Origin of the sequence: Streptomyces sp. SJL17-4, from assembly GCF_036826855.1 — a bacterium.
GTDB lineage: Bacteria > Actinomycetota > Actinomycetes > Streptomycetales > Streptomycetaceae > Streptomyces.
Genome location: NZ_CP104578.1, coordinates 7,714,794 through 7,829,186, shown reverse-complemented (window position 1 = coordinate 7,829,186; position 114,393 = coordinate 7,714,794). Strand labels below are relative to the sequence as shown.

98 protein-coding genes, 1 tRNA gene and 1 riboswitch (2 of these 100 running past the window's edge) are annotated in these 114,393 nt (G+C 72.7%); of the genes, 50 read left to right on the top strand and 49 right to left on the bottom strand.

Going from position 1 to position 114,393, the window contains the following annotated elements:
- The 3 genes in view from N5875_RS35170 to N5875_RS35160 are tightly spaced (each overlapping or abutting the next) and all read right to left on the bottom strand, a layout consistent with a single transcriptional unit that may run on beyond the window.
- Nucleotides 1–1,367, bottom strand: partial view of an acyl-CoA dehydrogenase gene (locus tag N5875_RS35170; protein WP_318211538.1) — the 5' portion only. Its footprint begins 319 nt before the window's first position; the window shows 1,367 of its 1,686 coding nt (coding positions 1–1,367); its start codon is at nt 1,365–1,367; the stop codon falls past the left edge of the window.
- A complete protein-coding gene (locus N5875_RS35165) occupies nt 1,364–3,049 on the bottom strand; it encodes an acyl-CoA dehydrogenase (RefSeq protein WP_318211537.1) in 1,686 nt (561 codons plus the stop codon). Before N5875_RS35165 ends, N5875_RS35170 begins: the two co-directional genes overlap by 4 nt.
- Nucleotides 3,046–4,773, bottom strand: a complete 1,728-nt coding sequence (locus N5875_RS35160) for a fatty acyl-AMP ligase (protein WP_318211536.1) — start codon at nt 4,771–4,773, stop codon at nt 3,046–3,048. Before N5875_RS35160 ends, N5875_RS35165 begins: the two co-directional genes overlap by 4 nt.
- Nucleotides 4,774–5,298: 525 nt before the next feature.
- Here N5875_RS35160 and N5875_RS35155 point away from each other — a divergent pair.
- The gene (locus N5875_RS35155) at nt 5,299–5,841 is read left to right on the top strand and encodes a DUF1707 domain-containing protein (RefSeq protein WP_318211535.1); all 543 of its coding nucleotides are present in this window, start codon (nt 5,299–5,301) and stop codon (nt 5,839–5,841) included.
- 12 nt (nt 5,842–5,853) lie between these two features.
- On the opposite strand, the gene N5875_RS35150 is transcribed toward N5875_RS35155, so the two are convergent.
- From N5875_RS35150 to N5875_RS35135, 4 genes are all read right to left on the bottom strand, one after another.
- Entirely contained in the window at nt 5,854–6,183 is a 330-nt protein-coding gene (locus N5875_RS35150; RefSeq protein ID WP_318211534.1) for a TM2 domain-containing protein, read from the bottom strand.
- 43 nt (nt 6,184–6,226) lie between these two features.
- Nucleotides 6,227–6,826 carry a DUF4097 family beta strand repeat-containing protein gene (locus N5875_RS35145; RefSeq protein ID WP_318211533.1) on the bottom strand — a complete coding sequence of 200 codons (600 nt, stop codon included), beginning with the start codon at nt 6,824–6,826 and terminating at the stop codon, nt 6,227–6,229.
- Between the two features lie 561 nt (nt 6,827–7,387).
- Nucleotides 7,388–7,948 (bottom strand): hypothetical protein, encoded by a 561-nt coding sequence (locus N5875_RS35140; RefSeq protein ID WP_338498337.1) that lies wholly within the window; start codon nt 7,946–7,948, stop codon nt 7,388–7,390.
- A gap of 28 nt (nt 7,949–7,976) precedes the next feature.
- Nucleotides 7,977–8,939, bottom strand: coding sequence for a hypothetical protein (locus N5875_RS35135; RefSeq protein WP_338498336.1), 963 nt, complete (start codon nt 8,937–8,939; stop codon nt 7,977–7,979).
- Between the two features lie 386 nt (nt 8,940–9,325).
- On the opposite strand from N5875_RS35135, the gene dhaK reads away from it, so the two are divergent.
- The 10 genes from dhaK to N5875_RS35085 all read left to right on the top strand — a co-directional run bounded on the left by dhaK (nt 9,326) and on the right by N5875_RS35085 (nt 18,820).
- Nucleotides 9,326–10,318 carry a dihydroxyacetone kinase subunit DhaK gene (gene dhaK, locus N5875_RS35130; protein ID WP_318211532.1) on the top strand — a complete coding sequence of 331 codons (993 nt, stop codon included), beginning with the start codon at nt 9,326–9,328 and terminating at the stop codon, nt 10,316–10,318.
- A gap of 26 nt (nt 10,319–10,344) precedes the next feature.
- Nucleotides 10,345–10,980, top strand: a complete 636-nt coding sequence (gene dhaL / locus N5875_RS35125; RefSeq protein ID WP_318211531.1) for a dihydroxyacetone kinase subunit DhaL — start codon at nt 10,345–10,347, stop codon at nt 10,978–10,980.
- Nucleotides 10,977–11,474, top strand: coding sequence for a PTS fructose transporter subunit IIA (locus N5875_RS35120; RefSeq protein WP_338498333.1), 498 nt, complete (start codon nt 10,977–10,979; stop codon nt 11,472–11,474). The genes dhaL and N5875_RS35120 overlap by 4 nt, the downstream gene beginning before the upstream one ends.
- A 121-nt stretch (nt 11,475–11,595) precedes the next feature.
- Nucleotides 11,596–11,803, top strand: a riboswitch (cobalamin riboswitch).
- Nucleotides 11,804–11,831: 28 nt separating this feature from the next.
- Nucleotides 11,832–12,527 (top strand): energy-coupling factor ABC transporter permease, encoded by a 696-nt coding sequence (locus tag N5875_RS35115; RefSeq protein WP_318211529.1) that lies wholly within the window; start codon nt 11,832–11,834, stop codon nt 12,525–12,527.
- The gene (locus N5875_RS35110) at nt 12,527–12,988 is read left to right on the top strand and encodes an energy-coupling factor ABC transporter substrate-binding protein (protein ID WP_338498330.1); all 462 of its coding nucleotides are present in this window, start codon (nt 12,527–12,529) and stop codon (nt 12,986–12,988) included. Before N5875_RS35115 ends, N5875_RS35110 begins: the two co-directional genes overlap by 1 nt.
- 6 nt (nt 12,989–12,994) lie before the next feature.
- Nucleotides 12,995–13,744 (top strand): cobalt ECF transporter T component CbiQ, encoded by a 750-nt coding sequence (gene cbiQ, locus N5875_RS35105; protein ID WP_318211527.1) that lies wholly within the window; start codon nt 12,995–12,997, stop codon nt 13,742–13,744.
- Nucleotides 13,741–14,607, top strand: coding sequence for an ATP-binding cassette domain-containing protein (locus tag N5875_RS35100; RefSeq protein ID WP_318211526.1), 867 nt, complete (start codon nt 13,741–13,743; stop codon nt 14,605–14,607). The genes cbiQ and N5875_RS35100 overlap by 4 nt, the downstream gene beginning before the upstream one ends.
- A gap of 95 nt (nt 14,608–14,702) precedes the next feature.
- Nucleotides 14,703–16,718 carry an NADPH-dependent 2,4-dienoyl-CoA reductase gene (locus tag N5875_RS35095; protein ID WP_338498328.1) on the top strand — a complete coding sequence of 672 codons (2,016 nt, stop codon included), beginning with the start codon at nt 14,703–14,705 and terminating at the stop codon, nt 16,716–16,718.
- 32 nt (nt 16,719–16,750) lie between these two features.
- Nucleotides 16,751–17,287: a PadR family transcriptional regulator gene (locus tag N5875_RS35090; RefSeq protein WP_318211524.1), complete on the top strand. Its 537-nt coding sequence runs from the start codon at nt 16,751–16,753 to the stop codon at nt 17,285–17,287.
- Nucleotides 17,288–17,431: 144 nt separating this feature from the next.
- On the top strand, nt 17,432–18,820 hold the full coding sequence (locus tag N5875_RS35085; RefSeq protein ID WP_318211522.1) for an FAD-dependent monooxygenase: 1,389 nt from the start codon (nt 17,432–17,434) through the stop codon (nt 18,818–18,820).
- Nucleotides 18,821–18,965: 145 nt separating this feature from the next.
- On the opposite strand, the gene N5875_RS35080 is transcribed toward N5875_RS35085, so the two are convergent.
- Nucleotides 18,966–20,306, bottom strand: a complete 1,341-nt coding sequence (locus N5875_RS35080) for a DUF2252 domain-containing protein (protein ID WP_338498327.1) — start codon at nt 20,304–20,306, stop codon at nt 18,966–18,968.
- 185 nt (nt 20,307–20,491) lie between these two features.
- On the opposite strand from N5875_RS35080, the gene N5875_RS35075 reads away from it, so the two are divergent.
- Nucleotides 20,492–21,250 (top strand): GntR family transcriptional regulator, encoded by a 759-nt coding sequence (locus tag N5875_RS35075; protein ID WP_318211520.1) that lies wholly within the window; start codon nt 20,492–20,494, stop codon nt 21,248–21,250.
- Nucleotides 21,251–21,308: 58 nt separating this feature from the next.
- On the opposite strand, the gene N5875_RS35070 is transcribed toward N5875_RS35075, so the two are convergent.
- Both N5875_RS35070 and N5875_RS35065 read right to left on the bottom strand, forming a co-directional pair.
- Entirely contained in the window at nt 21,309–22,844 is a 1,536-nt protein-coding gene (locus N5875_RS35070; protein WP_318211519.1) for an amino acid permease, read from the bottom strand.
- Between the two features lie 70 nt (nt 22,845–22,914).
- The gene (locus N5875_RS35065) at nt 22,915–23,889 is read right to left on the bottom strand and encodes a hypothetical protein (protein ID WP_318211518.1); all 975 of its coding nucleotides are present in this window, start codon (nt 23,887–23,889) and stop codon (nt 22,915–22,917) included.
- Between the two features lie 302 nt (nt 23,890–24,191).
- Here N5875_RS35065 and N5875_RS35060 point away from each other — a divergent pair, with 302 nt between their 5' ends.
- The 5 genes from N5875_RS35060 (at nt 24,192) to N5875_RS35040 (ending at nt 29,200) form a co-directional block, all read left to right on the top strand.
- Nucleotides 24,192–25,676, top strand: a complete 1,485-nt coding sequence (locus N5875_RS35060; protein WP_318211517.1) for an FGGY family carbohydrate kinase — start codon at nt 24,192–24,194, stop codon at nt 25,674–25,676.
- Nucleotides 25,673–27,100 carry an FAD-dependent oxidoreductase gene (locus N5875_RS35055; RefSeq protein WP_338498322.1) on the top strand — a complete coding sequence of 476 codons (1,428 nt, stop codon included), beginning with the start codon at nt 25,673–25,675 and terminating at the stop codon, nt 27,098–27,100. Before N5875_RS35060 ends, N5875_RS35055 begins: the two co-directional genes overlap by 4 nt.
- Nucleotides 27,101–27,140: 40 nt before the next feature.
- A complete protein-coding gene (locus N5875_RS35050; protein ID WP_338498321.1) occupies nt 27,141–28,364 on the top strand; it encodes an FAD-dependent oxidoreductase in 1,224 nt (407 codons plus the stop codon).
- Between the two features lie 45 nt (nt 28,365–28,409).
- Nucleotides 28,410–28,886: an NUDIX domain-containing protein gene (locus N5875_RS35045; protein WP_318211514.1), complete on the top strand. Its 477-nt coding sequence runs from the start codon at nt 28,410–28,412 to the stop codon at nt 28,884–28,886.
- 62 nt (nt 28,887–28,948) lie between these two features.
- Entirely contained in the window at nt 28,949–29,200 is a 252-nt protein-coding gene (locus N5875_RS35040) for a hypothetical protein (protein WP_318211513.1), read from the top strand.
- A 138-nt stretch (nt 29,201–29,338) separates the two neighbouring features.
- On the opposite strand, the gene N5875_RS35035 is transcribed toward N5875_RS35040, so the two are convergent.
- On the bottom strand, nt 29,339–30,544 hold the full coding sequence (locus N5875_RS35035) for a cytochrome P450 (protein ID WP_338499362.1): 1,206 nt from the start codon (nt 30,542–30,544) through the stop codon (nt 29,339–29,341).
- Nucleotides 30,545–30,731: 187 nt separating this feature from the next.
- Nucleotides 30,732–32,663, bottom strand: a complete 1,932-nt coding sequence (locus N5875_RS35030; protein WP_338499360.1) for an NAD-binding protein — start codon at nt 32,661–32,663, stop codon at nt 30,732–30,734.
- 333 nt (nt 32,664–32,996) lie between these two features.
- On the opposite strand from N5875_RS35030, the gene N5875_RS35025 reads away from it, so the two are divergent.
- Both N5875_RS35025 and N5875_RS35020 read left to right on the top strand, forming a co-directional pair.
- Complete coding sequence (locus tag N5875_RS35025; RefSeq protein ID WP_338498318.1) at nt 32,997–34,346, top strand: D-alanyl-D-alanine carboxypeptidase; 1,350 nt, start codon at nt 32,997–32,999, stop codon at nt 34,344–34,346.
- 117 nt (nt 34,347–34,463) lie between these two features.
- Complete coding sequence (locus tag N5875_RS35020; protein ID WP_338498316.1) at nt 34,464–35,192, top strand: DUF6058 family natural product biosynthesis protein; 729 nt, start codon at nt 34,464–34,466, stop codon at nt 35,190–35,192.
- A 54-nt stretch (nt 35,193–35,246) separates the two neighbouring features.
- Here N5875_RS35020 and N5875_RS35015 read toward each other — a convergent pair whose 3' ends face one another.
- Both N5875_RS35015 and N5875_RS35010 read right to left on the bottom strand, forming a co-directional pair.
- A complete protein-coding gene (locus N5875_RS35015; protein WP_318211510.1) occupies nt 35,247–37,625 on the bottom strand; it encodes an excinuclease ABC subunit UvrA in 2,379 nt (792 codons plus the stop codon).
- A gap of 254 nt (nt 37,626–37,879) precedes the next feature.
- Nucleotides 37,880–38,122: a DUF5133 domain-containing protein gene (locus N5875_RS35010; RefSeq protein ID WP_318211509.1), complete on the bottom strand. Its 243-nt coding sequence runs from the start codon at nt 38,120–38,122 to the stop codon at nt 37,880–37,882.
- A gap of 141 nt (nt 38,123–38,263) precedes the next feature.
- On the opposite strand from N5875_RS35010, the gene N5875_RS35005 reads away from it, so the two are divergent.
- Nucleotides 38,264–39,301: an NAD-dependent epimerase/dehydratase family protein gene (locus tag N5875_RS35005; protein WP_338498314.1), complete on the top strand. Its 1,038-nt coding sequence runs from the start codon at nt 38,264–38,266 to the stop codon at nt 39,299–39,301.
- A 66-nt stretch (nt 39,302–39,367) separates the two neighbouring features.
- On the opposite strand, the gene N5875_RS35000 is transcribed toward N5875_RS35005, so the two are convergent.
- A complete protein-coding gene (locus N5875_RS35000; RefSeq protein WP_338498312.1) occupies nt 39,368–40,228 on the bottom strand; it encodes a glutathione S-transferase C-terminal domain-containing protein in 861 nt (286 codons plus the stop codon).
- Nucleotides 40,229–40,665: 437 nt separating this feature from the next.
- Between N5875_RS35000 and N5875_RS34995 the strand changes: the two genes are divergently transcribed.
- The 4 genes from N5875_RS34995 to N5875_RS34980 all read left to right on the top strand — a co-directional run bounded on the left by N5875_RS34995 (nt 40,666) and on the right by N5875_RS34980 (nt 44,891).
- Nucleotides 40,666–41,121 (top strand): Rrf2 family transcriptional regulator, encoded by a 456-nt coding sequence (locus N5875_RS34995; RefSeq protein WP_318211506.1) that lies wholly within the window; start codon nt 40,666–40,668, stop codon nt 41,119–41,121.
- Nucleotides 41,122–41,278: 157 nt separating this feature from the next.
- Nucleotides 41,279–42,655: an acyl-CoA dehydrogenase gene (locus N5875_RS34990; RefSeq protein ID WP_338498311.1), complete on the top strand. Its 1,377-nt coding sequence runs from the start codon at nt 41,279–41,281 to the stop codon at nt 42,653–42,655.
- A gap of 154 nt (nt 42,656–42,809) precedes the next feature.
- Nucleotides 42,810–43,682, top strand: a complete 873-nt coding sequence (locus N5875_RS34985; protein WP_318211504.1) for a universal stress protein — start codon at nt 42,810–42,812, stop codon at nt 43,680–43,682.
- 126 nt (nt 43,683–43,808) lie between these two features.
- Nucleotides 43,809–44,891, top strand: a complete 1,083-nt coding sequence (locus tag N5875_RS34980) for a CAP domain-containing protein (protein WP_338498309.1) — start codon at nt 43,809–43,811, stop codon at nt 44,889–44,891.
- Nucleotides 44,892–44,906: 15 nt separating this feature from the next.
- Here the strand turns inward: N5875_RS34980 and N5875_RS34975 are convergent, their stop codons facing one another.
- The 4 genes from N5875_RS34975 to N5875_RS34960 form a co-directional block, all read right to left on the bottom strand.
- Nucleotides 44,907–46,553, bottom strand: a complete 1,647-nt coding sequence (locus N5875_RS34975) for a sigma-70 family RNA polymerase sigma factor (protein WP_338498307.1) — start codon at nt 46,551–46,553, stop codon at nt 44,907–44,909.
- A gap of 97 nt (nt 46,554–46,650) precedes the next feature.
- Complete coding sequence (locus N5875_RS34970; protein WP_318211501.1) at nt 46,651–46,947, bottom strand: hypothetical protein; 297 nt, start codon at nt 46,945–46,947, stop codon at nt 46,651–46,653.
- Between the two features lie 130 nt (nt 46,948–47,077).
- Nucleotides 47,078–49,297, bottom strand: a complete 2,220-nt coding sequence (locus N5875_RS34965; RefSeq protein WP_338498305.1) for an NADP-dependent isocitrate dehydrogenase — start codon at nt 49,295–49,297, stop codon at nt 47,078–47,080.
- A gap of 43 nt (nt 49,298–49,340) precedes the next feature.
- A complete protein-coding gene (locus tag N5875_RS34960; protein ID WP_338498303.1) occupies nt 49,341–50,411 on the bottom strand; it encodes a phosphatase PAP2 family protein in 1,071 nt (356 codons plus the stop codon).
- Here N5875_RS34960 and N5875_RS34955 point away from each other — a divergent pair.
- Nucleotides 50,410–50,886 carry a glycosyltransferase gene (locus N5875_RS34955; RefSeq protein WP_338498300.1) on the top strand — a complete coding sequence of 159 codons (477 nt, stop codon included), beginning with the start codon at nt 50,410–50,412 and terminating at the stop codon, nt 50,884–50,886. The two genes, N5875_RS34960 and N5875_RS34955, sit on opposite strands and share 2 nt — an antisense overlap.
- Nucleotides 50,887–50,905: 19 nt before the next feature.
- Here N5875_RS34955 and N5875_RS34950 read toward each other — a convergent pair whose 3' ends face one another.
- The 5 genes from N5875_RS34950 to N5875_RS34930 all read right to left on the bottom strand — a co-directional run bounded on the left by N5875_RS34950 (nt 50,906) and on the right by N5875_RS34930 (nt 58,858).
- Entirely contained in the window at nt 50,906–51,493 is a 588-nt protein-coding gene (locus tag N5875_RS34950) for a class I SAM-dependent methyltransferase (protein WP_338498298.1), read from the bottom strand.
- A 202-nt stretch (nt 51,494–51,695) separates the two neighbouring features.
- Complete coding sequence (locus N5875_RS34945) at nt 51,696–56,357, bottom strand: aminotransferase class I/II-fold pyridoxal phosphate-dependent enzyme (protein ID WP_338498296.1); 4,662 nt, start codon at nt 56,355–56,357, stop codon at nt 51,696–51,698.
- Nucleotides 56,358–56,514: 157 nt separating this feature from the next.
- On the bottom strand, nt 56,515–57,549 hold the full coding sequence (locus N5875_RS34940) for a LacI family DNA-binding transcriptional regulator (RefSeq protein ID WP_318211496.1): 1,035 nt from the start codon (nt 57,547–57,549) through the stop codon (nt 56,515–56,517).
- Nucleotides 57,550–57,721: 172 nt separating this feature from the next.
- On the bottom strand, nt 57,722–58,051 hold the full coding sequence (locus tag N5875_RS34935; protein WP_318211495.1) for a putative quinol monooxygenase: 330 nt from the start codon (nt 58,049–58,051) through the stop codon (nt 57,722–57,724).
- 45 nt (nt 58,052–58,096) lie between these two features.
- On the bottom strand, nt 58,097–58,858 hold the full coding sequence (locus N5875_RS34930) for an IclR family transcriptional regulator C-terminal domain-containing protein (protein WP_318211494.1): 762 nt from the start codon (nt 58,856–58,858) through the stop codon (nt 58,097–58,099).
- 255 nt (nt 58,859–59,113) lie between these two features.
- On the opposite strand from N5875_RS34930, the gene N5875_RS34925 reads away from it, so the two are divergent.
- From N5875_RS34925 to N5875_RS34895, 7 genes are all read left to right on the top strand, one after another.
- Nucleotides 59,114–60,904 carry a VanW family protein gene (locus N5875_RS34925; RefSeq protein WP_338498295.1) on the top strand — a complete coding sequence of 597 codons (1,791 nt, stop codon included), beginning with the start codon at nt 59,114–59,116 and terminating at the stop codon, nt 60,902–60,904.
- A 120-nt stretch (nt 60,905–61,024) separates the two neighbouring features.
- Nucleotides 61,025–62,056, top strand: a complete 1,032-nt coding sequence (locus N5875_RS34920; RefSeq protein ID WP_318211492.1) for a serine hydrolase domain-containing protein — start codon at nt 61,025–61,027, stop codon at nt 62,054–62,056.
- A 107-nt stretch (nt 62,057–62,163) separates the two neighbouring features.
- Entirely contained in the window at nt 62,164–63,609 is a 1,446-nt protein-coding gene (locus N5875_RS34915; RefSeq protein ID WP_318211491.1) for a glyceraldehyde-3-phosphate dehydrogenase, read from the top strand.
- Nucleotides 63,610–63,747: 138 nt separating this feature from the next.
- A complete protein-coding gene (locus N5875_RS34910) occupies nt 63,748–64,518 on the top strand; it encodes a DUF817 domain-containing protein (protein ID WP_338498293.1) in 771 nt (256 codons plus the stop codon).
- Nucleotides 64,519–64,730: 212 nt separating this feature from the next.
- The gene (locus tag N5875_RS34905) at nt 64,731–64,934 is read left to right on the top strand and encodes a cold-shock protein (RefSeq protein WP_030218719.1); all 204 of its coding nucleotides are present in this window, start codon (nt 64,731–64,733) and stop codon (nt 64,932–64,934) included.
- Between the two features lie 230 nt (nt 64,935–65,164).
- Nucleotides 65,165–66,619 (top strand): DEAD/DEAH box helicase, encoded by a 1,455-nt coding sequence (locus N5875_RS34900; RefSeq protein ID WP_338498286.1) that lies wholly within the window; start codon nt 65,165–65,167, stop codon nt 66,617–66,619.
- Nucleotides 66,620–66,686: 67 nt separating this feature from the next.
- Complete coding sequence (locus N5875_RS34895; RefSeq protein WP_318211488.1) at nt 66,687–67,064, top strand: MazG-like family protein; 378 nt, start codon at nt 66,687–66,689, stop codon at nt 67,062–67,064.
- Here N5875_RS34895 and N5875_RS34890 read toward each other — a convergent pair.
- The 4 genes from N5875_RS34890 to N5875_RS34875 are packed head-to-tail and all read right to left on the bottom strand — an operon-like array spanning nt 67,051 to nt 70,776.
- Nucleotides 67,051–68,244, bottom strand: coding sequence for an ABC transporter permease (locus N5875_RS34890; protein WP_338498284.1), 1,194 nt, complete (start codon nt 68,242–68,244; stop codon nt 67,051–67,053). The genes N5875_RS34895 and N5875_RS34890 overlap by 14 nt on opposite strands.
- Complete coding sequence (locus N5875_RS34885; protein ID WP_338498281.1) at nt 68,241–69,017, bottom strand: ABC transporter ATP-binding protein; 777 nt, start codon at nt 69,015–69,017, stop codon at nt 68,241–68,243. Before N5875_RS34885 ends, N5875_RS34890 begins: the two co-directional genes overlap by 4 nt.
- Nucleotides 69,014–70,114, bottom strand: a complete 1,101-nt coding sequence (locus N5875_RS34880) for a peptidoglycan-binding domain-containing protein (protein ID WP_318211485.1) — start codon at nt 70,112–70,114, stop codon at nt 69,014–69,016. Before N5875_RS34880 ends, N5875_RS34885 begins: the two co-directional genes overlap by 4 nt.
- Nucleotides 70,111–70,776, bottom strand: a complete 666-nt coding sequence (locus N5875_RS34875; protein WP_318211484.1) for a hypothetical protein — start codon at nt 70,774–70,776, stop codon at nt 70,111–70,113. Before N5875_RS34875 ends, N5875_RS34880 begins: the two co-directional genes overlap by 4 nt.
- A gap of 182 nt (nt 70,777–70,958) precedes the next feature.
- On the opposite strand from N5875_RS34875, the gene N5875_RS34870 reads away from it, so the two are divergent.
- From N5875_RS34870 to N5875_RS34860, 3 genes are all read left to right on the top strand, one after another.
- Nucleotides 70,959–71,699, top strand: coding sequence for a response regulator transcription factor (locus N5875_RS34870; protein ID WP_318211483.1), 741 nt, complete (start codon nt 70,959–70,961; stop codon nt 71,697–71,699).
- An 86-nt stretch (nt 71,700–71,785) separates the two neighbouring features.
- Nucleotides 71,786–73,309 carry a HAMP domain-containing sensor histidine kinase gene (locus N5875_RS34865; protein WP_338499358.1) on the top strand — a complete coding sequence of 508 codons (1,524 nt, stop codon included), beginning with the start codon at nt 71,786–71,788 and terminating at the stop codon, nt 73,307–73,309.
- Nucleotides 73,306–73,800, top strand: a complete 495-nt coding sequence (locus N5875_RS34860; protein WP_338498278.1) for a hypothetical protein — start codon at nt 73,306–73,308, stop codon at nt 73,798–73,800. Before N5875_RS34865 ends, N5875_RS34860 begins: the two co-directional genes overlap by 4 nt.
- Before the next feature lie 70 nt (nt 73,801–73,870).
- Here N5875_RS34860 and N5875_RS34855 read toward each other — a convergent pair whose 3' ends face one another.
- Nucleotides 73,871–74,236: a winged helix-turn-helix domain-containing protein gene (locus tag N5875_RS34855; RefSeq protein WP_338498275.1), complete on the bottom strand. Its 366-nt coding sequence runs from the start codon at nt 74,234–74,236 to the stop codon at nt 73,871–73,873.
- Nucleotides 74,237–74,371: 135 nt separating this feature from the next.
- On the opposite strand from N5875_RS34855, the gene N5875_RS34850 reads away from it, so the two are divergent.
- Nucleotides 74,372–74,845 (top strand): STAS domain-containing protein, encoded by a 474-nt coding sequence (locus tag N5875_RS34850; protein WP_318211480.1) that lies wholly within the window; start codon nt 74,372–74,374, stop codon nt 74,843–74,845.
- Here N5875_RS34850 and N5875_RS34845 read toward each other — a convergent pair.
- Nucleotides 74,839–75,288 (bottom strand): ATP-binding protein, encoded by a 450-nt coding sequence (locus N5875_RS34845; protein ID WP_318211479.1) that lies wholly within the window; start codon nt 75,286–75,288, stop codon nt 74,839–74,841. The genes N5875_RS34850 and N5875_RS34845 overlap by 7 nt on opposite strands.
- 240 nt (nt 75,289–75,528) lie before the next feature.
- On the opposite strand from N5875_RS34845, the gene N5875_RS34840 reads away from it, so the two are divergent.
- A complete protein-coding gene (locus N5875_RS34840; RefSeq protein WP_318211478.1) occupies nt 75,529–76,494 on the top strand; it encodes a SigB/SigF/SigG family RNA polymerase sigma factor in 966 nt (321 codons plus the stop codon).
- Nucleotides 76,495–76,538: 44 nt separating this feature from the next.
- Here N5875_RS34840 and N5875_RS34835 read toward each other — a convergent pair whose 3' ends face one another.
- Together N5875_RS34835 and N5875_RS34830 are read right to left on the bottom strand one after the other, a co-directional pair.
- Nucleotides 76,539–77,132, bottom strand: a complete 594-nt coding sequence (locus tag N5875_RS34835; RefSeq protein WP_318211477.1) for an ATP-binding protein — start codon at nt 77,130–77,132, stop codon at nt 76,539–76,541.
- Between the two features lie 34 nt (nt 77,133–77,166).
- Complete coding sequence (locus tag N5875_RS34830) at nt 77,167–77,559, bottom strand: STAS domain-containing protein (RefSeq protein WP_318211476.1); 393 nt, start codon at nt 77,557–77,559, stop codon at nt 77,167–77,169.
- Between the two features lie 257 nt (nt 77,560–77,816).
- On the opposite strand from N5875_RS34830, the gene N5875_RS34825 reads away from it, so the two are divergent.
- Nucleotides 77,817–78,458: a DUF6328 family protein gene (locus N5875_RS34825; protein WP_338498270.1), complete on the top strand. Its 642-nt coding sequence runs from the start codon at nt 77,817–77,819 to the stop codon at nt 78,456–78,458.
- A 112-nt stretch (nt 78,459–78,570) separates the two neighbouring features.
- Nucleotides 78,571–78,900, top strand: coding sequence for a plasmid stabilization protein (locus N5875_RS34820; protein ID WP_318211474.1), 330 nt, complete (start codon nt 78,571–78,573; stop codon nt 78,898–78,900).
- On the opposite strand, the gene N5875_RS34815 is transcribed toward N5875_RS34820, so the two are convergent.
- Nucleotides 78,901–80,313, bottom strand: a complete 1,413-nt coding sequence (locus tag N5875_RS34815; protein ID WP_338498268.1) for an amidase — start codon at nt 80,311–80,313, stop codon at nt 78,901–78,903.
- A gap of 370 nt (nt 80,314–80,683) precedes the next feature.
- Between N5875_RS34815 and rox the strand changes: the two genes are divergently transcribed.
- The 4 genes from rox to N5875_RS34795 all read left to right on the top strand — a co-directional run bounded on the left by rox (nt 80,684) and on the right by N5875_RS34795 (nt 84,749).
- Nucleotides 80,684–82,111 (top strand): rifampin monooxygenase, encoded by a 1,428-nt coding sequence (rox, locus tag N5875_RS34810; protein WP_338498266.1) that lies wholly within the window; start codon nt 80,684–80,686, stop codon nt 82,109–82,111.
- Nucleotides 82,112–82,210: 99 nt separating this feature from the next.
- The gene (locus tag N5875_RS34805) at nt 82,211–82,912 is read left to right on the top strand and encodes a 4'-phosphopantetheinyl transferase superfamily protein (protein ID WP_338498263.1); all 702 of its coding nucleotides are present in this window, start codon (nt 82,211–82,213) and stop codon (nt 82,910–82,912) included.
- Nucleotides 82,913–83,021: 109 nt separating this feature from the next.
- Nucleotides 83,022–83,693 (top strand): HEAT repeat domain-containing protein, encoded by a 672-nt coding sequence (locus N5875_RS34800; RefSeq protein ID WP_338498261.1) that lies wholly within the window; start codon nt 83,022–83,024, stop codon nt 83,691–83,693.
- Between the two features lie 3 nt (nt 83,694–83,696).
- Nucleotides 83,697–84,749 carry a HEAT repeat domain-containing protein gene (locus N5875_RS34795; protein WP_318211469.1) on the top strand — a complete coding sequence of 351 codons (1,053 nt, stop codon included), beginning with the start codon at nt 83,697–83,699 and terminating at the stop codon, nt 84,747–84,749.
- A 48-nt stretch (nt 84,750–84,797) separates the two neighbouring features.
- Here N5875_RS34795 and N5875_RS34790 read toward each other — a convergent pair whose 3' ends face one another.
- The 3 genes from N5875_RS34790 to N5875_RS34780 all read right to left on the bottom strand — a co-directional run bounded on the left by N5875_RS34790 (nt 84,798) and on the right by N5875_RS34780 (nt 88,763).
- Nucleotides 84,798–85,592 carry an alpha/beta hydrolase gene (locus N5875_RS34790; protein ID WP_318211468.1) on the bottom strand — a complete coding sequence of 265 codons (795 nt, stop codon included), beginning with the start codon at nt 85,590–85,592 and terminating at the stop codon, nt 84,798–84,800.
- A 63-nt stretch (nt 85,593–85,655) separates the two neighbouring features.
- Nucleotides 85,656–87,239 (bottom strand): TROVE domain-containing protein, encoded by a 1,584-nt coding sequence (locus tag N5875_RS34785; protein ID WP_338499357.1) that lies wholly within the window; start codon nt 87,237–87,239, stop codon nt 85,656–85,658.
- A gap of 285 nt (nt 87,240–87,524) precedes the next feature.
- Nucleotides 87,525–88,763 carry an erythromycin esterase family protein gene (locus tag N5875_RS34780; RefSeq protein WP_338498258.1) on the bottom strand — a complete coding sequence of 413 codons (1,239 nt, stop codon included), beginning with the start codon at nt 88,761–88,763 and terminating at the stop codon, nt 87,525–87,527.
- 58 nt (nt 88,764–88,821) lie between these two features.
- On the opposite strand from N5875_RS34780, the gene N5875_RS34775 reads away from it, so the two are divergent.
- Nucleotides 88,822–89,631 carry a TioE family transcriptional regulator gene (locus N5875_RS34775; protein ID WP_338498257.1) on the top strand — a complete coding sequence of 270 codons (810 nt, stop codon included), beginning with the start codon at nt 88,822–88,824 and terminating at the stop codon, nt 89,629–89,631.
- Between the two features lie 77 nt (nt 89,632–89,708).
- On the opposite strand, the gene N5875_RS34770 is transcribed toward N5875_RS34775, so the two are convergent.
- Genes N5875_RS34770 through N5875_RS34750 form a run of 5 tightly spaced genes read right to left on the bottom strand, consistent with a single transcriptional unit; the run spans nt 89,709 to nt 94,580 of the window.
- Nucleotides 89,709–90,380, bottom strand: coding sequence for an HAD family phosphatase (locus tag N5875_RS34770; protein ID WP_338498256.1), 672 nt, complete (start codon nt 90,378–90,380; stop codon nt 89,709–89,711).
- Complete coding sequence (locus N5875_RS34765; protein ID WP_338498254.1) at nt 90,377–91,468, bottom strand: ABC transporter ATP-binding protein; 1,092 nt, start codon at nt 91,466–91,468, stop codon at nt 90,377–90,379. Before N5875_RS34765 ends, N5875_RS34770 begins: the two co-directional genes overlap by 4 nt.
- Before the next feature lie 3 nt (nt 91,469–91,471).
- Nucleotides 91,472–92,413 carry an ABC transporter permease subunit gene (locus N5875_RS34760; protein WP_338498251.1) on the bottom strand — a complete coding sequence of 314 codons (942 nt, stop codon included), beginning with the start codon at nt 92,411–92,413 and terminating at the stop codon, nt 91,472–91,474.
- Nucleotides 92,401–93,462, bottom strand: a complete 1,062-nt coding sequence (locus N5875_RS34755; RefSeq protein ID WP_338498249.1) for an ABC transporter permease subunit — start codon at nt 93,460–93,462, stop codon at nt 92,401–92,403. The genes N5875_RS34760 and N5875_RS34755 overlap by 13 nt, the downstream gene beginning before the upstream one ends.
- On the bottom strand, nt 93,462–94,580 hold the full coding sequence (locus tag N5875_RS34750; protein ID WP_318211645.1) for an extracellular solute-binding protein: 1,119 nt from the start codon (nt 94,578–94,580) through the stop codon (nt 93,462–93,464). The genes N5875_RS34755 and N5875_RS34750 overlap by 1 nt, the downstream gene beginning before the upstream one ends.
- 295 nt (nt 94,581–94,875) lie before the next feature.
- Here N5875_RS34750 and N5875_RS34745 point away from each other — a divergent pair, with 295 nt between their 5' ends.
- Nucleotides 94,876–95,625, top strand: coding sequence for a GntR family transcriptional regulator (locus tag N5875_RS34745; protein ID WP_338498246.1), 750 nt, complete (start codon nt 94,876–94,878; stop codon nt 95,623–95,625).
- A gap of 58 nt (nt 95,626–95,683) precedes the next feature.
- Here the strand turns inward: N5875_RS34745 and N5875_RS34740 are convergent.
- The 5 genes from N5875_RS34740 to N5875_RS34720 all read right to left on the bottom strand — a co-directional run bounded on the left by N5875_RS34740 (nt 95,684) and on the right by N5875_RS34720 (nt 102,171).
- Nucleotides 95,684–95,768, bottom strand: a tRNA-Leu gene (locus N5875_RS34740).
- 148 nt (nt 95,769–95,916) lie between these two features.
- Complete coding sequence (locus tag N5875_RS34735) at nt 95,917–97,413, bottom strand: SulP family inorganic anion transporter (protein WP_318211460.1); 1,497 nt, start codon at nt 97,411–97,413, stop codon at nt 95,917–95,919.
- A gap of 423 nt (nt 97,414–97,836) precedes the next feature.
- Nucleotides 97,837–99,573: an acyl-CoA dehydrogenase family protein gene (locus tag N5875_RS34730; RefSeq protein ID WP_338498242.1), complete on the bottom strand. Its 1,737-nt coding sequence runs from the start codon at nt 99,571–99,573 to the stop codon at nt 97,837–97,839.
- Between the two features lie 82 nt (nt 99,574–99,655).
- Entirely contained in the window at nt 99,656–100,246 is a 591-nt protein-coding gene (locus N5875_RS34725; protein WP_338498240.1) for a PadR family transcriptional regulator, read from the bottom strand.
- A gap of 98 nt (nt 100,247–100,344) precedes the next feature.
- Nucleotides 100,345–102,171, bottom strand: a complete 1,827-nt coding sequence (locus N5875_RS34720; protein ID WP_318211457.1) for a glycoside hydrolase family 15 protein — start codon at nt 102,169–102,171, stop codon at nt 100,345–100,347.
- Between the two features lie 242 nt (nt 102,172–102,413).
- Between N5875_RS34720 and N5875_RS34715 the strand changes: the two genes are divergently transcribed.
- Together N5875_RS34715 and N5875_RS34710 are read left to right on the top strand one after the other, a co-directional pair.
- Nucleotides 102,414–103,577, top strand: coding sequence for a serine hydrolase domain-containing protein (locus N5875_RS34715; protein WP_338498238.1), 1,164 nt, complete (start codon nt 102,414–102,416; stop codon nt 103,575–103,577).
- Nucleotides 103,578–104,211: 634 nt separating this feature from the next.
- Entirely contained in the window at nt 104,212–105,129 is a 918-nt protein-coding gene (locus N5875_RS34710) for a S1 family peptidase (protein WP_318211455.1), read from the top strand.
- A 132-nt stretch (nt 105,130–105,261) separates the two neighbouring features.
- Here N5875_RS34710 and N5875_RS34705 read toward each other — a convergent pair whose 3' ends face one another.
- Nucleotides 105,262–106,581: an MFS transporter gene (locus N5875_RS34705; RefSeq protein WP_338498236.1), complete on the bottom strand. Its 1,320-nt coding sequence runs from the start codon at nt 106,579–106,581 to the stop codon at nt 105,262–105,264.
- 54 nt (nt 106,582–106,635) lie between these two features.
- The gene (locus N5875_RS34700) at nt 106,636–108,117 is read right to left on the bottom strand and encodes a glutamate--cysteine ligase (RefSeq protein WP_318211453.1); all 1,482 of its coding nucleotides are present in this window, start codon (nt 108,115–108,117) and stop codon (nt 106,636–106,638) included.
- Between the two features lie 318 nt (nt 108,118–108,435).
- On the opposite strand from N5875_RS34700, the gene N5875_RS34695 reads away from it, so the two are divergent.
- Nucleotides 108,436–110,688 carry a DUF4139 domain-containing protein gene (locus N5875_RS34695; protein ID WP_338498234.1) on the top strand — a complete coding sequence of 751 codons (2,253 nt, stop codon included), beginning with the start codon at nt 108,436–108,438 and terminating at the stop codon, nt 110,686–110,688.
- An 8-nt stretch (nt 110,689–110,696) separates the two neighbouring features.
- Nucleotides 110,697–112,319: a DUF4139 domain-containing protein gene (locus N5875_RS34690; protein ID WP_338498233.1), complete on the top strand. Its 1,623-nt coding sequence runs from the start codon at nt 110,697–110,699 to the stop codon at nt 112,317–112,319.
- A gap of 18 nt (nt 112,320–112,337) precedes the next feature.
- Here the strand turns inward: N5875_RS34690 and N5875_RS34685 are convergent, their stop codons facing one another.
- Nucleotides 112,338–112,790 (bottom strand): Fur family transcriptional regulator, encoded by a 453-nt coding sequence (locus N5875_RS34685; RefSeq protein WP_338498232.1) that lies wholly within the window; start codon nt 112,788–112,790, stop codon nt 112,338–112,340.
- A gap of 248 nt (nt 112,791–113,038) precedes the next feature.
- Here N5875_RS34685 and katG point away from each other — a divergent pair, with 248 nt between their 5' ends.
- Nucleotides 113,039–114,393, top strand: partial view of a catalase/peroxidase HPI gene (gene katG, locus N5875_RS34680; protein ID WP_318206304.1) — the 5' portion only. Its footprint extends 835 nt past the window's final position; only the first 1,355 of its 2,190 coding nucleotides appear in the window; its start codon is at nt 113,039–113,041; the stop codon falls past the right edge of the window.

Genomic DNA, 114,393 nt, shown 5'->3' with positions numbered 1-114,393 from the left:
TCGAGGCGCCGCACATGGGTCTCGATCAGCGGCCTCAGCGGCTTCGGGACATCCTCGTCCAGCGCGGCGTTGAGGGCCTGGGCGAGCCTGTCCTGCCCGCCTGCGACGACCCGCAGCCCGGCCAGGTCGAGCGGCGGCAGCCCTGCGTCCGAGACGAAAAGGGCGGCCGGGCCGGGTGCGGCGCCGGACCACGAGCGGCGTGCGAGCGTGGGGAGCTGCGGAAGCATCGCGGACAGGCAGGCCGCGCGAGCGATGTGTCCGAATCCGACCGGCTTGATGTCCCGCGCCAACTTCTGGAACACCGCGTGTTCACCGTCACGGCGGTAGAACTCGGCCCCCATCACCAGCGAGAGCTGCTCCAGCGCGTCGAGCAGCACTCCGGCCAGGAGGTACTTCACGGCGGGTGCGTACACGCTGCCGGACTCCGGCAGCACGTGCAGCGACCGGGCGGCAACCGCCGCGAACGCCTCGCACAGCAACTGGTCGGCGAAGGCATTGGCCAGTGTGGTGCGCACCATGGGAATCGCCGCGACGTCCCGGCCGTAGAGCCGCCGTCGGCGTACGTGGTGCAGCGTGACACGCAGTGAGGTGTCCAGCAGCGCGGTGCTCATGCCGGGCATGGCTGTGCGGGTCAGCTGGAAGGCGCGGGCCACCGTCTCGAGTCCCGTGCCCGGGGCGCCGAGGACCGCGTCCGCGTCCACCGGGCAGTCCTGCATCTCGATGCCGCCCAGGCGCACGCCTCGCATCCCGACGGAGCGGAATCGCGGAAGGAAGCGGAAGCGGTCGGGGTCCAGATCCGCCACGGGCACGAACAGCTGCGAGCAGGAGCGCGGGCCGCCGCCGGGATCGGAGCGGACGAGGAACACCACCCCGTGCGCCCGGTCCAGATTGGTGATCGACTCCTTGCGGCCGTTCAGCGACAGGCTGCCGTTCGCGGGCGTGGCGGCGAACTCGATGGATCCGATGTCGTTGCCGTGCGCGAGCTCGTGGAACGCACAGGAGATCTTCTTGCCCGCGAGCAGCAGCTCGGCCGCTTCGCGACGCTGGTCGGGCGATCCCGAGGTCCATATGTTGACCGCTCCGAGCAGCGAGCTGGAGCAGTTGCCGAGGCCGAGGCTCGGGTCGCGCCGGTAGACCGAACGCATCAGCTCGACTAGGTGGTCGACGCGTTCGAGCCGACCACCGAGCGGGCCCGGCACGAACTCGGAGAGGATGCCGAACTCGTCCAGCGCGCCGGCACCGCCTTCGGGGACTTCCTCGCGCTCGTCAGCGGCCACGACGGCCGCGAACCCTGCCGGGTTGGCCGCGTCGAAGGGGTCGCCGAGGCGATCCTCCAGCGCTTCCATCCGCGTATGGATGTCACTCATGCCGACACCTCCACCGGCGTGCCGAGCAGGGAGACGCGGTCACCCGCGTCACCGAGCAGAAGGCTGCCGAGCTCGTCGAACGTGGCTGTCGCCTCGGGGGGCTGCGCCCCAAGGCCTTCCAGTACCAGGGCGAGGCAGCCACGCAGCCCCAGGCCGTCGCGCCACCAGTCGCGGTCGTGGTGCTGCGGGTTCGCGGCCCACAACGCCAGGGCAGCGGCACCGGCGTGGCACCATTCGTAGCGCTCTGCCAGGCGCATCACCGCCGTGGGCGGGGGCCCGGCGACCGGCCGAAGGCCCGATATGTGTTCGCTGAGCTCTCCGTACGCGTCCAGCAGTCGGGCTGCCATGCGGCCGGCGCCGTCCTGTGGAGCGGCCCCGAGCCGGGCGACGAGGTCTCCGAGACTGCTCAGCACCGAGTTGTCGCGCGCCATCACCCCCAGCCGGAGCGGATCGAGGGCGGCCGGTTCGTGGTCCTCCCGCAGCCACTCGTGCACGGGAACACCGGTCGGCGCGGCCGGGCGGCGGCCGGGCCGGAGCACGGGGAGGCCGGAGGCGAGTGCGCTGCGGTTGACCCAGGTGCTGCCGTCGAAGATGCCGACGATCTGGTGGTCCCGCTCGATCTTCGCGAACCCTCCGTAGCCCTCCACGCCGGTCAGGAAGCCACGTGCGCCGAGCAGTTCGCCGACCAGGCGGAGCTGGCCCTGGATGAGCGTCGGTACGAGCGCCTTGGTGATCGCGGAGACGGCGCTCAGCTCCTCCGGCACCTCGTGGGCCGACCGCGCCGCCGCGTACGCGACGGTCTCGGCAAGGAGCAGACGCGCCACCGACCGGCCGGCGACGGTGCGCGCGTGCGGCAGCTCGGAGAATCGCCGGCCGTGCAGCCGACGCTCGCCCAGGAACCGGCGGGCGATCCTCAGGGCGTGGTCGCCCGCGCCGAGGGAAAGGGCGACACAGCCGACACGGGTCAGCTGGAGCGCCTTGAGGACGAGTTCCAGGCCCCCTCCGAGCGTGCCGACGAGCGCATCGGCGGGCACCCGGGCGTCGAGGAACTCCACGCCGCTGATGTCGGCGCTCCGGATGCCGTGCGTCGGCATCTTCGGCAGGTACCGCACGGTTCCGGGCGCCGCGGCCTGCTTGTCCACCAGGAAGACGCTGAATCCGCGCGGTCCGCCGGCCGGGTCGGTGCGCGCGAGCACGCAGACGAACCGGCCGCGCGTGGCGTTGTTCACCGGCCACTTGCGGCCCGACAGGCTCCAGCCGGACCCCCGACGGGTCGCCGTGAGTTCACCGGCGAGCAGGTCGCTGCCCCCGCCCGGCTCGGTGAGTCCCCAGGCCACGGCCTCGCCGGCCATGATGTGCCGGGCCAAGGCGGTCGCCGCCTGTCCGTCGCCCGCGGTCCACACCGAAGCCGAGCCGAGGAAGGTCTTGCCGTGCGCGACGGCAACGGTCAGGTCCCGCGCCGCCACCGTGCGCAGCAACGCGTGCACCTCGTCGAGGCGGGTGAGACGGCCGCCGAAACGGTTCGGCACGTAGTAGTCGGGAAGTCCCCACCGGTCGAGCGCCGCGCACGCCTCGGCCGGGAAGGTCTCGGCCTCGTCGTGTGCGGTCAGCAGCACCGGATCGAAGGGGCCGCCGGACTGCGACCAGCCGTCGACTTCGCCGGCGAACTCGATGGCGCTCAACTCGCTTCTCCCGTCCCCGTCACGGCCTGCTTCGTCCGCGGCCGGTAGCCGTCCGCCCACAGCGGTTGCAGTTCGCCGCTGACGTACAGCGAGCGCATGGAGGACCTCTGGACCTTCCCGCTCGTGGTGCGCCGCACGTCGCCACGCCGCATGATCAGCACGGAGTGGGCCCGCAGGCCGAACTCCCGGGACACGGTCGTCCTCATCTGCGCGGCCAGTTGGGCCAGTTCCTGCTCGGGGGACCGGCGGCGCACCTCGTGGATCACCACGAGGTGTCCGTCGTCGTCACCGTCGTCGCCGGGCACAGATACGACCGAGCCGAAGGTGTCGCGCAGCGCTTCGTGCTGGAGGCGCAGTTCGTGCTCGATGTCGTGCGGGTAGACGTTGCGGCCCCGGATGATCAGCATGTCCTTGATGCGGCCGGTCACGTACAGCTCTCCGTCGACAAGGACGCCGAGGTCCCCCGTGCGCAGGAAGCCGCCCTCGTCGCCGAGCTGTCGGCCGAATGCCTCGGCGGTGGCCTCCTCATTGCGCCAGTAACCGCGTACGACCGACCTGCCGCGCAGCCAGATCTCGCCGATCCGGCCGGGCGGGAGCTCCTGGAGCGTCTGCGGGTCCACGATCCGTGCGTCCAGGTCGAGCAGCGCGCCGCAGCTGACCAGGGCGCGTCCCTTGCCGTCGGCGGTCGGCTCCACCCGGCCCTGCTCCAAGGCGTCGGGGGCGCACCGCATCACCACGGGCTTACGGCGCGGGGAGCTCGAGACGAGCAGTGTCGCCTCTGCCATGCCGAAGCACGGTGCGAAGCTCTCCGGCCTGAACCCGGCCGGTGCGAACTTCGCGGCGAAGTCGTCGAGCACGCTCGCCTTGACCGGTTCCGAGCCGCTGACGGCGTACTTCCAGCGCGACAGGTCGAGGCCGCGGACGTCTTCGTCGCTCACCCGCGCGACGCAGAGTTCGTACGCGAAGTTCGGTGCGGCGGAGGCGCCGATGTCGAAGTGATCGATCAGCTGGAGCCAGGTCCGGGGCCGGCGCAGGAAGGTGGCGGGGCTCATCAGCACCGTGCCGTAGCCGGCGAGGAGCGGCGAGAGGATCTGCCCCATGAGTCCCATGTCATGGTAGTTCGGCAGCCAGCCGCCGAACCTCTCGCCCTCCGCCAACCGGAAGGCCTCGGTCGTCGTCGCGGCGTTCGCCAGCAGGTTTCCGTGCGTGACCACGTTGCCCTTGGGGTCGTTCGTGGATCCGGACGTGTACTGCAGCACGGCGGTGGTGTCCTGGTGGGAGCCGTACACCTGGAAGTCATCGGCCCGGACCCCGAGATCGACCGACGGGGAGAGCACCGGCACGGCGAAGCCCTGCTGCTCGGCCCAGCCGACGACGTCTTCCCGCGCGTCCGGTGTGGTCAGCACACAGGCGACGTCGGCGTCCCTGGCGATGCTGAGCACCCGCCGCTGGTCCTGCTTGTAGCGTCCGGGCATCGAGGAGGGCACCGCGACCAGGCCGGCGTAGAAGCAGCCGAGCATGGCCGCGACGAATTCGACGGACGTCGGCTGGAGGAGCAGCACGCGGGAGCCGACCGGGCACACCTGGCGTAACTGCTGCGCGAACACACGTGCCGTCTGGTCCAGTTGCGCGTAGCCGAGCAGCTGGGCCGACGCCGGATCCGAGGGATCGCCGACGAGGGCGACCGCCAGCTCGTGGCCGCGGTCGCGAGCGTGCAGTTCCATGATCTCGGACACGCTTCTCGCGCCGAGGAGATCCATCATTCTCGTCTACTCCTGGTATCGAGGGGGATCGAGGACTTGGTCGGCGGGCTCACGAGTCCTTCGGGATGACGGCTTGGCCGGATGGCGCCGGTGGGCCACCGGGCGAATTCGGCGGAAACGGCTTCGAGACTCCTGAGGAAGGAAGGCCAGGACGGGTGCACGTGCCGACCGTGTGCCGACGCAGGTCTACAGCGCGCTGGTTCGGTGGCGTTCCCCGCCGTGCACGACAGCCATTCCGACTCCCCCCTGAGCCGTCATACAGCATGACTACATCCGTCACATGAGTCACAACATTAGACAGGATGCGAGTCAAACCTCAAGGGAGTAGTGACAACGCTGCATGGCCTGACGTGACCCGTAGCGATGCGGAAGAATCACTTCCTGCCGGGCTCGGGTCCACGCGGCCGTGCCACAAGTCCGCTACTGGGCAGGCGTGTTCCCGCAGGTGCTGGACTCCGTCGAGGCGACCGGCGCTATGGTTGCGCCATGCCCTCCGTGCCAGAGAACTTGCCTCAGCGGATCTCCGAAGTTGACCGCGATGTGACTGTCGAACGTCTCCAAGAGGCTTTCGCCGAAGGGCACATCACCCAGGAGGAGATGGACGCGCGCCTGCATGTTGCGCTCACCGCCGAGACACCCGGCGAGCTGACCTCCGCCGTGGCCGCGCTGCCCGCCAGGGACGTGGGCCCGACCGTCATCGTGGACACCGTCGGCGGGCTGATCCGGCGGCGCGGAGGATGGCAGGTGCCGCAGGTCTTCAAGGTCAGGTCCAGCATGGGCAAGGTGTACCTGGACCTGTCACGGGCCGTCATCAGGCACCGGGTGGTCGACATCGAGCTGCACCTGGACTACGGGTGGGCCTGGATCGTCGTGCCCCGCGAGGCCACGGTCGACTACGAGGGCCTGACCGCCGGCTGGAAGCAGCCGGCCTACAAGGCCCCGCCGCGCGGCGGATCGGACGGGCCACGCATCCGTATCTCCGGGACCATGGGGTACGGCCGGCTGCGTATCAGGCACCGCCGCGGTTGAGCGCTCAGGCGGTCAACCGCGCAGGACACGGCCCTCGGCATCGGTCTTGCCCCTGACCGTGAGCAGGACGATGCCGTCGATCAGCGTCCAGAGCCCGAGGCCGCCCAGGGTGAAGAGCTGGCAGAGGGCCATCGCGTTGTGGCCGGTGTAGAAGCGGCCGAAGCCGAGCGGCCCCAGGAAGATGGAGAGCATTCCCGCGACGTTCTTGGACTTGTCGGAGTAGGGCCGTCCGAACGGATCGTAGCCGTAGGGGGCTCTGGTGCCGGGCATGTAGCCGGGGGCGGCCTGGGCGGGCGGTGTCGGCCCTGCGCCGTAAGGGCTGTTCGGGACCTGGTGGCTCACGGGTGGGATCCTCCGAACGGACGTGGTGCGGGAACCTCGGCACTCATGCGGGGTTGACGGAGATGTCTCCGTTTCCGGTGGTCAGTTCGATCCGGTAGTCGCCGGACGGCTCGTTGCGGACACGGATGTCCTTGTCCCCGTTGCCGGTCTTCACCAGGAGCTGGTAGCTGCTGTCCGGCAGCGTGAGGGCCAACTCGCCGTTGTCGGTCTCGGCGCGGATGTCCTGCGGCTTGCCGGGTGTCAGGTCGATCTCACCATTGGAGGTCTGCGCATCGATCCGGTTGCCGCGCAGATCCTTGCCATTGATGTTTCCGTTCGAGGTCCGGACCTTTACCTCTGCCGCCACCCCTTCAAGCGTGACGTTGCCCGCGTCGGTCTTCAGGTCCACCGGTCCCACATCGGAGAGACTGAGGTCGCCTGTCGTCGCCCCTCCGTCGACGGCTACCCCGGAGGGCACTTCCACCGTGTAGTCCACCTCGCAGTCGTCGCCGCAGCCGCCAAGGGTCAACCGCCCGCCGTCGATCCGGTGGGTCACCCCACCGGGCTTGTCCCCGTGGTATGTGATCCTGCGGTGCACGGAGACCTCGTCGAGGCCCTCGCGACCGCGGAGCGTGACGCTGCCGATACCCGTGTCGAGCCGCACGGACGTGACCCGCTCCTGGACCGATGCGTCGTCCTCGAAGGTCTCCCCGGGCCCGCAGCCGGTCAGCCCTGCCACAGCCAGCCCACCTGCGAGGACGGCCCAGAGAATGCGCGGACGCTTCGTCATGTCGGGGACTCCAAGTCTTGGGGCAGTGGCGGTCAGTCACGAACGTAACGGCGTCCGCCGGCTCGTGGCGACAGTGCTAGCCCCACCTTTCGACCACCGGCTACCCCACCCAAGCAGGGGGCTCCGGTCACGGGCTCCGCCCACTCCTGCCGACCAGAGATACCCGGGCGGGGGTCGACGAACCGCAAGAGCAAGCGGGACACGTCTGATGAGCATGCTGACCGTTTGCTGACCTGAGGTGGGCACATTATGCCCCTGACCTGCAGCGACGCCAACTAGTCAGATCTTGGACCTGAACAAAGTGCGCAGCCTATGCCGAAGGGGAATCTGTGGAGGGCACAGGGTCCCCGAGCCCTCGGCGGCAGCGGGCAGAAAGAGCAAGCGGTGGCCATTCCCAGATGTGGGCGTCAGCCAAGCAATCACGTGGCCATGAGGTCAGCGTTCACCTTCCAGCGCCGCGTGGAGACCTGGGACCTCGGCCCGGGAGAGGGCGTCGATGATGTCCAGACAGCGGCTGCGCATGGAGGGCGGGCTCTGGCGGTACAGCCGCAAGACCGCCGTCACCACGTAGCGGCCGTAAGCTGCATGACGGGTTCGGATGTCGGCCAGATCGGCGCCCGCCTGGCCCACGATGTGCTCGCATGCGTCCAACGCCGCCAGCGGGAGGGCGCCGGTCGGGTCGTGGAGGGCGAAGGCCAGTTCCCCCAGGTTGCCGGGGGAAGCCTTGCTGGCGATGAACGCCTGGACAAGCTCGTCGGCCTGGGAGGGAAGCAGGTCGAAGGCGTGCCTCATTACGGCCGATGCGTTGTTGCGGACCTCTTCGTCCTCATCGTCGAGCAGAGGCAGGAGACGTGGGTAGTGGTCGGGGTTGTCGGCGAAGATCGTGGCCGCGCCACGGCGGGCCATTGGGCCCAGCTGCAGCACCGTGGTGGGCAAGCCCGGTGTGGCAATTCCTTGGAGCGTCGCCACGGCCCAGATCTGTCCTGCGAGCTCCATCGTCTGCCGTGGACCACGGAGGGCCGCGTCAAGGTGGGGGGCGAATCGCGAGGGGTCTCGGGCCAGAGCTCCGATGAGGAGTCGCTGGGTCGTGTGCGCGTTGTGTACGTTGAGGTGCAGTCGGCCGTGGCGGCCGCGACGAGTTCACGAGACGCCCAGCGGGAACTGTCCACCCAGCCCAGACGAGGTTTCGCTGGTCGCTGCAGAGCCAGTCGAGCGCCTCGTCAGCCGCCCCCAGGACGGTGTACAGGCGGCAGGCCAGGAAGCGTGCGATCTCCGTTGCCGATCCCCTCAGTCTCGTCAGGGCGTCGACCGCGGCGGCCGGGTCGGCGGCGGGCAGGGCACGCAAGGCGGTGTCGAGGGACGAGAGCAGCTCGGCACCGACACTGCTGCCGCCCCATTGTCGATACAACCACCGATTGCCTGACCGCTCATCGGAGGCATCGTCGGATTCGGCGGTGCGGAGTACGAAGGGCAGGATGTTGTCCACGTACGGCTTGGGCGCGGCCTCGGCGATCCGGGACAGGACGGCGGAGGCGGTCTGAGAGTGGGCAGAAAGGTACTCACTCCCGAATAGCTTGCTTGGGCCGGCTGGGAGCTCCTGGGTCCATGCCCGATCGAGGTAGGCGCCGACGAGCCTGGCTGCCGGAACGGGGGCGGTCTCGGAGAGGCCGTAGAGCAAGGGCCAGAAGTCGCTGTTGTTCGCCAGGGGTCCGCGTGCCTCGTCGGCTTGTCCGCTCTGGATCAGGTCGACAGCCAGGTCGACAAGGCCTGGGGTGAGGGACCACTCCATGAGCGTGAGGAGACGCTGTCGCCACTCAGGTGTGGTGCCGATGTGGGGGCGCACCAGCTCCGTTGCCCGCTCTGGCCTGTGCCGTGCCGCAACGAGCAGTTCGGCGAACGCGGCATCGAGGGTCTCGGCGCCGCCCAGCCAGCGTTCCCACCTTCCGTCGTGGTCCGCGGCATCGAACCAGGCGGGCAGCGCAAGCAACCGGCGCACCTTGCGCGCCACCGGGCTCGCGGCCCAGGCGAACGGTTCCCCACACGGACACTCGCCATCCGGTCGGTGGCCACCGAAGCCTGAGGCACCGCACGAAGCCGGTCGGCACGGAACCGGCCGCTTCCACCCGCGACGCACCGGTGCGCGACCGCGCCCCCGCGCCGATAATTGCTCCATCATGCACAAGTGCACAGAGCGCGCAGGTCAGCCGCCTCTGACGGGCGGTCAGGAAAGTCAGCAGCAACAGGTCAGCATCAGTACCGCGCCAGACCGCCCCCGTCGCCGCGCACCGCCAAGATCAATAACTAGCCTCACCTGCCCTGACCTGCGAAAAGCCTGCTCAGTCACATGCCTGCTAGTCTCCCCAGGAGGTATCCGTGAGGATGCTGATCAACGTCCCCGAGACCGTCGTCGCCGACGCGCTGCGCGGGATGGCCGCCGCTCATCCCGAGCTCACCGTCGACGTGGAGCGGCGGGTCGTGATACGGCGGGACGCGCCCGTGGCCGGGAAGGTCGCGCTGGTGTCCGGCGGCGGCTCCGGGCACGAGCCCTTGCACGGGGGGTTCGTGGGGCCGGGGATGCTGGCGGCCGCCTGCCCCGGCGAGGTGTTCACCTCGCCGGTGCCCGATCAGATGGTGCGGGCCGCCGCCGCCGTCGACAGTGGCGCCGGGGTGTTGTTCGTCGTCAAGAACTACACCGGTGACGTGCTGAACTTCGAGATGGCGGCGGAGCTCGCCGAGGACGAGGGCGTCCAGGTCGCCAAGGTCCTGGTCGACGACGACGTCGCCGTCACGGACAGCCTCTACACGGCCGGGCGGCGCGGCACCGGCGGCACGCTCTTCGTGGAGAAGATCGCGGGCGCCGCAGCCGAGGAGGGCGCGCCCCTGGGGCGCGTGGAGGCGATCGCCCGCCGGGTCAACGAGCGCTGCCGCTCCTTCGGCGTCGCCCTGAGCGCGTGCACCACCCCCGCCAAGGGCAGCCCCACCTTCGACCTCCCGGAGGGCGAGCTGGAGCTGGGCATCGGCATCCACGGCGAACCGGGCCGGGAGCGGCGCCCGATGATGACCTCCCGGGAGATCGCGGACTTCGCCGTCGACGCCGTCGTCGAGGACCTCCGCCCCTCCGGGCCGGTCATCGCCCTGGTGAACGGGATGGGTGCGACCCCGCTCCTCGAGCTGTACGGGTTCAACGCCGAGGTGCAGCGCGTCCTGGGCGAGCGGGGGGTGCCGGTGGCCCGGACCCTCGTCGGGAACTACGTGACCTCGCTCGACATGGCCGGCTGCTCGGTCACCCTGTGCGAGGTGGACGAGGAGCTCCTGCGCCTCTGGGACGCGCCCGTGGAGACGCCCGCGCTGCGCTGGGGCCGGTGAGACGGACGAAGGAACAGGGGACCGACATGACGCAGACCTTCGAGGCCGACTTCCTGGTGCGCTGGCTGGCCGCTGTGGCGGAGGCCGTCGACCGGGAGGCGGACCGGCTCACCGAGCTCGATTCGGCCATCGGCGACGCCGACCACGGCGCCAATCTCAAGCGCGGGTTCGCCGCCGTGACCGAGACCCTGGCCAAGGACCCGCCCGCGACGCCGGGCGCGGTGCTCACCGTCGCCGGGCGACAGCTGATCTCCACCGTGGGGGGCGCTTCGGGGCCGTTGTACGGCACACTGCTCCGTCGTACCGGCAAGACCCTGGGCGACGACGAGCGCGTCACCCGGGAACAGTTGGCGGAGGCGCTCGGCTCCGGCGTGGCCGCCGTGTCCCAGCTGGGCGGCGCGCAGGCGGGCGACAAGACGATGCTCGACGCGCTCATGCCGGCCGTGGAGGGGCTGCGGGACTCGTTCGGCGCGGCCCGCACGGCGGCCGAGGACGGCGCCCTGGCGACCGTACCCCTGCGGGCGCGCAAGGGCAGGGCCAGCTATCTGGGCGAGCGGTCGGTGGGGCACCAGGATCCGGGGGCCACGTCCTCGGCGCTGCTGTTCGCCGCGCTCGACGAGACCGCGCGCACGGAGACGTCGAGCGCCGAGGGGGCGTCATGAGTGGCGGGACGGGGACGGGAGCGGGGACAGGAGCGGGGACGGGGACGGAGACCGGCTCCGGCTCCGCTGCGGTCGGCTCCGGTGCGGTCGGCTCCCGTTCCGTCGGCATCGTGCTCGTCTCGCACAGCGCCGCCGTCGCGGCCGCCGTGGCCGAGCTGGCCCGGGGGCTCGCCGGCGGCGGTGACCTCGCCCCGATCCTCCCGGCCGGGGGAACCCCCGACGGTGGCCTCGGGACGAGCTCCGAGCTGATCTCCGGCGCGGCGAAGGGCGTCGACCAGGGCGCCGGTGTGGCGATCCTCGTCGATCTGGGGAGCGCGGTGCTCACCGTGAAGGCCCTCCTCGCCGAGGGTGACGAACTGCCCGACGGCTCTCGACTCGTGGACGCGCCGTTCGTCGAGGGCGCGGTCGCCGCCCTGGTCACCGCGAGCGCGGGCGGGGACCTCGACGCCGTGGCGGCGGCCGCGTCGGAGGCGTACGACTACCGCAAGGAGTGACCGAGGGAGTACCCGAGGGAGAGGCCCCGAGCTCGGCTCCGAGTCGCCCCGGGCGACTGCGGGGAGTGAGCGAGGGGCCCCACCGGGTGGCGGGCGTGTTGTGATCCAGCAGGTCAACACACTAATGTCGCAGAGCCTTGGTGTACGGGAAACCGGTGCAGTACCGGTGCGGCCCTCGCCACTGTGATCGGGAGGTCCGGCTCCACCCCCGCGGGGAACACCCTCGGGGAAGCCACTGGACCACGTCGGGAGACCGCCGTGGTGTGGGAAGGCGGAGTCGGACGGAATGACCGTCAGCCAGGAGACCGGCCAGGGTGCGTTGTCCATCCACGAGGTGCTGGAGAGGGTCTCCCAACCATGCATATTGCCGAGGGGTATCTGCCCCCTGTGCACGCGGCCGCCTGGAGTGTCGCGTCCGCGCCGTTCGTCGTCCACGGGGTCCGCGCGCTGACCCGCGAGGTGCGGTCGAATCCTGAGTCCACCCTGTTGCTCGGCGCTGCCGGCGCCTTCACGTTCGTCCTGTCGGCACTCAAACTGCCCTCCGTGACGGGCAGTTGCTCGCATCCGACCGGTACGGGCCTGGGCGCGATCCTGTTCCGGCCGCCGATCATGGCGGTCCTGGGGACGATCACCCTGCTCTTCCAGGCCCTGCTGCTCGCCCACGGCGGGCTGACCACACTCGGCGCGAACGCCTTCTCGATGGCGATCGTCGGGCCCTGGGCGGGGTTCGGGACCTACGTGCTGCTGCGCCGGTTCGGTGCGCCGCTGATGGTCGCCGTCTTCTTCGGCGCGTTCGTCGCCGACCTGTCCACCTACTGCGTGACCAGCGTCCAGCTGGCGCTCGCCTTCCCCGACCCGGGCAGCGGCATCCCCGGCGCGCTCGCCAAGTTCGGCGGGATCTTCGCCGTCACGCAGATTCCGCTCGCGGTGAGCGAGGGTCTGCTCACCGTGCTTGTGATGCGCCTGCTCACCCAGTCGAGCAAGGGCGACCTGATCCGGCTCGGCGTCCTCGCCGGGCGCACGTCGGAGCGACGCGAGGAGGCGACCGCGTGATGAGCCGGAACGCGAAGATCAACGCCCTGCTGCTGCTCGTCGTCGCCGCGCTCGCGGTCCTGCCGCTCGCACTGGGGCTCGGCGACCACAAGGAAGAACCCTTCACGGGGGCCGACGCGGAGGCGGAGACCGCGATCACCGAGCTCCAGCCGGACTACGAGCCGTGGTTCAGCCCGCTCTACGAGCCGCCGTCCGGGGAGATCGAGTCGGCGCTGTTCGCCCTTCAGGCGGCCCTCGGCGCCGGTGTCCTCGCGTACTACTTCGGTCTGCGGCGCGGCCGTCGACAGGGGGCGGCGCGGGCCGAGGCGGCCGAGGCAGCCGAGGCGCACGGCGCCGGAGCGGATGCCGCAGGGGCTGCCGAGGCCAGGACCGCGGAGTCCGAGAGCGGCACCAGCACCGGCTCCCGCACCGGCACCGGGCCGTCCCTCGGCGGCGGGTCCGCCGGCGGGCCGGGCGCGTAGCCACCGATGCTGCCGATCGACGCGGCGGCGCACAGCAGTCGCTGGCGCCGCCGCCATCCCGCCGAGAAGGCGCTTCTCGGCTTCGGTCTCACCCTGTGCGCGGTGGCTCTGCCGCCGTGGCCGGGTGCGGTCCTCGTCGCGGCGACCACGCTCACGGTGCTGCTCGGTCCGGCCGGTGTGCCGGGCCGGGCGCTGTGGCGGGCGTTCCGCATCCCGCTCGGGTTCTGTGTCACGGGCGCGATTCCGCTGCTCTTCGAGGTGGGCGGTACCCGGGGGCTCGTCGCCCTCGCGCCGGACGGTCCGACGCACGCGGGCGAGTTGCTGCTGCGGACGGCTTCGGCCTCGCTCGGGGTGCTGCTCTTCGCGTTCACGACGCCGGTGTCCGACGTTCTGCCCCGGCTGGTACGGGCGGGGGTGCCGGCGCCCGTGGTGGACGTGGCGCTGGTGATGTACCGGATCATCTTCCTGCTGCTCGACGCGATGTCCAAGATCCGGCAGGCGCAGGCGGCCCGGCTCGGGCACACCACGCGGGCCGCGACCTGGCGTTCACTCGCGGGCCTCGGTGCGACCACGTTCGTACGGGCCTTCGACCGGGCGCAGCGCCTGCAGTCGGGGCTCGCCGGGCGGGGGTACGACGGGACGCTGCGGGTCCTGGTGCCCGCGTGTGCGGTGTCCCGCCCGTTCCTCGCCGGCACGGGCGTCCTGCTCGCCGGACTCGTCGCCCTCACCCTCGTACTGGAAAGGCTCCTTCCGTGACGTCTCCGACCCCTGTCGTGGAACTGGTGAAAGCCGGCTTCGCCTACGAGGACGGGCCCCCGGTCCTGTCCGGCGTGGACTTCGCCGTCGCGGAGGGGCGGGCGGTCGCGCTGCTCGGCCGCAACGGCAGCGGCAAGACGACCCTGCTGCGGCTGCTCAGCGGCGGGCTGCGGTGCGTGAGCGGGTCGCTGCGCCTGGACGGTACGGAGGTCGCGTACGACCGGAAGGGGCTGACCCGGCTGCGGACGACCGTGCAGCTGGTGGTGCAGGACCCCGACGACCAGCTGTTCGCCGCGTCGGTGGACCAGGACGTGTCGTTCGGTCCGATGAACCTCGGACTGCCCGAGGACGAGGTGCGGCGGCGGGTCCGTGAGGCACTGGAGGCGCTGGACATCACGGCGCTCGCGGACCGGCCGACGCATCTGCTGTCGTACGGGCAGCGCAAGCGGGCGGCGATCGCGGGCGCGGTGGCGATGCGGCCCCGTGTCCTGATCATGGACGAGCCGACGGCGGGTCTCGATCCGCACGGGCAGGAGCGGCTGCTCGACGCGCTCCAGCGGCTTCGGGAGGCCGGCACGACGGTGCTGATGGCCACGCACGACGTGGATCTGGCGTTGCGCTGGGCGGACGAGGCGGCGGTGCTCGCCCCGTCCGGGCTGCGGACCGGTCCGGTCGCCGAGCTCCTCGCGGACGACGCGCTGCTCGACGAGGCCCGGCTGCGCCGCCCCTGGGGGACGGCGGTCGGCCGCTTGCTCCGCACCCACGGTCTGCTCGCCGCGGGGGCGGCCGAGCCGCGGACGCCGGAGGAGCTGGACGCGTGGCTCGGAGCGGCGGCGACAGCCTCACGATTGGCTACTGAGTAGTAGACATCACGTCCGGAATCTTCTGCAACTAGTTGCACAAAGGGAGGGGGTCCCCTAGAACTGAGGGCGACGATCCTGCGCGAGGAGGCGCCCGCATGACCCCGTACCCGCACCTGCTGAGCCCGCTCGACCTCGGGTTCACCACCCTGCCCAACCGGGTGATCATGGGATCGATGCACGTCGGCCTCGAAGAGACCGAGCACGGCTTCGAGCGCATGGCCGCCTTCTACGCCGAGCGGGCCCGCGGTGGCGTGGGCCTCATCGTCACCGGCGGCATCGCGCCCAACGACGCCGGTCGCCCCTGGGACGGCGGTGCCAAGCTCACCACCGCGGACGAGGTCGCCGAGCACCGGCTGATCACCGACGCCGTGCACGCCGAAGGTGGCCGGATCGCGATGCAGATCCTGCACTTCGGCCGGTACGCGTACCACCCCGCGCTCGTCGCGCCCAGCGCCCTCAAGGCCCCCATCAGCCCCTTCGTGCCGAACGAGCTGACGGACGCCGAGGTCGAGCAGACCGTCGAGGACTACGCCCGCTGCGCCGAGCTCGCCAAGGAGGCCGGGTACGACGGCGTCGAGGTGATGGGCTCCGAGGGCTATCTCATCAACGAGTTCATCGCCGCCGCGACCAACCAGCGCACCGACCGCTGGGGCGGCTCCTACGAGAACCGCGTCCGCTTCCCGCTGGAGATCGTCCGCCGGATCCGCGAGCGGGTCGGCGAGGACTTCATCCTCGTCTACCGCCTCTCCATGCTGGACCTCGTGCCCGGCGGCTCCACCCTGGAGGAGGTCGTCCGGCTCGCCAAGGAGATCGAGGCCGCCGGGGCCACCATCATCAACACCGGTATCGGCTGGCACGAGGCGCGCATCCCCACCATCGCGACCTCCGTGCCGCGCGGCGCCTACACCTGGGTGACGAAGAAGCTGATGGGCGCGGTCTCCGTACCGCTGGTCACCAGCAACCGCATCAACACCCCCGAGGTCGCCGAGGAGATCCTCGCCGACGGTCGCGCCGACCTGGTCTCGCTGGCCCGTCCCTTCCTCGCCGACCCGGAGTTCGTCGCCAAGGCCACGGCCGACCGCGCCGACACGATCAACACCTGCATCGGCTGCAACCAGGCCTGCCTGGACCACACCTTCAATCTGAAGATCACGTCCTGCCTGGTCAACCCGCGCGCCTGCCACGAGACCGAGCTGGTCCTCTCCCCCACGCGTCGTGCCAAGCGGATCGCCGTCGTCGGCGCGGGCCCGGCCGGACTCTCCTGCGCCGTGTCGGCGGCCGAGCGCGGCCACTCCGTGACCCTGTTCGACGCGGCCGCCGAGATCGGCGGTCAGCTGAACATCGCCAAGAAGGTCCCCGGCAAGGAGGAGTTCGACGAGACGCTGCGCTACTTCCGCGTGCAGCTCGCCGAGCGCGGGGTCGACGTACGCCTGAACACCCCGGTCTCCTCGTCCGACCTGGGCGACTTCGACGAGGTCGTCGTCGCCACCGGCGTCTCCCCCCGCACCCCCGGCATCGCCGGCGAGGACCACCCGAGCGTCCTCAGCTACCTGGACGTGCTGCGGGACGGCGCGCCCGTCGGCGAGCGGGTCGCGATCATCGGCGCGGGCGGCATCGGTTTCGACGTCGCGGAGTTCCTGACGGACGGCGGGGAGGGCGCGAGCCAGGACCCCGAGACGTACTTCCGCCAGTGGGGCGTCGACACCTCGTACGAGAACCGGGGCGGACTGCGCGCCCCCGAGCGCGGCGCGCCGCCGCGCCAGGTGCACCTGCTCCAGCGCAAGGAGTCCAAGGTCGGCGCGGGTCTCGGCAAGACCACGGGGTGGATCCACCGCACCGAGCTCAAGCACCGGGGCGTCGCGATGGTCGCGGGCGTGTCGTACGACCGGATCGACGACGAGGGCCTGCACGTCACCATCGGCGGCGAGCAGCAGCTGCTGCCCGTCGACACGGTCGTGCTCTGCGCCGGCCAGGAGCCGCGCCGGGACCTGTACGAGGAGCTGGTCGCGGCGGGTCGCGTGGCGCACCTGATCGGCGGCGCCGACGTGGCCGCCGAGCTGGACGCCAAGCGGGCCATCGACCAGGGCACCCGTCTCGCGGCCACCCTGTGATCACCGTGGCCGGCCACTCCTAGGATGCGCTCATGTCCCTCCCGCACGCGATCCTCACCGCGCTGCTCGAGAAGCCGTCCTCCGGCCTCGAACTGACGCGCCGCTTCGACAAGTCGATCGGCTACTTCTGGTCGGCCACGCACCAGCAGATCTATCGCGAGCTGGGCAGGCTGGAGCAGGCGGGGCACATCCGTGCCCTGCCCGCCCCGGTGCCGGTACGGGGACAGCGCAAGGAGTACGAGGTGCTGCCCGCGGGCCGCGAGGAGCTCGGCACCTGGGTGGCGAGGTCCGAGGACCCGAAACCGATGCGGGCCGCCCTGCTGCTCCGGATGCGGGCGGCCGCGGTGGTCGGCGCCTCGGGTCTGCGTGCCGAGCTGACCCGTCATCTCGCGCTGCACCAGGAGCAGTTGGACGAGTACCTGGCGATCGAGACCCGTGACTTCCCACCGGACCGGCGCGTGTCGGAGCCCGACCGGCTGCGCCACCTCGTCCTGCGGGGCGGGATCGAGATGGAACGCTTCTGGGTGGAGTGGCTGAGGGGCGCGCTGGTGGAACTCGGGACGGAGTGACGTCCGGGGCGGGATCCTCCGGACGGGCCATGGCGTCACCCCGGCCGTGACCCGGGCGGCCGAAACCGCGCGGCGGGGGCGCCTCTCGGGACGTCCCCGCGTGGATACTGGGTCGTTGGAGTCCGACGACACGAAAGGGCGGGTATGGCCGACGACTTGGGGCACCGCGCGACACGTCACGCGGTGGTCATCGGGGGAAGTCTCGCAGGGCTGCTGGCCGCTCGGGTGCTGGCCGAGCACGCGGAGCGGGTGACGGTCGTCGAACGCGACCGGCTGCCCGAGGGGCCGGAGGCGCGCGCGGGCGTCCCGCAGGGCAGGCATCTGCACGTCCTGATCGCCGGCGGGCAGCGGGCGCTCGACGAACTGCTCCCGGGGTTCATGGACGAGCTGAGCGCGCTGGGGGCGCCCACGGTGGGTGCGCCAGGCGACATGATCCAGTGGCAGAACGGCAAGTGGTTCCGCCGTACCGCCTCCACCACCCATCACTACACCGGCCCGCGCCCCCAGCTGGAGTGGCTGGTGCGGCAGCGGGTGCTGGCCGATCCGCGCATCGAGCTGGTCGAGGGCACCGAGACCGTGGGCCTGACCGGCGACTCCTCCCGGGTCAGGGGCGTGCGGCTGCGCGAGCGGGGCGCGGGGGCCGACAAGGAGCCCCGTACGCTCGCCGCGGATCTCGTGGTGGACGCCTCCGGGCGGTCCACGAAGGCCGCCGACTGGCTGGCGGGGATCGGCGCGGAGGCCCCGCACGAGGAGACGCTGGACACGGGTCTGGCGTACGGCACCCGGGTGTACCGCGCGGCCGAGGACGTGGACACCGACGCGACGGGCTACTACATCGTGCCGCACCCCGCCCAGGTGTACGGCGGCGTGGTGCTGCCCCTCGGAGACGGGCACCACCTGGTGACCCTCTCGGGGCTGCGCGGCGACGAACCACCCACGGAGGAGGGCGCGTTCGAGGAGTACGCGAAGCGGCTGCCGCATCCGGTGATCAGCGACTGGCTGGCGCGGGCCGAGCCGGTGTCCCCGGTGTACGGCTTCCGCAGGACCGCCAACATCCGGCGCCGGTACGACCGTCCGGGCCGCCGCCCGGCCGGCTTCCTCGCGACCGGCGACGCGCTCTGCGCGTTCAATCCCATCTACGGGCAGGGCATGGCCGTCGCCGCGCTCAGCGCGCTCGCGCTGCGCCGGGCGCTCGCCGACCCGAAGCGCACCCCGACGACCCGTGCGGTGCAGCGGGCGCTGCTCGACGCCTCCCGGCAGGCCTGGGACATCTCGGCGGGCGCCGACAAGAAGATGCCGGGCGCGACCGGTGACGCGGCCCGGCCGGGTCCGATGGACCGGGCCGTCGGCTGGTACCTGGGCCGGGTGGTGGAGCGGTCCGCGGGTGATCCGGCCGTGGGGGCGGCGTTCCGTGCGGCGATGACCCTGACCGCCCCGTTGACGAGCCTTTTCGCCCCCTCCGTGGCGCGGGCGGTGCTCTTCGGCGGGGTCGCCGAGACGCCGTCGGGACCGCCGCTGCGCCGCGACGCGTAGGACCCGGCTCCCGGGGTCGGGCCGCAGCCGTGGAGCTCGGCCCGGCCACCGCCTCGGCCCGGCCCGGCCCGGCTCGGCCCTGCCCGGCCACCAGCTCGGCCCGGCCATCGGCGCGTCGCCTGTGGCCCCCTCGGCACGCTCCTCCTCACACGCCCGGCGCCGCCACCACCATCCCCGCGGCGATGGCCCCGCCGAGTGCCGCGTAGTCGTCGGCGTTCTGGCCCGCGTAGGCGAGGGCGAAGTCGGCGACGGCGCGGTCGAAGCCGTCGGAACCGCCGAGGTAGGCCGCGATCGCGATGCGGTCGCCGGAGCGGGCGTGAGCGCGGGCCAGGGCCCGGCCGCAGAGCCGTGCGTAGTCCCGCAGCATGGCCGGGGACATGGTCTCGACCTCGGCGGAGCCCTTCATGTCGCGGAGCTGACGCCAGTAGAAGTGGCGTTGCTCGGGCCCGGTCATCCAGCCGAGGAAGATGTCGCTGGCGGCCTGGATGAGACGCTGCCCGGAGACGACGCGATGCCCCTGGTGGTCGTACGCGCTCGGCTGGAGGTACGGCTCGAGGACCGAGCGGCCGGCCTCCTTGATCTGGAGGATGAGCGGGTCGCCGTCGTCCCGGCCTTCGAGGAGGAGGACGAAGCAGCGGGTGCCGACGCTGCCGACCCCGACGACCTTGCGGGCGGCTTCGACGAAGCGGTAGCGGTCGAGGAGGACGCGCCGTTCCTCGGCGAGCGAGCTGCGGTAGTCGTTGAAGATCTTGCCGAGGGTGACCCGGTCGAGGTCCGTGGTCCGTTCGAGGAGCGGCGGGTCGTCGACGATGTGCCGGACCCCGGTCGCGTCGGTCTCGGTGAGCTTGGCGAGCGCGTGGAGGCTGGTGCGCCGGCGGGCGCGGGCGAGCCGGTTCTCGAATCGGGCGCGTTCGTCGCGGCGGACCAGGGGGACGAGGTCGTCGGCGGCGATCCGCTCGTACCAGACGGCGAGTTCCCCCAGGTCGGCGAGGCGGCGCATGGCGTTCCTGTACGACTCCACGGAGACGAGCGCCGCTCGGCGGGCCTTGGTCTTGCTGCTGCCGTTCTGGAGGGCGGCGACGGTGACGCTGGCGGCGAGCCGCTTCACGTCCCACTCGAAGGGGCCGGGGAGCGTCTCGTCGAAGTCGTTCACATCGAACAGGAGCGTCCGTTCGGGTGAGGCGTAGACCCCGAAGTTGAGGAGGTGGGCGTCGCCGCAGAGCTGGACGGTGAGTCCGGTGTGGTGCTGGGCGGCGAGGTCGGCGGCCATGACGGCGGCGGCGCCGCGGAGGAAGGCGAAGGGGGAGGCCGCCATCCGGCCGTACCGGAGGGGCGCGAGCTCGGGCAGCCGGTCCTGCGCCTGACGTTCGAGCACGCCGACGGGATCGGGGCGCTGCGCGCTGGGTATCCAGCGGCCGTGGGAGGACCGTGACACCCGCTTGCGGGCCGCCCTGCCTCGTTCGGCACGCTCCGACGGTGTCGTCATCCGGCCTCACCCGCCTCAGTCCGCGGTCGCGGTCTCGCCCCTGCCACCTGGTACCTCATTACAAGGTGACTCGCTCGTTTCGGCCACTCTGCCGGAGAGCACTGGCAAAATGGTTTAGACCAATGATAGGAATTGATCACCCGCACGACCCATGCGGTCACGCTGAGCGAAGAGAGGGTTTGATCATGGCCGAGCCCGCATCCGAGGCGGCGGCAGACGCGCCGCTCTATCTCCGGGTCGCCGCCGCGCTGCGCGAGGACCTCGCCCACCGCCGCATCTCCCCCGGCACCAGGCTCCCTTCGGAACGGTCCCTGTCCCAGCGCTACCACGTCAACCGGCAGACGGTACGCAGCGCACTCCAACTCCTGCGGGACGAACGGCTCGTGGTGACCGACCGGCGCGGCACCTTCGCCGCCTCCGGAGCCGAGGGCGGGAACGAGCCCGTCGCCCCGGCCCTCACGGCCCGCCGGCCGACGTTCCCGGGCGGTCCCCGCGCGGCCGAGGCCCTGGTACGGGCCTCGCTCACCTGGGAGCCGCCACCCACGCCGCTGACGGCGCGGCTCCTGCTCACGCCGGGCGAGCCGACGCTGGTCCACCGGCACGTCGTGCTCGGACCGCAGGGAACGGCGCTCCAGCGCGCGGTGTCGTGGTTCTCGCGGCCCGCGCTCACCGAGATCCCCCAGCTGGCGCGCTACCGGCGGGGACGGGACTGGCGCCAACAGCCGGACCTGCGGCTGCTCTACCACTGGATGCACCAGGCGGGGCTGCGGATCACCCACCGGGAGTCGGTCGGCGTGCCCGGCCCGGCCATGACGACGGCCGGCGGCGCGGCCCGGCTGCTCGTCCACCGGGTGGTGAGCGATCAGCACGGGCACGCGCTGGAGATCACGGACATCGACTTCTCGGCCCAGTCGGCGGCCTGGACGTACGAGTTCAGCGCCTGAGGGCGGGCCGGTTCCTGTCCGGTACGGGGACAGGAACCGGCTCTCTCCGACGCCGACGTCAGATGATGCCCTCCGAGATCTCCGCCTCCTCGCGGGCGTTGCCGTACGCCGTCGGCGTGCCGTACGAGCGGCGGGCGACGTACCACCAGACGCTGGCGAGGACGAGCACGACGGCCAGCGCGATCACGGCGTAGTTCATGGTGTCGACCGTCACCGGGGACTTCTGCGGCAGGCAGAACAGCACGGTCACGAGCGCCACCCAGACGACGGCGGTCCAGCCGATCGGCTTGCTCCAGCGGCCCAGGCTCCACGGGCCGGGGGTGAACCGCTTCCCGGCGCGCAGGCGCAGATAGATCGGGATGGCGTAGGCGGGCGTGATGCCGATGACGTTGATCGCGGTGACGGCACCGTACGCGGTGGCGGAGTACAGCGAGGGAAGGGCGAGCACCGCGGCCACGGCCACGGCGAGCCAGACGGCCGGGACCGGGGTCTGGGTGCGGCCGCTGACCTTGCGCCAGATCGCCGAGCCGGGCAGCGCGTTGTCACGGCTGAAGGCGAAGACCATGCGGCTGGCGGCGGCCACCTCGGCATTGCCGCAGAAGAGCTGGGCGACGATGACGACGAGGAGCAGGGCGGTGGCGCCGCCGGTGCCGAGCGCGTCCAGGAAGATCTGGGCGGGCGGGACGCCGGTGGCGCTGTTCTGCGTGGCGGTGTAGTCCTGGATGGCGAAGCTCAGCCCGGCGAGCAGGGCGAATCCGGCGAGCCAGGAGACCCAGATGGCCCGCACGATGCCCCTGGAGGCGGCGACGGAGGCGTTCGAGGTCTCCTCGGAGAGGTGGGCCGAGGCGTCGTAGCCGGAGAAGGTGTACTGGGCGAGGAGCAGGCCGATCGCGGCGACGTAGAAGGGGTTGGCCCACCCGGTGTCGTTGACGAACTCGGTGAACACGAAGTCGACGGACTGGTGCCGGTCGGGGATGAAGGCGAGGGCGCCGACGATGATCGCCACGCCCGCGAGGTGCCACCAGACGCTGATCGAGTTGAGCACGCTGACCAGGCGGACGCCGAAGAGGTTCAGGACGGCGTGGAGCAGCAGGATCGCGAGGAAGATCAGGAAGGTGGAGCCCGCGGTGGGTTCGAAGCCCCACTGGAGGTTGAGGAAGGCGCCGGTGAAGAGCGCGGCGCCGTAGTCGATGCCCGCGATGGCTCCGAGCAGACCGAGCAGATTCAGCCAGCCGGTGTACCAGCCCCAACGGCGCCCGCCGAGCCGGTCCGCCATGTAGTAGAGGGCGCCGGAGGTCGGGTAGGCGCTGGTGACCTCGGCGAGGGCGAGGCCCACGCACAGCACGAAGAGACCGACGCCGGCCCAGCCCCACAGCATGACGGCGGGGCCGCCGGTGCCCATGCCGAAGCCGTACAGGGTCATGCATCCGGAGAGGACGGAGATGACCGAGAAGCTGATCGCGAAGTTGCCGAAGCCGCCCATGCGGCGGGCGAGGACGGGCTGGTAACCGAGCTCTCTCAGCCGCGCCTCCTCGTCCTGGGCGGGGGGTGGCTTGCGCAGCGTGTCGGTGGTGTCGGGGGCGGTGCGGGACATGCGTTCCTCCGGGGACGGGGGTGAGCGGGGGCGGGGAGGCGGGGGACGGCGTGAGGCGGGGAAACGGACCTCAGCCGCTGAGACAGCGGGCGCGGGCCCGCAGGAAGACCTCTTCGGCGAGCACGCGGTCGTCCGGATGCGGGGTCCGGTACGCCCACGGCAGCGTCGTGTAGTACGGGCCGAGCGATGCGAAGACCCGGGCCGCGTCGGTGAAGCGGAGGGCTCCGAAGAGGGCGTGCGCCACATGGTTGAGGTCGAGCAGGGAGGCCTCGTCGGTGGCGCAGAAGAGGAACCAGGTGTCGAGGGCGCGCTGGGCTTCGCGGACGGCGTCCTCGGCGACCCAGTGGAGGTCCAGGGCCCGCTCGTGGCCGCGCTCGCGCCGGTAGCGCTCGACGCGCACGTACAGCGGGAGGACGTGCAGGGCGGAGCCGACGGGTGCCGAAGAGGCGGCCCAGTGCGCGTAGTTGACGGCCTCGGAGAGCGGTCCCGGCCGTCGGGCGTACACGAACTGGAGCATGCGGTGGTGCGCCTCGCGGTTGTGCGGGTCGCGCTTCTCCGCCTCGGCGAGCAGGCCCCAGGGGCCGGGCGGCAGCATGGGGGCCGGCGGGGGCAGCCGGTGCTCCTCCATGCGCTGGCGGCCGTCGAGGGCGGCGAGGGCGATCAGGCCGACCCAGGGCACCGGGTCGTCGGGGGCCAGGTCGGCGGCCTCCCGGCACGCGGTCCAGGCCTCCTGCCAGAGTTCCCGGGTGCGGGCGTGGCCGGCGCGGTGGGCACGTACGGCCCGTTCGACGGCGACGCGGCTGTGCATCACGGTGGCGGCGAGGCTCCCTGGCTGTTCGGTCCGCCACATGTGGATGACGTCGGTGCCGGCGGCGACGGCGGCGAGGACCTGGGTGCGTCGGGTCCAGCCGTCCCAGCCCGTCGTCTCGTCGAGGAGTCGCGCCATCGCCACCCAGCGCCCGGTGCGTAAGTCCTGGACGGCGTTGCGCAGGGCGTGGTCGTGGCCCGCGGGGTGGTAGACGGGTCTGAAGCCGTGTCCGGCCATCAGGGGGTGGTGCGTGGTGTGGATGACATGGGTCCTCGGTGGATGGGAGGGGGTGGTCAGTCCCCCGGCGGGCGTCCCGGCCGTTGATCGGCGATCACTATAGAGGGCTCTGGATGCGACCGGTCCACTTTCTTTCGTGACAGAAATTATCAAGCCAACGACCGGATTTGACTCACTGTCAGGTTCGGCGCCGGACCTGACGTGATCCTCCGGCGAGGCTTGACGGAGCGCCGCGACGACGGCACCCTGGCCCTTTTCGGTGATCGGATGATCACCGAACGTCCAGGGACAGGAGCAGCGCGATGACGGGCGGCCCGGTACTCGCCGTCGACCAGGGCACCTCGGGCACCAAGGCCCTCGTCCTCTGCCCCGAGCGCGGTGTCATCGGCAGCGGTACGGCTCCGGTGCGGCCCCGGTATCTGCCGGGCGGTCTGGTCGAGGTCGACCCGCGTGAGCTGTACGACTCCGTGGTCACCGCCGGACGCACGGCGCTCGCCGAGGCCGGCACGGCGGTCGTCGCCGTGGGTCTCGCCAACCAGGGCGAGACCGTCCTCGCGTGGGACCCCGCCACCGGTGAGCCACTCACCGACGCCCTGGTCTGGCAGGACCGCCGGGCGGCCTCCGTCTGCGCCGAACTCGACGTCCACGCAGAACAGTTGAGGCACCTCACCGGTCTTCCGCTCGACCCCTACTTCGCCGCGCCCAAGATGGCCTGGATCCGCCGCCACACCACCGGCGCCGGCGTCGTCACCACCAGCGACAGCTGGCTCGTCCACCGGCTGACCGGCGCCTTCGTCACCGACGCGGCGACCGCCGGACGGACCGGACTCCTCGACCTCGACACCGTCTCCTGGTCGGAGACCGCCCTCGACCTGTACGGCCTCGGCGGCGAACGCCTCCCCCGGGTCGTGGACTGCGACAGCCCCGTCGGCACCACCACCGCCTTCGGCCCGCCACTCCCGCTCACCGGACTCCTGGTCGACCAGCAGGCGGCGCTGCTCACCCAGAGCGCCGACGATCCGGCCGCCGCCAAGTGCACGTACGGCACGGGGGCCTTCCTCCTCGCGCAGACCGGCCCCGAACCCCGGCGCGCGTCCTCGGGCCTGGTCAGCTGTGTCGCCTGGCGGCTCGGCGGGCAGGTCGCCCACTGTCTGGACGGCCAGGTGTACACCGTCGCCTCCGCCGTGCGCTGGCTCACCGAGCTCGGCGTCATCGGCGGCGCGGCCGAGATCGACCCGGTGGGCCACGGAGTTCCGGACACCGGAGGCGTCACCTTCGTCCCCGCGCTCGCGGGGCTCGCCGCGCCGTGGTGGCGGGGCGACGTCCGCGGCTCGCTCACCGGACTCGGCCTGGACACCACGCCGGGCCATCTGGTCCGCGCCCTGTGCGAGGGCATCGCCGCGCAGGTCGTGGAACTCGCCTCCGCCGTCGCCTCGGACCGGGGCGCGCCGCTGACCTCGCTGCGCGCCGACGGCGGCCTCACCCGGTCCGCGCTGCTCATGCAGACCCAGGCGGATCTCCTCCAACTTCCGGTCGAGGTCGCGTCGTTGCCCGACGCGACGGCACTCGGCGTCGGCGCGGTCGCGCGGCTCGGACTCGACCCGGGGCTCACGCTCCGGGAGGCCGTACCGGAGTGGAAGCCCTCCGCCGTGTACGAGCCCCGGATCTCGCGCGACCAGGCGGGCGAGCGCCTCGCGCGGTTCCGTGGGGAGGTGGCGGCGCTGGTCGAGCGGACGGGCTCGGGTCACTCCGGGTCCGGCTCCGGCTCCGGCTCCGGCTCCTCATGAGCGTCACCCGCACCGGCCCCCTCCCCGCGGGCGCCGACGCGACGTACGACGTCGTGGTCGTCGGCGCGGGGGTCGTCGGCTCCGCCATCGCCCGGACGCTCGCCCGCCACCCCCTGCGGGTCGCCCTCGTGGAGGCCGCGAACGACGTCGGCGACGGTACGTCGAAGGCCAACACCGCCATTCTGCACACCGGTTTCGACGCGCTGCCGGGCACGCTGGAGGCGAGGCTCGTCCGCGAGGGATACCACCTCCTCTCCGCGTACGCCCAGGAGACCGGCATCCCCGTGGAGCCGCTCGGCGCGCTGCTCGTCGCCTGGGACGAGCAGCAGCGCGCCGCCCTCCCCCGCCTCGCGGAGAAGGCCCAACGCAACGGACACCGCACCACCGGGCTGCTCACCGCCGCCGAACTCCGTTCACGCGAACCGCACTTGGGCCCCGGCGCGCTCGCCGCGCTCGAAGTGCCGGGCGAGTCGGTGATCTGCCCGTGGACGACCACCCTCGCGTACGCCACCCAGGCCGTCCGCTCGGGCGTCGACCTGCACCTCGACTGCCGGGTGGAGAAGGTGCGTCCGGGCGATCCGTACCACCGGCTCGTCACCCGGCGCGGGGTGCTGCGGACCCGCCATCTCGTCAACGCCTGCGGACTCCACGCCGACGCCTTCGACGCACTGGTCGGACGCGAGGACTTCACCGTCACCCCGCGCCGGGGTCAGCTGCTCGTCTTCGACAAGTTCGCACGCGACCTGGTGCGGCACATCCTGCTCCCCGTGCCGGGCCCGCTCGGCAAGGGCGTGCTGATCGCGCCGACGGTCTACGGGAACGTCATGCTCGGGCCCACCGCCGAGGACCTGGACGACAAGACCGCCACCGGCACCACGGCGGAGGGACTCGCCGGGCTCCGCGAGCAGGGCGGCCGGATCCTCCCGGCGCTGCTCGACGAGGAGGTCACCGCCGTCTACGCGGGACTGCGCGCCGCCACCGGGCAGGAGGACTACCGGATCGCCGCACACCCGGGCCTCCGGTACGTGACGGTGGGCGGCATCCGGTCCACCGGGCTCACCGCGTCCCTGGCCATCGCCGAGCACGTCCGCGGGCTCCTCGCCGACTGCGGGCTCGGCCTCGGGCCCGAGCGGCCGCTCGCCCGGCTCCGGATGCCGAACCTCGGCGAGGCCTTCCCCCGCCCGTACCGCGACGCCCGGCTCATCGCCCGGGACCCGGAGTTCGGTGCGATCGTCTGTCACTGCGAGCGGGTCACCCGTGGCGAGATCCGGGCCGCGCTCACCTCGACGATCCCGCCGGGCGGCCTCGACGGACTGCGCCGCCGCACGCGCGCGCGTGGGGGCCGCTGTCAGGGCCACTCCTGCGGCGCCGAGGTACGCGCGTTGTTCGAGGAACACGCGGAGCACCGGGAGGGGACCCGGTGAACCGTACGGGTGTCGTCGTACGCGTACGAGGAGGGGCCCGGTGAACCGTACGGTCGACGTGCTCGTGGTGGGCGCCGGACCCGCCGGTCTCGCCGCCGCCGCACGCCTCGCCGCGGCGGGTGCGGGGCGCGTCGAGGTCCTGGAACGGGAGCTCGACGCCGGCGGGATCCCCCGGCACTGCGCCCGCCCGGGGTTCGGCGCGGACGCCCGGGGCCGCCCCCTGGACGGTCCCGGGTACGCGCGCCGCTCGGTGCGCGCGGCCCTGCGCGCCGGGGCCACCGTCCGTACGGGCGTGTCGGCCACCGGGTGGGCTGGGCCGCTCACGCTCGACGTCACCGCGCCGACCGGGCTCGAACGCGTCCGGGCCCGCGCGGTCGTCCTGGCCACCGGGGCCCGCGAGCGCCCCCGCAGCGCACGGCTCGTCCCCGGGTCCCGGCCCGCCGGGGTCCTGACCACGGGCGAGCTGCAGCGGCTGGTCCTCCGGTTCGGGGCGCGGCCGGAGCACATCGGGCGGCGGGCGGTGGTCGTCGGTGGCGATCCCGTGGCCCGTGCCGCCGTGCGGACGCTGCGCGCCGCCGGGGTCGAGGTGGTGGCCGTCGTCACCGAACACCCGGCGCGAAGAACGGCGTTCGGCGCTGTTCCCGTGCTCGGCGGCGCGGTCGTGTCGGAACTCCTCGGCCGCGGTCGGCTGACCGGGGTCGCGGTCCGGAGCGGGGCCGGCCGTACGACCCGGCACACACTGCGATGCGACACCGTGGTCTTCACCGGGGACTGGATCCCGGACCACGAACTCGCCCGCGCCTGCGGGCTGCCGCTCGCCCCCGGCACCCGGGGCCCCGCGACGGACAGCGCCTTCCGCACCGCCGCGGCCGGGGTCTTCGCGGTGGGCAACCTCCTGCGCGGGGTGGAGCCGGCGGTGGTGGCCGCCGCCGAGGGGCGCACGGTGGCGGCGGCCGTGATCGGCCTGCTCGAAGGACGCCCCTGGCCGGAGGGCCGGGTGCCGGTGGGAGTGCCGGCGGGATCGGTGGGGCCGCTGCGGTGGGTGACGCCCGGTCTGCTCGGTCCGGTCGCCGCGCCCCTGCTCGTACGGCCGGAGCGTCGGCTCGTACGCCCGGTCCTGACCGTCACCCAGGACGGCGCGCCACTGCGGCGGGTGCGGCTGAACGGTGCGCTCGCCCCGTGGCGTTCGGTGCGGCTGCCGCCGTGGTGGGCGCACGGGGTGGATCTCGGGGGCGGTCCGGTGGTGGTCGGCGCCGAGGAGTGACGCGCACTGCTGCGACGGCGGGGTCCTTCGGCCAGACTTGCCCGTATGTCTGACAAACGCAGTGCGGGTCTTCTGGTCTTCCGCCGCACGACGGACGGTGGCGTCGAGGTACTCATCGGTCATATGGGCGGGCCCTTCTGGGCGTCCCGCGAGCAGTCGGCCTGGTCGATCCCCAAGGGGGAGTACGAGCCGGACGAGGCCCCGGAGGCGGCGGCGAGCCGCGAGTTCCTGGAGGAGCTGGGTCTTCCGGCGCCCGAGGGCGAGTGGCTGGACCTCGGCGAGTCCCGGCAGCGCAACGGAAAGCTCGTCACCGTCTGGGCCGTCGAGGGGACGCTCGACCCGGCCGCGATCGTGCCGGGCACCTTCGTCATGGAATGGCCGCCCCGGTCCGGCGTCCAGGGGGAGTTCCCGGAGATCGACCGGGTGGGCTGGTTCGTCCCGGAGTCGGCCTCCCCGCTGCTCGTGGAGGGCCAGCGGGTCTTCCTGGAACGGCTGGTGGAGCGGCTCGACGGGCGGGGCTGAGGGCGATTGTCAGACCCGTACGAGAGGGTGGTGAGCGCCGAACTGTCGAGAGGGAGCCCGACATGACCACGACCACGATCACCGCCAGCGAGCGCGCGGCCGCCCAGGCGTACCTGCGGTTGCTCGAATCCACCCAGGCCGTGCTGACCGATCCGCAGCTCGCCCCGTACGCGGGGGTGATGCTCACCCATCCGATGGCCGAGGCGGACGAGGCGCTCCGCGCCGCGGGCCTCATGGGGAACGAGGCACGGCTGCTGCGGCTCGTCTCGTCCCTGCGCGCCTCCCCCGCGACCGCGTGGGGCCGGGCCGGGTGAGGAGGGGTCCAGGTCCAGGTCCAGGTCCCGGTCCAGTTCCGGCTCCGGCTCCGGGTCCAGGTCCGGCTCCGGGTCCGGGTCCGGAGGGAGCCGGGTGCGGGGCCGGGCCTCTCCCGCACCCGCACGGCCCGGGGGCGTTCAGCCTCCCGGCCGGACCGGGAGCGTCCTGACGCTGTTGCCGACGAACCCGGCGTGGCGGGGCAGCTCGGATTCCGGGACGGCCAGGTCCAGCTCCGGGAAGCGGGTGAAGAGCGCCTCCAGGGCGATGGTGGCCTCCATTCGGGCGAGTGGGGCGCCCAGGCAGTAGTGGGGGCCGTGGCCGAGCGACAGGTGCTTCGCCCTCGCCGTGCGGGTCACGTCGAAGCGGTCCGCGTCCGGGCCGTGGGCCTTGGTGTCCCGGCCCGCCGCCGAGTACCCGGCGAGCACGGGCGTGCCCCGTGGGACGAGGGTGCCGTCGACGGTGAGGTCGCGGGTGGGATAGCGGAACGGGAAGTAGCTGACCGGGCTGTCCCAGCGGAGGGTCTCCTCCACCGCGTCGGCCCAGCTCGCGCGGCCCTCGATGACCAGGGCGAGCTGGTCACGGTGGGCACAGAGCGCCCGGACCGCGTTGGTGAGCAGGTTCAGGGTGGTCTCGTGGCCCGCGACGATCAGCAGGAGGAGGGTGCCGATCAGTTCGGCCTGGCCGAGCCGGTCGCCGTCCCCGTCCCGGGCGGCGATGAGCGCGCTCGTGAGGTCGTCGTCGGGGGCGGCGGCCTTGTCGGCGGCGATGGAGGCGAGGAGTTCGACGAGTTCGCGGTTGGCGGCGACGGCCTGTGCGGGTGTGGTGTCGGTCGCGACGACCAGTCCGGAGAGGTGGTGCAGCCGGTCCTGGTGGGCGGGGTCGACGCCGAGCAGTTCGCAGATGACTCCGAGCGGCAGCGGAAGCGCGTAGTGGCGGCGCAGGTCGGCGATGCCGTCGCCGGTCCTGGCGGCCTCGGCGAGCCCGTCGAGGAGCCCGGCGGTGACCGCCTCGACGCGCGGGCGGAGTTCCTCCACCCGGCGGGTGGTGAAGGCGCTGCTCACCAGGGTACGGAGGCGACGGTGGTCGGCGCCGTCCGCGGTGATCATGCCGGGCACGGTGGCGAAGGTCCGCAGCGGCCAGCCGTCGGGTATGCGGCCCTCGGCGAGCGCGGTGAAGTGCCGGGGGCCCTTGGCGACGTCGGGGTGGGAGAGGAATTCCCGGAGGGCGTCGTGGCCGAGGACCGCCATGCCGTCGATGCCGCCGGGGAGCACCACCGGGGTGACGGCGCCTTCGGCGAGGAGGCGGAAGTTGTGGGCGTGGGGGCAGCCGCCGGAGGGGTCCATGAGGTGAGGTGGGCGGGGGGCGGTGGTGTGGTGCGGGGCGTGCACGGGTGGTGTGTCCACAGGGGAGCTCCTGACTGCGGGCCGTTGGGGGCGGGACCAGAGCGGTGCGGGATCGGAGCGGTGCGGGACCGGAGCGGTGCGCGGCCGTGCGCGGGGTCGGCGGTGCGTGTGTGGGCAGAGCCTACGGTCAATCGTTGTCCGTTCGTGGGGTGTTGACCGGCAGGTGACCGCCGCCGCGGCCCAGGAGTTCGGCGAGGCCTCGGCGGGTGGCCGCCACGACGACCCGGTCGTCCGGTTTCAGGACGCGGTCGGGGTCCAGGCGCCAGGCCTGTCCCGTACCGGACTTCGTGCCGCCGCGGTCCATGGCGATGACGCGCCACTTGCCCGGGTGGAAGGCCGCGGCCACGGTCGCTCCGTCCAGGAGCGGGTGGGCCGCGACGTCCACCGCGGCGAAGAGGAGGACTCGCCGCTCGACCGGTACGGCGCCGAGCACCTGACGGCCCAGCATGGCGCCCGCGAAGGCGGGTGCGGCCAGGTGGGAGACGCTGCGGCTGCGGGTGAGTGCCGCCGGGTGGGCGGTGCGGAGGGTGCGGAAGACGGCGGTGGCGAAGTCGTCGTCGTACAGGCGCAGGACGACCCGCAGGTCGGGGCTGACGGCGCGGGCGGAGAGCGCGGCCTCCAGGTTGGTGATGTCGACACTGGTCAGCGCGAGCAGGGCGTGGGCGCGGTCGATGCGGGCGGCCTCCAGGACGCCCTCCTCCGTGACGTCGCCGATGACGGTGGGGACGCGCAGCCGTCTGGCGACGGCGATGCCGCGGGCCTCCGGGTCGGACTCGACGCAGACCACGGGGATGTTCAGCCGGCGGAGCCGGGCGAGGACACGGGTGCCGACCTTGCCGAGGCCGAGGAGGACGACATGCCCGGAGAGTCCGCGTGGCGGCCGACGCAGGGTGGTCGCCGTACGGAACGTGCCGAGGCCTTCGATGACGGCGGCGACGATCACCGGCAGCAGGAGCAGCCCGACGAACCCGGCGAGGATCTGGAGGACCTGGCGGCTGGTCGACTCCCCCAGGGCCGGGTCGCCGATGGCGAAGATGTCCAGAAGCGTCAGATAGGCGGCGTGCAGCGGGTGGTCGCCGGTGGTGAACGTGGAGGCCAGGGCGAGCGCGAGGACGGCGGCCGCCGCCCCGGCGAGGGACCACCGCAGCCGGCGCGAGAAGAGCGAGGCGACGGGCAGCGCGGAGGCGGCGAGCCGGGCGGACGCGAGCACGGGGCCCGCCGCGGTGACCGCTTCGAGGGTGACGGCGGCGCGGCCGGTGGCGGCGGCCACCGTGCGGTCGTCCGGCAGGAGTCGGGGGCCCGCGTCGCCGCTCCGCTCGGAGCCTTCGCAGCCCGCCGGGTCGCCGGCCGTGGCGGAGAGCAGGGCAAGCGTGCACAGACCCGGGTCGGGGGCCTCTCCGGCGGCGGGCAGCCGCTCCACGGCGTGCAGCAGCAGTCCCCCGGCCTGGACCACCTTGCTAGTCCCCGCGACGGCGGCGGCGGCGAGGCCGGGGGCGGCGGTGTCGACGTCCGAGAGGACGGTGGTGGCGGCGTCGAGCTTCTCCGGGTCGAGGCCCGGTTCGGCGACGGCGGCGGCCTGGTCGAGGAGGGTTTCGAGGTGCTGGCCGAGCTTGCGGTTGTAGAGCCGGATGACGAGGCGCAGCCGGGGGTTGAGGCGGCGGGCGGTGAGTGCGGCCCGGATGTTGGTCTCGTCGTCCTCGTGGACGAGGGCGAGCGCGGCGGCCCGCTCCACGCCGACGTCCGTCAGGGCACGGTCGTCGGCCTCCGCGGACTCGACGACGCGCAGGGTGCCGGTGGGCTCGCCGCCGTCCGCGTCGGAAGCCGCCGGGGTGGAGGGGGCGGAGGCGCCCGGAGCGCCCGCGGGAGCGGTGCTCCCCGTGGTGCGGATGACGGCCGCCGTGACGCGTCCGAAGAGGGCCAGCGCCCGGCCGGTGCGGGCGGTGGGCGTGCGCGGCGCGTCGGGCCGTACCGGCACGAGGAGGGTGACCCGCTCCCCGTACACCTCGTGCAGCTCGCCCGCGAGACGGTGGGCGAGGGCGTCGTCCCCGCAGACGATCATGTGCCCGGCGGCGTCCTGGCGCGGCTGCCGCTCGGTGCGGAAGGCGGGCGCGCCGAAGGGACCGCCGCCGGAGGTCCCCGGGGACCTGGCGGGGCCCGGGACGGACCGGGAGGCCGGCTCGACGGGGGGCGCTCCGGCGCTCTCGGCCGGAACGGCGTTGCTCTGGTACGGGTGTGAGGGCACGTCACCAGCATGCCCTGCGCCACCGACAGCGGGCCGGGGAGGGGATCACCACCCGGGCGGGCTCACGACGCGCCGCCGTACGCCACACCCGCTACGCCGGTCGGCGCACTCCGATCTGCGCGTCCGGCATCTCCTTCCTACGGTGACTGAATGATCGTCACGTCAGCTGTCCGTCATGCTGCCGCCGGTACCGCGGCGGTGCTGCTCGTGCTGCCCGCTCCGTCGGCCACGGCATCTCCTGTCACCTCGACCGCGACTGTCACTTCGACCTCGACTGCCACCTCGACCGCGACTGCCACCTCGACCGCGGTGGCCGCTTCGACCGCGGTGGCCACGTCCTCCCTCCGGGAGCCCACGCCGCCCGCGCGCCAGTACCTCGACCGGGCCCGGCTCGGCCGGAAGGGCACCCAGGTGCAGCCGCTGCCGGGCGCGCCCGCCGTGCCCTCGGTCTCCGCGCTGTCGTGGGTGGTCGCGGACGCGTCCTCGGGCGAGGTGCTCGCCGCGCGCGACGCGCACCGGAAGCTTCCGCCGGCCAGCACCCTCAAGGCGCTGTTCGCCCTGACGGCGCTCCCCCACCACGAACCCTCCGAGCAGCACACCGTGGCCCATTCCGAGCTGACCGGGATCGGGGACGGCAGCAGCCTCGTCGGGGTGAAGGAGGGGTACACGTACAAGGTCTCGGACCTCTGGAACGGCGTGTTCCTCAGCTCCGGGAACGACGCGGTGCACGTCCTGGCCGCGATGAACGGCGGCTGGGAGTCGATGTCCCGGCAGATGCAGGAGAAGGCCAGGTCACTGGGGGCTCTGGACACCCATGTGGTGTCCCCCGACGGGTACGACGCCCCGGGGCAGGTGTCCTCCGCGTACGACCTGGCGGTGTTCGGCAGGGCCGGGCTCCAGGACCCGGTGTTCACCCGGTACTGCTCGACGGCGTACGCGGACTTCCCGGCGGGCTCCTGGTCGTACGGCATCGCCAACACCAACCGGCTCCTCACGGGCGCGGACGGTGTGGCCCGCTACCCGGGGCTCATCGGAATCAAGAACGGCTACACGAGCAACGCGGGCAACACGCTGATCTCCGCGGCCCGGCGCGGTGACCGGACGCTGGTGGTCTCGGTGATGAACCCACAGGGCGGCGGTGGACTCGCCGTGTACGAGGAGGCACGAGAACTCCTGGACTGGGGCTTCGAGGCGGCGGACCGGGTCCAGCCGGTGGGCTCCCTGCTCCCCGTACGGACGAAGGCGGTACGGGCGAAGGCGGCGGCCGGTTCGGGCACCCGGGCGGTCTCGGCGGCCGGTGGGGGTCGCGATGCGGGCGGGGACGGTCGGGCGCCCCGGGCCGGGGCGGAGGCGGTGGCCGCGCCCGCCGAGGACCCCGCGCGCGAGGCTGAGCCCTCGGGCGCGTCGGCCGGCCTTCCGCTGGCCCTGGTGGGCTCGGCCTGCACGGCCGCACTGGCGCTGTGGGGTTGGCGGCGCAGGTCGGCCCACCGGGCGGAGTGACCGCAGGTCGCCCCGAGCCGTCGGCGACGGTTCGGCGGGGGCCGCACGATCCCGCTTCTAGCCTGCGGGGACGCCGTCCGGGACGAGCTCGGACGGCCTTCCCGAGGGAGTGACGTGATGGTGGACCGGACGCTGGTAAGGAAGATCGCCGAGCGGTTCCGCGAGGTGAACGGCGACCATCCGATGACCGCGGCCGACGACGCGTACGTCACCGCGCAGTTCGTCCCCCTGGAGACCCTGTGCGCCTCGCTCGGCCGGGACGCCGACGCGGCCCGGCAACTGATGCTCGGGCGACTGCTTCCGCTGCCGGGCTATCTGCGCTCCGACGGCGCCGAGATGGTACCGAGCGATCTGTTCCGCCTCGCCGAGGCGGCGGGCGGACCCGAGCGGCTGCACGCCTGGTTCACCGCGCACTGGGAGGACCGGTCGCGGGGCGAGGCGGAATGGGAGGCGTATCTGAGTGGTCAGTACGTCTGTCTGCACACGGTGACGCCGACGCTCATCCGGCGAAAGGAGGAGCTGACGGCGGAGATCACCGGGGCGATGGCCACGGCGGCGGCCACGACGACGGCGACGGCCACGGCCGGATCGGCGGAGGGCGTCGCGGCCGGACCCGCGGAGGGCGTCGCGGCCGGACCCGCGGAGGGCGTCGCGGCCGGACCGGCGGACGGAGCCGGCCCCTCCCCCGAGTGGCGTGCCGCGCTTCACGCGCGCGTGGACGAGCTCGACGCGCTGGAGCCGGCCTTCACGGCGTACGACCGGCTGCGCTTCGGCGGCCCCACCTCGCGTGACACCTGCGTGGACGCGCCGCGCGCCCTGTTCCCGCGCGGCGGCCCGGCAGCGTGAGAACAGCGGCGGCCCGGCAGCATGAGGACAGCCGAGCCGCCGGGCCGCCCGCCGTCAGGCCCCCACGTACGCCGCGAGGTGCTCGCCCGTGAGCGTCGACCGCGCGGCCACGAGGTCGGCGGGGGTGCCCTCGAAGACGATCGTGCCGCCGTCGTGCCCCGCTCCGGGGCCGAGGTCGATGATCCAGTCGGCGTGGGCCATGACCGCCTGGTGGTGCTCGACGACGATGACCGACTTGCCGGAGTCCACGAGCCGGTCGAGCAGTCCGAGCAGCTGCTCGACATCGGCGAGGTGCAGCCCGGTGGTCGGCTCGTCGAGGATGTAGACACCGCCCTTCTCGCCCATGTTCGTGGCCAGCTTCAGCCGCTGGCGCTCGCCGCCGGAGAGCGTGGTGAGCGGCTGGCCGAGGCTGAGGTAGCCGAGACCGACGTCCGCGAGCCGCGCGAGGATGCGCTGCGCGGCCGGGGTGCTCGCCTCGCCCGAGGCGAAGAACTCCACGGCCTCGGTCACGGACATCGCCAGCACCTCGCTGATGTCACGGCCGCCGAGGAGGTATTCGAGCACCGAGGCCTGGAACCGCTTGCCCTCGCAGTCCTCACAGGTCGAGGAGACGCCGGCCATCATGCCGAGGTCGGTGTAGATGACGCCCGCGCCGTTGCAGGTGGGGCAGGCGCCCTCGGAGTTCGCGCTGAACAGCGCGGGCTTCACGCCGTTGGCCTTGGCGAAGGCCTTGCGGATCGGGTCGAGAAGTCCGGTGTACGTCGCCGGGTTGCTGCGGCGCGAGCCCCGGATGGGGCTCTGGTCGATCGACACGACGTCGTCGCTCGTGGGAATCGAGCCGTGCACCAGCGAGCTCTTGCCGGAGCCCGCGACGCCGGTGACGACGGCGAGGACCCCGAGTGGGATGTCGACGTCGACGTCACGCAGGTTGTGGGTCGTCGCGCCGCGGATCTCCAGCCTGCCGGTGGGCTCCCGCACGGTGTCCTTGACGGCAGCCCGGTCGTCGAAGTGGCGGCCGGTCACGGTGCCGCCGCTCCGCAGCCCGTCCACAGTTCCCTCGAAACAGACGGTGCCTCCCGCCGTACCGGCTCCGGGACCGAGGTCGACGACATGGTCGGCGATCGCGATCGTCTCCGGCTTGTGCTCCACGACGAGCACGGTGTTGCCCTTGTCCCGCAGTTGCAGGAGCAGTTCGTTCATCCGCTGGATGTCGTGGGGGTGCAGGCCGACGGTGGGCTCGTCGAAGACGTACGTGACGTCGGTGAGCGAGGAGCCGAGGTGGCGGATCATCTTGACGCGCTGCGCCTCGCCGCCGGACAGCGTGCCGGCGGGCCGGTCGAGCGAGAGATAGCCGAGACCGATCTCCACGAAGGAGTCGAGGGTCAGCTGGAGCGCGGTGAGCAGCGGTGCGACCGAGGGCTCCTTGAGGCCGCGGACCCAGGTGGCGAGGTCGCTGATCTGCATGGCGCAGGCGTCGGCGATGCTGATCCGCTTGATCTTCGACGACCTGGCGCCCTCGGCGAGACGGGTGCCGTCGCACTCGGGGCAGGTGGTGAAGGTTACGGCCCGCTCCACGAAGGCCCGGATGTGGGGCTGCATGCCCTCCTTGTCCTTGGCCAGGAAGGACTTCTGGATCCGTGGGACGAGCCCCTCGTACGTCATGTTGATGCCCGCGATCTTCATGCGGGTGGGTTCGTGGTGGAGGAAGGCCTGGAGTTCCTTCTTCGTGTACCTGCGGATCGGCTTGGCCGGGTCGACGAGTCCGGACTCGCTGTAGAGGCGGTAGTTCCAGCCGCCGGGCGTGTAGCCGGGGATGGTGAGCGCGCCCTCGTCGAGCGACTTGGAGTCGTCGTAGAGCTGGCCGAGGTCGATGTCGGAGACCGTGCCCCGGCCCTCGCAGCGGGGGCACATGCCGCCGGTGCGGTTGAACGTCGCCCTGACGGTCTTCTTGTCGCCGCGCTCGACCGTGATGGCGCCGCTCGCCTTGACCGAGGGGACGTTGAAGGCGTAGGCGCTGGGCGGGCCGATGTGCGGCTTGCCGAGCCGGCTGAAGAGGATGCGGAGCATCGCGTTGGCGTCGGTGGCGGTGCCCACGGTGGAGCGGGGGTCGGCGCCCATCCGCTGCTGGTCGACGATGATCGCGGTCGTCAGGCCGTCGAGCACGTCGACCTCGGGACGCGCCAGGGTCGGCATGAAGCCCTGGACGAAGGCGCTGTACGTCTCGTTGATCAGCCGCTGGGACTCGGCGGCGATCGTGTCGAAGACGAGTGAACTCTTGCCCGAACCGGAGACGCCGGTGAACACCGTGAGCCGGCGCTTCGGGATCTCGATGCTGACGTCCTTGAGGTTGTTCTCCCGCGCGCCGTGCACACGGATCAGATCGTGCCGGTCGGCCGGGTGCGGCTGCTTGTCCGCCTTGGGGGCCTTGCTCATCGTCTCTCCAGCTGTCGCGCGGGGCCGAAAAACGGACCGGCGCGGTGCGCCGTGAGCGACGGCGGACGTATCGCGGGGTCCATGACTGCCACGCTAGCGGCGGCCGGATCCGGACGCTTCTCAAATCCTGATCGATGAGCCCGGCCAGGATCGACGACCCTGATCGGCGATCCTGATCGACGACCGTGATCGGCGACCGTGATCGGCGACCGTGATCGAGGACCCTGATCGGCGATCCCGATCGACGGTCTCGATCAGGCGCCCGGGAGGCCTTCCAGGGTCTGGTGCGACGCCGGGTGGGTTCCGGCCACATAGCGCTCCGCGGCGTGGACGGCCTCGCGGGCGGTCCGCTCCCCCATCAGCACGCACAGCGTGTACGCCGTGTCCTCGAACCGCCGGCGCGCCGACAGGTCGCACGGCCTGGCCAGCACGGTCCGCTCCTGGGCACGGTAGTGCCGGAGCAGCCGGTCGACCGTGTTCCTGTCGGGCAGAAGCATCGCGTCCTCCTTCTCCTGAGTCGCTCCATACTCCCGGTCGTCGGCCACACTCGCGACCGACACGGACACGCTCTGTGACGACCGGGCGTTCGAGACGCTCCCGGAGTGCGGTTCCGACGCCCATGGCGGAGGGTCGGAGACATGAATCCGAGCGCGATTTCGCGGGTGGTCGTCACCGGCGCCACCGGCAACGTGGGCACGAGTCTGGTACGGCTGCTGGCGCGCGAGCCGCGCGTCGGCTCGGTCCTGGGTCTGGCCCGGCGCCGGCCGGGCCTCGAACTGCCCGGGGTGGAGTGGGCCGAGGTGGACCTGTCCCGGGAGGGCGACGAACCGCTGCTTGCGCGGCACGTCGCCGACGCGGACGCCGTGGTGCATCTGGCCTGGCGGTTCGGGCCGACCCACGATCCGGTGGAGACGTGGCGGACGAACGTCCTGGGCGCGGTGCGCGTCTTCGACGCGGTCGCGGCGGCGCGGGTGCCGGTGCTGGTGCACGCCTCCTCGGTGGGGGCGTACTCCCCCGGCCCGGCGGGTGGCGCCCCGGTGTCCGAGGCGTGGCCGACGCACGGCTGGCCGGGTGCCGCGTACACCCGGGAGAAGGCCTATCTGGAGCGGGTCCTGGACACGTTCGAGCGGGATCATCCGCTGATCCGGGTGGTGCGGATGCGCCCGGCGTTCCTCTTCAAGGAGGAGTCGGCGAGCGGGCAGCGCCGGATCTTCGCGGGGCGCTTCTTCCCCGGGCAGCTGGTGCGGCCCGATCTGCTGCCGGTGCTCCCGGAGTTCGACGGGCTCCGCTTCCAGGTCCTGCACACCGAGGACGCGGCCGACGCCTACGGGCGGGCGCTGCTGCGGGACGTCCGCGGCGCGTTCAACCTGGCCGCGGAGCCGGTGATCGACGGCGCGGTCCTGGGCGAACTCCTGGACGCCAAGCCCGTACGGGTGCCGGCGGGCGCGGTACGGGGCGCCCTGTCGGCGGCCTGGCGCCTGAGACTCGCGTCCGCGTCCCCCGACCTCTTCGACGCGCTGCGGCACATGCCGCTGCTCGCGACGGAGCGGGCCCGTGAGGAGCTGGAGTGGGAGCCGTCGAGAACGTCCCTGGAGACCCTGGAGGAGTTCCTGCGGGGCGTCCGTGCGGGGGCGGGCGACGACACGGGCCCGCTGGCGGGTCACCGCATCGGCTGACCAGGGCGGCCAGGAGCCCGGCTCCTGGGCCACCCCGTGTGTCGCGCGGTGCCCGCGCGCCGACCGTCAGCCGGTCGGGCCGGACCAGTCGACGAGGCGGATGCCCGCGCCCGCGGCCTCGCGGCCCCGGCAGTGGGTGCGGTGGCGGCGCAGGATGCCTTCGATGTCGAGCCGGTGGGCGAACTCGGGGCGCGCGGCCAGGCGTCGGGCGTAGGCCCAGAGGGCCGGATATCCGGCGACCCGGTCCATCGCGGCGGCGTCCAGGTGCCAGCGGTGGACCGTGTCGAGCTGGACCAGGGTGACCCAGACGTGCACATCGGCGGCGGTCGGCGCGTCGCCGAGCACGTACGGGTGGCGGGCGAGGCGGCGTTCCAGGGAGCCGAGGGCCGCGAAGAGGACCGTGAGGGGGTCGTGGTGGGCGTCCTCGCCGTGGAGTCCGAGCTCACCGGCGCGCTGGGCGGCCCGGTTGACGCTCCGTTCGCACAGGTCGGTGATCGCCTCGATCTCGCCGCGGTGCTCCTCCGGCAGCAGCTCGGGGCCTTCGCCGCGGAAGCGGAGGGCGAGGTCCCGCAGGATGTCGGGGACGTGCGTGCTGACGATCCGTCCGGTCCACCCGTCGCTGAGGACGGGCGCCGCGGCCGGCCCGTCGTAGAGGTGGGCGCTCGCCTCGTAGAGCGGGCGGAGGGCCGCGTACCCGCCGTCGGTCGTGTCGGGGCTCTCGGGCAGCACGGAGAGCGGGAGCGTGTCGTCGAGTCCGAGCAGGCTGTGGGTCAGGGCGATGCTCAGACAGCCGGGGTCGTACGGGGCGACGTGGAGGCGGTAGCGGTGCGGTACGGCGTAGTGGCCGCTGTGGATGTCGCGGCCGATCCGGCCCCGGAAGGCGGGCACGGTGGAGGCGGGCAGCAGCGAGGACGGCACGACGGACATGCTTCTCCCTTGGGGGCGCTCGGTGCTGGGTCCGGGCGGCGCGCGGTGCGGCGCCGGTCGCGGCGTCGCGACGGCACCGGCCCCGCGGGGCCAGGAGGCAGCAGAGGTACGGGAAGAGGAGATGAGGGGCGCGGCAGGGTCCCCGCGGGAAGGGCGACGTCCCCTCGGCGAACAGACCCTCAGCGGGTGGGGTGAACCACCCGGCGGTGGCCACGACTCGCCGCGCTGCAGACCCGCAGCAGGTCGATGTGGCGGCGGGATGTGAGGGGCAGGGGGCGCGGGAGGGGTGCGGCGAGTGGCGTGTCGCGTCGACCGCTGCGTCCCATGGTTCCCTACCTGTTCGCTCGGTTTCCCCGTCCCGAGTGTCCGACCGGCCCCGGACGACGTCAAGGGTGCGGTACGGGCCACCTCCCGGGAGCGTGCGGAATAATGCGCGCATGCGCATTTCAGCCAGGGCCGATTACGCGGTGCGTGCCGCCCTCCAGCTCGCCGCCGCCCAGGACGGGGGTCCGCTGAAGGCCGAGGCCATCGCCGAGGGCCAGGGCATCTCGCACAAGTTCCTCGAAGGCATCCTCGGGGACATGCGCAAGGGCGGCCTCGTGGAGAGCCAGCGCGGCGGCAACGGCGGCTACTGGCTGGCCAGGCCGGCCGAGTCGATCTCGGTCGCCGAGGTCATCCGCTGCGTGGACGGCCCCTTGGTCTCGGTCCGCGGGGAACGGCCGCCGGACCTGTCGTACACCGGTCCCGCCGAGTCGCTGCTGACCCTCTGGATCGCGCTCCGGGCCGGCGTCCGCGAGGTGCTGGGGGTCTCGCTCGCGGAGGTCGCGGCGGCTCAGCTGCCGGACACGATCGTCGCTCTCGCGGACGATCCGGAGGCCTGGACCAACCCCTGAGCGACGGGCCAACCGCTCCCGAACTGCGCATATGTGACTGCTTCTCACCTGCCGAGACGGCCTTGTCCAGCTTACGGACACCCCTTGGGGCGGCGCCACTACCTCTGCCACTATCCCTACTATTCCAGTGGGGATATCGGGAACCATGTGAGGTGACGTGAGTACGCCGAGGAGATCGCCGAAGAGAACAGCGATACGCACCACCTCCGCACCGGCCGCGGGCCCCGTCGCGCAGCCCGCCGAAAGGCCGGGCGAAAGCCCGGTCGACCGGCCCGCCGACGACGCGATCTGGCCCCGCGTCACCCGCGAACTCGCCGACGACCTCGCCGTCGACGCCCTCGCCAGGGACCGGGCGGGCAAAGCGCCGTTCGACGAGGTCGCCCGGCTCCAGGAGGCCGGGCTCCCCGCCCTCCTGACGGCCCCGGGCCCGAACCGGCGGGGCGCCGACTGGCAGGCGGCGTGTGCGGTCGTACGGGAGATCTCCGCCGCCGACAGTTCGGTCGGCGAACTCCTCGCCCACCACTACGCCCTGTCCTGGAGCAGCCGCTTCTTCGGCGGCCCCGCGCGGGACCCGGGCACCCCGCTCGCCAACGGCCACCCCCTCGACGTGCGCACCACGGAGGGACGCTGGCTGCTCGCCGGGGGCGTCGAGGCGCCGCGCCCCGAGACCGGCGGCGGCCTCACGCTCACCCCCGCCGACTCCGGCGGGGGCTGGATCCTCGACGGGACCCGTGCCTTCGCCTCCGCCGTGACCGTCGCCGACCGGCTCGTCGTCGGGGCCCGCCCCGGCGGCAGCGGCGACCTCTTCGTCGTCCTGGTGGACCCGGCCGAACCAGGGGTGTTCACCGACGCCGGGACGGAACGGGTCGGCCAGCGACTCGCCGGCGCGGGCACCGTCACCTTCGACCGGGTCCCCGTGGCGCCCGAGGACGTCCTGGGCGCACTCCCCCACGACGAGCACGCCGTCGCCCCCTTCTCCACCCTCGCCCCGCTCGTCCTGCGACTGCTCCTGGTCCACGTCGGACTCGGCATCGCCGAGGGGGCGCTCGCCGAGGCCCGGGACATCAACCGCGCCGGTCACGCCGGACCGCCACCGGCGGGCCGCTCCGGTGGCGCCGCGGGCGGCTCCGTACCGTGGGGCGCCGGGGACGATCCGTACCTCCTGCTCGCGTACGGGGAGCTGGCGACGGCCGCGCACGCCGCCGCCGCGGTGGTGGAACGGGCGACGGACGCGCTGGACCACGGCCTGCTCGCCGGCTGGTCGCTGGGCGTGGAGGAACGCGCCGACATCGCCGTCCTGGTGGCGGCCGCCGAGACGGTCACCGGCCGGGCGGCCGGGCACATCACCACCCGCGTCCTCGAACTCGTCGACGGCACGGCGGGCGCCGACACCCGCGCCGGCGGTCCCGGCTTCGACCGCTTCTGGCGCAACGCCCGCGCGCTCACCGCCCCCACCCGGGCGGCCCACCGGCTCCGCGACATCGGGGACCACTACCTCAACGGCACCCACGCGCGGCTGACCCAGCCGGCCTGACATCGGACCCGCCCCGACCGGAGGGGCGAAGGGACGGACGGACCGGCATGTCGGGACGTCCGGCCCTCTCGTCGGGCGGCCCAAGGGCCCAAGCTGGGAGGTGCGGGTCCGGCCGTCCGGCGGGCCCGACACGGCAACCCACGGAGGCAGCCTGATGAGTCGTGAGATCGTCGCAGGAGTGGACGGATCCCCCGAGAGCCTCGCCGCGGCGGACTGGGCAGCCCGCGAGGCGCTCCACCGGGACCTCCCGCTACGGCTCGTGCACGCGTGGCGCTGGGAGCCGATCGATCTCCCCCTGATCCAGGACCGCGCGACCCAGGAGCGCGTCGCGGAGGAGGTCCTGCGCGAGGCCGAGGCCACGATCGCCCGACGCTACCCGAAGCTCACCCTCACGGCCGAGGTGCTGGGCGACACGGCGGTCGCCGCGCTGCTCGGCACCGAGGAGCGGGCCGAGATGCTCGCCATCGGCTCGCGCGGGCACGGGGCGATCGCCGGATTCCTGCTCGGCTCGTACGGCCAGCAGATCATCGCCGGCGCGACCCGCCCCGTGGTGGCCGTCCGGTCCCGCGACGGCGATCCGGCCGAACCGCCCACCGGGCACGTGCTCGTCGGGCAGCTCGGCAGCCCGGAGGACAGCGCCGCCGCGCTGGGCTTCGCCTTCGCCACCGCCGCCGCGCGCGGGGCGTCCCTGCGGGCCGTACGGGCATGGAGCCTGCCGGCGCTCTACGCGTACAGCCCGGCCTCGATGCGGCTCGCCGACGAGGCCGGCGGGCTGGTCCCGTACGAGGAGAACGCGCTGCGCGAGGCCCTCGCGCCCTGGCGCGAGCACTACCCGGACGTGCCGGTCACCGAGCACGTCGAGCTCGGCAGCGCCGGCCAGGTGCTGCTCTCCCACTCGGGGGCCGCCCAGCTCCTGGTGGTCGGCCGGCGGGCCAAGCGGGGGGCCGTCGGGCCGCGCATCGGGTCCGTGGCACACGCGGCCCTGCACCTCGCCCCCTGTCCGGTGGCGGTCGTCCCGCAGGGCTGAAAGGGTGCGACAGAGGTTGACGAGGAGTGTCGGGGTGGCCGGGGCCGGAAAGTGTTACCGCCGTCGCCCCGGTGGCTCTCCCCAGCGCCGGACCGTTCGGCGACCACGGCGAGAGAGCGGAGCTCCATGCGGCACCACGACCGTCCCGGTCACCCCGGCACCCCTGAACACACCCCGCACCCGCACGATGCCGTACGGGACTTCGCGGCGAATCCCGCGACGGAGAACGGGCCCGCGGCTGAGAACGGGCCCGCGGCGGCGGAGGGCCCGGCGGCGCGGGTGAGCGGACGGCACCGCAAGGGCGGCGGAGCGAGGCGACGCGCCGCGCCCCGGCCGTCCTTCCGGACCGCCGTCACGGTCGCCGGGACCGCGGCCGCCGTCCTGACGGTGGCCACCGGGATGTACGTCGCCTCCCTCGGGACCGGCGGCACGACCGCCACCCCCTCGGCCGCCGAGCCGGTGGTGTCGCTGCGTTCCCCCACCGCCGAAGCCGCAAGCGGCGCGCCGGAGGACGTACGGAAGGTACGGAAGGTGGGGACCGTACGGGAGGCGGGGACCGCACGTGGGCCCAGGCCGACGTCCTCGGCCCCGTCGGCGCCCTCGACCGCTGCCACGCCGTCCCCCCGTACGGCGCGGGCGACACCGGCCGGCTCCGAACCCACGACGCCCCGGCCGGAGACTCCTCCGAAGGCCGAGTCGGAGCGACGGCTCGAACCTCGGCCCCAACAGGCCCCGGCACAGCCGCGACCGGCCCAGCCCCAAGGGGAGCGGCAAGGCCGGCAGCAGGGCGCGGCCCCCGTGGCGGAGGCGCCGGCGGGGACGGCCGCGCGGTTCGTCCAGGACGTGGTCGCCCTCGCCAACGCCGAGCGGGAGAAGGCCGGTTGCGGCCCGCTGCGCTCCGAGAGCCATCTGCGGACCGCCGCGCAGGGCCACGCCGACGACATGTCCGCCCGCGGCTACTACGAGCACGCCGACCCGGAGGGCCGGGACGCGGGCGACCGGATGACCGGCGCGGGGTACACGTGGTCGACCTGGGGGGAGAACATCCACCGCGGGCCGAAGACCCCGGCACGGGCGATGGAGGACTGGATGGACAGTCCCGGTCACCGGGCGAACATCCTCAACTGCTCGTTCAAGGACATCGGCGTCGGGGTGACGCTGACGGCCAACGGCCCTTGGTGGGTGCAGAACTTCGGTGCCCGGCGCTGAGCCTCCGACCGGTCGTCAGGAGGCGGGAGCGGCGAGCTTCTGCACCCAGATCGTGCCGCCGGGACCGGGCACCGACGCGACTCCGGTGTCCCGGTACCGGCAGTCGAGCATGTTCTCCTCGTGCATCGACCCGTCCGTCCAGTCGTCGACGACGGACGCCGGGTCGGCCGTGCCCCGGTCCAGGTTCTCGGCCCAGGCGCTCCAGTCGTAACCGGCGGCGGTGATCCGGGTGTCCGCGAACTCGCCCTCGGGGCTGGCGTGTCCGAAGTAGCCGCGGGCGGCCATGTCACGGGCGTAGCCGCGGGCCGCCTCGGTGAGGCGGGGGTCGATGCGCAGCGGGGCGCAGCCCGCCGCCGCCCGGAGCCGGTTGACGAGCCCGGTCACCCGCTCCTCGCCCGTGGGTGCCGGTGTGGGGCGGGAGGTGCGGCGTGGGGTCGGGGGCGTGGTCGTCGGCGTGGGTGGGGCGGTGCGGGTAGGGGTCGGTGGCGCGGGGGGCGTCGTCGTCGGGGCGGGCGTCACCGGGGGCGCGGCGGCCGGGCTGCCCGGCGCCATGCGCGCGTGCGGCTCCTGGGGTACGAGGAGGGCGACCGCGCCGAGGACGGCCACGGCCGCGGCCCCGGCCACGCCGGCCCGGCGCAGGGGTGTCCAGCGGGAGACGGTGTCGGACGCGGCCGTGTCCGGGGCGGTCCTCCCGGACCCGGACGGGTGCGCAACGGCCGTGTCCGCAACGGTCGTGTCCGGGCCTGCGGTGTCCGGGATGGCGGTGTCCGGGCCTGCCGTGTCCGGGATGGCCGTGTCCAGGGCTGCCGTGTCCGGGATGGCCGCTTCGGACGCGACCGTGTCGAAGGCGACGGGCTCCGGGCCGGGGCCGTCCGTGAGGGCGATCACGAGCGGGGGTACCAGGCCGAGGCCGACGAGCAGGCCCTCGACGGGGGCGAGGCCGCTGCGGCCGGTGACCCTCGCCGCGCAGGAGGCGCAGGTCCGCACATGGCGGGCGACGCGTTTGCGCCAGAGCGGGGAGGGGCGGCCGTCCCAGGCCGTGACGGTCTCCGCGAGGCCGGGGCACATCGGCACGGCGTCGAGGGCGCGGACGACGGCGCGGCCCGTCTCCAGGCGTTCCTTCATCCGCTGGACGCGGACGGCGGCGTGCTGCGGGGATATTCCGCCGAGGCCCTCGGCGAGCTCGGCGCGGGTCAGCTCGCCCGCGGCTTCCAGCCACCACAGGGCGAGCAGCTCGCGGTCGTCCTCGTCGAGCCAGCGGGTCGCCCGGGCCACGTCGCGGCGCTGTCCGGACAGGCCCAGCCGGAGGATGGTGGCCTCGGTGAAGTCGCCGGCGGCCGGGTCGGCGAGGCCGGCGGCCCGGTCGAGGCCGGCCACGGGTGCCTGTTGGCGTTCGCGCCAGCGGCGGCGTATCCCGTTCATGGCGATGGCGACGAGCCACGGCCGGAAACGGGCCGGGTCGCGGAGACCGGCCAGGCCGTCGAGGGCCCGGACCATCGTCTCCTGGACGATGTCGTCGGTGTCGGCATGGCCGTCGAGGGCCCGGCCGACGATGTTGTGGACGAGGGGCAGGTAGGCGCGGACCAGCGCGTCCCTGGCGTGCGCGTCACCGGCCCTGGCGGCCTCCACCAGCGCGGTGGTGCGGCGCTCGTCGCTGTGCATGGATCTGCTCCCTCATCCCTGGTACGAGTCCCCCGTGGTTCGGAGACCCGTGGGCGAGCGAGGGATAACACTTATCGGTGATCGACGCCGACGTCCATCACACCGGTGGTACGGGCAGAGTCGGGACCGTGGCCCCGTTCCCCTCCCGGACGGCTTCCACGACGGCGTCGTGCAGATCGCGGCTCTCCTCCTCCGACGCGCACGGAACGGGACTGCCCGACATGGTGAACCAGTCGGACGCGCCGCTGTACTGCACGGCCACGTTTGCCTGGCCGTCGACGGCGGCCCAGGTCGTGTGGACGGTCACATCGCCCGTGACGACTCCGGCCTCGACGGTCAGCACCCCACCTCGCCCGGTGTAGACACCGGCGGTCGTCCAAGATGCCCAGCTCATCCATCCAGGTTCACACCCGGACGGCGGATGCGCCACCGACGGGACCGCCCCGGTCGGAAGAGTTCCGTCCGGGGCGGCGCCACGCGCGTGCTCGATGGGGCGGGGGAGGCGCGGGGCCTCCCGTGCCGGATCAGGCGAGGGAGGCGACGGCCTCGTTGAAGGTGGCGGACGGGCGCATCACGGCCGCGGCCTTGGCCGGGTCGGGCTGGTAGTAGCCACCGATCTCGGCCGGGGAGCCCTGGACGGCGACGAGCTCGTCGACGATCTTCTGCTCGTTGGCGGAGAGGGTCTCGGCCAGCGGCGCGAACGCCTTGGCCAGCTCCGCGTCCTCGGTCTGGGCGGCCAGCTCCTGGGCCCAGTACAGGGCCAGGTAGAAGTGGCTGCCGCGGTTGTCGATACCACCGAGGCGACGGGTCGGCGACTTGTCCTCGTTGAGGAAGGTGCCGGTGGCGCGGTCGAGGGTGTCGGCGAGGACCTGGGCGCGGGAGTTGCCCGTGGAGGTCGCGAGGTGCTCGAAGCTGGCGGCCAGGGCGAAGAACTCGCCGAGGCTGTCCCAGCGGAGGTAGTTCTCCTTGACGAGCTGCTGGACGTGCTTCGGGGCGGAGCCGCCGGCGCCGGTCTCGAAGAGGCCGCCGCCCGCCATCAGCGGGACGACCGACAGCATCTTGGCGCTGGTGCCCAGCTCCAGGATGGGGAAGAGGTCGGTCAGGTAGTCGCGGAGGACGTTGCCGGTGACGGAGATGGTGTCCTCGCCGCGGCGGATGCGCTCCAGGGAGAACTTCGTCGCCTCGACCGGGGACAGGATCTTGATGTCCAGGCCCTCGGTGTCGTGCTCCGGCAGGTACTGCTTGACCTTGGCGATCAGCTGGGCGTCGTGGGCGCGGTTCTCGTCCAGCCAGAAGACGGCCGGGGCGCCGGTGGCGCGGGCGCGTGTGACGGCGAGCTTGACCCAGTCCTGGATGGGCAGGTCCTTGGTCTGGCAGGCCCGGAAGATGTCGCCCTCGGCGACCTCCTGCTCCAGGACGACGTTGCCCTCGGAGTCGACGAGGCGGACGGTGCCGGCCTGGGCGATCTCGAAGGTCTTGTCGTGGGAGCCGTACTCCTCGGCCTTCTGCGCCATGAGGCCGACGTTCGGGACCGAGCCCATGGTCGACGGGTCGAAGGCGCCGTGGGCACGGCAGTCCTCGATGACGGCCTGGTACACGCCGGAGTAGCTGTGGTCCGGGAGGACGGCGAGGGTGTCGGCCTCCTGGCCGTCCGGGCCCCACATGTGGCCGGAGGTGCGGATCATGGCCGGCATCGAGGCGTCGACGATGACGTCGGACGGCACGTGCAGGTTGGTGATGCCCTTGTCGGAGTCGACCATCGCCAGGGCGGGGCCCGCGGCGAGCTCGGCCTCGAAGGAGGCCTTGATCTCCTCGCCCTGCGGGAGGGTCTCCAGGCCCTTCAGGACGCCGCCGAGGCCGTCGTTCGGGGAGAGGCCCGCGCCGGCGAGGACCTCGCCGTACTTCGCGAAGGTGGCGGGGAAGAAGGCGCGGACGACGTGGCCGAAGACGATCGGGTCGGAGACCTTCATCATCGTGGCCTTGAGGTGCACGGAGAAGAGCACGTTCTCGGCCTTGGCGCGGGCCACCTGCTCGCCGAGGAAGGTGCGCAGGGCGGCGGCGCGCATGACGGCGGCGTCGACGACCTCGCCGGCGATGACCTTCAGCGGCGCGCGGAGCTCGCTGGTGGTGCCGTCGGCGGCGGTGAACTCGAAGCGGAGCGTGTCGTCCTGGGTGACGACGACGGACTTCTCGGTGGAGGCGAAGTCGTTCTCGCCCATGGTGGCGACGTTGGTCTTGGACTCGGGGGTCCAGGCGCCCATGCGGTGGGGGTGGTTCTTGGCGTAGTTCTTGACCGAGCCGGGCGCGCGGCGGTCGGAGTTGCCCTCGCGCAGGACCGGGTTGACGGCCGAGCCCTTGATCTTGTCGTAACGGGCGCGGACGTCCTTGTCCTGGTCCGTCTTCGGGTCGTCCGGGTAGTCCGGGAGGGCGTAGCCCTGCGCCTGGAGCTCGGCGATCGCGGCCTTGAGCTGCGGGATGGACGCCGAGACGTTCGGCAGCTTGATGATGTTGGCGCCGGGCGTCTTGGCCAGGTCGCCGAGCTCGGCGAGGGCGTCGGCGATGCGCTGGCCCTCCTCCAGGAACTCGGGGAAGACGGCGATGATGCGGCCCGCGAGGGAGATGTCCCGCGTCTCGACCGTGACTCCGGCCTGCGAGGCATACGCCTGGATCACGGGCAGGAACGAGTACGTCGCCAGGGCAGGCGCCTCGTCAGTGTGGGTGTAGATGATGGTCGAGTCAGTCACCGGGTGCTCCGCTCCACGTCTGCGTATGCGAGATTGCTCGACATCAAGATATCTCGTGATCGAGGTCCTCGGTAAAGGGGCCCACGAGCTCGCCGTCGCGGGGCGCTCCGGCGGCCTCGACGAAGGGTCCGCCGAGCCGGTACGGGGTGGGGGCGCCCTCGACGTCGACGCGGCGGAGCAGACCGAGCAGGACGAGCCCGGCGGCGGCGACCACACCCGCGGCGAGGGCCTGGCCGCAGCGGTGGGCGAGCCGGAGCTCGGCCGGGTCGTAGGGGGCGGCGGTCGGCAGGGTGAGGGTGTCGCCGAGGAGCCAGAAGCCCGCGCCGAGCCCGGCGGCGGCGAGCAGGGCGAGCGGGACGGTGACCGGGAGGCCGGGGAGGGCGGGCCCCCGTCGGGCGCCGGGGCGCACCTTGCCCTTGCGGGCGAGGAAGGCGAGGAGGCCGCAGAAGACCGCGAGGACCACCAGGGCGGCGGCGATGACGTCACCGGGCCGGTGCCGGCCGGCGGCGATGGTCTGGGCGCCGACGCCGATGGCCCAGAGCGTGGCGGCGCCGACGGCGACGCTGCGCAGCCGGTAGGGGACGACGAGGGCCAGACCGAAGGCGATGCCGAGGGCGAGCGTGGTCTGGGCGCTGGGGAAGCCGCTGGACATGAGCCCGCCGGCGTCGGCGAGCCGGGGGCGCGGTGCGTACCGCTGGAGGAGTCCGGTGACGGCGAGGGCGGTGACGACCGCCCCGGCGGCGATGCCGGTGAGGGCGTACCGCCTGCGTATCAGGCCGGCGGCGAGCAGGAGGACGCAGCCGAGGACCAGGGAGAGGGTGGTGAGCCCGGCGATCGAGGGGTGCTCGCGGAGCACGGTGGCGGCGGCGGAGTCGGCGCGTCGGCCGGTCATGGCCGCGTCGCCCCAGCGGCGGCCGGTCGCGGTGAGCACGAGGCCCGCGTAGACGACGGTGAGGAGGAGTACAGCCCCGAGGCAGCCACGCCGGGTCCGGGTGCGGACTCGGGTGCTGAACGATCCGGCGGCCTCGCCTGCCACGGCGGCGTACCACCAGGTGCCACCGGTCTCCAGCGGCCTCGGGGAGCCGCCCGCGCGGGGCCTGTCGTAGGAAGCCATGCCCCGATTCGAACCCACGCGCGGCGGCCCCGCCCGCTGGACGCACCCGAACGAAACGCCTCGGGGGCGGCTCGGCGGGCAGGGCCCGCCCGGCGGCCGGTCGCGGACGCGTGCGCCTGCTCAGGGGTCCGGGCTCGGGCGGGCGTGCCTGCTCGCCGGCGTCCATGTGCTGCTGTTCCCGCCGACGGCGCTCGGCGGCAGGGCCGACATCCCGCTGACCGTCCTCCAGGCGCTCGCCTCGGGACGGCCGGCGATCCTCAGCGACCTCCCCCGGTTCGCCGACCTGGGCCACGCGGTGCTCCGGGCTCCGGCGGGCGACGCGCGCCGCACCGGGCAGCAGCCGGCCTGGCTGCTCGACCAGCCGCGCTCCTGGGACGTGCTCGCCGAGCGGGGCCGGGCGCTCGTCGAGGACCACTTCGGCCCCGAGCGGTTCGCGGCCCGGTACATGGCCCTCTACCGGGAGCTGCTGTCGTGACCGGGGAAGCGGTCCGGTATCACCCGTGCCGCGGTGCGGCGGTGCTGGTCGTGACCGGGGGCGTGGGTCCGGCCGGCCGTTCGGCGGTGAGGAGCAGGATGCCGGTGTCCCCGTACTCGGGCAGGGTCAGGTCCTTGACGACCCTGGCGATCCGCAGACCGGTGGTACGGGGCGTGAAGACGGCCCGCAGGGTTGCCTCGTCGACCGGGCAGGCGGGCCAGACCGGTCCCGCGCCGATGCGGTAGCTCGGCATGCGTTCCATGAACGCGGCGAGGAGCCGCCCGCCGGGGCGGACCGCCCGGACGAAGACGTCGCAGAACCGGGTGAACTCGTCGATGTCCTCGGTGACGCTCTCGGCGACGAAGTTCATCGAGGCGAGGTCGTACGTGCCGGGGACCAGGTCGTCGACGGTGCCGGGCACGACCCGCACCGGGTGCAGCGCCTCCGTGCAGCTCTCGGGAAGCGCGGGGTCGAGGGAGCGGCACAGGGCGTAGAAGGGCTGCCAGCTGTCGTCGGGGCCCCGGTCGAGCTGGCGGCGCAGATAGCGGAGGTTGGCAACGCTCGGTTCGAGGGCGTCGATCCGGCGGCTGGCGGCGCCCGCGAGCATCAGGGGGTAGAGGTTGGGGCCCGCGCCGAGTTCGAGGGTGCGGGCCAGGCTGCCGGGGGCGTAGCGCCGGTGGACGGACGCGTGGTGGTGGATGACGCCGATGTCGCAGGGGTGGAGGCGGCGGTAGTTCTCGGCGAGGTAGTCGGCCAGGGCCAGGCGTCCCAGTCGGCGTCCCGGTTGCGGCGCACCTGGGTCGTGCCCATCACGGTTCCGCTGTCCGGCCGCCGGTGACGACGGAGGGGCGTGCGGCGTCGGCGGATTGCAGGGAGAACCGTTCGGCGAGTTCGGTGAGGGCGACGCGGAGTTCCCCGATCTCCTCGTCGGTGTTGGCGGCGGTGATCTGGACGCGGAACCCGACCCGGTCGCGCGGGACCAGCGGGTAGGAGGCGAGCGTCACGTAGATGCCGTGTTCCCAGAGGAAGGCGGCGACCGCGTCGAGGTCGTCCGCGTCGGCGAGCGGGATCTCGACGATCGGCAGTCCGTCGGTGTTGGGAGTGGCGATGCCCAGGGCGCGGACGTGGTCGAGGACACGGGCCGTCTTGCGGTAGAGCCCGGCCCGGATCTCGTCCCCGCGCGCGTCGTTGACGTCGAGTCCGGCGAGGGCGGTGGCGAGCGAGGCCGTCGGCGAGGGGCCTGAGTAGAGGTACGGGGCCGCCGCCACCTTGAGGTGGTCCTTGAGCCACTTCGGCACGGCGAGGAAGGCGAGCAGCGAGGAGAACGCCTTGGAGAGGCCGCCGACCAGGACCAGGTCGTCGTAGGTCTCGCCGAGGTGGCGGACGATGCTGTTGCCGCGCGAGCCGTAGGGGCTGGTCTCGCCGGGGCGCCGCTCTCCGATGACTCCGAAGCCGTGGGCGTCGTCGATGTACAGCAGGGCGCTGTTCTCGCGGGAGACCCGGGCCAGGGTGGGGAGGTCCGGGAAGTTGCCGGTCATGCTGTTGACGCCGTCCATGCAGATGAGACGGCTCGCGTCGCCGGGCGCGCCGCGCAGCAGCGCCTCCAGCTCGTCGGGCCGTTCGGCGTGGAAGCGGTGGATCTCCGCGCCCTGACCGCGGGCGGCGACGCAGCCGTCGTACACGGTGCGGTGCGCCTGTGCCTCGACGAAGACCTGTCCGGTGCCGGCGAGCAGCGGGATCACCGACTGGTGGATGAGGGTGACGGTGGGCAGCAGCAGCGTGTCGGAGGCCCCGAGGAGTTCGGTGAGCCGCTCCTCGATGCGGGGGTAGAGCCGGGGGCTGCCGATGAGCCGGGACCAGCTGGGGTGGGTGCCCCAGCGCCTGACCTCCGGCTCGATCGCCTCGATGGCCGTCGGGTCGAGGTCGAGGCCCAGGTAGTTGCAGGAGGCGAAGTCGATGAGCCAGTCGTCGCCGACCCGGATGCGGCGGCCATCGACCTCGTCGATGACGGCGTCGCACATCCGGCTGGTCCGGTGGAGGTGCTCGAGGTCGCGCCAGCGGGAGGCGCGCGGGGGGTGCCCCACCCGGGCGGCGGGGCGGACGGCGGGCCGGGCGGGCGGACGCTCACCGGACGACGGAGCGCGGTGCAGATAGAACTCGGCCTGGTGGGCCGTCATGGGGCGGGCGAAGAGGTAGCCCTGGCCGTAGCGGCAGCCCATCTCGGCGAGGAGCGCCCGCTGTTCCTCGTGCTCGATGCCCTCGGCGACGACCTGGAGGCCGAGGACGTCGGCGATGCGCACGATGCCCTCCACGAGCGCCACCTGCTGCGGGTCGGTCGTGATGTTGTCGATGAACGACTTGTCGACCTTCAGGACGTCGATGGGGAACTCGCGGAGGTAGCTGAGCGAGGAGAAACCGGTGCCGAAGTCGTCGATGGCGATGGAGACGCCCAGCTCCTTCAGGGCGGCCATGGTGGTCCTGATCTGGGCGTCCCTGCGCATCAGGACGGTCTCGGTGAGCTCCAGGACGAGGGAGCCGGGCACGAGCCCCGAGGAGTGGAGGGTGCGGCGTACGCCTTCGAGGAATCCGGGGTCCCGGAACTGGCGGGCGGAGACGTTGACGCTGGCGTACAGCGGGGCCTTGCGGGGGCGGGCGCGCTGCCAGCGGGCGATGTCCAGCGCGGCCTGTTCGAGGACCCAGGCGCCGAGCGGCATGATGTGGCCGCTCTCCTCGGCCAGGGCGATGAACTGGTCCGGCGGGACCATGCCGCGGCGGGCGTGCGGCCAGCGGATGAGCGCTTCGAGGCCGGCCGGTGCGCCGTCCCTTACCTCGACGATCGGCTGGTACCGCAGGGCGAACGCGTGGTCGGCGATGGCCGTGTCCATGCCTGCCTGGAGTTCGTGCCGGGCGACGAGCCGCGAGTGGAACTCGGGGTGGAAGAGCCGCCAGCGCTTCTTGCCGGCCGCCTTGGCCGCGTACAGGGCGAGGTCGGCGTGGCCGAGGAGTTCCTCGGCGTGGGCGCTGTCGAGGACGGTCGCGACGCCGACGCTGGTCGACACGGAGACCGCTCCGTCGGTGAGGTGGAAGGGCTGGCTCAGGGTGTGCACGATCTCCGCCGCGAGGGTCTCGGCGTCGCGGGGCTCGCGCGCGCCCTCGATGAGGACGGCGAACTCGTCGCCGCCGAGGCGGGCCGCGGTGTCGGTGAGCCGCAGCACGGAGGTGAGGCGGCGGGCGACGGCGACGAGGAGTTCGTCGCCGACGGAGTGCCCCATGGTGTCGTTGACGACCTTGAAGTCGTCGAGGTCGACGAAGAGCATGCAGGTAAGGGTGGATTCGCGGCGGCCCCTGAGCAGGGCCCGTTCGACCCGTTCCAGGAGCAGGACGCGGTTGGGAAGCCCGGTGAGCGAGTCGTGGAAGGCCCGGTGGGTCAGTTCGCGTTCCAGTTTCCGCTGTTCGGTCACGTCGCGGAGGGTGAGGACGAGGCCGTGCACGGTGTGCTCGTCGCGGAGGTTGCTGCAGCGGACCTCGACCTCCAGGTCGGCCGAGCCGCCGTGGAGGAGCTTCCAGTCGTCCCGGGCGTCGACGGCGGCGCGGGTGCGGGCGTCGGCCAGGACACGCAGGGCGGCGGCCGTGTCGGCGGGGGCGACGAGGTCGGTGAGGGGGGTGCCGGGGAGCAGGGAGCGGCCGAACATGGACTCGGCGGAGGGGCTCGCGTACCGGACGCTGTCGTCGTCGTCGACGATGAGGATGACGTCCGAGGTGTTGTGCACGAGGGTACGGAAGTAGGCCTCGCTGGTGCGGCGGTTGACCTCCTCGCTGAGGGCGAAGCGTTCGAGGGCGAGGGCCGCCTGGGAGGCGAGGGACTGGGCCGGGCCGGAGATCTCCGCGAGCTTCTTCTCGGGGCCGGCGAGGAGCAGCACGCCGAGCAGCGGTTCGGGACCCGCCGGTGCCTGGAGTTCCAGGGGGCAGAGCAGGACGAAGGGCTCGGGGGCGAGTTCCGCGGCGACGGCGGGGTCGAGCCGGGAGACGGGGAGGAGCCGGGTGCCGTCGGAGACGCTCTCGGGCCAGGCGGTCGCGGGGGTCCGGGGGCGCGGGTCGGTGACAGGCCGGGGCGGATCGGCGGGGGGACCGCCCGGATCGGCGCCGGAGGGGGTGAGGTGCCCGCTCGGCTCGTTCGCGGGGCGGCTCGCGTCGTACGGCGGGTGGGCGGAGTCGTACGAAGGTGGCGTCGGCTGGTTCGGCGTCCGGGGCGGTGAGGCCGGGGGCCGGGTCAGTTCGTCCGTGCGGCAGCTCCAGGGGTGGTCGGCCGTGGCCACGCCGCTCAGGCCGCCCCGGCGGTCCCGGGTGAACAGCAGGACCCGGTGCTCGGTGCCGGGCCCGAAGAGGGTCGCGGACGCCGTCTCCACGGCTCCGGCGACCTCGCGGGGGCTCAGGGCGGCGACCAGGGAGGCGGCGGCTGTCCGGAGGCTCCGTTCGCGCGCCTCGGCCTTGCCGTGGTCGTTCATCATGCCCCAGAGCCGGGCGAGGACCAGCAGGAACATCAGGGCCGAGAAGACCGCGATGACGGCGATGACGGCGATGTCCTTGTCCCGGTCGTCCCGCAGCGACTGGAGCAGCAGCAGGGCGGGGGCGACGAGCGAGGCGCCCGCGAGCAGGGCGAGCCGTCGCTCGGCCACGTGCGGCGCGGGTTCGGGGGCGCGCTCGGTGAGGCCGGTCATCGAAGGGTGGAGGGCGGCGAGGCCCCAGGCGGTGAAGAAGACGACCCAGCCGAGGTCCCAGGGGGTGCCGACCTGCCAGGTGCCGCGCAGTTGGAGCGTGCCGTAGATGACGTCGGAGGCGAGGATGCCGCAGGTGCCGAGGGTGAGGAGCTGCACGGACCGGGATCTGAGGCCGCCGGGCACGAGCAGCCGGGCGAGCATCGCGAGCATGAGCACGTCGCCGAGGGGATAGGCGATGGAGATGGCCTTCTCGACCCAGCTCATGTCCTCGCTCCTGGCCAGCGGGGTGATGAGGTTGACCCAGGAGAGCAGCGCGAGGCCCGAGGTGAGGATCAGCGCGTCGAGGACGACGCCGAGGTCGCGGCCGACGGCCCGGTAGCGGATGAAGCCGAACAGGCCGATGGCGAACAGGGGGTAGGTGGCCAGGTACAGGGCGTCGGCGACGGAGGGGAACGGCCTGGTCTGGCCGAAGAAGCCCTCCAGGGCGTTGTACGCGGTGTCGCCGCCCACGAAGGCGAGGTTGGCGGCGGCGAGCACCAGCCAGGGCCAGCGCCGGGCCGGCTTGTGGAGGCGGACGCCGACGAGGATCGCGGCGACGCCGCCGAGGCCGATGAGCGCCCACAGGACGGTGTGCCGGGCGGGGAACTCCAGGTAGGCGGCCGTCAACGCGGCCACGATCAGGAGGTACAGCAGGGTCCATCGGCGCAGTGCCCCGGTCGCGGCGAGCGGCCGGTTCCGCTGGCGCAGCGACATCGTCGACCGCCCCCTTGCCGGGTCGGACGGACGCCGTCGGGAGCGCCCTGTTCGCGGATGGGACCCCGTACGGTGTCCATTCTCCGGGGCGCCCGGGGCGCCTGCATCTCGGCGCGGAACGTGTGGGCGCGGAGGCGCGTACCGGCAGGGCCGGGCGTCAGGAGGACGCGCGGACGACGAGTTCCGTCGGGAGCATCCGGCGGGGCTGCTCGTCCGGTTCGCTGGGGGCGGCGATCTCCTGGAGGAGCAGTCGGGCCATGGTGCGGCCCATCTCCTCGATGGGCTGGCGGACGCTGGTCAGCGGCGGGTCCATGTGCCGGGCGACGGCCGAGTCGTCGACGCCGACGAGCGCCACGTCCTCGGGGACCCGGCGGCCCGCCTCGCGAAGGACGCCGCGCGCGCCCGCGGCCATGACGTCGGAGGCGGCGAAGACGGCGTCCAGGTCCGGCCTGCGGTCCAGGAGTTCCCGCATGGCGTGGCGCCCGCCCTCCTCGGTGAAGTCCCCGGTGGCGACGAGCCCGTCGTCGGCGGCGAGTCCGGCCTCCGCCAGGCCCTCCCGGTAGCCGTCGAGACGGCAGCGGGCCACGTACATGTCGAGCGGTCCGGTGATCGTGGCGACGGCGCGTCGGCCGCGCGCGGCGAGATGCGCGACGGCGGCCCGGCCGGCGCCGGTGTTGTCGGAGTCGACGAAGGCGACGCGCTCGTCCTCGGTGCGGCGGCCGTTGAGGACGGCGGGCAGGCCGAGGGCGCGGACCTGGTCGGGCAGGGGGTCGGCGGCGTGTACGGAGACGAGGAGGACGCCGTCGACGCGCTGGGCGGCGAGGTACTGCTCGAAGCGCTGTCGCTCCTGCTCGCTGCGGATCAGGGTGAGCAGCAACTGCTTGTCGGCGCCGGCGAGTTCGCTGCTGACACCACGGATGATGTCGAGGAAGTACGGCTCCGCGAAGAGCCGGGCCTCGGTCTCGGGAATCACCAGGGCGACGGCGTCGGTCCGGCTGCCGGCCAGGGCGCGGGCGGCCCGGTTGGGTACGTAGCCGAGCTCGGCGACGGCCCGCTCGACGGCGGCCTTGGCCTGTTCGCTCACCCGGGGGGAGCCGTTGATGACCCGGGATACGGTGCCGCGGCCGACTCCTGCCCTGGCCGCGACCTCCTCAAGGGTGGGCCTGCCGGTCTGCCGCCCGCTCACCGCCATGTGCCGCTTCTCCCCTCGGGCCGCCGCCCCGCCTGCGTGTGCACGCGAACCTATCAGGCGGGGCGGGGCGCCCCGAGGGAACCGCGGAAGGGCTCCAGGCACGTGCCCCGGACCGCCGGGAGGGGGTGGGGGCGCCGGGCGGGGGACGTTCGGGCGCCGGGCGGGGGAACGCTCAGGCGCCGGTGGGGGCGAGCTCCGCCATGGCACCCCAACCCTGCTGCGGGACCTCGACGTTGATGATCTCGGGCGTGGTGGCGATGGCTCCGGCCATCGCCTCCAGACCGGCCGTGAAGTGCGGGGAGGCGACGTGGGCCGCGCCCGCGTCGGCGTCGGCGAAGGCCTCCAGGAGGACGAAGACGTTCGGGTCGTCGACGCTGCGCGACCAGTCGAAGAAGAGGTTGCCGGGCTCCTCGCGGGTGGCGCGGGTGAAGTCGGCCACCAGGTCGAGCCAGCGGTCGGCGTGGTCGGGGCGGGCGGTGAAACGTACGGCGATGAAGATCATGCGACAAGCCTGCGGCGCCCCGGCCGGCGCGGCCAGTCGGTCCGGTCAGGATTCCGGCAGGGCCGGAAACTCCGGTACGGCACGGGTGAGGGCGGCCCGGATCTCGCCCTGCCGCCGCCCGAAGTCGGCGGTCGGCAGCGAGACGGACAGGGCGTGCACGATGCCGTCGCCGCGCTCGGGCAGCGCGACGGCGAGACAGGTGTACGCGAGGTCCGCCTCGCCCACGGAGACGGCGATGCCCTGCCCGCGCACGCGGTCGACCTCGGCCTCGAAGCGCTCGGCGCTGGTGATCGTCCGCTCGGTGAAGCGGGCCATCCCGTGCTCCGTGAGATAGCGGCGGCGCAGCGGTCGCGGCAGCGCGGCGAGCAGTGCCTTGCCGTGGGCGGTCGCGTGGGCGCGCTGTTCGGGGCCCGGGGTGAAGGGGTGGCCCGCGTCGGTGACGGGGGCGGTGGTGTCGACGACGGTGATCAGGCCGTCGCGGTAGGCGGTGTGGTACGCCTCCGCGCCGGTGGCCCGCCGCAGTCGGCCGAGGAGCTCGCCGGTGCCTGTGCCGAGCCCGTGGTGCCGCTGGTGGGAACGGTGCAGGGCCGGGACGCGGGGCCCGGGGGCGTACCCCTCGGCGGTACGGACGAGGTAGCCGCGCGCGAGCAGGGGCCCGGCGAGGTGGTAGACGGTCGAGAGGGCGCAGCCGAGGTGCCTGGCCAGCGCCTTCGCCCCGACGGGCCGGTCCGCGTCGGCGACGGCGTCGAGGACGGCGAGGGCACGGTCGGCGGACTGGGGCCCGGGGCTCGGGGACGGGGCAGGCATCGGTCCAGCTTAGGCGGGCGGGGCGGGACGCATCCCGGGCCGGGCGGAGCGGGGAGCGCAGGGCCGGGCGGAGCGGGAAGCACAGGGCCGGGCGGAGCGGGAAGCACAGGGCCGGGCGGAGCGGCCCCGGGCACTCTCCGTCCCGCCTCCGCTCCCCTCCGTATCTCCGCAGGTCAAACCCCCCTTATGTGCATAAGACACTCTTTCGGCGTACCGTCGGGTGTTCCCCTGATTCTCGATGCCCCGGGAGAGCGCGTGCCCCGCTCCACGACCCACCATGCCCCGACGCCCCACGAGGGGCGCCGTCCGCGTCTCCGGACGGCGGCGATCGCGACGGGCGTGGTCGCCGTCGCCGCGGGCGGCCTGTACGTGGCGGGGCTCGTCGCCACCGGCGACGACATATCCGCCGGCACCCGCGTCGGCGGCGTGGACATCGGCGGCATGAGCCGTGCCGACGCCGAGGCCAAGCTGGCGGCCGAGGCCCCGGCCTCGTGGAGCGCGCCGATACCCGTGCGGGTCGGCGACCGTGCCTCGACCGTGACGCCGGCGTCCGCCGGTCTCACCGTGGACCTGGCGAAGACCGCCGAGCTGGCGGCCGATCCCTCCCGCGACCCGTTCACCGTCATCGGGCGGCTCTTCTCGTCGGGCGCGCGCGAGATCCAGCCGGTCCTCGCCTACGACGCGGCCAAGGTGAACGCCATCGTGGCCGAACTGGCGAAGAAGAACGACCGCACGGTGCGCGAGGGGTCCGTGGCCTTCCGCGAGGGCAAGGCCGTCGCGACCCAGCCCGTCGCCGGCCAGAAGCTGGACACGGGGAAGGCCGTCGAGACCCTGCGCGCCGCCTACCCCGCCGCCACCGGCGCCTCGCCCGTCACCCTCCCCGTCGCCGTGACCGAGCCGAAGCTGTCGGCGGCCGAGGTGAACCGTTTCCTCGACACGGACGCGAAGCCCGCCGTCTCCGGCCCGGTGACGCTCACCACTGGCACGGACCGGCTGCGGATCTCCGCCGCCACCCTCGGCGACCACCTCACCGTGAAGAAGGAGAACGGCCGGCTGACCACCGCCCTCGACGCCGAGGCGCTGCTGCGGGATCCGGATGTGGCGGACCCGATCTCCTCCCTGACGGGCGCGCCCGTCGAGGCGACCCTCGGCGTACGGGACGGCAAGGTCGTCGTGGAGTCGGAGGGCAGGCCGGGGCACGAGGTGACCGCGAAGGCCCTCGGCGACGCCGTACGCCCGCTGCTCACCCGGTCGGGCGCCGCCGCGCGTACCGCCGCCATGGCCACGACGGTCACCCAGCCCGAGCTGACCTCCGACTCCCTCGCGCGTCTCGGGATCACCGAGCAGATGTCGACGTTCACGGTGGACTTCCCGGCCGCTCCGTACCGGACGACGAACATCGGCCGGGCCGCCGAGCTCATCAACGGTTCGATCGTGCGGCCCGGCGAGGTGTGGAGCTTCAACGAGACGGTCGGCGAGCGCACCCCGGACAACGGCTTCGTCGACGGCACGATGATCCTCGACGGCCAGTACCGCTCCGCGCCCGGCGGCGGTGTCTCGGCGATGGCCACCACCGTGTTCAACGCCATGTTCTTCGCCGGGGTGAAGCCCGTCGAGTACGGCGCCCACTCCTTCTACATCGAGCGCTACCCGGCCGGCCGCGAGGCGACCGTCGCCTGGGGCCAGCTCGACCTGAAGTTCCGCAACGACTCCGGGAAGCCGATCTACATCAAGGCGGGCGCGACCGACTCGTCCGTCACCGTGAGCTTCCTCGGGACGAAGAAGTACGACTCCGTGGAGGCGGTCGCCGGGGAGCGCACCAACCTCACGGAGCCGAAGAAGGCCGAGGGCACCGGCAAGGCCTGTGTGCCGCAGCCGCCGCTGGAGGGTTTCGACATCGCGGTGGACCGGGTCTTCAAGAACGACGGGGCCGAGGTCAAGCGGGAGACCTTCAAGACCCACTACACCCCGCGCGACGAGGTCACCTGCAAGCCGGTCGACGAGCCCGACGTCGACACGCCCGACAAGGAGACGGACGCCAGGTGACCGGCGTACGGCCGGTGGGGAGACGGACGGCCGGAAGGGTGTCTTCCCGTACGGCCGGGGCATGACTCCGGAGCACGGCCCACCAGGCCAGGGCCGCCCTCAACCGTCCGGAGGCCCGCCTTGGCGCAGCGCAGCGACCCCTTCGAGCGGCTCCTCGCCGACGCCGTGCGCGCGGGCGTGTGCCCCGGCATGGTCTGGGCCGTGGGAGATGCCCGTACGACGGTGTCCGACGGGGCCGTCGGTCTGCTCGACCCCGCACGGCCGGGTGAACCGATGCGCCGCGACACGCTGTTCGACGTGGCGAGCCTCACCAAGATCCTCGCCGTCTGGGCCGTGATCGGCACTCTCGTCGACGCCGGGAAGCTCGACCTGACGGCCCCGCTCGGCAGTTACTGGCCCGAGGCGGCGGGGCGGCCGCTCGCCGATGTCACGGCACATCACCTCCTCACCCACACCGCCGGCATGCCGCTCCGCGCCAACCTCCGGCATCTGTACGGCTCCGACCCGCAGGACGTGCGGGACGGCGTCCTCGCCGAGCGGCTCCGGCACCGGCCCGGGGAGGCCGTCGCGTACACCGACCGGGCGGCCCTGATCCTCGGCTACCTCGCCGAGCACCTCACCCGCCGTCCGCTCCCCCGGCTCGCCGAGGAGCGGATCTGGTCCCCGCTCGGGATGGCGGAGACCCGGTACGGTCCGCTGCCCGCCGCGCTCAGGGAGCGGTGCGCGCCCACCGAGTACGACGAGGAGAGCGGCCGGCATCTCCGAGGCACCGTCCACGACTTCTCGGCCCGGCTCCTCGGCGGGGCCTGCGGGATCGCGGGGGTCTTCACGACCACCGGCGACGTCGGACGGTTCCTCCGCCATCTCCTCGCCCCGGTGCCCGGCGCCTTCTCCGCCGAGTGGACGGCCGGCTCGCTCCGCGTCCGCACCGGCGAGCTCGCACCTCCCCGTGGCCTCTTCTGGCATCCGGCGCCGGGCACGGAACCCGCGGACGACGTCTGGTCGCACTTCGGGTTCACCGGCACGGGCATGTGGGTGTCGCCGGCCCGGGACCGCTGGGCGGTCCTGCTCACCAACCGCCTCCACCTGACCCGCGACCCCGGCCCGCTGGCCCGCGTCAGGGAGGTGTTCCGGACGCTCGCCTTCCGGTGACCGCGCCACGGCGACGCCGACAGGGTCGTGAGCTTGGACACCCCTCTGATGGAGCAATCAAGCCGGGGGTTACCATATGAGCGCCGCCTAGCTCGAAAGATAAACTTGTGACTGTCAATGACGACTCGTTCACCAGCTGGAAGAACCGCGAGGAGATCGCGGAGTCGATGATCCCGATCATCGGGAAGCTGCACCGGGAGCAGGACATCACCGTCCTGGTCCACAGCCGCTCCCTGGTGAACAAGTCGGTGGTCAGCATCCTCAAGACCCACCGGTTCGCCCGCCAGATCGCCGGCGAGGAGCTGTCGGTCACCGAGACGCTTCCGTTCCTCCAGACGCTCACCACCCTCGACCTGGGCCCGTCCCAGATCGACATCGGCATGCTGGCCGCCGAGTACAAGACCGACAACCGCGGTCTCACGGTGGAGGAGTTCACCGCCGAGGCCGTCGCCGGCGCCACCGGTGAGAACAAGATCGAGCGCCGCGACGGACGCGACGTCGTCCTCTACGGCTTCGGCCGCATCGGCCGCCTCGTCGCCCGCCTCCTCATCGAGAAGGCCGGCTCGGGCAACGGTCTGCGCCTGCGCGCGATCGTCGTCCGCGGCGGTGGCGACCAGGATCTGGTGAAGCGCGCCTCGCTGCTGCGCCGCGACTCGATCCACGGCCAGTTCCAGGGCACGATCACGGTCGACGAGGCGAACAGCACGATCGTCGCCAACGGCAACACCATCAAGGTGATCTACGCCAACGACCCCTCCGAGGTCGACTACACGGCGTACGGCATCGAGAACGCCATCCTCATCGACAACACCGGCAAGTGGCGCGACCGCGAGGGCCTGTCGAAGCACCTGCGCCCCGGCATCGACAAGGTCGTCCTGACCGCGCCCGGCAAGGGTGACGTGCCGAACATCGTGCACGGCGTCAACCACGACACGATCAAGCCGGACGAGCAGATCCTCTCCTGCGCCTCCTGCACCACCAACGCGATCGTGCCGCCGCTGAAGGCGATGGACGACGAGTACGGCGTGCTCCGCGGCCACGTGGAGACGGTCCACTCGTTCACGAACGACCAGAACCTGCTGGACAACTACCACAAGGCGGACCGCCGCGGCCGTTCCGCGCCGCTCAACATGGTGATCACCGAGACCGGTGCCGCCTCGGCCGTCGCCAAGGCGCTGCCGGAGCTGAAGGCCCCGATCACCGGCAGCTCGATCCGCGTCCCCGTCCCGGACGTCTCGATCGCCATCCTGAGCCTGCGCCTGGGCCGCGAGACCACCCGCGACGAGGTCCTCGAGTACCTCCGCGACGTCTCGCTGCACTCGCCGCTGAAGCGTCAGATCGACTTCACCACGGCCCCCGACGCGGTCTCGATGGACTTCGTGGGCTCGCGCCACGCGTCGATCGTCGACGCCGGCGCGACCAAGGTCGACGGCGACAACGCGATCCTCTACCTGTGGTACGACAACGAGTTCGGCTACTCGTGCCAGGTCATCCGGGTCGTCCAGCACGTCTCCGGCGTGGAGTACCCGACCTTCCCGGCCCCGGCGGTCTGATCTCCACCCGCTCATCGGCACGGCGGCGCGCCGCACTTCCTCCGGGAGGTGCGGCGCGCCGTCGTTCGCCCGCTCCCCCGCGACGCACGTCCGCCCCGCCGCGCGAACCGACCGCCGCCGCCCGGCGTCCCTCCCCGCATGGACACGTTCACGCACGGGATACGCCAGCTCCTGCGGTTCGCGGTACTGGAGGCGCGGTGCTGCGCCTTCGCCGTCGCGCTCGTCGGGGGGATCGCCGTCTCGTCCCTGCTGCCCGAGCTGCCGATCGCCCGCTACGACCTGCTGCTGCTGTACGGCATCGGGCTCACCGTCGTGGCCTGGAAGGTCGGGTGGGACACCGGGCGGGACATCGCGGTGATCGCCGCCTGCCATGCCACCGGCCTGCTCTTCGAGCTGGTCAAGGTACGGATGGGCTCGTGGAGTTACCCGGAGGACGCGCTGACGAAGGTCGGCGGGGTGCCGCTGTACGGCGGGTTCCTGTACGCGGCGCTGGGCAGTTACGTCTGCCGGGCCCGGCGCCTGTTCGACCTGCGGCTCACGGGCTATCGGCCGCGCGCGACGGCCGCGCTCGCCGCGGCCGTGTACGTGAACTTCTTCAGCCACCACTGGCTGCCCGACGCCCGCTGGGCCCTGGCGGCGCTGCTGCTCGTGGCGACGGCGGGGACCTGGGTGCGGTTCCGGGTGGGCGACCGGGACCACCGGATGCCGCTGGCCCTGTCGTTCGTGCTGATCGGCTTCTTCCTCTGGGTCGCGGAGAACGCCGCCACCTACGTCGGCGCCTGGAGCTATCCGGACCAGCTGGACGGCTGGCAGCCGGTGTCCCTCGCCAAGTTCGGCGCGTGGGCGCTGCTGATGACGGTCACGTTCGTCCTGGCAATGTCTTCCCGCTCCGTGAGACACGAGAATTGAGGCAATTCCGTGCACCGGTCCAGGGGACGTGGTACAGTCGACAGCAGTTGCAGTCGTGGTTCCCAAAGAAACTTACAAGTGCCTTTGACGATTCGACATCGTCAGGCACTTTCTGTGTTTTCGGTGCAGTTTTCCGGACGGGGCAATCATCACGGCGACTCCGGGGTCCGCACAGTGCGGCCCCCAGGGCTACGCCCCGAAGGAGAATTGACATGGCTAACGGCACCGTGAAGTGGTTCAACGCTGAAAAGGGCTTCGGCTTCATCGAGCAGGAGGGTGGCGGCCCGGACGTCTTCGCCCACTACTCCAACATCGCCACCTCTGGCTTCCGTGAGCTCCAGGAAGGCCAGAAGGTGACCTTCGACGTCACGCAGGGCCAGAAGGGCCCCCAGGCGGAGAACATCCTCCCCGCCTGACGTTGACACGTCCGACGCAGCCGGTGTCCTCACCCGTGTGGTGAGGGCCCCGGCTCGTCGCATTTTCCAGGCTTTTCAAACGTTCCCGGGCTTTTCACCGACCGGCCGCCGATTTCACCCCCTCGGCGTGGCCGGATCCACTCGCCCGTGGCATTCGGTACGTTCCAGTAATTCATCGGGCCCGCGGCCCCTCGCGAATTCCTCGAAGCGCACCGTTTCGAGGAGGACCCATGAACACCACGCACAGCGCGAACGCCGCACCCCGTACGGACCGGGCGGGACGCGGCACCCCCGCGAAGGACGAATGGGCGGCGCTGCCCGCCGGCACCCCGGCCCTGCCGCCCGCCGCCACCTTCGCCGAGCTCGAGCTGCCGGCGCAGGTCCACGACGTCCTCACCCGGCTGGGCGTCGACACGCCGTTCCCGATCCAGTCCGCGACCCTCCCCGACGCCCTCGCGGGCCGTGACGTCCTGGGGCGCGGGCGCACCGGATCAGGCAAGACCCTCGCCTTCGGCCTCCCCCTGCTGGTCCGCATCGCCGGACGGCGCGCCGAAGCCCGTAAGCCGCTCGCGCTGGTCCTGGTCCCCACACGTGAACTGGCCCAGCAGGTGACGGACGCCCTCGACCCCTTCGCCGAGGCACTCAAGCTGCGCCTGGCCACCGTCGTGGGCGGCATGTCGATCGGCCGCCAGGCCACGGCGCTGCGCGACGGGGCCGAGGTCCTGATCGCCACGCCGGGCCGGCTCATGGACCTCGTCGAGCGCAAGGACTGCCGGCTGGAGCGGGTGGGCGTGACCGTCCTCGACGAGGCCGACCAGATGGCCGACATGGGCTTCATGCCCCAGGTCACCGAGCTCCTCGACCTGGTGCCCCCGGAGGGCCAGCGGATGCTGTTCTCCGCCACGCTCGACCGCAACGTCGACCTCCTGGTCGAGCGGTACCTCACCGACCCGGTCGTCCACTCCGTCGACCCCTCGGCGGCGACGGTCTCCACGATGGACCACCACGTGCTCCATGTGCACGGCGCCGACAAGTTCGCCACCGCCACGGAGATCGCCGCCCGCGACGGGCGGGTCATCATGTTCCTGTCGACGAAGGCGGCCGTCGACCGCTTCACCAAGCACCTCCTCGGCAGCGGCGTGCGCGCCGCCGCGCTGCACGGCGGGAAGTCCCAGCCGCTGCGGACCCGGACCCTGGACCGCTTCAGGTCCGGCGAGGTCCCGGTCCTCGTCGCCACCAACGTGGCGGCGCGCGGCATCCACGTCGACGAGCTCGACCTCGTCGTGAACGTCGACCCGCCCGCCGACCACAAGGACTACCTGCACCGCGGCGGGCGCACCGCGCGCGCCGGCGAGTCCGGGGTCGTCGTCACCCTGGTCACCTCCGACGAGCGGCGTGAGGTGGCCCGGCTGATGGCGGACGCGGGCATCCGCCCCAGCGTGACCCAGGTCCGCTCGGGCGAGGCCGCGCTGAGCCGTATCACCGGCGCCCGTACCCCTTCGGGTGTGCCCGTCGACGGCGCCGCGCCCAGCCAGGAGGGTGTCAAGCGCGGCGGGGCGGCCTTCCGCGGCATGGGCACCGTCCCGGGCCGCCCGGGCCGCGCCAAGAACGAGTCCCGCAAGGCCGCCGAGGCCCGCAAGACGGCCGAGGCACGACAGGCGGCCCGCATCCGTCGAGGCAAGTAGGGCCTGTCTGACATGCCATAGGGCCCCTCATGGCGTGGGGCCGCGCCGGCACACCGGAGGAGACCCCGTGAGGGACAACGACCCGTGGGACACGATCCGCTCGCTCGCCGCGCTGTTCGCGGGGTACGACTCCGAGCGGGGGCTCACGGCGGAGGAGCAGTGGACCCTGCAGGTGCTCAAGCTCTCGGAGGAGGTGGGGGAGGCCGCGCAGGCGGTCATCGGGGTCCGGGCGGTGAATCCGCGCAAGGGCCGCAGCCACGACTGGGAGCAGGTGCAGGAGGAGGTGGTCGATGCCGTGATCACCGGCATGGTCTCCCTCGCCCGGATGCGCCCCGACGACGCGCCCGAGTTCTTCGCCTCCGTACTCGCCCGGAAGGCGGCCGCGTTCCTCCCGCCCGCGGAGCCGGACCCGCACGACGACGACCCCGTGGTCACGTCGAGTTGAGTGCCACCGTCGGGTGGAGCCGGGAGGCGCGGATCGCCGGGTAGAGGCCGGCGATCACCCCGATCACGAGGGTGGCGGCGAGGCCGCCCACGAGGGACCAGGGCGGGACTACCGCCGTCCAACCCTGGACCCGCGCGAAGCCGTACGTCGCCGCCGCGCCGAGCAGCGCGCCCGTGGCCCCGCCCAGGGCCGACAGCAGCAGCGACTCGGTGAGGAACTGGAGCCGGATCGCGTGGCGGGTCGCGCCGAGGGAGCGGCGCAGACCGATCTCCTGACGGCGCTCCAGGACGGAGATGACCATGGTGTTGGCGACGCCGACGCCACCGACCAGGAGCGCCACCGCGCCCAGGCCCAGCATCAGGGTCGTCAGGCCCTCGTCGGTCGCTGCCTTGGCGGCGAGCGCGTCGGAGGGCCGGGAGACCTTGACGCCCCCTTCGCCGCCGGGGCTGATCGTGCGGGCCAGGACCGCCCGTACGTCCTCGACCGAGGCGTCCGTGGAGCGCTCGAAGATCGTCGTCGGATGACCGTCGAAGCCGAAGTGGTGCTCGGCGGCGGGGAATCCGACCATGGCCACCCGATCGAGGTTCGGCACCAGTTCGAGCGGCTCGAGGATGCCGACGACGACCACACGGATGTCGTTCATCATGATCGTCTCGCCGGTGCGGGTGATGCCGAGCCGGTCGGCGGCCACCGCTCCGAGGACCGTCACCGGGAGCCGTTCGCCGGCCGGGTCCAGCCAGGCGCCCTTGTCGACCTCGCCGCCGAGCGCGGCAAGGAGGTCGGTGCGGACCGCCTGGGTGGTGACGCCCGCGGTGCGCTCCTCGGGAACCAGATCGCTGCGGCGGATCCGGGCGTCGACGTCGCCGGTTCCGGTGGCGTGCTGGACGGGGCCGATCCGCTCGACCATCGCGACCGCGTTCTTGGGAAGTCGGATCTCTCTGCCCAGGGCGTCCTTGCCCGCCTCGGCGGTGAGGAGGTTGGTGCCGAGCCGGTCGAGCCGGGCCATCAGGTCCGCGCGGCTGGACTCGGAGAGGCCGACGACCGCGACCATGGTCGCGATGCCGATGGCGATCCCGAGCGCGGACAGCACCACGCGCGCGCGGCGCGCGCGGAGACCGACCGCGCCGACCCGGAGGATGTCGCCGGCGGAGAGACGAGAGGGCTTGAGGGCGGCTTTCACGGCGCGGCTCCTTCCCCGGTGAGGACGCCGCGCTCGTCCGCGACGATCTCACCGTCCTTGAAGCGGACCCGGCGGGGCAGCGAGTCCGCGATTCCGTTGTCGTGGGTGATGACGCAGATCGTGGTGCCGGCGGCGTTCAGTTCGTGGAGCAGCTCCATGACGATCTTCCCCGAGGTGGTGTCGAGGGCGCCGGTGGGCTCGTCCGCGAGCAGCAGCCGGGGCTCCCCCACCAGCGCGCGGGCGATGGCCACGCGCTGCTTCTCTCCGCCGGACAGCTCGTTCGGCGTGTGGGCGTGGCGGTGGCCCAGGCGCACCCGGTCGAGCGCGGTCCGTGCCCGCGCCCTGCGTTCCCGGAGCGGCACGCCCGCGTACAGCAGCCCGTCGGCGACGTTGTCGACGGCGTCGCGCCCCGCCGCCAGGTGGAAGTGCTGGAACACGAAGCCGACGTGGCGGGCGCGGAGTGCGGAGAGCCGGCTGTCGGAGAGTGCGGACACGTCGTGGCCGGCGATCCGGACGGTGCCGCCGGTGGGCTTGTCGAGGGTGCCCATGACGTGGAGCATCGTGGACTTGCCGGACCCGGAGGGGCCGACGACGGCGAGCAGTTCGCCCTCGCCGATGGTGAGGTTCACTCCGCGCAGTGCGTGGACACCGCCGGGGTACGACTTGGTGGCGTCACGCAGTTCCACGACGGGGGCGGGGGCCGCGGGGGTGCCGGTGGGAGCCGCCGGCGACCGGGTGGGGGCTGCGGCGGTCCTGTCGCGGGCCGGGGTCATGAGGCCGCCGTTCCGACCTTCAGGCCTTCCCTCACGTCCGGGCCGCTGACCTCGATCTGCCCGTCGGCGGTCATGCCGGTCTCCACCCGTATCGTCCTCGTGGTGGTGCCCTGGACGATCTGGAGGCCGTAACCGCCGTTCTCGCCGCGCAGGGCGAGGACCGCCTCGACGGGCACCGCGAGGACTCCCTTGCGGGCCTCGCTGACGAACGTCACGCCGGCCGACGCCCTGGCGTCCTCGCCGGAGGCGGCACGCGCCCCGCCGTCGAGGACGACCTCGACGACGATGCCTTCCTGCGATACGGCACCGTCTCCCGAGCCGGTCTCCTCGGGGCGTACGGTCCCGGCGACCCGCCCGGCCACGGTCTTTCCGCTGGGCAGGGTGACCTCGACCTTGGTGCCGGCGGCGGTGAGCGCGCCGTCGGTCTGGTCCAGGTGAGCCCTCACCACGGGCTGGGTGGAGGCGATCGTCAGGACGGCCTCACCGGGGCCGACCTGGTCGGCAAGCGCGGCGTCCGCGGAGACCACCTTGACCTGGCCGGGCAGGAAGACGACGTCTCCTCTGCCGACCTTGCCGGTGGGCTCACGGTTCAGGGACTTCTGCCACCGCTTGACCGCCGTCTCGGTGTCCCTGTCGTAGCGCGTGTCGACGTAGAGCCCCGCTCCGTATCCCAAGTCGCGGAGGTTCCGCTCCAGTTGGAGTACATCGCTGCCCCGGTCGCCCGTCCTCATCTCGCGGAACATCGGGACGGGGCCGTAGAGGAGGGTGACGGGCTTGTCGTTCAGCTCGTACAGGGCCTGCCCCCGGGTCGGCGTCGCGCCCTCGGTGGCGGCGACCGTGACGGTGCCGTCGACGGCGGACTTGACGGGGCGGCGCTGCGCGAAGTCGAGCCTGCCGTCGACGGTCTTGGACCGGACGAGGTCGGTCCGTACGACGGTCGCGGTGGCGGGCGGCGGATCGCCGCCCTTCCCGTCGGTACCGGAGCCGCCCGCGGCCCCGTCGAGGAGTCCGACGTCGCCGAGGAGGACGACTCCCCCGGTGACCGCGGCGGCGACCGTCACCGCGCCGAGCGTACGGAAAGCGGTGCGGCGCTTCACTGCATGCCGTCCAGACCGTCGAGCAGCTTCGACTTGCACGCCTGGCGGGCCTGCTTGTACACCGGTGAGTCGCTGTCGATGGCCGGGGACGCCGGGTTGGGGTCGCCGCCCGGCTGGGCGTTGCCGCCGCTCATCGTGGGGTTGGTGAACCGGGAGACGCCGTTGTCCCGCATGCACTGGGCGTGCTCCAGCATCGACTCGTAGTCCTTCTGCTGGTTGCGCTCGGGCTCGGCCAGCATGACCTTCTGGAGCTCGTCGACGCAGACGCCGTTCCTGCCGCCCTTGGCGGCCTCCATCTGGCCGGGCCGGGAGGAGATCTCCTCGACCTTCCCCCAGTCGAGGTGCCCGCTGAGCTTGGGGTCGGGGAAGTCCTCGTAGCCGCCCTTGACGCGCATGCACCGGACGTAGTCCAGCTGGGCGTCGTAGAAGGCGCTCTTCCCGGCGGGCCGGGCGCTCGGGGTGGTGTCGTTCCGCTCGGACGGCGGGACGGTGGTGGTCTCCGGCACCGAGGCGATCTCGTCGTTCTTCCCGGCACCACCGGCGCTGTCGTCACCGCTGCCGCACGCCGCGGAGAAGGCCAGGACGGGGAGCACGGCGAGGGCGGTCAGGCGCAGCCGGGCGGTGGGGCCCGGGACGGCACGGCGGAGGGAACGGGGAATCACGCGGGACATCGCACGGGGAAGCACGCGGGAGCTTGTCTTCGGGGTCATGACGACCACCCTCGTCATGCCACGTGATGGCGATTCCATGGCGACATGATGAGAACGTAACAATGCCCCCGACCTGCGCATCGAGCCCCCTCCGGGGCGATGGGCGGGCCCTCGCGGCACCCATAATCGACGGCATGCCGCATGTACTGCTCATCGAGGACGACGCGTCCGTACGGGACGGAATGGAGCTCGTGCTGCGCCGGCACGGGTACGACGTCGACACGGCGGCCACCGGCGAGGAGGCGCTCGCGCTGCTCGACGCCCCGGACGGGGAGAAGGTCGAGCTGGCCGTCCTCGACCTGATGTTGCCGGGGATGGACGGATTCGAGGTGTGCCGCCGCATCCGTGCCCGGACGACCACGCTTCCGGTCATCATGCTGACCGCGCGCGGGGACGACCACGACATCGTGACGGGTCTGGAGGCCGGCGCCGACGACTACGTGGTCAAGCCGGTCACCGCGCCCGTCCTGGAGGCCCGCATCCGGGCCGCACTGCGGCGCGCGGAGCCGTCGGGAGCCGCAGGAGCGGCGGGATCGGCCGGATCGGCCGGATCGGCGGGTGCCCGACGGTCGGCCGCCGCCGACTCCGCCGGCCTGGTGATCGACCGCGCCGGTCTCACCGTCACCAAACACGGCGTCCTGATCCCCCTTCCGCCCACCGAACTGCGTCTGCTCCTCGAACTGTCCGCCTCGCCCGGCCGGGTGTTCAGCCGCGAGCAGCTCCTCGCCTCGGTCTGGGAGCACACCTTCCTCGGTGACTCCCGGCTGGTGGACGCCGCGGTCGGACGGCTGCGGGCGAAGCTGGAGGACGTACCCGCGAAGCCTCGGTACGTCCAGACCGTGCGGGGCTTCGGCTACCGCTTCGGGCCGCTGTGAGCAGGACCGGAGACACCGGCCGGGCCGGCGGTTCCGGGCCCGCCGGGGACCCCCCGAAGCGGCGCTCCCGGCGGCTCGTCGGAGGGTTGCGGACCCGGCTCGTCGTGACCTTCGTCGTCGTCGCGCTCATCAGCGCGGTGACCGCGACCGCGCTCGCCTACCGGGACGCGCGGACCGCGGTCCTCCGGCGTACGCAGGACGCCGCCGTGAACGACGTACGGACGCGGGTCACCGCGGTCGCGGCCGATTTCGACCTGCCGCCGGACCAGCGGTCGCTGGCCCGGTTCGCGGCGAAGGTCTCGGAGGGCCTCGGCGCCCGGATCGTCGTGGCCCGCTACCAGGACCTCGTCGCGGTGTCCGACCCCCTCGCCGACACGGGCGGCCGGATCACCGTCGCGCTGCGGACCGCGGTGCGGGCCGGGGACGGAACCCGGTTCCAGCGGGTGATGTGGCGGGACGAGCCGTATCTGGTGGTCGGCATGCCCGTGACGTACGCGGACGGGGATCGTCGCTTCTCCGGCCTCGAGGTCTTCGCGATCACCGATCTCCGCGCCGAACGCGACGACACCGCAGCCCTGTTGGACTCCGTGCGGGCGGGCATCCTGCCGGTGGTGGTGCTGGCCGCCGTCCTGGCGCTGCTCGCCGCCGGAACGGTCCTCCGCCCCGTACGGAAGCTGGGGCGGGCCACGCGTGAGCTCGCGGAGGGTGACCTCGGGAGCCGGGTCGCGGTCTCGGGACACGACGAACTCGCTGATCTGGCAAGGACGTTCAACGACACGGCGGACGCCCTGCAGGCCTCCGACACGCGCCTGCGCGAGCAGGAGGCGAAGGCGCGCCGCTTCGTCGCGGACGTGTCGCACGAACTGCGGACGCCCCTCGCGGCGATGACGATGGTGGCGACGGTCCTGGAGGAGGACGCCGACCAGCTGCCCCCGGACGCCGCGCGGGCGGCCCGCACGGTGGGCGCGGAGACGGCGCGGCTTTCGCGGCTCGTCGAGGACCTGATGGAGATCTCCCGCTTCGACGCGAACGCGATCCGGCTCAACGCGGCCGAGACCGATCTCGCCGACACGGTACGGGCTTCCCTGGCGCTGCGCGGCTGGACCGAGCGGGTGGAGGTCCGTCTCGACGAGGGCGTACGGGCCGTGGTCGACCGGCGCCGCGTCGATGTGATCGTGGCGAACCTGGTGGGCAACGCGCTCCGGCACGGAGCGCCGCCGGTCACCGTGACCCTCGGCACGAGGACGCGAACGCGGACGACGACGGCGGTCGCGGGGGCGGCGCGGACCACGAGGGCGACGAGGACGACGCCGAGCGCGGACGTCGCCGTGGCCGGGGGCGAGTGGGTGACCGTGGAGGTCGCCGACCGTGGCCCGGGGCTGCCGCCGGAGGCACGGGAGCGGGTGTTCGACCGGTTCTACAAGGCGGACGCGGCCCGCACGCGGAGCGCGGCCGACACCGGCGGACAGGGCAGCGGCCTCGGGACGGCGATCGCCCTGGAGAACGCGCGGCTGCACGGCGGCACGATCGACGTCGCCGAAGGACCGGAGGGCGGAGCGGTGTTCACCCTGTGGCTGCCCCTGCGGCGTACGGGAGAGGACGCGGAATGAAGGTACGCGCGGGAGTGCTGGTCTCCGTCCTCGGGGTCGCCCTGGTGGGGTGCGGTGTGCAGCCGACGGGGGTGATAGGGGCGGGCGAGCCTGCGACCGGGCTGACGCGCGGGATCCGGCTGTACTACGCGTCGGACAGCGGGCTGCGGGGTGTTCCCGTACTCGACCGGGAGATCGAGAACCTCGGCTCGGTGGTGAAGCTGCTCGCGGACGGCCCGCCGCCCGCGGAACAGCGTGACGGCCTCACCAACCTCGTCGAGCTCGGCGGCTACACGGTGACGGGCCGGGGCGCGCAGGTCACGGTGCGCCTGGAGGACCCGTACGCGCCGACGGGCCGGGACCAGGGCACGGGGCAGCTGGTGTGCACGCTCGCCCGCGCCCAGTCCGTGCTGGATCCGAAGGTCAGGGCCGACGACGTGGAGGTCACGCTGCGCCAGCCGGAAGGCCCGGCCCTCGGCCCCTACCGGTGCGCCGAGTTCCTCAACGGCTAGCGGAGGCCCGGCCTACACGGCTGACGAAGTGCCGGCCGGCACCGGCTGAGGGAGACTCGGCAGGCACTCCTCAGGAGTCGACGCGCGACCGGGAGTCGGTGTCGATCGTCCCGGTGCGGGCCACGTGGCCGCCGTCGTTCGGGGCCGCCTTGAGCAGGTCCAGGAGGCCGGTGATCTCGTAGTCGCCCTCCAGCGGGTGCCGGAATCGCTTGCCGGGGGCCAGGCGGTAGCGGTTGCGCCGGCCCTCCCGCGAATGCGTCAGGTATCCGGCGGCCTCCAGGTCGGCGACGATCCCCTGCACCGTTCGCTCGGTCACCCCGCACGCGGCGGCGACATCACGCAGGCGTACGCCGGGATCTCTGGCGATCACCACGAGCACTCGGGCGTGATTCGTCAGGAAGGTCCACGACTGACGATCGCCTGAAAGGTCACTCATACACCCCATTATGCGACGTTTTAATCACGAGCCGCAAGACCGGAAATTTTTCTCGTGTAATGATTGACGGGTTACACGAGGAAGAGGACGATAAGTCTCGAAAGACCAGGTTTGGCTGGCCACTGGGAGCTCACCGTGCACCCCCTTCCAGACCGCTCCACCGATCTCCGGTCGCCCGCCGGGAAGACCGACCCTCTGGCGCCCGCGATCGGCCCGGACGCACAGATGACCGTGGAGGTCACGCCGGACGGCACCGTCGTCGTCAGCGGCGAGATCGACAGCGTCACCGCCCCGCAGCTCCACCGGAGCCTGCTCGCCGCGCTGCACGCCCACCCGGAAGGCGTCACGCTCGACCTCGCGGCCGTCACCTTCTGCGACTGCGCCGGTCTGCGCGCCTTCCTGACCGCGCGGGCCTCGTGGGCGGCGCGGGCCGCATGGGCGGCATGGGCCTCGTGGGCCGCCCCTCGTCGCCCCGACGGCGGAGGCGACTCCCTCGCGCCCCTCACACCCCTCGCTCTCGGCCCCGTGAGCCCGCGGATGACCCGCCTGCTCCAGCTGACCGGCACGGGAGAACTCTTCTCGCCGCCGAAGACGGGACGGCCTCAATGAAGCGGCAACCGCACCTCGATGATCTTGCCGCCCTCCGGCGGCAGCGACAGTCTGATCTCCTGGGCGAGCAACCTGACCAGGGACCACCCGAAACCACCCTCCGTCAGCCCGGAGGCCCGATCCGCCACCCCATCCGCCCCACGGCCGTCTCCGGTGTGCGGCAGCTCGTCACTCGCGTCCGCGACGGTGATCGTCACCGCGCCCTGGTGGAGTTCCACGGCGAATCCGGTGAGACCTCCCGCATGACGCAGCGCGTTGGTCACCAGCTCGGACGTCACGAGCAGCGCGTCCCCGACGGCGGTGGTGGACTGCGGGCCGCGCTCCCCCGCCGCGGCCACCTCCAGCACCGCCGCCACCCTGGCGCGCGCCTCGGCGGCGTCATGCGGAACGGGGGGCCGGATCCCGTCCGGCGGGGGCTGTTCCGTGCGATGCCCTGTGGTCACTGTTCTTCCCACCCAGTCCTTGTTCGTCCCCCGCGCTCCTTCGGCCCCGCTCCGCGCCCCGCCCCGCTTCCCCCGGGCGTTTCAACGGGCCCCTGCCCCGACGATCCGTTCGTATTCCCCCGCATTCCCTCCGTATTCCCCTGCCTTCTCCCGCCTTCTCCCCTCCGTCGGCCACGCCACGTCGCTTGTGGGGTGCGGGAGCGGGTATGAAGCCAGAGGGACCTCGCACGAGGAGCCTTCATGTCGAACCACCGCACCACCACCGTCCGGAGCCGCGACCAGGCCGTCTCACGAGACCGCCACTCCCTGCCGAGCGACCGCCGGCCGGTCCGGCACGGTCCCGAGCCGCCGGCCGGGCTCCCTGAGATCGCGGATCCCCTGGCGGTGAGCACCTCGGACGCCCGCCTTCTCTCGTCCGCCCTGTTCGAGCGGCTGAGCGTGCTCGAGGAGGGCACGGCGGACTACTCGTACGTACGCAACACCCTCGTCGAGCTGAACCTCAGTCTGGTCAAGTACGCCGCGACCCGCTTCCGCCACTCCAACGAGTCCTGGGAGGACATCGTCCAGGTCGGCACCGTCGGTCTGATCAAGGCGATCAACCGGTTCGACCCCGAGCGGGGCAACGAGTTCATGTCCTTCGCCCTGCCGACCGTGCTCGGTGAGATACGGCGGCATCTGAGGGACACGAGCTGGAGCGTCCACGTACCGCGCCGGCTGCAGGAACTGCGCCTGGACCTGGCCAAGGCGAACGACGCCCTCGAACAGGAGCTGGGTCGCCCGCCGACGGCCGCCGAGCTCGGCGACCGCCTCCACATCACCGAGGCGGAACTGTGCGAAGGCCGGGTCGCCGCGAACGGATTCTCCAGTCGCTCGCTCGACGTTCCCGTGGACGACGAGGACGGCGGCCCCGGCATGCTCGCACGCTGCCTCGGCAGCGAGGACGACTCCTTCGAGAAGATCGAGAACCTGGAGGCGCTCAAGCCGCTCGTCGCCGCCCTCTCCTCGCGCGACCGCGCGATCCTGGCGCTGCGGTTCGGCGACGAGCTGACCCAGGCGGAGATAGGCGAACGCCTCGGCCTCTCACAGATGCACGTGTCGCGTCTCCTCAGCCGCATCCTCGGCGGTCTGCGGACAGCCCTGACGGCGGACGAGCCACCGACCGCGACCGTCCCGACCGTCGCGACCACGTCGGCACCGCACCGGTAGGACCGGGGGCCGGGGCCGCACGGCGGCCGCTCGACGGCCGCACGTCACGGGCCGCCGTCCAGGGTCGCGCCATCACCCCCACGGGGGCCTCCACGGCCCGACGCCGCCCGCGACGGCTCCGGATCGAGCGCCGGCCCGTTCGCCGGGACCGGGGCCGCCACCTCCACCCAGAAGGACTTGCCCGCCTCCCTGGGGACGGCTCCCCACGCACGCGCGAGCCGGTCGATCACTATCAGGCCGTTGCCGCCCGGTTGGCCCGGCGCACCCCGTGGGCGGAAGACCGGAATCCGGCTGCTCCGGTCGTTCACCTCGATCCGTAGGTCTCCGGCCGTCCCGGTCTCCGCGCCGGTCTCCGTATCGTCGCTCCGCGGTTCGGCGGGGGCGAGCCGGATGACCAGCTCCGTGGGGCCGCCCGCGTGCAGGCAGGCGTTGGTCACGGCCTCCGAGACGATCAGGAGCACGTCCTCGATCGCGAAGTCCCGCTCCTCCGCCGTGAGGCCGGTGCCCTCCGGCGGACCGGGCCAGTCCCAGTCGGTGAGCGCCACCCGGCAGAAGTCACGGCACCGTGCGACCACCGACTCCCCGCTCCGCAGGACGAGCCGTCTGATCTGCCCCCTGGACCGGACCGGTTCACTCATCCCTGCCTCCACCGCGCCCGGTGCCGCGTCGCGTTCACGGGTGCTCCTCCTCGGCCAGGTCCGCGGGCAGCTCGTCGTACACCGTGAAGACCGCCACGACGCCGGTGATGTCGAAGGCCCGGGCGACGGGCGGGCGCAGCGCGGCGAGTTCCAGCCGGCTGCCGGACTCCATCGCGTCCAGTCGTGTCGTGAGCAGCAGATTGAGCCCGGTCGAGTCGCAGAACGTCAGTCGTCCGCAGTCCACGACTGTCCGTTCGGGATGCCGGTCCAGGGCCTCGGTCAGCGCCGTGCGCAGGGGCTCCTGCGTGTCGCGGTCGAGCTCCCCCGCCACCGTGACGACGGCCGTGGCGCCGCTCCACCGGACCCCGGCCGTCAGGCGTGGGCCGCCGAGCCCGGCGTCACCCGTCCCTGTCGCATCCCTTGGCATCCGGCACTCCGGTTCCCGTCGGCGCAGAATTCCGAGCTGTGGCCGACGATACGCCGAGGGCTCCGGGCACGGCGAGCGGAAGCCCTCCGGCCGCGTGGAGTACGCGCCGTGGTCGACCGAGCCGCCCGCGACCGGGCTGTCGTGTGATGCGACGAAGATCCGCGGCGGAACGGCTGCGACGGGCCGGGCAGGGAAGACGTGTCGTACGGCCCCGGCCCCGCGCGGGCCCCTCGAACCGGAACCGGAAGGTGAGACGGATGACTGACCGCGAGACCGGACGGGGGCTGGCCGAGGGGCGGCCGGATGGCCAGGAGAGCATGCGCGGAGGCGGGGAGACCGCGCGCGGAGGCGAGGAAACCGCTCGTCGAGGCGCGGGTGACGTGCGCGGCGACGAGGACGGAACGCGCGCGGGCGGGAAAGCCGCTCGCGGGCGCGACGAGACCGCGGACGAGCGTGCCGACCGGCAGTGGCAGGACCTCATGCAGGAGATCCGGGTGGTCCAGACCGGCGTCCAGATCCTCCTCGGCTTCCTCCTGACGGTGGTGTTCACTCCCCGGTACGAGAGCCTCGGGTCGGCCGACAAGGCGATCTACATCCTGACGGTGGTTCTCGGCTCGCTGGCCACCGGCGCGCTCATCGGCCCGGTCTCCTTCCACCGCCTCGTGGCCGGTCGGCGGATCAAACCCGCGGCGGTCATGTGGGCGTCCCGGCTGACCTTCATCGGGATCCTGCTCCTGGTCGCCACCCTCACCAGCGCGCTCATCCTCATCCTCCGCGTGGCGACCGACAACGCGATCGTGCCGTGGCTCGTGGCCGGGGTCCTGGTCTGGTACCTGCTGTGCTGGTTCGCCCTGCCGCTGTGGGCCCGCACCCGGCACACCGCGAAGAAGCAGGAGTGAGGGGAGTGCGGGGAGAGGCGGCGGGTATCCGCACCGGAGAACCGCTCGGCGCGTGAGCGAACCGAGCGGACCGGCGCATGCGGAAATCGGCGCAGGCGGGAAGGAGCACGTCATGCCTCGCGGATCCAGCCCGAAGCGGGAACGGCAGTACGAGCACATCAAGGAGAGCGCGGAGGAGCGCGGCGAGAGCGAGAAGCGCGCCAAGGAGATCGCCGCCCGCACCGTGAACAAGGAACGGGCCCGGCACGGCGAGGCCGAGACGTCGAGCCGGCTGTCCCGGGAGGACATGTCGTCCGGCGAGCGCGGTGGCCGGCGCTCTCACAGCGGCGCCCAGGGGCGCACGTACGACCAGCTCTACGAAGAGGCCAAGCGCCGTCATATCGACGGCCGCTCGAAGATGAACAAGGCACAGCTGTTGCGCGCCCTCGGCGGCGACGGCTGATCAGACGTCCTGGATACGCCGGAACGGGCGGTCCGCCTCCAGCGCGTACGCGACGTCCAGCAGCGTCCGTTCGCTGCCGGGGCGGCCGGAGAACATGACGCCGATGGGCAGCCCGTCCTCCGTGGCGCTCGCCGCGGGGACCGAGATCGACGGCGTCCCGACGACGTTGTTGACCGGTGTGAAGGCGACGTACGCGAGGATCCGCTCGACCAGCGTCGCGTACGGCACGGTCGGACTGAGGTGACCGATCCGCGGCGTGGTGTGCGCCAGTACGGGGGTGAGGACGAGGTCGAGTCCGCGGAACGCCGCCGCGTACGCCTCCCTCGTCCGCTTCAGCCTCCGCAGCACGCCCGGCGTGCGCCGCCAGCTCTTCACGTAGTCCTCGCGCAGTCCCCGGCTGAGGCCGTCCATCCGGTGCCGGTCGAAGTCCGGACCGAAGGTCCGGCCCGTGACGCCGATGAGGAACGACAGCATGCCCCAGTACGTGAGGAAGTCGTCGGTGAACCGCGGGTCGAGGCGGAGTTCGACCGGCTCCACGGTGTGGCCGAGCCGTTCGAGCGTCGCGACGGTGTCCATGACGGCCGCCCGGGTCGCGGGGTCGGCGTGGACACCGTTCGGTGAGTCGATCAGGAACCCGACGCGCAGGCGCCGTTCGGACGGTCCCTCGACCAGACCGAGGGGCGGCAGCTTCGGGTTCCGCCAGTGGGTCTCGGCGGCGGCGAGGAACGCGGCGGTGTCCCGTACCGAACGGCTCACGATGCCGTCGGAGACGATGTCCAGGGGGAGTTGGCGGCTCTGCGGGTTCGTCACGACCCGGCCGCGGGTCGGCTTGAGGCCGACAAGACCGCAGCAGGCGGCGGGGATGCGGATCGACCCGCCGCCGTCGTTGGCGTGGGCGATCGGCACCGCGCCCGCGGCGACGAGCGCCGCGCTGCCGCCCGACGAACCGCCCGCCGAGCAGCCGGTGTTCCACGGGTTGCGGACCGGTTCGGCGGCCTCGTACTCCGTGGCGGGGCTGAATCCGAACTCGGGCAGCCGGGTCTTGCCGAGGACCGTGACGCCGCTGCTCAGGAGCTGGCGGGTGAAGGGCGCGTGACGCCGGGCGAGGCGCGGGGTGAAGGCCGCGCTGCCGTGACCGGTGGGCAGCCCCAGGTAGTCGGTGTTGTCCTTGACGAAGGTCGGCACTCCGGCGAAGGCGCCGGGGCCGGTGGCGAACGAGGGGGCGTCGATGTACACCTGGACCGCGTGGAGCCGGTCCTCGACCTCCCGCACGCGCGCGGCCGCGTCCCGGGCGACCTCGGCGGCGCTGACCTCGCCCCGCCGTATCGCCGCGGCCAGCCCGACGGCGTCGTGCTCGCCCAGCGCGTCGTCCCGGAAGGCGTGCACCGTGGCCCGTTCTTCGAAAGTCGTCACCGCTACCTCAGCCCCCGGCCGTGTGGATGGTTGCCGCCAGCATGCCCTACCAACCAGTAACACGCGAGTGGTCGGGCGAGTCGACCGCGGCCGCCGCGTGGACGCCCGCGCGGACCTCAGGAGAGCCGCCCGTCGCCTGACCACGAAGGAGAAAAGGAAAAAGGCAAGGAGCTGAAACGTCTCCTCGCCACTCTCAATGTATAGCGCACAGGGGGCCTTGCGGCAAGGCCCCCGTCGTGGTGCAGAATCTCCAGCCGTAGCCAGTGACCTGCGGAAATCAACGTTTTCGCAAGATCGATACGCTCTCGGGGCCAAGTGCCCCGCGACCGGCGGCTGGCTGGACGCAATCTAGCGAAACGGGGCGGTTCTCTTGTGTGACGTGATCGTGGTGGGCAGCGGCCCGACCGGCTTGATGCTGGCCGGAGAGCTGCGGCTGCACGGCGTCGACGTGCTCGTACTGGACAAGGAGGCGGAGCCGACCCGGCAGTCGCGCGCGCAGGGGCTGCACGTGCGCAGCATCGAGGTGATGGCCCAGCGCGGTCTGCTGGAGCGGTTCCTCGGGCTCGGGAACCAGATCGCGGTCGGAGGCTTCTTCGCGGGGCTCGGCAAGACCTGGCCGGAGGGCATGGACACGGCCCATTCGTACGTTCTCGCCATTCCGCAGCAGGTGACCGAGCGGCTGCTGACCGAGCACGCGACCGAGGTCGGAACCGAGATCCGCCGCGGCTGCGAGGTGGTCGGCCTGAGCCAGGACGCGGACGGCGTGACCGTCGAACTGGCCGACGGCGAGGAGCTCCGCGCGCGGTACGTCGTCGGCTGCGACGGCGGCCGCAGCGCGGTGCGCAAGCTGCTCGGCGTCGCGTTCCCCGGTGAGCCGTCCCGGGTGGAGACGCTGCTGGGCGAGATGGAGCTGACCGTCTCGCAGGAGGAGCTGACCGCGGTGATGACCGAGGTCCGCAAGACCCAACTGCGGTTCGGTGCCATGCCCCTGGGGGACGGGGTCTTCCGGGTCGTCGTGCCCGCCGAGGGGGTGGCCGAGGACCGCTCGACCGCGCCGACGCTCGACGAGTTCAAGGAGCAGCTGCGGGCGATCGCCGGGACGGACTTCGGTGCGCACTCGCCGCGTTGGCTCTCCCGGTTCGGCGACGCGACCCGGCAGGCCGAGCGGTACCGGGTCGACCGGGTGTTCCTCGCGGGCGACGCGGCACACATCCACCCGCCGACCGGCGGGCAGGGCCTCAACCTCGGTATCCAGGACGCGTTCAACCTGGGCTGGAAGCTGGCCGCCGCCGTCGCCGGCTGGGCGCCCGAGGGGCTTCTCGACAGCTACCACGCCGAGCGGCACCCGGTGGCCACGGACGTCCTGGACAACACCCGTGCCCAGATCCAGCTGATGTCGACCGAGCCCGGTGCGCAGGCGGTGCGCCGACTGCTCGCGGAACTCGTGGAGTTCGAGGACGTCAACCGGTACCTCATCGAGAAGATCACGGCGATCTCGGTGCGTTACGACTTCGGCGAGGGGAACGAACTCCTTGGCAAGCGGATGCGTGACCTGGAGCTGAAGCAGGGGCGTCTCTACGAGCGGATGCACGAGGGTCGCGGACTGCTCCTCGACCAGACCGGCCGGCTCTCGGTCGAGGGCTGGGCGGACCGGGTCGACCACGTCGTCCAGGTCAGCGGCGAACTCGACGTGCCCGCGGTCCTGTTGCGACCGGACGGCCATGTGGCCTGGGTCGGCGAGGACCAGCAGGAGCTGCTCGAACACCTGCCGACGTGGTTCGGCGCGGCCACGGGCTGAGCGCGCACGGGCGGGCTGCCCGAGGACATCCGACCGCTCGGCCGCCCTCTGCGGGGAAGTCGGCCGAGCGGTCGGACGCGACCGGTGCAGAATGGTGGCATGACCCTGGAGATCACCCCCGTACGGGTGTTGCGCGCCGGCGACACGCCGCATTCGGACGTACCGCCCGTCGCCGACGGAACCATGGCGCTCTGGCTGCTGCCCCTGGCGGAGGACCCGGGCGCACCCGCCCTTCTGGACGCCGAGGAGCGCCGACGGTGGCAGGCCCTGATACGGGCGGACCACCGGGCCCGGTACCTCGCCGCGCACGGCGGGCTGCGGCGTCTGCTCGGGCACTACCTGGGGGTACGGGCGGACAAGGTGGAGTTCTTCAGGGAGGACTGCCCCGTCTGCGCCGGTCCGCACGGCCGGCCGGCCGTGCGGGGCGGTGGGTTCCACTTCTCGCTCTCGCACAGCGGGGACCTGGCGCTCGTCGGTATCGCCGCGACGCCCGTGGGCGTGGACGTCGAGGAACACCCGGAGGCCGAGGTGTCGGACCTCGTGGCGGACAGCCTGCACCCGCGGGAGCGGGAGGAGTTCGCGCGGCTGCCCGCGGAGGACCGGCCGGCCGCGTTCGCGCAGTGCTGGGCGCGCAAGGAGGCCTATCTCAAGGGCACGGGAGAAGGGCTGGCCGGGGGCCTCGACCGTACGTACATGGGAATGGGTCCTGAGCCGGCCACCGTACCGGGCTGGTCGCTCGCCGACGTACGGGTCGCTCCTGCGTACGCGGCGGCGGTGGCGGTGGCTGTCGCGGAGCGGTAGGGACGGCCGCGCAACGTCACGCCACGTGGCCCGGCATGGCCTGGCGTGGCGCCGCGCTTGACCTTGACACGATGACAAGGTCTTGACTGCGGGCGAGGAGGTGGTCCCGATGACCATGACGACAGACGGCACGGACGCGGCGCGCGCTCTCCAGGGCCTGGAGGCCGGCAGCTCGTCGGTTCGACTGCGGGCAGCGCTCGCGGTCGGCACGGCCCCCGACCCCCGGTTCGTCGACAAGCTCGTCGAGCGCTGCGCGATCGAGCCCGACTTTCAGGTACGCGAGATGCTCACCTGGGCACTCACCCGGCACCCGCCGGCCCTCACGCTCCCGGGGCTACTCGGCGAGGTGCGCTCGGAGCGGGCGCAGGCACGGAGTCAGGCGCTGCACACGCTGTCCAAGATCGGGGACCGTCGGGCCTGGCCGGCGATCACGCGGGCGCTGCTGTCCGACGCCGACGACGAGGTGGCGCGGAGCGCGTGGCGGGCGGCGGGCGTACTGGTACCCGAAGAGGAGCGGGCCGAGCTGGCCGAGGTGCTGGCGACGCAGCTCGGGCGGGGCGGGCGGGAGACGCAGCTGAGCCTCAGCAGGGCGCTGATCGGCCTCGGCGAGGTGATCCTGCCGACGCTGAGCGCCGCGACGGGGAACGGCTCCCCCGGCGCGCGGCAGCATGCGCTCGCCACGGAACGACTGCTGCACGACCCGGACGCCGGATTCGCGTTCGCGATCGAGGAGGCGAAGCGTGTCGTCGCCCTCGGAACGACCAGCCAGGAGGAGCGGTAGCGCATGCTGATCGGCGACGTGGCACGGCGGTCCGGGGTCAGCGCCCGCATGCTCCGCCACTACGAGTCGCTGGGCCTGGTGCGGCCGACGGGCCGTACCGGCTCCGGCTACCGGGAGTACTCCGGCGAGGACATCCGGCGGATCTTCCACATCGAGAGCCTGAGGTCCCTGGGGCTGTCGCTGCGTGACGTGGGAAGCGCGCTTGACGATCCCGGCTTCACTCCCGCGAAGCTGGTCGAGGACCTCATCCGTGGGACGCGGGAACGCATCGCGGCCGAGACGGTGCTGCTCACACGACTGCGCCGGATCGGTGCCGCCGAGCCCGCGGGCTGGGAGGACGTCCTCCAGATCGTGGCACTCCTCCACGCCTTGGGGTCGGAGAGCGCGGGCAAGCGGCAGCGCGCGGCACTGTCCTCGGTCGAGGAGATCCCCGTACCGGTGGAGGCGCTGGTCGAGGCGGCCTTGAACGAGACGGACCCGAACGTCGCCGGAGCCCTGCGATGGGCCCTGGCACAGTCGGGTGACGGCGACGTGATCGCGCTCCTCGCGGAGGGCCTCGCCTCACCGGCGGCCGAGGTACGGGAACGTGCCGTGCAGGCCGTAGCCGAACTCACCGACGACGAGGCGACCGCGCTCCTGCGCGAGGCGCTCGCGACCACCGACCCCGCGGTCCGCAGGCACGCGGCGCTCGCGCTCGGGGCACGCGGAGAGGCCGAGGCGATCCCGACGCTCATCGACATGGTCACGGAGGAGACGAACGACGTCGACGCGGCCGACGCGCTGAGCGCACTGGCGAGCCGCCCCGACCGGGCCGACCGGATCACCACCGGTCTCGTCGCCCGCCTCGCGCACGACCCGGTCGATGCGGCGGCGCGCCGCAGGCTGACACAGGCACTGGCGGACATCCCGGGGAACAAGGCGTCGGACGCCCTGGAGGCGCTGTCGCACGACGAGGACCGCGCGGTGGCACTGACGGCGACGTACATCCTGACGCTGCGGGAGCCGCGCCCGGGAGCGTCGGGTCCTCGAGGGCCACGTCACGTCCCGAACTCCTGACGACGCGCCGCCGGCGCCCTCGACCGGGTCGACCGGCGTTCGAGAGGGCTATTCCTGGACGTGTGCACGGCAGAACGTGCGAACCGCGTCCGTGAAGGCCTCCGGCGCCTCCAGGTTGCTCATGTGGCCCACCCCGGGGATGACCACCAGCTCGGCGTGCGGGATGGCGTCCTGGAAGGCGTAGGCGACCTCCAGGGGCGAGCGGACGTCCAGCTCGCCCCAGAGCAGCAGGGTCGGCACCGTGATCCGGGGCAGCAGGTCCATCTCGTCGGCCTCGGCCATCAGCGACAGCTGCGCGGCCATGCTCTCCGGCCGGACATCGCGGCTCATGGCGTCCAGCACCGCCGTGAAGCGCTCCGGCGGACCGGCGGCGTAGAGCCCCGGCAGCGTGGCGTCGAACTCCTCCCGTGGCACCGCCAACATCCGCCGAGCCCCCTCGACGCGCGCAGCGACCTCCTCCGCGGGCAGCGAGCCCTTCCAGCCGGCGTACGTGTCGACCATCAGCAGCGAACGCACCAGGTCGGGCCGCCGCCGGTACAGCTCCAGGACCACCGTCCCGCCCCAGGACAGCCCGGCGACCTGCGCGGGCCCGAGCCCCACGTCCTCGATCACGGCGGCGAGCGCGTGCGCGAAGTCCTCGAGTCCGAAGCCGGCCGGCAGGGCGCCGGACCGCCCCGACCCCGGTTCGTCCCAGGCCACCACCGTGAACTCGCCGGCCAGCGCTTCGACCTGCGGCTGCCACATCCGCCCGTCGCTGCCGGCCCCGTGCACGAGCACCACGAGCGGCCCGCGCCCGTTCCGCGTATAGGCCACGTCGACGCCACCGACCCGCACCACTGCCATGCCTCCAGGCTAGGGGGTGTCATGCCGATCCGTCCCGAGCGCTCCACCGCTCGGGTCCACCCCTCAGGCGTCGGCGATCGTTCCCTCGTCGTCCTGCGCCGTCCAGGGCCACGTCGCCCGCAGGCCGGATTCGATGAGGGGGATCATTCGGAAGGCGGCGTCCGTCAGGCCGCCGAAGGTGTGGCGGTGGGGGCCCGTGGGGGCGTGGGCGGGGTGGTAGCCCGCCAGGTTCCAGGTGTAGACCGGGACCTCCGGCGGCACCGGTTCGGTGGCGCCTCCGGGGTGGTAGGGCGCGGCCTGCTCGTCGGTGACGATCAGGACCCTGTCGTGGCCCCGGTAGTGGTCTCGTAGGGCTTTCGTCGTGTGGGTGCCGCCCAGCCGGTGGAAGCGTTTCCGCACGTCCAGCACCGGTTCGCCCGGTGTGAACGGCACCTCCTTGCTGGTCCAGCCGAACTCCACCAGGTCCGCCTGTTCGGCCCGCAGGGCCAGCGCACAGCCGAACACGGCCGCCGCGGCCGCCCGGGTCAGTGTGGAGCGTTCCGAGACGGTGTCCCAGAACATCGAGTCCGAGCGGTCCACCAGGATCAGCGTCCGGCCGGACAGAGCCGGTACGTTGGCCAGGGAGTGGCCCAGTGCCTGTTCCAGCGCGGCCGCCCAGCGCCGCTTCGGCGCGTGTGTGCGCGCGGCCAGGTAGCGCATGGGGAACTGCCGGGACCTCGCGACCTCGTCGGCGTCCGAGATCCGGGCGGCGACGAGGGCGGCGGCCTCGGCCGAGATCTTCGCGGCGTCGAGGTTCCGCAGGTTCCGCAGCAGTGCCATGGGGCCCATCGAGGGGATCACTGCCTCCCACACGGCGGCGTCCAGCGGCCCGTGGAGCCAGCCCGCCAGGGCCTCCCAGGTCAGGCCGGCCGCGGCCAGCCGCGCGCTGCCGTCCGGCCCGGTCACCACGGCCCGCCGCTCGTCCACGGGCATTTCCATGAGGGCCCGGTGCGCGGTCAGCATGGTGTCGGAGGCCGGCGGGACGGCCGTCTCCGGGTGGTGGCGGCGGTCCAGGGCGTGCTGGAAGAGCCCGCCCTGCCACGGCTTCTCCGGGTCGGGTGAAGCGTGTACGAGGTTGAGCACGTCACCGAAGCGGAACGCGTGGGACGCGGTGTCGTACTTCAGCAGGGACCGCGACGAGTACAGCCTGCGTACGGCGTCGGCGATGCCCCGCTTCACGGGTTGCGGCACGTTCCGCCCGTACACCGTGGTCCAGTGGGCGAGCAGTTCTCCGGGCTCGTCGGCCCGCTGGAGCACCGCGTCGATCACGGACCGGTTGGACGGGCCGTCGGACGCCCCGGCCACGAGCCGGGCCCGTACGTACGCGGCGGCGCCCACCAGGGACGCCGTACGCATGTTGCCCTCGCCGCGCAGCCAGCGCAGCAGGCCGGCCGTCCATTCGGGGTCCTCGACGGCGAGTTCGCCGACGAGCCGGGCGTACCGCTCGTCGCGCTCCGTGCCGCTCTCGTAGAAGGTCCGCTGCGAGACGAAGTTGCCGACGGCCAGCAGGAAGAGCTCGTCACGGGGTTCCCTGGTGAAGGCCGGACCGCCCTCGTACGTGAGGAGCGGCCGTGCGACGGGCGCTTGGTGGACCTGCGGCGCGGGCATCGCGCGGGCGGCCGCCGCGACGTGCGGGGCCACGAGCATCTCGGACCACATCTTCGAGACGCGTCGGGTGTAGCGAGGCAGTGAATCCCCCCGGATCCAAAGGAAAGGAACGGACGGCCCCGGGAAGAGTCCACCGGGGCCGAGGCGCCACGCCCACCGAGATCGGAGGTGGCGGCGGCGTCACTTGGTTTTCGGAAGAAGTAGCCGCAGCCGAGCGCATCGGGGGCGCGGTCGCGGGACCAGCGTAGGCGGGCCGTCTGCCGCGCACCACCGATTAAACGCCGGTCAGGAGACGTCCTTGACGAACACCAGGCCGTCGCTGTCGGCCAGGTGGGCCGGGTCGAGCGGCGCGTAACCGAACCACGGGGAGGCGCGCGGCGCGGGCAGGGGCTCGCCGAGGGTGGCGGCCAGACCGCGGGCGTCGACGACCGAGCACTCCTCCGGGCCCGCGTACAGGAGTCCTTCGACGGTTTCCGCCGGTGGGACGTCCACTCCCCGGTGCCGGATCGTGCCGAGGGCCGTCGCCAGAAAGGCGTACTCATCGCCCAGTTGGGCGCTCACGATCGCGCCGGCGCTCCACCATTCGACCGGCAGGCCGCCCATCCGCATGCTGCTCCGGTGCCGCTGGAGATGGCCGTTGTGGGCATGGACCAGTACCGGGGACCGGTCGACGCGGGATGCGGGGGCGACGGCCCCGTCGGCACCGGCGAGCGCGAGGAGGTTGTCGGCCATCATCCGGTCCCTCAGGCTCACCAGTCGCGCCATGCGGCTCGGCGAGGTGTCGGCCATCCAGTAGTGGTACCGCAGCAGGCCGGTGGCGGTGCGACCGTACAGCCGCGCCCGGTCCCCGTCGTCCCGCCGGCCCCTCGCGACCGGGTGCGGTGTCCGTACGTCGAGCAGCCCCACCATGTCGTCGGCGAGCAGGCGCAGTTCCGTGGCCTCGGCCGACCGCCCCACCGACCGGGACGGGTCCCTCATCGCGGCGGGGTTCGTCCACCGGTCGTCGGGGCCGAGCAGGCGGTCGAGCGTTTCCGCCGTACAGATGGAGTCGAGCAGGTCCGTGTCCACCCGTGCCGAGAGGTGGCCGTGGAGTGCGGTGAGGGCCGCCCGAGGGCTCTCCGCCCCGGTGATCTCCAGCGGGCCGTCGAAGCCCGCGAAGCGGAGCCGGTCGGAGGCCGGGCGGCCGTCGTTGAAGGCACGCATCCAGCGGACGAGCTCGCGGTTCGCGGCCGACGCGCCCCAACCGTGGCTGAATCCCCGCTCCATGACCTCGTCGAGGGTGCCGTCGCCCGTGGTGACGTAGTCGTCCACGAGCAGACCCCTCATGCAGTCGCTCTCGATCGTGATCGTCCGGTAGCCCTCCTGCTCGACGAGCTGCCGGAACAGTTCGTTGCGTACGTGGAGCAGCGCGTCCTCGCCGTGCGTGGGCTCACCCAGCGCGAGCAGCCGCGGCCTGCCCCGGAGCAGACCCATGACGGCGGCGGCCTCGACGGCATGGGTGACGTCCTTGATGTCGGTAGCCATGCCTTCAACGGTATCGTTGAGGACACGGTTGAGACTTTTGCGCGAAGGTGACGGGAGTATGGGACGAAACCTTCAAAGCCCGGGACACCTCCGGCCGGTCGACCTGGCGCGCGAGCACGGTCTGTCGACGCAGGCGATCCGCAATTACGAGGAGGCCGGCGCCCTTTCGGCCGCCGCGCGCACGCCCGCCGGATACCGCGGCTACACCTCGCTGCACGCGGGCGCGCTCCGCGCCTTCCTCGCGCTGCTGCCCGGTCACGGCCACCGGACGGCGACGGCGATCATGCGGGCGGTGAACGAGGGCGCGGCCGAGGAGGCGTTCCGTCTCATCGACGAGAGCCACGCCCTGCTCCTCGACGACCGCCGGACCCTCCGGGCCGTGGAGAACGCCCTCCGCGACCTGGAGCCCGGCGGCGCATCCACGGCCCGGCACACCGGCGCATCCACGACCCGGCCCAGCGGCACGTCCCATGCCCGGCCCACCGGCACGTCCCCCGGGCCCGGCGGCGTGCCCGTCGCGCCCGGCGGTACGTTCATCGGACCCCTCGCGGAGAAGCTCGGCATCCGGCCGGCGACGCTCCGGGCGTGGGAGCGTGCCGGCCTTGTGCGCCCGCGCCGCGATCCGCTCACCGGGTACCGCGTCTACGACGAGTCCGCCGTACGGGACGCCCGGCTGGTCCACCAACTCAGGCGTGGTGGCTATCTGTTGGAGCAGATCGCCCCGCTGATCACCCAGGTGCGGGCGGCCGGCGGTCTCGGGCCCCTGGAGGCCGCGCTCGGCGACTGGCGCGATCGGCTGTCCGCGCGCGGCCGGGCGATGCTGGCCGGGGCCGCCGCCCTGGAGGCGTACCTGCGCGAGCGCGACTGAGACCTCGGCGGCCGGCCACGGAGGACACGGGCCACGAGCCCGCGCACCCGCCGGTCACCGGTCGCCGTCACCACGCCCTACGCGGCCGGGCCGCCGCCGTCGGCGACGTAGCGGCGCAGGCCCGCGACCGAGACCTCTTCCAGGCTCTCCGCGAAGATCCGGCCCGGTCGCACGGGCACGGGCAGCATGGAGGGGACGACGAGGACCGTACAGCCCGCCGCGTCGGCCGAGGCGGCCCCGTCCGGGGAGTCCTCGACGGCGACGCACGCCGCGTCCGGTACGCCGAACCGGCGGGCGGCCGCGCGGTACGGGTCGGGGTGCGGCTTCGTCCGTACGGTGTCGTCGGCCGAGAGGGTGAAGGCGAAGGGGACGTGTGCGAGCGCACCTCCGATCACCGAGTCCACCACCGACCGCGGCGAGGCGCTCACCAGGGCGAACGGCACGCCTTCCGCCGCGAGTTCGGCCAGTAGCCGGTCCGCGCCGGGGCGCAGTGGCGCGCCCCGGTCGACCCGCTCCTGGAAGGCGGTGGTCAGTGCCGTCGCCACGCCGTCCGCGTCCGGGGTACCCGTCACGCGGACGAGGTGGGCGGCAGTGTCCTTGACGGCGCGTCCGACGACCTCGGGGGCGTCCGCGTCCGTCAGCCGGTGGCCGATCCGTGCGGCGATCTCCACCGTGGCCTCCCACCAGAGGACCTCGGTGTCGACCAGGGTGCCGTCCATGTCGAAGAGGACGGCGGCGAGTTCGGTCACCGCTCCGCCCTCGGCGCGACGAGCGCGGGGTGCGGGGCGAGGCCGAGGGTGACGCGGGCGCCGGGGGTGAGCGTGGTCGCCTCCCGGGAGGAGAGGTCCGCCTTGACGCGCGTACCGGCGTGGTCGAGGTGGACGCGGGTGACGGAGCCGAGGAAGGAGGTGGAGACGACGGTCGCGTCGCCGTCGGCGGCCTCGGTCACGGTGACGTTCTCGGGGCGGACCAGGACGTCGACCTCGCGGAGCTTCGGGGCCTCGCCGTCGACGGGCAGGCGGGTGCCCGCCACCTGGACCTCGCCGGAGTCCGTCAGGACGCCCGGGAGGCGGTTCATGGTGCCGACGAACTCGGCGACGAAGGGGGTCGCCGGGCGGCGGTAGAGCTCGGCCGGGGCGGCGCACTGCTCCAGCTTTCCGGCGTTGAGGACGGCGACGCGGTCCGCCATGGACAGCGCCTCCTCCTGGTCGTGGGTGACGAAGACGGTGGTGATGCCGAGCGACAGCTGGAGGCGGCGGATCTCCTCCCGCAGGCTGAGCCTGACCTTGGCGTCGAGCGCGGACAGCGGCTCGTCGAGGAGCAGGAAGCGGGGCCGCAGGGCGAGCGCCCGGGCGAGCGCCACGCGCTGCTGCTGGCCGCCCGACATCTGGTGCGGGTAGCGGTCGCCGTGCTGGGGCAGGCCGACGAGGTCGAGGAGTTCGGCGGCGCGGGCGCGCCGTTCGGCCGTCCTGACCTTCCGTACGCGCAGGCCGAAGGCGACGTTGTCGGCGGCCGTGAGGTTGGGGAAGAGACTGTACGACTGGAAGACCATGCCCGCGTCGCGGCGGTTGGCCGGGACCTGGGTGATGTCGGCGCCGTCGACGAGGACTTCGCCGGCGTCGGGTCGCTCGAAGCCGGCGAGGACGCGGAGCGCGGTGGTCTTGCCGCAGCCCGACGGGCCGAGAAGGGCGAGGAGTTCGCCGGGCTCGACGGTCAGGTCGAGTCCGTCGAGGGCGGTGGTGCTGCCGAACGTGCGGCGCAGGCCCCGGAATTCGACGCGCGCCCCGCCGACCGCGACCGGCTCGGTCCGCTCCGCTGTTGCTGTGGACGAGGACATGGGTCAGGACTCCTTGGGCGACGTGCGGGAGGTACGGGCGGATCGGGGGGTGCCGGGTGTGCCGGTCGGCGCCGTTCCGGCCCGGGAGAGGACGAGGAGCAGCAGCCAGGTGATGACCAGGCTGAGGAGGGACACGGCCACGGACATCCTCGCGTGGGCCCCGGAGATGGAGACGATCCACACCGCGAAGGGCTGGAAGCCGAGCAGCGAGGCGATGGTGAACTCGCCGAGGACCAGGGCCAGGGTGAGGAACGCGGCGCCCGCGAGCGAGGAGCGCAGGTTGGGCAGGATGACGCGGAACATCACGTACGGCCAGTTCGCCCCGCAGTTGCGCGCGGCCTCGACGAGCGTGGGGACGTCGACGGCGCGCAGTCCGGCGTCGAGGGACCGGTACACGAACGGCAGGGCCATCACCGTGTACGCGAGGACCAGGACGAAGGGGAAGCTCTCGTTCTGCACCGCGAGGAACGTCTGGTAGAGCGGCGTCCGCGAGAGGTGGTCGGGGCCCCAGCGCAGCACGGTGCTGATGCCGGTGACGAGCGCGATGGGCGGCACCACCAGCGGCAGCATGCACATGACCTCGACGACCGGCCGCAGCCGGGGCGCCCCGATCCGTACGGCCACCAGTGCGGGCACGGCGAGCAGCAGGGCGAGGGCGATCGTCGCGGCCGCCAGGCCGAGGGAGAGCAGCAGGCTCTCGGTGAAGCCGTCGGCGGCGAGCAGCGCGGTGTACGCCTCGAAGGAGATGCCCTGGCCGGGCGTGTGCACGGTGAAGACGAAGGAGGCGATCAGCGGGATGAGGAAGTAGGCGCCGCCGAGACCGAGGACGACTCCGCGCCAGACGCGTGGCCGGGGCCGCACCGGGGTGGCCGGTGGGGCCGGTGGGGACGGCTCCTTGCCGTGTTCCGGGGCGGCCTCCCGGGCGGTGGGGGTCATCGCAGCCATCGGGCGCTCCTGCGCTGGAGGGGGAGGTGGACGGCCATGACGAGTCCGGCGATGAGGATCATGTCGAGGCCGAGGGCGAGGGCGACGTTCTCCTGGCCGACGAGGACGTTCCCGGAGAGGGCGTCCGCGATCTTGAGCGTGACCAGGGGGACGGAGCCGCCGACGAGCGCCGCCGCGGTGGCGTGGGCGGCGAAGGCGCTGCCGAAGAGCAGGACGAACCCGCCGAGCAGGGACGGCGCGAGGACGGGGATGCCGACGTGGCGCCAGTACTGCCATCCGCCCGCGCCCGCGTTCTGCGCGGCCTCACGCCACTGGGGGCGCAGTCCGTCGAGCGCGGGGAGGATCACCAGGACCATGAGCGGGATGAGGAAGTAGAGGTAGACCACGGCGAGGCCGGTGAACGAGTACAGGTTCCAGCCGAGGCTGCTCAGGTCGGCGAGCTGGGTGACGACGCCGGAGATGCCGACGGTCGCGATGAACGCGAACGCGAGGGGGACGCCGCCGAAGTTGGCGAGGACCCCGGAGGCGGTCAGGACGGCGTTGCGCAGGGCCTGCGAGCGGGAGGTGACGACGGCCTGGGCGATGAGGACGCCGAGGACCGAGGCGATGAGCGCCGTGAGGGCGGAGAGCTGCACGCTGCCGAGGAGGGAGCCCAGGTAGGGGCCCTGGAGCGAGCGGCTCAGGTGCTCGCCGGTCAGGGCGGTGGCGCCGGTGCCGGGGTCGGTGCGGGTCACGGCGCCGTACAGGAGGGCGCCGAGCGGCAGGCCGAAGCACAGCCCGGTGAAGGCGACGAGGGGGAGCGCGGCGAGCCAGGTACGCGGACCGCGCCGCCGGCGGCGGGTGCCGCCGGCGGTTTCCCCGGCGGGAACGGTCCCCGCGGCGGGCGTGACTCCCGCGGCGGGGGCGGTTCCCTCGGCGGGGGCGGTTCCCTCGGCGGGGGCGGTTCCCTCGGCGGGGGCGGTTCCCTCGGCGGGGGCGGTTCCCTCGGCGGGGGCGGTTCCCTCGGTGGGGGCGGTTCCCTCGGTGGGGGTGGGGGAGGCGGAGGACATCAGGAGAGGGCCTTGTCCCACTTCTCGGCGAGGGTGGCCTTGGCCTTGTCGAGCTCGGCGGAGGCAGGGAAGGCGGGGGTGCCGGTGACGGCGGGCAGCTTGGCGACGAAGGCCTTGTCGGCGGTTCCGTCGGCGGTCATGGCCGGGAGCAGCACCGGGCGGGCGTACCCCTTGAGCCAGAGGTTCTGACCCTCGGCGCTGTAGAGGTACTCCATCCACAGGCGGGCGGCCGCGGGGTGCGGGGCGTCCTTGTTGATGGCCTGCGAGTAGAACTGGGCGTAGACGCCGTCGGTGGGCACGGCGACCTGCCAGTCGACGCCCTTGTCCTTGAACTGGTCGGCGTAGCCGGCGTTCAGGTAGTCCCAGTCGATGCTGATGGGCGTCTCGCCCTTCTCCACCGTGGCGGGGGTGGACTCGACGGGGATGAAGTTGCCGCTCTTCTTCAGCTTGCCGAAGAAGTCGATGCCGGGCTGGATGTCGGCGAAGGAGCCCTTGTTGGCGAGGGCCGCCGCGTACACGCCGCCGAAGGCGGAGCCGGACTTGGTCGGGTTGCCGTTGAGGGCGACCTTGCCCTTGTACTCCGGCTCGAGCAGGTCCGCGAAGGTCTTCGGGCAGTTCGGGATGCGCTTGGCGTCGCAGCCGATGGAGACGTAGCCGCCGTAGTCGTTGTACCAGCGGCCGGCCTCGTCCTTCTGGGCGGCGGGGATCTTGTCCCAGGCCTCGACCTTGTACGGGGCGAAGAGGCCCTCCTCGGCGCCGCTGCGGGCGAAGGCGATGCCGAGGTCGAGGACGTCGGGGGCGCGCTTCTGGCCCTTGCGGGACTTGACGGCGGCGATCTCGTCGGCGCTGGCGGCGTCCGGGTTCTCGCTCTCGATCTCGATGCCGTACGTGGTCTCGAAGGTCTTGATCAGCTCGCCGTAGTTGGCCCAGTCCGGCGGGAGCGCGATGACGTGGAGCGCGCCTTCCCGCTTGGCCGCCTCGACGAGGGCGTCCATGCCGCCGAAGTCCTTGGCCGACGCCGCGGTGGCCGCCTTCGCACCGTCGCCGTCGGCCCCGGCCGCGCCCTCGGGTGCGGCGCCGCAGGCGGTGGCGGTGGTCAGGACGGCGGCGCCGAGCAGCACGGCGGCACCGCGGAGGGGGGTTCTGCGCACGGGTTCTCCCAGAGGCGAGTGAAGGAACTTGTCTGAACAAGCCGCCCTTAGTTCGCCCTTACATCCTGTCCGCGGAGTGAACGGAACATGACCGGCTCCGGGCGTCTCCCGGAAGAGCCGGATGCAGTGAACACCAGGTGAATGCAGTGAACTTGGCCCCCGGGGAACTCACCGCGGGGCCGCCCGGTCAGGCTAGGCTGACCCCTGCACAGCACACGCTGTGACCAGCTGTGCACAGCCACGCGCGAGAAGGGGGACAGCCGTGACGGCGCTCTACGTGGAGATCGCGGAGGGACTCCGCCGCTCGATCCTCAGCGGCGAGTACGCCGTCGGAGCCCGCCTGCCCTCCGAGAGCGACCTCGCCGCCCGCTGGGCCGCCTCGCGCGGCACGGTACGCCAGGCCGTCGCCCTGCTCACCTCCGAAGGGCTCATCGGCTCACGCCAGGGGGCCCGCCGCATCGTCCTCCGCAGGGAGCGCCGGCACAGCTTCGCCGAGCTCCACAGCTTCGCCCAGTGGGCACGGGTCATGGGCTACCGGGCGACCAGTCGCTTCCTCCACCGGGAACGGCGTACGGCCACGCCCGAGGAGGCACGCCGGCTCGTCCTGCCGGAGGGCGACGGAGTCCTGGACGTCCTGCGCCTGCGTCTCCTGGACGGCGAACCCGTGATGGTGGAACGTACGGCGTACGCGGGCTGGGTCGCGCCCACGGTCGAGGCGCTGCCCGTCGACTGCGCCTCGATCATGGACAGCATGGCGGAGGAGGCCGGAATCATCGCCCACTACGGCGAGCACCTCATCGACGCCGTCCCCGCCGGCAGCGACGACGCCCGGCTCCTCGGGGTCCGCAGGGGAAGCCCGCTCCTGCGCCAGCGGCACCTGACCAGCAACCCGGACGGCCGCCCGATCGAATGGACCGAGGACCGCTACCGTGCGGGCAGTGTGACGTTCAACGTGAGCAACTCGGTGGGGACGGCGCCGCTCGTGCGGGACCCGGGCTCGCTGCTGATGTGAAACGACGAAGTGGTGGCCGAGATCGCTCTCGACCACCACTTCGCACGACGAGTCGTCGTGTCCGAGGGGGGACTTGAACCCCCACGCCCGATAAAGGGCACTAGCACCTCAAGCTAGCGCGTCTGCCATTCCGCCACCCGGACAAGGTGTGCGTCGCTGTGAGTGGTGATCACTCGCGGCGACAAGATGAATATATCAGGGCTCTGACCTGCACTTCACCTCCGTTTCCGCCCCCCGGGCGGGGCGAGCGCCCCGCCCGCGGCGGTGGCGGCCGTCCCTGCTCCCCCGGCCTCAGCCGCCCGCGAGTTCTCCGCTGAGCCTGCCGTGCAGCGCCGCGCTCGGGTCGTTCAGGCCGGTGATCTCCACGGTCTTGCCGCGCTGCGCGTACTTCGTCTCGATCGCGTCGAGGACGGCGACGGACGAGGCGTCCCAGATGTGGGCCGCCGAGAGGTCGATGACGACCCGGTCGGGGTCCGTGGCGTACGCGAACCGGCCCACGAGTTCGTTGGCCGAGGCGAAGAACAGCGCGCCCGTCACCCGGTAGACCACGGTCGTGCCGTCGGGGTCGGTCACGGCGGTCACCTCGGCGTGGTGGGCCACCCGTCGGGCGAAGATCACCATGGCGGTGACCGAGCCCGCGACCACCCCGACGGCGAGGTTGTGCGTGGCGATCACGCACACCACGGTGATCACCATGACGGCGATCTCCCCGACGGGCATGCGCCTGAGGGTCGCCGGGGCGATCGAGTGCCAGTCGAAGGTCGCGAAACACACCATCACCATGACGGCGACCAGGGCGGCCATGGGGATGTCGGAGACGACCGGTCCGAAGACGATGCAGAGCACCATGAGAAAGGCGCCCGCGAGGAACGTGGACAGCCGGGTCCGGGCGCCCGACACCTTCACGTTGATCATCGTCTGGCCGATCATGGCGCAGCCGCCCATGCCGCCGAAGAAGCCGGTGACGATGTTGGCGATGCCCTGGCCGATGGACTCGCGGGTCTTGTCGGAGCGGGTGTCGGTGATGTCGTCGACGAGCCTCGCGGTCATCAGGGACTCCATCAGACCGACAAGGGCCATGGCGAAGGCATACGGCGCGATCGTCATCAGCGTGTCCGGGGTGAACGGCACGTCCGGCAGGCCGGGCGTCGGCAGGGAGGACGGCAGCTCGCCCTTGTCCCCGACCGTGGGTACGGCGATCCCGGCGGCCACGGTCACGGCGGTGAGGACCACGATGGACACCAGGGGCGCGGGGATCACCGTGGTGACCTTCGGGAGGAACACCATGAGGAGCAGGCCGGCCGCCAGGAGCGGATAGACGGCCCAGGGGACGTTCCTCAGCTCGGACACCTGGGTCATGAAGACCAGGACGGCCAGCGCGTTCACGAACCCGACCATCACCGAGCGCGGGATGAACCGCATCAGCTTCGCCACCCCGAGCGCGCCCATGACCACCTGGATGACGCCGGCCAGGATGACGGCGGCGATCAGGTACCCGAGCCCGTGCTCACGGTTGAGCGGTGCGATGACGAGCGCGACGGCACCGGTCGCGGCGGAGATCATCGCCCGGCGTCCGCCGACGATCGCGATGGTCACGGCCATGGTGAAGGACGCGAACAGGCCGATCGCGGGATCGACCCCGGCGATGATCGAGAAGGAGATCGCCTCGGGGATCAGCGCGAGGGCGACGACCAGGCCGGCCAGCACCTCGGTGCGCCAGACCTTGGGATCGGTCAGCCAGTCGGGACGCAGACGCGCGACGGAAACACGGGCGGGCGAAGAGGACAAAGGAAGGGGAACCTGTCACGCGTGGGCACGCCCCGCGGTGGACGGGGCCGGGGCGTGCGGGGAAGGACGCCGGGGGCACCGTCGGCCCCGACATGACGAAGGCGGGGCCGCAGCCTGCCGCCCTCGCCGGTGGCGATTCTACCGGGGCCGGTCACGGGGACGGGCTGCACGCACGAGCACCACGTCCGCCGCGAGCACTCCGGGTGCCGGCGGGAGCACCATGGGTGATGGCGGGAGCACCACGGGCGCCGGCCGCGGGCACCACGGGCGCCGGCCGCGGGCACCACGGGTGCCGGCCGCGGGCACCACGGGTGCCGGCCGCGGGCCTCCGCGGCCGGCACACCCTCGCGTACGGACCGGGGCCGGGGCGGTCACGGCCCGGCCCGGCCCGGCCCGCCCGACCCGGCCCCGGTCGACGGGACCTTACGGGGCCATCTCGTACGTGCCCGACAGGGCCTCGACGCGCTGCCAGACCCGGCCCGAGCGGGCCTCGTCGACGACCGGGCGCCGGACGGCTCCCAAGGCCCACGCCTGCTGCTGCTCGGTGGCGGAGTCCTTGCCGTGCAGCTCGATCGCGTGGGCGGAGAAGTCCCGTACGAGCACGGCGAACAGCTCGTCGAGGACGTCCTCGTCGAGTTCCGTCAGGCGGGCCTGCTCCAGGACCAACTGGCCGTGGACGACGAGCGCGAAGAGCTGGCCGACGGCGAGGAGGAGGTCGAGGTCGCGGCTCTGCGCCTCGTCGGGCGCGGCGGTGCGGACGAACTCGCAGAGCGCGTCGGCCTGTTCGCGGAAACGGGCGACGTTCGGCACTCCCGCGTACGAGTCGTACGCCGGGCGCCAGTCGTGGAAGCGGACGGACCCCAGACCGCGGGCCGGTCCCTGCCGGAAGAGGAAGGTGTCGTCGGCCGCGTCCAGCCGGGTCGGCACGGGCTCGTAGTCGGCCGGAGCGAGGAGGTGGTTCCGCATGAACTTCAGGATCAGCGCCAGGTTGACGTGGACCGTGCCCTCCAGCTTCGGGAGGCCGCGGATCTCGATCGCCGCCTGGGCGAAGTAGTTGTCCTTCTCGAAGCCCTTGGCGGCGATGACGTCCCACATCAGGTCGATGACCTTCTCGCCCTCCGTGGTCACCTTCATCTTCGTCATCGGGTTGAAGAGGAGGTAGCGGCGGTCGTCGGGACCGGCGGAGCGGAAGTAGTCGACGGCGCGGTCGCTGAACAGCTTCATGCCGACGAGACGGACGTACGCGTCGGCCAGCTCGCGCCGCACGTGCGGGAAGGCGGTGACGGGGCGGCCGTAGAGGATGCGGTTCTGGGCGTGGGTGACGGCCTCGTACATCGCGTGCTCGCAGATGCCGATCGAGGCGGTGCACAGGTTGAACTTGCCGACGTTGACGGTGTTGAGGGCGGCGTCGAAGGCGGCGCGGCCGGTGTGCAGGACGTCCGCGGCGGCGACCGGGTAGTCCTCCAGACGGAACTCGCTGACGTACTTCGAGGAGTCGACGACGTTCTTGACGAGGTGGTACGCGGGGTGGCGGCTGTCGGCGGCGAAGAAGACGTAACCGTCGGGGCCCTCGACGTCGGTGCGGCGGCCGAAGACGGAGACGAGTCCGGCGGCGTTGCCGTTGCCGATGTAGTACTTGGAACCGGTGGCGCGGAAGCCGCCGTCGGCCCCGGGCTCCAGGAGCATGTCGGTGGAGTAGATGTCGGCGCCGTGGGTCTTCTCGGAGAGACCGAAGGCGAACACCTCACCCTGGGCGAGCAGTTCGGCGGCTCGGGCGCGGGCGGCGGCGTTGTCGCTCTGCCAGACCGGGCCGAGGCCGAGGATGGTGACCTGCCAGGCGTACCAGTAGTCGAGGCCGTAGAAGCCGAGGATCTCGTTGAGGGCGGCGATCCGGGCGGTGTCCCAGCGCTTGTCCTGGCCACCGTCGGAGCCGTCGGCCCCGGCCTCGGCGGACGGCGTCAGGAAGGTCTCGAAGAGGCCCTCCTTGGCGGAGAAGGCGAGGAAGTCGCCCAGCCAGGCCCGCGTGCGGTAGTCCTCGATCAGACGGCGCTTGCCGCGCGCCTCGAACCAGTCGACGGTGGCGCGGAGCAGCCGCCGGGTCTCGGGGTCGAAGTGCGCCGGGTCGTAGGTGTGCGGGTTGAACAGCAGCGAGTCGGCCATGGGCTCCGTCTTTCGGTCCGGTGGAATGCGGCGGGGTGCGGTGGAGTGGGGTGCGGTGGTCGTGGCGGTTCGAGGGCGCCTCTCAGCGCGCGGCGGCGAGCCGGTGGAGGGTGGCGAGGACGTCGTCGAGCCAGGCGAGCGTCATCCGCTCGTACGCGATGCCACCGCGCAGGACGACGTGCTGGAGCTCCCGGCCGGCGTCGAGCGGTCCGGAGGCGGCGGGCGCCTCCGGACCCGGCCTCGGCCCCGGCCCCGGCCCCGGGAAGTCGCGTGCCTCGCCGGCCAGGTAGTGGGCGAGGCGCTCGGTGTGCGTACGCCGGTGCCGCTCCACCTCGTGGATCAGCGCGGCGGGGTCGTCGAAGGCCGCGCCCCGGATCTTCACGGCGAGGTCGTGCCGCATGCTCTCGGGCTCGATGGGCTCGTGGAGCCAGCTGGACAGCACGGCCTGTCCCAGGTCCGCGACGGTGTACTCCTTCTTGTCCGGGCGGCCGTGCTGCGGCACGTCCCGCGCATCGACCCAGCCGTCGCTCTCCATCCGCTTGAGCACGCGGTAGATCTGCTGATGGCTGGCGGTCCAGAAGTACCCGATGGACCGCTCGAAGCGCCGGGCCAGCTCGTAGCCGGAACCGGGCTTCTCAAGGAGGGACACAAGAATCGCGTGTTCGATCGCCACACCCGGAATCCTTCTATGCAACTCGTTGCATAGGCAAGCGCGACCGCCCGGGTGAGACGCGGCTCACCCGGCGCCGAGCGGGGAGCGCGCCGTCGGGCTCACCTCCGCTCGGCGGCCTTGTCGAGTTCCTCGTCGAGGGCCATCGCGGCGGTGATGAGGGCGAGGTGGGTGAACGCCTGGGGAAAGTTGCCGAGTTGTTCGCCCGTACGGCCGATCTCCTCCGCGAAGAGTCCGACGTGGTTGGCGTACGTGAGCATCTTGTCCATCGCGTAGCGGGCCTGGTCGAGGCGGCCGGCGCGGGCGAGGGCCTCCACGTAGAGGAAGCTGCAGAGCGAGAAGGTGCCCTCGGAGCCGCGCAGTCCGTCGGGGGACGCCTCGGGGTTGTAGCGGTAGACGAGGCTGTCGGTGACGAGCTCGCGATCCATGGCGTCGAGGGTGGCGAGCCACGAGGGCGCCTTCGGCGAGATGAAGCCGACGAGCGGCATGAGCAGCAGGGACGCGTCGAGCACCTCGCTGCCGTAGTGCTGGACGAAGGCCTTGCGCTCGGGGTTCCAGCCTCGTTCCATCACCTGGACGAGGATCGCGTCGCGCTGCGCGGTCCAGCGCGCGAGGTCGGCGGGGCGGGCGTACTCGGTGGCGAGGCGGACGCCGCGGTCGAGGGCCACCCAGCACATCATCCGGCTGTACGTGAAGTCCTTGCGTCCGCCGCGCGTCTCCCAGATCCCCTCGTCGGGGCGGTCCCAGTGGTCGCAGAGCCAGTCGATCAGCGCGGCGAACCCCTTCCATCCCTCGTAGCCGGCGAGTTCGGCCAGGTCCGGCGAGTGGGTCATCGCGTAGGCGAACTCGCCGTAGATGTCGAGCTGAAGCTGGTCGGCGGCCCCGTTCCCGGCCCGTACGGGGGAGGAGTCGCGGTAGCCGGACAGATGCGCCAGGACCTCCTCGGACAGCTGCGGATCGCCGTCGACCCGGTACATGATCTGCATCGGCTCGCCGCCGGGCGGGCGCGCGGCGCGGCCCCGGTCGCCGAGCCAGCGACGGAAGGCGTCGGCCTCCTCGATGTACCCGAGGTCGAGCAGGACCCGCACCGAGAACGACGCGTCACGGATCCAGGTGTAGCGGTAGTCCCAGTTCCGTTCGCCGCCGATCTGCTCGGGGAGCCCCATGGTCGGGGCGGCGACCGGGGCGCCGGACGGGGCGTAGATGAGCAGCTTGAGCGTGATGGCCGAGCGGTTGACCATGCTCTGCCAGCGGCCCCGGTAGCGGCACCGGCGCATCCAGCCGTGCCAGAAGACGCGGGTCTCCTCCAGTGCCGCCTCCAGGGCCTTCTCCGTGATCGGCTCGGGGGCGGCGGCTCCCGGGGCGGAGGTCTCCAGGACGATGCCGGCGGTCTGGCCGTGCCGGAGGGTGACGGTGGCGCGGACGTCCTGCCCATCGGCTTCCAGGGGGACGCTGCTCCGCAGGTGGACGTCGAGGTCGGGGCCGTGGAAGGTGGCGGCGGCGCCGTCGAGCGTGAGGGTGTGGGGCGCTCGCCCGTAGTCGAAGCGCGGCCGGCACGCGAGGTCGAAGGTGAGGCTGCCGCGCACCACCCGCAGGGCCCGCACCAGGCGGTGCCGGTCGGTGGGTACGTCCGGCCGCTCGTTCACCGGCATGAAGTCGACGACCTCGCCCACCCCCTCCGGAGTGAGGAACCTGGTGATCAGGACGGCCGTGTCGGGCAGGTAGAGCTGGCGGACGGTGACGTCGTCGTGCACGGGAGCGATGGTGAAGTGGCCGCCGCGCTCCTGGTCGAGCAGCGAGGCGAAGATGCTCGGCGAGTCGAATCGGGGCGCGCAGAACCAGTCGACGGAGCCGTCGTCGGAGATCAGGGCGGCGCTCTGCAGGTCGCCGATCAGTCCGTGGTTGGCGATCGGGGGGTACTCGGGCACGAGCGACCTCGATTTCTCCCGCGGCTCCGGGCCTTCGGTGCCACTCCTCGGGTCCACGCAACCGGTGGCCGGTCGGCTCGGCAACGCGGAGGGACCGACCGGGCGAACCCGGACGTGCCCCCGGCTGCCCTTGTGTGCGCCCCTGTGTGCCCTCTTCCTCACTGTCCGACCGGTCGGTATGTTGCTGCCGGTGATATTGCCGGTGATATCGCCAGTGGCTGCCGAGTTCCCTGGAGGACGTCATGCAAGAGACCCCGTCGGCCGAAGGGCACTGCGACCCCCGCTTCGCCGCCGTTCGGGAGGCCTTCGAGGACAACTTCCGTACGAGGGACGAGCTCGGGGCCGCCGTCACCGTCCAGGTCCACGGTGAGACCGTGGTCGATCTGTGGGCCGGCTGGGCGGACGCCGCCCGCACCCGGCCATGGGAACGCGACACCGTGGTCAACGTCTGGTCCACGACCAAGGGTGTGACCGCGCTCTGCGCCCATCTCCTCGCGGACCGGGGGCTGCTCGATCTGGACGCGCCGGTCGCCACCTACTGGCCGGAGTTCGCCGCCGCGGGCAAGGAGAAGCTTCCCGTACGCCACCTCCTCTCCCATCGTGCCGGGCTGTCCGGCCTGCGCGAGCCGCTCACGCTCGCCGAGTTCTACGACTGGGAGGTGACGACCGCCCGACTCGCGGCGACGGAGCCCTGGTGGGAGCCCGGCACCCGGTCCGGCTACCACGCCATGACGTACGGCTTCCTCGTCGGCGAGGTGATCCGGCGCATCACGGGGCGACTGCCCGGAACCTTCCTCCGCGAGGAGATCACCGGGCCCCTCGGCATCGACTTCACGATCGGCCTGCCGGAGAAGGAAGCGGGCCGGGCCGCCGAGCTCGTCCATACCCGCACCTCGTCCGCGAGCGAACAGGCGGCGATCTTCGCCCGGTTGGAGCCCGCGGCGCAGGCCGCCCTGGCCAACCCGCTCGTGGGTGCCGGCGAGGCCAACAGCCCCGAGTGGCGCGCCGCCGAGCTGCCCGCGGCCAACGGCCACGGGACGGCGCGCGCGGTCGCCCGGCTGTACGGCCTCCTCGCCGGGCCCGGCGCCGCCGGCGAGGACCGGACCCTCTCCGCGGCGGCCGCCGAGAGGGCCCGCGAGGGGCAGGGGGCCTGCCGGGACCTGGTCCTGGGCGCGGGCTTCACCCACGACACGGAGTGCGCCCTCGGCCTCTGGCTCAGCGGCCCCCATGCCTCGTACGGCCCGAATCCGCGCGCCTTCGGCCACGACGGCTTCGGTGGTTCCTGCGGCCTGGCCGACCCCGAGTCCGGGGTCTCCCTGGGGTACGTGATGAACCGCATGGGCCCGCACATCGCGGACGACCCCCGGAAGACGGCTCTGGTCGAGGCGGTGTACGCGGCGCTCTGACGTCGCGCCACGACGGGAACCGGCCACGCGGCCGACCCGGACGGAGAGCACGATTCCGGCATTGAGGGGCGGCCACGACCGGACCACGAGACCGTGGAGGCCCTTCCCGTCTCCACCGAAGAGCCCGCCCACGACCCGGGCGCACCGCCGAGAGCGGGGTCGGCTCTGTGCGGGTGCCACTCCCCCGGCGAGCGTCCGGCGCTCCACCCGTCCGGCCACGGACGCGACGGCACGGGAGACGCCGGATCGGGAGGCCCTCAGGGGCTGAGCTGGGGAATCGGTACGAACCCTTCCGCTTCCCGCCCCGAACCGAACACGCTCGACCCGCATGCCACAGAGTGCTCCTGAAAGACCATCAGTAAATTTCCGCAAGCGTTTGCGCACCCTGCCCGGTCGCTCTCGCCGCGACGCCCCTCCCGACTCGATGGACACCTCCCGACGCTCGACCCCCATGAACGCGCGTAGATAGGCCGAAAGGCGTCCTTGCCGCCAGGCCGCACGGATTCGAGGATTCCCCTGTCGAGATTGACAGGTTCATGGCGAGTCGGACTCCCTCGCCCGGGACCGGCCGGCTCGGCATCGAAGGGACCGCCCACCCAGCGGTTCCCCCCACTCCCCCCCACCGGAGGATCCAGTGAACCTCAAGCGTCTGTCCCCCCTCGGCGGCGCGGCCAAGGGCGCACGGCTGATCGCCGTGGCCTCCGCCCTGCTCGCCGCCTCAGCGCTTGCCGTCCCCGCCTCGTCCGCCGCCACGGCCGTGGAAAGCCGGGCCACCGCCGCCGAGTTGGCCGTCGCCGACCAGGCCGTACGCGGAGCCGATGTGCCCGGCACCGCGTGGTACACCGACCAGGCGACCGGGAAGATCGTCCTCACCGCCGACTCCACCGTCTCCGCCGCAGAGATCGCCAAGATCAAGGACGCGGCCGGCGACCGCGCCGCCAGCCTGGAGATCAAGCGGACACCCGGCACGTTCAACAAGCTCATCGCGGGCGGCCAGGCCATCTACGCGGGCGGCGGGCGCTGCTCGCTCGGCTTCAACGTCCGCAGCGGCTCCACCTACTACGCCCTGACCGCCGGTCACTGCACCAACATCGGCAGCACCTGGTACACCAACTCGTCGAACACCACGGTGCTCGGCACCCGGGCCGGAACCAGCTTCCCGACCAACGACTACGGCATCATCCGGCACTCCAACGCCTCGGCGGCGGACGGCCGCGTCTACCTCTACAACGGCTCGTACCGCGACATCACCGCCGCGGGCAACGCCTCCGTCGGCCAGTCGGTGCAGCGCAGCGGCAGCACCACCGGTCTGCGCGGCGGAACGGTCACCGGCCTCAACGCGACCGTCAACTACGGCGGTGGCGACATCGTCTACGGCATGATCCAGACCAACGTCTGCGCCGAGCCCGGCGACAGCGGCGGCGCGCTCTTCTCCGGCACCACCGCGCTCGGCCTCACCTCCGGCGGCAGCGGCAACTGCTCCAGCGGCGGCACCACGTTCTTCCAGCCGGTGACGGAGGCGCTGAGCGCGTACGGCGTGAGCGTCTTCTAGCCCTCTCCGGTCCCGCACAGCGCGCCCGGGCCGGCGGCCCCCCTCGGGACCGCCGGCCCGGGCAGTCGCCGCCCGCCGTGGGCGGGTTGCCGAGTCAGGTCGCCGAGTCAGGTACAGGGTCAGGTTGCCGAGTCAGCGATCGAGTTCCTTGTGGGCCGTTTCCGGCAGCCGGAGGTACACCGCCGAGGAGACGAGGCACAGGGCGGCGACGTACCAGGGGAAGAGACCGGGGACGTCCCACTCCTTGAAGAGCGTCCCGACATACGGTGCCGTGCCGCCGAAGAGCGCCACCGTCAGCGAGTACGGGAAGCCGATGCCCGCCGCCCGCACCCGTGCGGGGAACATCTCGGCGTTCACGGCCGCCGAGATCGAGGTGAAGCCGGTCAGCAGCACCATGCCCGCGCACTGCACCAGGAGCAGGGAGAGGAACGATCCGTCGAGCGCGCGCAGCAACGGCACCCCGAGGACCGCGAAGCCGATGCCGAAGAAGAGCAGGGACGGCTTGCGGCCGTACCGGTCGGAGAGCAGTCCGCCGAGCGGTTGCAGCAGCGCGAAGAACGCCAGGGAGAGGGTCCCGGCCAGCAGCGCGTCCGCCTTGTCGATACCGGTGTTGAGCTCCGCGTACGTCGGCAGGTAGGAGGTCCACGTGTAGTACGCGAGGGTGCCGCCGGCCGTGATGCCGCCGATCAGCAGCGAGGCGCGGGGGTGGTGACGCAGGGCGTCGAAGAGCCCCGGCCGGGGAGCCTCGCGCTGGGCGACGCTCCGGGTCTCCTCGGCGCCCCGGCGGATCCAGAACCCGGCGAGGCTGAACACCGCGCCGAGGAGGAAGGGGATCCGCCAGCCCCAGCCGTTCATCCGGTCCTCACCGAGCCCGCTGACCAGCAGAGCGGCGATGCCGGAGGCGGCGAGCTGGCCGGCGGAGGTGGAGACGTACTGGAAGGAGGAGAACAGACCGCGCCGTCCGGGGCCCGCCGACTCGACGAGGAACGTGGTCGAGGCCGCGAACTCCCCTCCCACCGACAGCCCTTGAAGAAGTCGGGCGATCACGAGCACGACGGGAGCGAGGACGCCGGCCGCGGCGTACGTCGGGGTGAGCCCGACCAGCAGGCTGCTGCCGCCCATCAGCAGGATCGTCGCGGTGAGGGCGGTCCGCCGTCCGCGCCGGTCGGCGAGTGCCCCCATGAGGAGCCCGCCGACGGGGCGCATGAAGAACCCGACGGCGAAGACGGCGAAGGTCGAGAGGAGGGGGACGAGCGAGTTCCCCGAGCTCTTGGGGAAGACCTGGTTCGCGAGGTAGGCGGCCAGGAAGGTGTACGCGTACCAGTCGTACCACTCCACGGCGTTGCCGACGGAGGCCGCGAGGAGCTGACGTAACGGGCTTCGGGTGGGAGGGAGTCGGGGTACGACTGCGGAGTCGGGGGCGTCGTGACGCGCGGAAGGCGTGTTGGTCATGATCACGCCCTGCCCCGAGGCACCCCGCCGTACGCTTCGGTCGACCGGCACGATTCAGTCGACCGGCCAGGTGTGCGCAGGCGCGTTCAGATGCATGTACTCGATGTACTGCTGCGTCATCCGCCGCAGCGCCTGATGCCGGTCCGCGTGGTCGATGTCGTGGACGTGGTGGAACATCTCGGACTGCCACACCGCGCCGTTGCGGCCGCTGACGCACCGCTGCTCGATGACGCCGAGGAGCGGCTCCCGCCGGGACGCCTCCAGGCCCATCCGTTCGAGGCCGCGGTCCGCGAGCGGCAGCAGGCGCCGCAGGACCAGCTCCGTCACCGGGACCTCGCCCATCCCCGGCCAGTACACCTGGGCGTCGATGCCGTGGCGGGCGGCGGTGTGCAGGTTGTCCTCCGCGGCCGCGAAGGACATCCGTGACCAGACGGGCCGGTCCTCGTCGGCCAGGGCCCGGATGAGCCCGTAGTAGAACGCTCCGTTCGCCAGTGTGTCGGCGACGGTGGGCCCGGCGGGGAGCACCCTGTTCTCCACGCGGAGATGCGGGACGCCGTCGACCACGTCGTAGACGGGGCGGTTCCAGCGGTAGACGGTGCCGTTGTGCAGGGTGAGCTCGGACAGACCCGGGGTTCCGCCCCGGTCGAGCGTCTCCTCCGGGTCCTCGTCGTCGCAGAGGGGCAGCAGCGCCGGGAAGTAGCGCGCGTTCTCCTCGAAGAGGTCGAAGACGGAGGTGATCCACCGCTCGCCGAACCACACCCGCGGCCGTACGCCCTGCACCTTGAGCTCGTCGGGCCGAGTGTCGGTGGCCTGCTCGAAGAGGGGGATGCGGGTCTCGCGCCACAGCTCCTTGGAGAACAGGAACGGCGAGTTCGCCGCCAGGGCCACCTGCACTCCCGCCACGGCCTGCGCGGCGTTCCAGTGGTCCGCGAACTCGTCCGGCGACACCTGGAGGTGGAACTGGGTGCTGGTGCACGCCGCCTCCGGCGTGATCGTCTCCGCATGGGTCCGCAGCCGCTCCACCCCGTCCACGGAGATCAGCAGGTCCTCGCCCCGCGCGGCGAAGATCTGCTCGTTCAGCAGGTGGTAGCGGGGGTTCTCGGAGAGCGACGCGGGGCCCGCGTCCTTGAGCTCCAGGGTCGGCAGGATGCCGATCATCACCAGGTGCGCGCCGACCCCCGCCGCCTGCTGCTCGGCGTGGTTGAGCGCGTCACGGATCTCCTGCTCCCAGGAGTCGGGTCCGCCGCCCGCGCTGAGCCGCCGCGGTTCGAGGTTGATCTCCAGATTGAACCGGCCCAGCTCGGTCGACCAGGCGGGATCCGCGATCGCCTCCAGCACGTCGGTGCTGCGCATGGCCGGTTCGCCGGCGGGGTCCACGAGGTTCAGCTCGATCTCCAGACCGACCTGCGGCCGCTCGAAGTCGAACCGCGACTCACGCAGCATCCGCGCGAACACGTCGAGGCACGCGTGCGTCTTGTTCCGGAACCGGCGACGGTCTTCACGGGTGAACTCCAGCGCCGGAACGTCACGTCCCATCGGGCCCTCCCGAGTCTCGTCGGCACGGACCCCCGCTTTACCAGCGTCCCACTCCCGGGGCCCGCCAACCACCGAGGCGGGTCGGAGGCGCTTCGGGGGAGCGCCCCGCGTGCGGTACTCCGGAAAGCCCCCGGTGCCTGTCGGTCCCCGGGCGTAGGCTTCGTCTCGCCGCTGACGAAGCAGGACAGCGCGACAGGACAGGGGCGGGGGCGCATGACGGCTGGGGCAGCTGAAACGACGACCGGGACGGCCGGGACGACGGAGACGGTGGGGACGACCGGGACACCCGGGTCGACCGGGACACCCGGGACGACCGGAGTGCCCGGGACGACCGGAGTGCCCGGGACGGCGTCGACGTGGGGATCGGCCCTCGATTCGGTCGTCGTGTACGCGCAGGGCGCGCTCTGCCGCCGCCTGGCCCGGGGGACCATGCCCCCGGACGGCCGGGTGCGCGTCACGGGGCTGCCGCGTTCGCTGGACCCCGGCTCGCTGCGGGCCCGGGTCCTGGGCACCTCCGGGGTACGGGTCGCCGAGGCCCGGGTGGAGATCGAGGCCGGACCGCTCGGCGCCGCCTCCGACGTACCGGAGGGATTGCGGCACGAGGTCGAGCGGCTGCGCGACGCGTACGCGGCGGCGGAGGGACGCCGGGACCGACAGCGGAGACTGATCGCGGAGGTCGGTGCGCTGCGTCCGGTACCGCCGCCCCGAAGGCGCGACGACCCGCACCGCCGTACCCCGGTCGACGCGTGGCTGGAGCTCGCCGACTTCGTCGACGGGCGGCTCACCGGACTGCACGCCCGGCTCGCGGAGCTGGAGGAGGAGCTGCTCCACCGCGAGCACGAGTTGTCCGTCGCCGCGGACCGGCTCGCCCGTGCCTCCAGCGCCACCCCTTCGACGCACGTGGGGACCATGGTGTCCGCGGTCCTGACCCTCGTGGCAGCGGGCGGTGACACAGGTACGGAGGGCGCGCTCGAGACCGAGGCGGAGGGCGGGCCTCGGGCCGACGCCGAGCCGGAGTCGTCCGAACTACGGCTGGAACTGGAGTACGGGGTGCCCGGCGCCGTCTGGGTGCCGGCCTACCGTCTCACGCACCGTCAGGGTGACGGCACCGGGCGGCTGGTGCTGCGCGCCTCGGTCGCCCAGCGCACCGGCGAGGACTGGACGGGTGTACGCATCGCCCTGGCCACGGCCGACCTGCGCCGACGCACCGATCTGCCGAAGCTCCGCTCGATCCGCATCGGACGCCGTCAGGCGGCCCCCGCTCCTTCCGGCTGGCGCGAGCCTCCGGCGGGACTCGCCGACCTCTTCGCCGGATACGTGGCGGCGGGCCCTCGCCCTCTCGCGCCACGCGCACCCGGGGCGGCGGCCGGAGCCGCAGCTCCCTGGGACGGCGTCGCCCTGCCCGTTGCGGCCGGGGGTGGCCTCGTACCCGATGCCGTACCGATGCCGCCGCCGCTGACCGCCGGAGGGCCGCCCGTTCCTCCGCCGGCGCCACAGGGCTACGGCGCGCCACCGCCGCCGGCCGGCGGGTACGGCTCGCCCCCGGAGGACGTCCGACGCGAGGCCGCCCCCGCCTTCGCCCACCGGTCCCCGGCCCAGCCGGCCGGCATGCCGCGGGGCCGCGGCGAGGCCTTCGCGGGCGCTCCCGCCCCCGCTGCGATGGCCCCTGCGGCTCCCGCTCCTCCCGGCGCCGCCGCGGCACCGCCACCCCCGCCCCCGCCCGGGCCGCCGCGGCCGAGCGGCGACGAGCTCGACTACGCGGCTCTGGTGCTGTCCGGCCCTGACGAGCCGAGTGCGCGCAGGGGCCGTCTGTTCCCCGCGTCCCCCTTCGACGCGGTGGCGACCGAGTACCGCCGTCGCGCCGATGCCGTGGCCTCGCTGCCGTTGCCCGGACATGCCGTACGGCCGCGCGAGTCGGCGGGATCCTTCGACCACCGCTTCGACGCCGCCGCCCGCGCCGACGTGCCCTCGGACGGCACCTGGCACACCGTCACCGTCGGGGAGATTCCGGTCGGTCTGCGCACCGAGTACCTCTGCGTGCCGTCCTTCGAGCAGACCGTGTACGCGACGCTGGTCCTCTCCAACGCCACGGACCAGGCGCTGCTCGCCGGCCCGGTGGAGGTCGGCGTCGACGACGACTTCCTGCTCACCACCGCGCTGCCCACCCTCGCCCCCGGTGGCGTACGCCGGGTGGGACTCGGACCGGCCGAGGGCATCCGGGTCACCCGCCGCACGCATCTGACCGAGTCGACCGCCGGCCTGCGCAACAACGTCACCGTGCTCGACCATCGCGTCCACGTCGAGCTGGCCAACGGGCTCGCGAGGCCCGTCACGATCGAGATCCGCGAGCGGGTGCCGGTCAGCTCCGACACCGACGTACGCATCGAGGAGCGGGCGGACTGGACGGCGCCCGAGAAAGGCCCGGACGGCGGGGCGTCCGAGCGGCATGCCCCGGGCACCCGCGTGTGGCGGGTGGACCTGCCCGCCGGTGGCACCACCGCCCTCGACGGCGGTTACGAGATTCGCATCCCGGCCGGCAAAGCCCTGGTCGGCGGCAACCGCAGGAGCTGAGACAGACCATGTCCACCGCCTCGAAGACGATCACCGGCGACGGCACGGCCGTGCCGTCGGCCCGCGTGGCCGCAGCCCCCGTCCCCGTGACCGCCGCCCCTGTCACCGCCGTCACCTGCCTGGAGGACCGCGCGCACATCGAGCGCGCCGTCGAGCTCGACCTGGCGGGCGGCGTCCAGCGGCTGCGGCTCGGGCCGGTCAGCGCACTGGCCGTCGACCGCACCCTCCACGCCGAGTTGACCTCCGGTCACCCGGCCACCGTGCTCGACGTACGCCTCGTCCGCAGCTGGGAGCCCCGCGCGCCGCGGCGGCCCGCCGCCGACGACTCCGCGCTGCGCCGTCGCGTCCACGCCCTGGAGGAGGAGCGGGGGACCCTGGAGCAGCGGCGCGACCGGCTCCGGACCCGCCTCGACGTGCTCGGACACCTCACCACCGATGTCCTGCGGGACATCGGCGAAGGCGCCGGCTTCGGGGAGGCCGAAGGGCCGCGCTGGAGCCGCGAACTGGACCGGGTGGACGCCGAGCGCGACACCTACGGCGAGGAACTCCATACCGTTGAAGCCCGGTTGGCCGCACTGGCGGCCGAGCTCGACGAGGTCCGGCGGGCCATGGCCGCCGCCGAGGAGGAGCCCGCCGAGCTGGTGGCCCATGTCGAGCTGACCGTGGAGGCCGCGGCCGCCGGCCCGGTCGGGCTGCGCCTGAGCCACCTCGTCCCGTGCGCGCTGTGGCGGCCCGCCTACCGGGCCGTGCTCGACGGCGCGGCCGTGACCTTCGAGACCGACGCGATGGTCTGGCAGCGCACGGGCGAGGACTGGACCGGCGTCGCGCTGACGCTGTCGACGGCCCGGTCGGCATCGGCCACCGAACCGCCGTCGCTGGGCGAGGACCGGCTGACGCTCAAGGACCGTACGGCGGCGGAGCGGCGCACGGTCGACGTCGAACTGCGCGAGGAGGACATCAGCGAGCTGGGGCCCGTCCCGGTCCTCGGCCTGCCCGGCGTGGACGACGGTGGCGAGACGCGGGTGCTGCACTCCCCCACGCCGGTCTCCGTGCCCTCGGACGGCCGCGCGCACCGGGTGCCGCTCTCCGTCTTCGGTACGGCCGCGGGGAGCGAGTACGCCTGCTCGCCCGAGGTGTCTCCGCTGGTCACCCAGGTGGTCCGGTTCGAGAACCGGTCCGGGCACGCGCTGCTGGCCGGACCCGTCGACCTGGTCCGCGGCAGCGGCTTCGTCGGCCGGGGCACGGTCGAGTTCGCCACTCCCGGCGCCCCGGTCGAACTCGCCTTCGGCAGCCGCGACGACCACCGGGTGGTCCGGGAGACGGAGGAGGCCCGGGACACCACCGGGATCACCCAGCGGACGGTGGTCACGCGCACGGTCCGGCTGCACGTGTCCCGGTTCTCGGCTCCCGGGGAGTCGGACGACCGGGTGGTCGTGATCCGGGAGCGGATCCCGGTCTCGGAGGTCTCGGCGGTGGAGGTACGGCTCCGCAAGGAGGCCTGTTCCCCGGCGCCCGACGCGGTCGACGCCGAGGGCATCGCCCGCTGGGAGGTCACCCTGCCGCCCGGCGGACGGCGTACGGTCACGCTGGTGTACGAACTGTCGGCGAGCTCCAAGGTCGCCGGACTCTGACGGGGTCCACGGGGGAGGTCACCCCGGGTTCGACGCCCCCGGCACCCGGCCGGGAGCGCATTCCGGGCACAGTCCCCAGTAGGTGACCTCGGCCTCGGTGACCGCGTAGCCGAAGCGCTCCTCGGCCGGGAGGCCGGCCAGCGCCGCCACGGGGTCGCCGGCCGGATGGACGTCACGCACGATGCCACAGCCGGAGCACACCAGATGCTGGTGGGGATGGTGCGCGTTGGGGTCGTACCGCTTCGCGCGGCCGTGGAGGGAGACCTCCACGACCTCGCCGAGCCGGCCCAGTTCGCCGAGGATGTTGTAGACGGTCGCCCGGGAGATCTCCGGCAGCCGTTCCGCGGCGCGGGCGTGCACCTCGTCGGCCGTCAGGTGGACGTGCTCGCCGTCGAGGACCTCGGCGACGACACGTCGCTGGGAGGTCATGCGCCAGCCCCGCCCCCGCAGCCGCTCCAACAGGTCGCTCATAGGATTTCACCTTTCTCGTACGAATTCCGGGGCCGGGAATGTCGCCGGCCGCCTTGCCGGCCCGCCGGCGCCATTTCATATTCCGCCCGCTTGTTACGCGGCGGTGCCCTGCGTGTTCTCTTAGCAGTGCGGTCCGCAGTGCGCGACCATACGGACGCCGAGTCGCCGTGCTCAACACCTGAAAAGCAGACGACGTCACGAGCATGCGGCCGGCAGACGGAAACATCGCGACAGGAAGAAGGACGTACGTGTCCGGCAGCGAAAGCGAGAACCCGGTAATCTCCGCCCCGGCCCCGAAGGAGACACGTCCCAGGACGAACCGGGACTGGTGGCCGAACCAGCTGGACCTCCAGGTCCTCCATCAGCACTCGCCCCAGGCCAGTCCGATGGACGAGGACTTCGACTACGCGGCGGAGTTCGCGACCCTGGACGTCGACGCGCTGAAGCAGGACGTCCTCGACCTGATGACGGCCTCGCAGGACTGGTGGCCCGCCGACTACGGCCACTACGGGCCGCTCTTCATCCGGATGAGCTGGCACGCGGCGGGGACGTACCGCATCGAGGACGGCCGGGGCGGTGGCGGCTCCGGCGCGCAGCGTTTCGCGCCGCTCAACAGCTGGCCGGACAACGCGAGCCTCGACAAGGCACGCCGACTGCTGTGGCCGGTCAAGCAGAAGTACGGCCGGAAGATCTCCTGGGCCGATCTTCTGGTTTTCGCCGGTAACTGCGCCATGGAATCCATGGGATTCAAGACGTTCGGATTCGGCTTCGGACGGGAGGACATCTGGGAGCCCGACGAGGTCTTCTGGGGTCCCGAGGACACTTGGCTCGGAGATGAGCGCTACCGCGGCGACCGGGAACTCACCGGTCCTTTCGGCGCCGTGCAGATGGGCCTGATCTACGTCAATCCGGAGGGCCCCAACGGCAATCCGGATCCGATCGCCGCGGCCCGGGACATTCGCGAGACGTTCGGCCGCATGGCGATGAACGACGAGGAGACGGCCGCGCTCATCATCGGCGGCCACACCTTCGGCAAGTGTCACGGCGCGGTCGATCCCACGTGTATCGGTCCGGAGCCGGAGGCCGCCCCCATCGAGCAGCAGGCCATCGGCTGGCGCAACACGTGCGGCAGCGGCAAGGGCGGCGACGCGCTCACCAGCGGCCTGGAGGGGGCGTGGACCACCGCGCCGACGAAATGGGACAACGGCTTCCTGGCCAACCTCTTCGGGTACGACTGGGAACTGACGACGAGCCCGGCCGGCGCCCAGCAGTGGACCCCCACGGATCCCTCGGCCCAGGGCACGGTGCCCGACGCCCACGATCCGTCGAAGCGACACGCCCCGATCATGCTGACGACGGATCTGTCGCTGAAGCTCGATCCGGTCTACGGCCCGATCGCGAAGCGCTTCCACGAGAACCCGGACCAGCTCGCGGACGCCTTCGCCCGCGCCTGGTACAAGCTCCTGCACCGTGACATGGGGCCCGTCTCGCGGTACCTCGGCCCGTGGATTCCCGAGCCGCAGCTGTGGCAGGACCCCGTCCCCCCGGTCGATCACGCCCTGGTCACGGACACGGACATCGCCGGCCTGAAGCGCCGGATCCT

Excerpts from the sequence above, each read along its gene's own strand:
- N5875_RS35160 (WP_318211536.1), bottom strand. The coding sequence starts at position 4,773 with ATGGAACTGCACGCTCGCGACCGCGGCCACGAGCTGGCGGTCGCCCTC.
- N5875_RS35155 (WP_318211535.1), top strand. The coding sequence starts at position 5,299 with ATGCCCTCCGTGCCAGAGAACTTGCCTCAGCGGATCTCCGAAGTTGAC.
- N5875_RS35140 (WP_338498337.1), bottom strand. The coding sequence starts at position 7,948 with ATGGAGCTCGCAGGACAGATCTGGGCCGTGGCGACGCTCCAAGGAATT.
- dhaL (WP_318211531.1), top strand. The coding sequence starts at position 10,345 with ATGACGCAGACCTTCGAGGCCGACTTCCTGGTGCGCTGGCTGGCCGCT.
- N5875_RS35120 (WP_338498333.1), top strand. The coding sequence starts at position 10,977 with ATGAGTGGCGGGACGGGGACGGGAGCGGGGACAGGAGCGGGGACGGGG.
- N5875_RS35115 (WP_318211529.1), top strand. The coding sequence starts at position 11,832 with ATGCATATTGCCGAGGGGTATCTGCCCCCTGTGCACGCGGCCGCCTGG.
- N5875_RS35110 (WP_338498330.1), top strand. The coding sequence starts at position 12,527 with ATGAGCCGGAACGCGAAGATCAACGCCCTGCTGCTGCTCGTCGTCGCC.
- cbiQ (WP_318211527.1), top strand. The coding sequence starts at position 12,995 with ATGCTGCCGATCGACGCGGCGGCGCACAGCAGTCGCTGGCGCCGCCGC.
- N5875_RS35095 (WP_338498328.1), top strand. The coding sequence starts at position 14,703 with ATGACCCCGTACCCGCACCTGCTGAGCCCGCTCGACCTCGGGTTCACC.
- N5875_RS35090 (WP_318211524.1), top strand. The coding sequence starts at position 16,751 with ATGTCCCTCCCGCACGCGATCCTCACCGCGCTGCTCGAGAAGCCGTCC.
- N5875_RS35085 (WP_318211522.1), top strand. The coding sequence starts at position 17,432 with ATGGCCGACGACTTGGGGCACCGCGCGACACGTCACGCGGTGGTCATC.
- N5875_RS35080 (WP_338498327.1), bottom strand. The coding sequence starts at position 20,306 with ATGACGACACCGTCGGAGCGTGCCGAACGAGGCAGGGCGGCCCGCAAG.
- N5875_RS35075 (WP_318211520.1), top strand. The coding sequence starts at position 20,492 with ATGGCCGAGCCCGCATCCGAGGCGGCGGCAGACGCGCCGCTCTATCTC.
- N5875_RS35070 (WP_318211519.1), bottom strand. The coding sequence starts at position 22,844 with ATGTCCCGCACCGCCCCCGACACCACCGACACGCTGCGCAAGCCACCC.
- N5875_RS35065 (WP_318211518.1), bottom strand. The coding sequence starts at position 23,889 with ATGGCCGGACACGGCTTCAGACCCGTCTACCACCCCGCGGGCCACGAC.
- N5875_RS35060 (WP_318211517.1), top strand. The coding sequence starts at position 24,192 with ATGACGGGCGGCCCGGTACTCGCCGTCGACCAGGGCACCTCGGGCACC.
- N5875_RS35055 (WP_338498322.1), top strand. The coding sequence starts at position 25,673 with ATGAGCGTCACCCGCACCGGCCCCCTCCCCGCGGGCGCCGACGCGACG.
- N5875_RS35045 (WP_318211514.1), top strand. The coding sequence starts at position 28,410 with ATGTCTGACAAACGCAGTGCGGGTCTTCTGGTCTTCCGCCGCACGACG.
- N5875_RS35040 (WP_318211513.1), top strand. The coding sequence starts at position 28,949 with ATGACCACGACCACGATCACCGCCAGCGAGCGCGCGGCCGCCCAGGCG.
- N5875_RS35035 (WP_338499362.1), bottom strand. The coding sequence starts at position 30,544 with ATGGACCCCTCCGGCGGCTGCCCCCACGCCCACAACTTCCGCCTCCTC.
- N5875_RS35030 (WP_338499360.1), bottom strand. The coding sequence starts at position 32,663 with ATGATCGTCTGCGGGGACGACGCCCTCGCCCACCGTCTCGCGGGCGAG.
- N5875_RS35025 (WP_338498318.1), top strand. The coding sequence starts at position 32,997 with ATGATCGTCACGTCAGCTGTCCGTCATGCTGCCGCCGGTACCGCGGCG.
- N5875_RS35020 (WP_338498316.1), top strand. The coding sequence starts at position 34,464 with ATGGTGGACCGGACGCTGGTAAGGAAGATCGCCGAGCGGTTCCGCGAG.
- N5875_RS35015 (WP_318211510.1), bottom strand. The coding sequence starts at position 37,625 with ATGAGCAAGGCCCCCAAGGCGGACAAGCAGCCGCACCCGGCCGACCGG.
- N5875_RS35010 (WP_318211509.1), bottom strand. The coding sequence starts at position 38,122 with ATGCTTCTGCCCGACAGGAACACGGTCGACCGGCTGCTCCGGCACTAC.
- N5875_RS35005 (WP_338498314.1), top strand. The coding sequence starts at position 38,264 with ATGAATCCGAGCGCGATTTCGCGGGTGGTCGTCACCGGCGCCACCGGC.
- N5875_RS35000 (WP_338498312.1), bottom strand. The coding sequence starts at position 40,228 with ATGTCCGTCGTGCCGTCCTCGCTGCTGCCCGCCTCCACCGTGCCCGCC.
- N5875_RS34995 (WP_318211506.1), top strand. The coding sequence starts at position 40,666 with ATGCGCATTTCAGCCAGGGCCGATTACGCGGTGCGTGCCGCCCTCCAG.
- N5875_RS34985 (WP_318211504.1), top strand. The coding sequence starts at position 42,810 with ATGAGTCGTGAGATCGTCGCAGGAGTGGACGGATCCCCCGAGAGCCTC.
- N5875_RS34980 (WP_338498309.1), top strand. The coding sequence starts at position 43,809 with ATGCGGCACCACGACCGTCCCGGTCACCCCGGCACCCCTGAACACACC.
- N5875_RS34975 (WP_338498307.1), bottom strand. The coding sequence starts at position 46,553 with ATGCACAGCGACGAGCGCCGCACCACCGCGCTGGTGGAGGCCGCCAGG.
- N5875_RS34970 (WP_318211501.1), bottom strand. The coding sequence starts at position 46,947 with ATGAGCTGGGCATCTTGGACGACCGCCGGTGTCTACACCGGGCGAGGT.
- N5875_RS34955 (WP_338498300.1), top strand. The coding sequence starts at position 50,410 with ATGCCCCGATTCGAACCCACGCGCGGCGGCCCCGCCCGCTGGACGCAC.
- N5875_RS34960 (WP_338498303.1), bottom strand. The coding sequence starts at position 50,411 with ATGGCTTCCTACGACAGGCCCCGCGCGGGCGGCTCCCCGAGGCCGCTG.
- N5875_RS34950 (WP_338498298.1), bottom strand. The coding sequence starts at position 51,493 with ATGCTCGCGGGCGCCGCCAGCCGCCGGATCGACGCCCTCGAACCGAGC.
- N5875_RS34945 (WP_338498296.1), bottom strand. The coding sequence starts at position 56,357 with ATGTCGCTGCGCCAGCGGAACCGGCCGCTCGCCGCGACCGGGGCACTG.
- N5875_RS34940 (WP_318211496.1), bottom strand. The coding sequence starts at position 57,549 with ATGGCGGTGAGCGGGCGGCAGACCGGCAGGCCCACCCTTGAGGAGGTC.
- N5875_RS34935 (WP_318211495.1), bottom strand. The coding sequence starts at position 58,051 with ATGATCTTCATCGCCGTACGTTTCACCGCCCGCCCCGACCACGCCGAC.
- N5875_RS34930 (WP_318211494.1), bottom strand. The coding sequence starts at position 58,858 with ATGCCTGCCCCGTCCCCGAGCCCCGGGCCCCAGTCCGCCGACCGTGCC.
- N5875_RS34910 (WP_338498293.1), top strand. The coding sequence starts at position 63,748 with ATGGACACGTTCACGCACGGGATACGCCAGCTCCTGCGGTTCGCGGTA.
- N5875_RS34905 (WP_030218719.1), top strand. The coding sequence starts at position 64,731 with ATGGCTAACGGCACCGTGAAGTGGTTCAACGCTGAAAAGGGCTTCGGC.
- N5875_RS34900 (WP_338498286.1), top strand. The coding sequence starts at position 65,165 with ATGAACACCACGCACAGCGCGAACGCCGCACCCCGTACGGACCGGGCG.
- N5875_RS34885 (WP_338498281.1), bottom strand. The coding sequence starts at position 69,017 with ATGACCCCGGCCCGCGACAGGACCGCCGCAGCCCCCACCCGGTCGCCG.
- N5875_RS34870 (WP_318211483.1), top strand. The coding sequence starts at position 70,959 with ATGCCGCATGTACTGCTCATCGAGGACGACGCGTCCGTACGGGACGGA.
- N5875_RS34860 (WP_338498278.1), top strand. The coding sequence starts at position 73,306 with ATGAAGGTACGCGCGGGAGTGCTGGTCTCCGTCCTCGGGGTCGCCCTG.
- N5875_RS34855 (WP_338498275.1), bottom strand. The coding sequence starts at position 74,236 with ATGAGTGACCTTTCAGGCGATCGTCAGTCGTGGACCTTCCTGACGAAT.
- N5875_RS34840 (WP_318211478.1), top strand. The coding sequence starts at position 75,529 with ATGTCGAACCACCGCACCACCACCGTCCGGAGCCGCGACCAGGCCGTC.
- N5875_RS34835 (WP_318211477.1), bottom strand. The coding sequence starts at position 77,132 with ATGAGTGAACCGGTCCGGTCCAGGGGGCAGATCAGACGGCTCGTCCTG.
- N5875_RS34830 (WP_318211476.1), bottom strand. The coding sequence starts at position 77,559 with ATGCCAAGGGATGCGACAGGGACGGGTGACGCCGGGCTCGGCGGCCCA.
- N5875_RS34825 (WP_338498270.1), top strand. The coding sequence starts at position 77,817 with ATGACTGACCGCGAGACCGGACGGGGGCTGGCCGAGGGGCGGCCGGAT.
- N5875_RS34820 (WP_318211474.1), top strand. The coding sequence starts at position 78,571 with ATGCCTCGCGGATCCAGCCCGAAGCGGGAACGGCAGTACGAGCACATC.
- N5875_RS34805 (WP_338498263.1), top strand. The coding sequence starts at position 82,211 with ATGACCCTGGAGATCACCCCCGTACGGGTGTTGCGCGCCGGCGACACG.
- N5875_RS34800 (WP_338498261.1), top strand. The coding sequence starts at position 83,022 with ATGACCATGACGACAGACGGCACGGACGCGGCGCGCGCTCTCCAGGGC.
- N5875_RS34795 (WP_318211469.1), top strand. The coding sequence starts at position 83,697 with ATGCTGATCGGCGACGTGGCACGGCGGTCCGGGGTCAGCGCCCGCATG.
- N5875_RS34790 (WP_318211468.1), bottom strand. The coding sequence starts at position 85,592 with ATGGCAGTGGTGCGGGTCGGTGGCGTCGACGTGGCCTATACGCGGAAC.
- N5875_RS34785 (WP_338499357.1), bottom strand. The coding sequence starts at position 87,239 with ATGCCCGCGCCGCAGGTCCACCAAGCGCCCGTCGCACGGCCGCTCCTC.
- N5875_RS34780 (WP_338498258.1), bottom strand. The coding sequence starts at position 88,763 with ATGGCTACCGACATCAAGGACGTCACCCATGCCGTCGAGGCCGCCGCC.
- N5875_RS34775 (WP_338498257.1), top strand. The coding sequence starts at position 88,822 with ATGGGACGAAACCTTCAAAGCCCGGGACACCTCCGGCCGGTCGACCTG.
- N5875_RS34765 (WP_338498254.1), bottom strand. The coding sequence starts at position 91,468 with ATGTCCTCGTCCACAGCAACAGCGGAGCGGACCGAGCCGGTCGCGGTC.
- N5875_RS34760 (WP_338498251.1), bottom strand. The coding sequence starts at position 92,413 with ATGGCTGCGATGACCCCCACCGCCCGGGAGGCCGCCCCGGAACACGGC.
- N5875_RS34755 (WP_338498249.1), bottom strand. The coding sequence starts at position 93,462 with ATGTCCTCCGCCTCCCCCACCCCCACCGAGGGAACCGCCCCCACCGAG.
- N5875_RS34730 (WP_338498242.1), bottom strand. The coding sequence starts at position 99,573 with ATGGCCGACTCGCTGCTGTTCAACCCGCACACCTACGACCCGGCGCAC.
- N5875_RS34715 (WP_338498238.1), top strand. The coding sequence starts at position 102,414 with ATGCAAGAGACCCCGTCGGCCGAAGGGCACTGCGACCCCCGCTTCGCC.
- N5875_RS34705 (WP_338498236.1), bottom strand. The coding sequence starts at position 106,581 with ATGACCAACACGCCTTCCGCGCGTCACGACGCCCCCGACTCCGCAGTC.
- N5875_RS34700 (WP_318211453.1), bottom strand. The coding sequence starts at position 108,117 with ATGGGACGTGACGTTCCGGCGCTGGAGTTCACCCGTGAAGACCGTCGC.
- N5875_RS34690 (WP_338498233.1), top strand. The coding sequence starts at position 110,697 with ATGTCCACCGCCTCGAAGACGATCACCGGCGACGGCACGGCCGTGCCG.
- N5875_RS34685 (WP_338498232.1), bottom strand. The coding sequence starts at position 112,790 with ATGAGCGACCTGTTGGAGCGGCTGCGGGGGCGGGGCTGGCGCATGACC.